Origin of the sequence: Nocardioides limicola (assembly GCF_016827675.1) — a bacterium.
In the GTDB taxonomy this organism is placed as follows: Bacteria; Actinomycetota; Actinomycetes; order Propionibacteriales; family Nocardioidaceae; genus Nocardioides; species Nocardioides limicola.
In genome coordinates, this window is record NZ_JAERJA010000008.1 from 1 (window position 1) to 113,501 (window position 113,501).

Here is a 113,501-nt window from a genome sequence, read left to right on the forward strand (position 1 = left end):
GCCCCACCCTCCCGGATTGGGGGTTTGGGGCCGGCCGGGGTGGGGTTGGTGGCCGGCCACAAACCCCACCTCGCCCGGCCACAAACCCCACCTCGGACGCTGCGGTCGACCCCGGGCCACCCGGTGGCGGTCAGGGCCGCCCCTGAGGTGCGGGCCTGCCACTCCTTAGGATGAGCCCATGCCTGAGATCTCCCGTGACGAGGTGCGCCATCTGGCCGACCTCGCCCGGATCGACCTGTCCGACGCCGAACTGGACCACCTGGCCCCTCAACTCAACGTGATCCTTGAGTCGGTCGCGTCCATCCAAGGCGTCGTCGGGGACGACGTGCCACCCACCTCGCACCCGCTGCCGCTGACCAACGTGTTCCGTGACGACGTGCCGGAGCCCTGCCTGACCGCCGAGCAGGCGCTCTCGGGGGCCCCTGCCGCCGAAGCACAGCGGTTCAGCGTGCCGCGGATCCTGGGAGACGAACAGTGAACGACCTGATCAAGAAGTCCGCCGCCGAACTCGCCGAACTCCTCGCCGCGGGCGAGATCACCTCGGTCGAGCTCACGCAGGCCCACCTCGACCGGATCGCCGAGGTCGACGGCGACGCCGACAGCGGCGTGCACGCCTTCCTGCATGTCGACGCCGACGGGGCGCTCGCCCAGGCACGCGCCTCGGATGCGCGCCGCGGGGCCGGCCAGCCCGCACACCGGCTCGACGGCGTACCGATCGCGGTCAAGGACGTGCTCGCCACCACCGGCCTGCCCACCACCTGCGGTTCCAAGATCCTGCAGGGCTGGGTGCCGCCGTACGACGCGACCGTGGTGGCCAAGGTCAAGGCGGCCGGCCTGCCGATCCTGGGCAAGACCAACATGGACGAGTTCGCGATGGGTTCCTCCACCGAGCACTCCGGCTACGGCCCCACCCGCAACCCGTGGGACCTGACCCGGATCCCGGGCGGCTCCGGCGGTGGGTCCGCCGCCGCGGTGGCCTCGTACGAGGCGCCGCTCGCGCTCGGCACCGACACCGGCGGCTCGATCCGCCAGCCGGGCGCGGTCACCGGCACGGTCGGCGTGAAGCCCACCTACGGCGGGGTCTCCCGCTACGGCCTGGTGGCGCTGGCGAACAGCCTCGACCAGGTCGGGCCCGTCACCCGCACCGTGCTCGACTCGGCGGTGCTGCACGAACTCATCGGCGGCCACGACCGACGCGACTCCACCTCCATCGACCAGCCCGTCGGCGCCTACGTGCAGGCAGCCGAGCAGGGTGCCGCCGGTGACCTGAGCGGCCTCAAGGTAGGCGTGATCAGCGAGCTCGCCGGCGACGGCTGGCAGCCCGGAGTGATGAGCCGCTTCGACGAATCGGTCCAACTGCTCGTCGAAGCCGGCGCCGAGGTCGTCGAGGTCTCCTGCCCCAACTTCGTGCATGCCCTGGCGGCGTACTACCTGATCCTGCCCGCCGAAGCCTCCTCCAACCTCGCCAAGTTCGACGCGATGCGCTACGGGCTGCGGGTCACCCCCGAGGGGAACCCCAGCGCCGAGGACGTGATGCGCGCCACCCGTGACGCCGGCTTCGGCGACGAGGTCAAGCGCCGGATCATCATCGGCACCTATGCCCTCTCCTCCGGCTACTACGACGCCTACTACGGCCAGGCGCAGAGGGTCCGCACCCTGATCGCCCGCGACTTCGCCGCAGCCTTCGAGCAGGTCGACGTACTGGTCAGCCCCACCGCGCCGACCACCGCATTCAAGCTGGGGGAGAAGCTCGACGACCCGATGGCGATGTACATGAACGACCTCGCCACCATCCCCGCCAATCTGGCCGGTGTCCCCGGCATCTCGGTGCCCAGCGGGCTGGCCGACGAGGACGGTCTGCCGGCCGGTTTCCAGGTGCTCGCACCGGTGCTCGCCGACGACCGCCTCTACCGCGTCGGAGCCGCACTCGAGGCGCGCCTGGTGAAGGCGTGGGGCGGTCCACTCCTGGACCGGGCACCGGGTCTCGATACACCCGGCTCGTCCCTCGCCGGGCACTCGACCACCGAGGCCGCTCCCGGCTCGTCCCTCGCCGGGCACTCGACCACCGAGGAGATGGCATGAACACCGCGAACCTGCTCGGATTCGATGAGGTGCTGGAGCGGTTCGACCCCGCCCTCGGCCTCGAGGTGCACGTCGAACTGCACACCGCCACCAAGATGTTCTGCGGCTGCCCGACCACCTTCGGCGGCGAGCCCAACAGCCAAGTCTGCCCGGTCTGCCTCGGCTTGCCGGGCGCGATGCCGGCAGTGAACGTGAAGGCCGTGGAGTCGGCCATCCGGATCGGTCTGGCGCTCAACTGTCAGATCGCCGAATGGTGCCGCTTCGCCCGGAAGAACTACTTCTACCCGGACATGCCGAAGAACTTCCAGACCTCCCAGTACGACGAGCCGATCTGCTTCGACGGCTACATGGACGTCGACGTGGACGGCGAGACCTTCCGGGTGGAGATCGAACGCGCCCACATGGAGGAGGACACCGGCAAGTCCTCCCACATCGGTGGCGCGACCGGCCGGATCCACGGCGCCGACTACTCGCTGGTCGACTACAACCGCGCCGGCATCCCGCTGATCGAGATCGTGACCCGGCCGATCACCGGAGCCGGCGACAAGGCCCCGGCCGTGGCCCGTGCCTACGTCGCCCAGTTGCGGGACCTGATCGTGGCTCTCGATGTCTCCGACGCCCGGATGGACCAAGGGTCGATCCGGGCCGACGTGAACCTGTCACTGGCGCCGAAGGGGCAGGACACCCTCGGCACCCGCACCGAGACCAAGAACGTGAACTCGCTGCGCTCGGTCGAGCGGGCGGTCCGCTTCGAGATGCAGCGACACGGCGCCATCCTGGCCGACGGCGGGTCCATCCTCCAGGAGACCCGGCACTGGCACGAGGACACCGGCATCACCACCAGCGGCCGGGAGAAGTCCGACGCCGAGGACTACCGCTACTTCCCCGAACCCGACCTGGTGCCCGTCGCACCGTCGCGGGAATGGGTCGAGGAACTGCGTGGCACGCTGCCCGAGAACCCGACCGTGAAGCGGGCCCGACTGCAGGCCGAATGGGGCTTCTCCGACCTGGAGATGCGTGACACCGTCGGCGCCGGGGCGCTGCTCCTGGTCGAGGCGACCATCGCCGCCGGCGCCTCCGCGCAGAGCGCGCGGAAGTGGTGGCTGGGCGAGTTGGCCCGCCGCGCCAATGACACCGACACGTCGATCGACGCCCTCGGCGTCACCCCGGCCGACGTGGCCGCCGTCCAGCAACTCGTGGACGCCAAGACCATCAACGACAAGCTGGCGCGCAAGGTCTTCGAAGGCCTGTACGCCGGCGAGGGCACCCCCGCCGAGATCGTCGAGAAGCGCGGCCTGGCGGTGGTCTCCGACGAGGGGGCCCTGTCGACCGCGGTCGATGTCGCGATCGCCGCCAACCCCGACATCGCCGACAAGATCCGCGACGGCAAGGTCGCCGCCGCCGGCGCGCTCATCGGCGCGGTGATGAAGGAGATGCGGGGCCAGGCCGACGCCGGACGGGTCCGTGAGTTGATCCTGGAGAAGTTGAGCTGAGCCGCGGCGTAGACTTGCGCGGTCCCCACCCGGGGGCACCATGCCGACAGGCATGACCGATCCACGCCCGCAGCAGGGGAAGCCGGTCCGAATCCGGCGCTGACCCGCAACCGTAGGCCGAGCCCAGGCTCGGCGAGCCGGAGAACCTGCCGCGACGCGTCCTCATCCAACGCTGTCGAGGAAGAACAGTGGGAGGGCTGACTCCTTCCCCCTGCAGCAGCGGGAAGGAAGTTCGATGAAGCGGTTCGCCACACTCGTCACCGGCACCGTCATGATCGCCGCGCTCGCCGGCTGTGGCGCCGACGTGGAGTTCGACGCCGAGGCCGCTCACGATGCCGCCGCCTGGCTGCCCACTCAGCTCACCGACGGCACCGTGGTCAACGAGGAGTTCGAGTTCGTCGACTACGGGCTCACCATCGACCTCGGGATGGCACTCTCGGCGATCGGCGGCCACGACGACACCCTGGACGCGATCACCGTCGCGCTGGCGTCCGGGATCGCGTCGTACACCACCGGGGTGGACTGGGGCCTCGAGGACGTGTACTCCGGTGCGGTGGCCAAGGCTGCCGCGTTCGCCCTGCAGCATGGTCAGGACGCCCGTGACTTCGGTGGCATCGACCTGATCGCCGGCCTGGAGGCGCTGGTCGCCGAGGACGAACCCGTCACGGGGCGGATCGCCGACGGTGCCGCCGACGACTTCGCGAACACGGTCGGACAGATCTTCGCAGCCCGGGCGCTGTCGGACGCAGGTTCGGAGCGGGCCGGCGACGTGGTGGACTTCCTCCTCGCCCAGCAGTGCGACAACGGGGGCTTCCGGACCTTCTTCGCCGAGGACAAGACCGACAGCGAGCAGGGCTGCACCGACCCCGGCTCGGCTGCCGTGGACACCACCGCGCTGGCGATCATCCTGCTCGAGGAGATCGGCATCGACGACGAGCTCGACGCGGCCAGTGCCTGGCTGCGCGACCAGCAGGCCGACGACGGCTCCTTCGCCGGAGACGAGAGCGCCAACGCGAACTCCACCGGTCTCGCCGGATGGGCCTTCGGAGTCCTCGGCGAGGTCGAGGCCGCCAGCGCAGCCGCCGGTTGGCTGCAGCGACTGCAGGTCACCGAGGAGTGCGCCAGCGAACTCGTCGGCGCCATCGCGCTGGACGCCGACGTCCTCGAGGCCGGCTGCGCCGACGGGGTCACTGCCGAGACCAGCGACCAGTGGCGTCGATCCACCGCCCAGGCGGCTCCGGCGCTGCTGTGGGGGCCGAAGGCCGGATGATCCGCGCGGCCACGCTGGTCGGGGTGGTCGTCGGGACCCTGTTCCCGGTGGCCGCATCGACGGCCGTGCCCGTGTCGGTGACGGTGCCGCGATGCGCCGGGATCAGCGTCGTCGTCGACGCCACCCCGCTGGCCGGGGAACGCGTCGTACGCTGCGTCGAGTCGACTGAGCCGCTGCTGGCCGGCGCCGCGTTCACCGAGGCCGGATTCTCCCTGGAACGGGTACGACGGCTCCCCGGCGCGGTCTGCCGGATCGACGGGCTGCCTGCGGACCTGGCATGTGTGAACATGCCGCCCGCCGACGGCTACTGGAAGCTCTACTGGGCGCCGGCGGATGCGGACTGGAGCTATGCCAGCCTGGGCGTGGACAGCCTGGAGATCCCGGTCGGCGGCGCGGTCGGGTTCAGTTGGCCCGGCGCGGAGCCGTCCCTCGCCACGTCCACGGGCGAGGACGCCGAGGAGGGCGACGACGGCGGGGTGCCGGACGCCGTGGTGTGGGCGGGGATCGCCGTGGTGCTGGGGGCGCTGGCGTTGCTGATCCAGCTGCGCCGGAGACGGCCGTGACCCGGCTGGCCCGGGACCTACACCCGGTGGCCTGGTGGGTCTGGGCGATCGGGCTCAGCATCGCCGCCTCACTGACCACCAACCCGGTCATCCTGCTCACCGTTGTCGGCTGCGCGGTGACCGTGGTGTGGAGACGTCGCTCCGACCAGCCGTGGGCACGCGCCTTCCGGCTCTACTGCTGGCTGGCGGTGGCGGTGGTGGTGATCCGGGTGCTGTTCCGGATCCTGCTCGGCGGCTCCCACGGCAGCCACCTGTGGTGGGATCTGCCGCAGTTGCGGCTCTGGCCCACCGACCTGATCCTGCTCGGGCCGGTCACCGGCGAATCACTCCTCTTCAGCCTCTACGACGGGATGCGGCTCGCGGCACTGCTGCTGTGCATCGGCGCGGCCAATGCGCTGGCGAACCCGAAACGTCTGCTCAAGTCGCTGCCCCCGGCGCTCTACGAGATCGGCACCGCGCTGGTGGTCGCGGTCACCGCGATCCCGCAACTGGCCGACAGCGTCCGCCGGGTGCGGGCCGCGCAGGCGCTCCGTCCGGGACCCCGCGGCCGGGTCGGGCGACTGCGCAGGTTCCTGGTGCCGGTGCTCGAGGACGCCTTGGAACGGTCCCTGGCGCTGGCCGCCGGCATGGACGCCCGCGGATATGGACGCACCGGTGACCTGACGGCACGGCAGCGGCTGGTCACCGGCGCGCTGATGCTGGCCGGGCTGCTCGGGGTCTGCCTCGGCGTGTACGCCGTCCTGGACGGCACCGTGCCCGGTGTGGTGGCGCATCCGTTGCTGCTCGGCGGAGTTGCGGTGGCGCTGATCGGGCTCACCCATGCCGGGCGCACCGTCACCCGGACCCGGTACCGGCCCGACCGATGGCGGACCCCGGAGCTGCTGGTGGCCGGCAGCGGCCTGATGGTCGGCGTGACCGGCGTGCTGCTGGCGCGCCTCGACGTCGTCGTGGCACACCCGGCGCCGATGTCCTGGCCCGGCGTACCGGGACCGGTCCTGGTCGCCCTGTTGATCGGCGTACTCCCGGCGGTGCTGGCACCGCCAGCCACCCGCGCGGAGACGCGAGCCCCGGTCGAGGTGGCGGCATGATCGAGTTCCGCGATGTGTCGGTGACCTTCGACGGCAACCCTGCGTTGACCGGTGTCGACCTGAGCCTGGCCGAGGGGGAGCTGGGACTGGTGGCCGGGCGCACCGGCGCCGGGAAGTCCACGCTGCTCGGGGTGGTCACCGGGGCGGTGCCTCGGTTCACCGGCGGCGAGCTGAGAGGCGACCTGCTGGTCGACGGCGTCTCGGTGATCGAACTGCCGCCCCGGGAGCGTGCCCATCTGATCGGTGCGGTGGCCCAGGATCCGGCGGCCGGGTTCGTCACCGACAGCGTCGAGGAGGAGCTCGCCTATGGGATGGAGCAACTGGGGTTGACCCAGGCCACCATGCGCCGACGGGTGGAGGAGACCCTGGACCTGCTCGGCATCGCCGACCTGCGGCATCGCGAACTGCGCACCCTGTCCGGTGGTGAGCAGCAACGGGTGGCGATCGGGTCGGTGCTCACCATGCACCCGCAGGTGCTGGTGCTCGACGAACCCACCTCGGCGCTGGATCCGACGGCAGCCGAGGACGTGCTGGCCACCCTCTCCCGGTTGGTGCACGACCTCGGCCTCACGGTGCTGCTCGCCGAGCACCGACTGGAGCGGGTGATCCCGTTCGCCGACCGGATCTGCTTGGTCGCCGACGGACGGGTGCGGATCGGCGAGCCGGCCGCGATGCTGGCGGATGCGCCGATCGCGCCGCCGATCGTGGAGTTGGGCCGGGCCCTCGGCTGGTCGCCGTTGCCCCTCACGGTGCGTGATGCACGCCGGCTGGCGCGGCAGACGCCCCTCGGGGTGGACAAGGCCCAACTCGGCGCGGATAGGGCCCGACTCGGTGCGGATAGGGCCCAACTCGGGGCGGATAAGGCCCAACTCGGGGTGGTGGTGGCCCGAGGGGTGAGCGTCGCGCACGGGACCCGGACGGTGCTCAGCGACGTGGACCTCACCCTGGCCGCGGGGGAGGTGACCGCGCTGATGGGTCGCAACGGCTCCGGCAAGTCCACCCTGCTGTGGACCCTCCAGGGCGGTCGAGCCCGGCGCTCGGGCACCGTCAGTACGCCGGCCGGCGACCCGGCTCGGATGGCGACGGCGGAGCGACGGCGCACCGTGGCGCTGGTGCCGCAGACGGCCGCGGACCTGCTCTACCTGGAGACCGTGGCCGCCGAGTGTGAGGCAGCCGACGAGGGCAACGACACGTCTGCCGGGCGGTGCCGGTCGATCCTGGACTCGCTGGTGCCGGGCATCCCGGGGGACCGGCACCCGCGCGACCTGTCCGAGGGCCAACGGCTCGCGTTGGCGCTGGCGGTGGTGTTGACCAGCGACCCCGATGCGCTGCTGCTCGACGAGCCCACCCGGGGACTCGACTACCCCGGCAAGCGAGCGCTGGGCAGCCACCTGTCCCGATTGGCTGCGGACGGATTGGCGGTGCTGGTGGCCAGCCACGACGTCGAGTTCGTCGCCCAGGTCGCCGACCGGGTGCTGGTGCTCGCTGACGGAGAGGTGGTCTCGGCCGGGCCGGTGCGAGACGTGGTCGCCGAGTCCCCGTCGTTCGCCCCGCAGGTCACCAAGATCCTCGGCCCACCGTGGCTGACCGTCGACGAGGTGGTCGCGGCCCGGGAGCGCGCATGAACCGGGCCATCCCACTGGGTCTGCGGTCGGCAGCGGTGTTGGCTGCGGCGTCGCTGGCCGGGCTGCTGATGCTGCTGTGGCCACTGCTGCTCAGCGTCGAGCCGGGCGCCCGGGTGGATCCGCCGTTCCTGTTCCTGGCGCTGTTGCCGCTGGTGCTGGCGGTGGTGTTGGCCGAGTTCAGCGAGGGCGGCATGGACGCCCGGGTGCTCGCGGTGCTCGGCGTACTCACTGCAGTCAATGCGGTGCTGCGCGGACTCAGTGCCGGCGCCGGGGGAGTCGAACTGGTCTTCTTCCTACTGATCCTGGGCGGCCGGGTCTTCGGGCCCGGCTTCGGCTTCACGCTGGGCTGTACGTCGCTGTTCGCCTCCGCGTTGGTCACCGCCGGGGTTGGCCCGTGGCTGCCGTTCCAGATGCTGGTGGCAGCTTGGGTGGGGATGTGTGCGGGGTTGTTGCCGCGCCGGGTCGACGGCCGGGCCGAGATCGTGATGCTGATCTGCTACGGGGTGGTCGCTGCCTACGTGTACGGGCTCTTCCTGAACCTGTCCGGGTGGCCCTTCCTGCTCGGGGTGGAGGTGCCGGGCGCCACCGGAGGATTGTCCTACCTCGCGGGCGCGCCGATATGGGAGAACCTGCAGCGGTTCGCGGCGTACACCCTGCTCACCTCGACCAGCACCTTCGACAGCGGCCGGGCGATCACCACCGCAGTCGCCCTCGCGGTGCTCGGCCCCTCGGTGCTGGCGACACTGCGGCGGGCGTCCCGGCGGGCGGTGACGAGTCGTCGCTGAATCCCGGGAGGGCTGCGCCGGCGGGGGGTCGCTACCAGGTGATGGTGAAGGTGCGGGTGTAGTCGAGGGAGTGGGGGTTCTCGGCTGCGTCCAGGCAGTTGAACGTGGTGGAGATTTCGAGGTCGTGGCTGGGGGCGGTGCGGGCCAAGAACGTGGGTCCGGGTTGGCCCAGAAGGCGGGTGAGGGCTTGGGCGAGTTCGTCGCCCGGGTTTCCCGTCTCGGGTCTGTCGTTGGTGGTGGCGCTCACGTCGGTGTGCATGGGTTGGCCGTCGAGGCGGAGGGTGGTGGAGGAAGGACGGCGGGGGTCCTGCTGGCAGGCCCTGCCGAACAGGCCAGTCACGTCGTCGGTCACGTCGTCGGGACGTTCGAAGAATCGAGCCAATCGGACTCGCATGTCTGTTTGCAGGGTGACCCAGGTGTAGTCGTCGCCGAGTGTCTGGGCCCAGCCCAGAGTGGGGGAGTAGGGGTGGCGGGCCAGAAAGAAGAGGCAGTCTGTGTATGCGCTGGCTTGGGGGTGCCCCCAGCCGTCGTCGCGGCAGTCGAGTGAGGCGTAGGCGGGGTCGGTGTCGTAGAGCACCTGCGCGAGGCCGGTGTCGCGGTGACCGGTGGTGTCGACGCGCTGGGTGACGCCGGCGAACTCGACGCTGAGTTCGAGGTCGTGCTCGGTCTCGGCCTCGGGGTCAGCGTGGATGTGCAGATAGTGGGACTGCCGGAGGCCGTAGGCGTTGACGTGTTGCTGTCCCAACTCATAGTGGTACTCGCCGATTCGCAAGGAGAGTGTCGCCACGGACTCGTCCGTGGACAGGAGAGTGGAGAGCGGATGCTGCCGTCTCTCGCGTTCGAAGAAGACCTTGACCGGCAGGAAGGCTCGGTCGCGCTTGGGGGTGAGGGGTCGATCGTTGGGACGGTTGATGTGGGGGACGGGTTCGCCGATGGTGACGCCGATCCTGCCTCCGGGTACCTGCACGGAGAGGTCGGTCCCGGTGACATCGATGGGCCGATGTTCGGCCATGATCCCGTCGGGCAGATCAGGGCTCATGGAGCAGGCCGCTATCAGAACGACGCAGGCCAGTGTGGCCAGCACGATCCTCAGCCGTGGCAGCTCACCAGTTGACATCGTTGATGTTCTCCTGAGCGATGCGTTCGGCCAATGCACGGAACTCCGCCGCCGCAACCTCATCGATGAGGTCGAACTCCTGCGCGGTGGCCCGGAGGGCCTCCTCAGCCGCTTCGAGGTCACGAATCGTCTCGGTGAGCACTTCGATCGCCGCCTCTTGGGTGCGTTGATACTCACGCAAGGGACCAGTGTCCCCGAATCCGATCGAGCCCGATCGTTGCCATGGGCCGGACTCGCTCCATCCCAACGGCTGACGAGCCTGGCGGAGATCAGTGGCGACGGACGGGAGATAGAGGTCGATGATGCGGCTGAGCTTGCGCTTGTTGAGAGTGACCAAGGACTGCCGGTCCAAGGCGTCGGACGGGGACGCCTGTGCGCGGCGGGCGAGGGCGAACCCACCGGCGTCCGCCTTCTTCGCTGCATCAACCAATGCGTCGGCCGCGGCTTCCTCCACCTCCCTGATCGCACCCCCGAGAGTTGCCAGGGCCTTCTTGACCGACTCGAGCACCTCTCGTGGGCTGGCTCCGCCGAGCGACAACTCCTCGCGGTCGCTGGTTTCAGTGGGCTTGAACAGGTCAGCCGCCGTGAGCGCGCCGACGGAAGTGAGGCCAGCCGCAACGGCCGCCGCGGTGCCGGCGGTCATGAAGGTGGCGACGGCCGCGGCGATCGTGCCGACAACGGTCAGGACCGGCCGCCAGTCCATGGATCCCCCGGAGTTTGGCCCCGAGGCCAGCATGGCTTGAACGGCCTGGGTCTGGATCGCCGCCACATCGGCTGCGGCCCTGCTCCAAAGCTCCGCTTCGCTGGCCAAAGTGATGTGCAGCAGGGAGACAAGGGAATGCTGGCATCCCACGCTCATCCTGAGGGGTCCTAGGAAGTCCGCTGCAAAGTTCTCGATGTAGAGCCCGTCGAGGGACATGGCAAGGGTGTAGAGATTGTTGAGATCGTTGGCAAGACGGGAGTTCGCTGCGGGATAGCGGCCAGCAGCTGGGTCCAGGTGCGCATCGACCGCCAACTCGTCAGCTCCGCTCTTGACCTGGGCGGCGCCCATCAGGAACGGCAACGGCGAGGGCAGGGCGCCGGGCAACCACGGCGCGAAGACCTCATGGAGCTGCGCTGGCCAGAAGCCGAAGACCTGCTCTTGCAGGACCTCCTGCATGTGCTGGGCCTGGGCGTCGAACTGATCACGCATCATGTCGCCCGCGGTGTCACCGGGGTAGGCGGCCCGATACTCCCAGCGCACGGTGGCGTTCTGCACCTGGAGTCGCAACCCTGTCAGATCCCCCTGGGAGTAGACCCCGGGGCCGTGATAGTCGAAGCCACGGTGCTCCATGTCTGAACGGATCGCGGCCGCGACGAGTTGATCCAGCCGCGTAGCGGCCTTGAACACCTGATCCAGCATCCCTGTACCCCCGAGAGTCGTACTCGCTGCCAAGTCAACAGGCAGGAGTCTAAGGCGCGGGCTGGGGTGGTTGAGCCACGCTTGTGGATTGCAGGGTCTGCAGCCGGTCAGAGTGGACGTCGAGGGCGACCGGAGGCGTCAGTCAGCGGGTCCGCACAGCCACGATCCGGTCGTCGCCGTCCACCGGGTCGCCGCGGCCGTCGGTGTTCGAGGTGGCCAGCCACACAGTGCCGTCGGGGGCGGCGACCACAGTGCGGATCCGCCCCAGTTCCCCGGTGAAGAAGGCCGCGGGCTCCCCTCCGTCGGCATCCATCCGCCACAGGCGTCGCCCGCGCAGTGCGGCCATCCACAGGTGGCCGTCGGACCAGGCCAAGCCGGACGGGGAGGCGTCGGCCGGCGGCCACACGTGGATGGGGTCGATGTACTCCGGGCTGCCTCCCATGCCTTCCACAGCAGGCCAGCCGTAGTTGCCGCCGGCAGTGATCAGGTTCAACTCGTCCCAGGCGTTCGCGCCGAACTCGCTCGCCCAGAGTCGATCCTGGTCGTCGAAGGCCAGGCCCTGCACGTTGCGGTGTCCCAGCGACCAGACGGGGGAGTCGGGGTTGGGGTTCCCGGGGGCCGGGTCGCCGTCGGTGGTGACCCGCAGGATCTTTCCCGCCAACGAGCCGGGGTCCTGGGCCAGCCCAGGGACCGCGGCGTCCCCGGTGGCCACGTAGAGATACCCGTCCGGGCCGAAGATCATCCGGCCGCCGTCATGGATCCGGGCATTCGGGATCCCGGACAGGATCACCTCACCCGGCCCCAGCCCGCCGCCGGCGAACCGGGTCCGCAGCACCCGGTTGTCGTTCTCGGTGCTCACATAGAGGAAGACGTCGGCGTCCTCGCTGACCGCGATCCCGAGCAGTCCGGCCTCGCCGGTCGGCGCGGCGACGTCGATCTCCGCGACCACGGTCGGGGACTCACCAGCGCGGATCGCGAGCACCCGGGCGGTGTCCCGTTCGGTGACCAGCGCGGTGCCGTCGTCGAGGAAGGCGATGCCCCACGGGACGTGCAGCCCTTCGGCGATGGTCTCGACGATCGCCGGCTCACCCGGCGACTCAGGCTCACCCGGCGACTCAGGGTCACCGGTCGTGTCCGGATCGGTCTCCGGAGCCGGCTCCTCGCTGGTCGGGGTGCCTGGCTCGGGTGGATCGACCGTCGTGCCGCACCCCACCAGCAGCACCGACATCAGGATCGCCATCACCGTCCGCATGCCTACGATCGTGGCAGACGCCCGGTCAGATCGGCGGCGGCTCGTGGCCGATGCCCGTCGCGACTGCCGGCGACAGCACCCAGACGGCGTACTCATCATCGGGTGGATGCAGTTCATACGAGCCGAACCGGTGGTCCACTCGCAGCCCGGCTGCGACCACGTCGGCGGAGAACTCCTCGGCCGAGTAGCGACGGGCAGTCGCGGGGCCGCCGTCGAGATGGAACCCGACCAGGAGCCGACCGCCGGGCGCCAACACGTCCCGCAACCGTTCGAGCACCTCGCGCTCGGTGCCCTCGGCGAGGAAGACCATCACATTGCCGACCGCCACGACCAGGTCGAACTCGACCGGGCCACCCGTCGCGGCCAAGGCGTCGGCATCGACGTCGAGGATGTCGAGCTCGAGCACCGGTACGTCGGGGTAGGTGGCCAGCGACTGGGCGACCAGCGTGGGGTCGGGTTCGACGGCGAGCACGCGATGGCCCCGCCCCGTCAGGTAGGCCGCCACCCGGCCCATCCCGCTGCCCGCATCCAGGATCCGGGCTCCCCGCGGGGCCAGCGCGTCGGCCAGCCGGGCCTCGCCGTCCACATCCGCACCGGAGGCCACCAGCGCGGCGAAGGTCGTGCCGTAGCCGGCGGTGGCCGCACCGGCCAGTTCCCAGCGGGTGCGGCGCTCAGTCGAGCCCATCGAGGAATTCTTGCAGCAGCACGTGCACCTCGTCCGGCTTCTCCATCGCGATGAAGTGGCTGCCCGGCAGTTCGACGTACCTGGCGTCGGGGATCCGGTCCGCGGCCGAGCGCATGTCCTTGGCCCCGGCCAACAGATCCCAGGTGGCGGCCACGAACCAGGTCGGCACGGCGATCCGGCTCAGCGACACTCGTTGGTGCCGGTGGGTGCGCAGGGCCAGATGCATGTACCACCCCTGCGGGGTGCTCAGGAAGTCGCGCAGCGCGATCGAGGCCTGCTTCGGATCTGCCAGCGGCAGCATGAAACCCGAGTGGGAGACCAGCCAGACGCTCCTGGGGCCCATCGGCAGACCGGCGGCGATCGGGCTGGTCAACGGGCCGGCGTACTTCATCACCCGGGCCAGGTTGACCGTGATCAGTTCGTTGAGCGGGTTCGGCAGCCGCAGCGGCCGCAGCATCGTGGAGAAGGTGCGGCCCGGGACACCAGCGACGGCGAACAGGCCGGTGACCCGCTCGGGGTGGGTGGCGGCCAGTTCGAACATCGTGTTCACGCCCATCGACCAGCCCATCACCGGGGCTGCGTCGATCCCGAACGCATCCAGGACGGCGATCGCGTCATCGACGAAGTGCTCGATGTGCACGTGGGTGCGCTTCGCCGGCCGCTCGGAGCCGCCCACGCCACGGTGATACCAGGAGACCACTCGCACCCCGGCATCCGGACGGAGCAGCGCCGGCCACGTGTAGGGGTTGGTGCCCAGCCCGTTGCAGAGCAGCACCACCGGGGCATCGGGGGAGTCGACCGGGTTGGTCGACCAGGCCCGCAGCCGAGTGCCGTCGCCGCTGACCACGTCGTGGAAGCGCAGCCCGCTGCCGGGGTGGGCGTCGGACTCCGGCGCCGGCACGAGGGTCGGTGCGGCGTACCCGGTGGGCTCAGGCGTGCTCATCAAGGCCATGGCAGGGATTGTCCCCTACAACCATGCCCACCGACGGGATTGGCGACCGAGATCACGTCGCCTCAGTCCGGCGCCGGCTCGGTGTGCGGCGGCCGAGCACGGGTGGCGCCGATGCTGGCCGCGACCACACAGGCCAGCGCCAGCCACTGCAGCAGCGTGAGGAACTCGCCCAGCACCACGATCGCGGCCAGTGCCGCCGCAGCCGGCTCCAGGCTCATCAGGATGCCGAAAGTGGCCGGCGCCAGGGTGCGCAACGCCACCAGTTCGCAGGAGTAGGGGATCACCGAACTCAACAGCCCCACCAGCGCCCCCAGCATCAGGATCCGGGGGTCGAACAGGGTCGAACCGCCCGCGCTCAGGGCGAAGGGGACCAGCCCGACGGCGGCGATCACGCTGGCCGTGGCCAGCCCGTCCAATCCCGGCCAGCGACGCCCGGTGTCGGCGCTGAGCAGGATGTACGCCGCCCAGGCAGCCCCGGCGAGCAGGGCGAAGGCGACGCCGACCGGATCGAGTTCGGCGCGTTCGGCGCCCAGCAGCAGCACCCCGACGGCGGCCAGGCCCACCCAGGCCAGATCCCGGACCCGACGGGAGCCGAGGACGGCTACCGCCAACGGGCCGACGAACTCGATGGTGACCGCGATGCCCAACGGGATGCGGGCGAACGACTGATAGATCGCCCAGTTCATCACTCCGAGCGAGGCACCGAAGCCGAGCACCACCCACCAGTCCGCCCGGCTTCGGCCACGAAGTCGGGGGCGCACGATCAGGGTCAGCAACAGGGCGCTGGTGGCCAACCGCAACCACACCAGGGTGGTCGGCGTGACCTGACTGAACAGGTCCTTGGCGATCGCGGCGCCGAACTGGACCGAGGCGATCGCCAGCAGCACCAGCCAGATCGCGCGGACGTGGGACGGGTTCACTCCAGGCGCCGGATCAGGTCCAGGATCGTGTCGCGTTCATTCCCGTAGTGTGCCAAGCCCCAGTCCGCCACCAGCGCCGGGTGGTGGAACGCCTCGCCCGGAGCGTCGGCCCCACGCAGCGCCTCGCGGACCTCCTGCAGTGCCGCCAGCTGGTCGTCGAGCGCGACCACATGATCGCGCAGCATCTTCACGTTGGTCTCGACCGAGACCAGGTGGCCGATCAGCAACCGCAGCGCCACCGGGTGCTTGAGCACGCTGAAGCCGGCCGGCGTCTCCTCCAGCCAGGTGGTCAGGGCGGCGCGCCCGGCGTCGGTGATGGCGTACGTCGTACGGCCGTCGGCCTCGTGGGCGGTCACCAGGCCCCGACTGCTGAGCCGGGTCAGTTCCGAGTAGACCTGGCTCATCGCCGGGGAGACCCAGTAGAAGCGCAACGTCGAGTCCGCGCGCTGCTTCAACTCGTACCCGGTGAGTTCGTCGCCGAAGGTCAGCAGGCCGAGCAGTGCGTAGGAGGTGATCGGAAGGTCTTGACTCATGGTGGCAACAGACTACTGTTCCAATTAGGAACACAACAGGTGGGAGAGTGAGATGGCTGACACGGTGCTGATGATCGGGACCCGGAAGGGCCTCTGGTTGGCGAAGTCGGACGAGGCCCGGCGGAGCTGGGAGCTCGACGGCCCGCACTTCAACATGGAGGAGGTGTACTCCTGCCTGGTGGACACCCGCGGCGAGGTGCCTCGCCTCTATGCCGGCACCTCATCGCCGTGGACGGGGCCGCAGCTCGGCTACTCCGACGACCTGGGCAGCACCTGGCGAATCGCCGACGACGCGATCCGGTTCCCTGAGGACACTGAGGCATCGGTGGAACGGATCTGGCAACTGGCTGCCGGCGCCGAGCCCGACGTGCTCTGGGCGGGCACCGAACCCGGCGCGGTCTGGAGGTCCGACGACCGGGGGAGCAGCTTCACCCTGGAGCGGGCCCTGTGGGACCACCCGCACCGCACGGAGTGGGGGGAAGGCTTCGGCGGCCAGGCCTTCCACACCCTGCTTCCGCATCCGACGGACCCGACCTCACTGACAGCGGCGATCTCCTCCGGCGGCGTCTACCAGACCGTCGATGGCGGTGGATCCTGGACGGCCCGGAACAAGGGTGTCAGGGCCGAGTTCCTCCCCGAGGGAGAGCAGTTCCCCGAGTTCGGCCAGTGTGTGCACAAGATGGCGCGGCACCCCGCCCGGCCGGAGCGGATCTTCATGCAGAACCACGGCGGGGTGTACCGCTCCGACGATGAGGGAGGCAGTTGGACCTCGATCGCCGAGGGCTTGCCCGCCGACTTCGGCTTCCCGATCGCGGTGCACCCGCATCGGCCGGAGACGATCTATGTCTTCCCGCTGTCGGGGTCGGAGGGTCGGCACCCGACCGGGGGTCGGGCAGCGGTGTGGCGTTCCGACGACGCGGGGGAGTCCTGGCGTGAGCTCCGAGTCGGTCTTCCGGACAACTTCTACGTCGGGGTGATGCGGGACGCGATGTGCATCGATGAGCACCAGGTCCCCGGCGTGTACGTCGGCGCCCGCAACGGCACCGTCTGGGGATCGGCCGACGAGGGGGAGACCTGGTCCCAGGTCGCCGCGAACCTCCCCGACGTGATGGTGGTCCGCGCCGCCGCCCTCTGACCCTCCCTCCCGCCGAGTTGGGCCTTATCCGCGTCGAGATGGGCCTCATCCGCGTCGAGTTGGGCCCGATCCGCGCCGAGTTGGGCACTATCCGCGTCGAGTTGGGTCTTCCCCGTCACTAGGGTCGACCCATGACCAGGCACCACCGAGTCCTCACCGCGGCCGCTCGCGCGATCGGCGCGCCGGGCCTGCAGCTGGTGGAGGTCATCCGCGAGGGCACCCGCGCGGACGTCCTCCGCGCGGCCGAGGGCGACCGGACCGTCGTGATCAAGGCGCACCACGACCCGAACGGCACCTGGCGCCACGAGGCGGCGGGCCTCGACACGGCCCATGGGCTGGGCAGCCCCGAGTTGCTCGGAGTCAGTCACGACCTGCCCGTGTTGGTGATGCGAGACCTCGGTGGCGGCGAGTCGCTGGCGGACCGGCTGCTCGGCAAGGATCCGCAGGCCGCCGAGGAGGGTCTGCTCGGGTGGGCGCGGGGGCTTGCCGACCTGCACGCCGGCACGTCAGGGCGGTACGACGTACACACCGCACGTCTGGCCCAACTCGGGTCAACGACAGGGCTGCCTGAACACCTCTCCCTGCACCGGGGTTTGGCGGAGGTCGATCGACTCACACTCGAACATGGCCTGCCCAGGATGGCCACCCTCCACGAGGCTTGGACTGGGCTCACCGCCCCACTGCAGCAACCGGAGCATTGGGTGTTGAGTCCTGGTGACGCCTGCCCGGACAACAACCTGATCACGTCGGCCGGGGTTCGGCTGCTGGACTTCGAGTTCGCCGAGTTCCGGCACCCGGCCTGGGATGTCGCGTACCTCCGGGTCCCCTGGCCGAGTTGCTGGTGCGCGTGGGCACTGCCGGTCCCGATTGCCGATCGCGGCTGTGCGACGTACCGGGGAGCGGTCAGCAGCGCGCTGCCGTGGGTGGGCGGGCCGGAGTTCGACGACGCCCTCGGACGCGCCACCCTCGCCTTCTGCCTCGCCACCGCTGGCTGGTTCCTCGGCAACGCGTTGGCTGGCGGGCAGGCCGGTGGCGATGATGGGACCGAGCACCGTCCCGGACGACGGACCATGATCCTCAGCCGCCTGGCGGTCGCCGCTACTTCGCCCGCCGACGATGAGCTGGCGGCGTACGCCGGAGCCTTGGCCGCGGCGCTCACACGACGCTGGGGCGCCCATCCGTTGGCCATGGCGCCTGCATTCGCCTGACGGCACGAGGCCCAACTCGATGCGGATGGGGCCCAACTCGATGCGGATGGGGCCCAACTCGGCGCGGATGGGGCCCAACTCGGCGCGGATGGGGCCCAACTCGACGCGGATAAGGCCCAATTCGGGGGGGGGGAGAGAGGGATGGGTTAGTCGTGGGTTAGTCGTGGGTGCGGTCGTAGACCGGCCCGAGGGTCTCGACGGGGTTGGTGATCGCGCTCGGCTCCGGAACCCCAGCGGTGATCTTGGTGCCGTCGGCACGGCGGGCGCCGGTGGCCGGGGTCGACCCCAGGCCACTGGTCAGCATCGGCCCCTGATCGGTCAATGGCACTGTCACCGGCTCGCCCGGACGGACCAGATACGGCGTGCCGCGCACCAGCACGGGCACCTCACAGTCCGCACCGGTCTCGTCGACCTGCTCCGCAGCGAGCTCGAGGGCGCCGGCGGTCAGCCGGACCCGCAGCCTGGCTCCCCGCCACCGCACCGCGAAGGACAGCGACGGCCAGGAGGTCGGCAGTCGTGGATCGAAGCTCAGCCGACCGCCGTGGTCACGCATCCCGCCGAAGCCGAAGACCAGCGCGGACCACACACCCCCGGCGGAGGCGATGTGCAGGCCGTCGACGGTGTTGCGGTGCAGGTCCATCAGGTCCACGTGCAGGCAGGCGCGGAAGTACTTCAGTGCCGCCTCCTGATGTCCGACCTCGGCGGCGATGATCGACTGCACGACCGCCGAGAGCGTCGAGTCGCCGGTGGTGATCGGGTCGTAGTACTCGAAGTTGGCCCGCTTCTCCTCCAGAGTGAACCGATCCCCCTGCAACAGCATCGCCAGCACTACGTCGGCCTGCTTCAACACCTGGAACCGGTAGATCACCAGCGGGTGGTAGTGCATCAGCAGTGGTCGCAGCTCGGCCGGAGTGTGGGTCAGGTCCCACACCTCCCGATCCAGGAAATGCTCGTCCTGGGGGTGGATGCCCAACTCGGTCTCGTAGGGCACCGTCATCCCGGCGGCGCAGCGGCGCCACTCATCCACCTCGAGCGCCTGCAACTGCAGGCGCTCCACCATCTGCTGGTACGCCGTGGCGTCGAGGTCGCGGATCAGGTCCACCGCGGCGGCGGCGCGCTCGAGGTTGTAGCGGGCCATCACGTTGGTGAACAGGTTGTTGTTCACCACCGTGGTGTATTCGTCCGGCCCGGTGACGCCGTGGATGTGGAACGACTTCTCGCCGTTGGAGCGCCAGAACCCCAGCCCCGCCCACATCCGGGCGGTCTCGACCAGGATGTCGATGCCGTTGCGGATCAGGAACTCGGTGTCCCCGGTGGCGTCGACGTACTTGCTCAGCGCATAGGCGATGTCGGCGTTGATGTGGAACTGGGCCGTCCCCGCCGCGTAGTAGGCCGAGGCCTCCTCGCCGTTGATCGTCCGCCACGGGAAGAGCGCGCCGGTCTCGGCCAACTCCCGGGCCCGCCGGCGAGCGGCGGGCAGCATCCGGAACCGGAAGTGCAGCACGTTCCTGGCCAACTGCGGCTGGGTGTAGGTGAGGAACGGGGCGACATAGACCTCGGTGTCCCAGAAGTAGTGGCCCTCGTAGCCCGAGCCGCTGATCCCCTTGGCGGCCACTCCCTCGCGGTCCGCGCGCCCGGACGCCTGGGCCAACTGGAAGAGGTTGTACCGGATCGCCTGCTGCACCTCAGGCTGATCGGCGACGATCACGTCGGCGGTGTCCCAGAAGTCGGCGTACCACTGCTTCTGGTCCGCGCGGAGGCGGTCAGCGCCCTGGCGGCTGGCCCGGTCCAGGGTGCGCTCGCAGCGGTCCACGAGTTCACGCACCGGCACCCCGCGCGAGGTGTGGTAGGTGCAGAACTTGTCCAGGCGGACCGCGACGCCCTCCTGGGCATCGACCCGGAACGCCATCTTGGCCAGGTCCTCGGAGCAGCGGGTCACCACCTCGTAGGAGTTCTCGGTGATCAGCGCATGCTCGGCCGCGACCGCCAACGTCATCTGCGAGTTGGTGCACCGGTAGCCCAGCAGCATCCGGCCGTTCTCGATGGAGTGCCGCTGGGGCTGCAGCACTCGCCCGGTGAACCTGCTGGCCTTGCGCGGATCCATCCCCTCGCCCATGGCGGCCTCGGGCACGTGGTACTCGTCCTCGCCGTCCTGTCGGTTCAGGATCTGCGAGGAGATCACGATCGGGGCCGAGCCGCTCAACATCTCGACCTCGACCGAGAGCACGGCGAGGTGACGCTCGGTCATGGACACGATCCGGCGGGTGTCGACGCGGACCCGCTTGCCCGACGGGGTCCGCCAGATCAGGTTCCGGCGCAGTTCGCCGCTGGCGAAGTCGAGGACGCGCTCGTAGCGTTCCAGATCGGCGGTGCCGAGGTTCAACGGCTCGTCGTCGACGTAGATCTTCATCACCTTGACGTCGGGCACGTTGACGATGGTCTGCCCGGTGCGGGCGAAGCCGAACGCGTTCTCCGCGTGCCGGATCGGCCACGTCTCGTGGAAGCCGTTGATGAAGGTGCCGTGCGCGTGCGCGTCCCGACCCTCCTCGGGGTTGGCGCGCATCCCGAGGTAGCCGTTGGCGACCGTGAACAGGCTCTCGGTCAGCCCCAGGTCCTCCTCGTGGTACGACGTCTCGGTCAGCGCCCACTCGTCGATCGGGAACCGACTGCGGTCCATCGACTGCTCTCGCAGCGCAGCGAGGTTCATGCGGGCGCTCCGTCCACGAGTTCGGCGAGATCGGTGACCACCAGGTCGGCCCCGGCGGCGGTCAGGTCGGCGGCGCCGGCCCCCCGGTCGACCCCGATGACCAGGCCGAACCCGCCGTTGGCTCCAGCCCGAACCCCGGAGACCGCATCCTCGATCACCACCGAGCCGGTCACCGGCGCGCCCAGCTCCTCGGCGGCCAGCACGAACGTCTCGGGTGAGGGTTTGCCGGCCAGTCCACGGGCCACCGCGACCCGTCCGTCAACGATGGAGCCGAAGCGGTCCAGCAGCCCGGCGGCCTCGAGCACGGCCGGTGCGTTCGCCGACGAGGAGACCACCGCCAGGGGCATCCCCAGGGCGGCCAGGTGATCGAGCAGGGCCACCGACCCCGGGTACGCGACCACCCCGGTCGTGGCCAGCACCGCGTTGAAGGCCTCGTTCTTGCGGTTTCCGAGCCCGTGCACGCTCGGGACGTCGATGTCGTCCTCCGGGGTGCCCTCGGGCAGCGAGATGCCCCGGGACTCTAGGAAGTCCCGGACCCCGTCGTAGCGGGGTTTCCCGTCGACGTGAGCGAAGTAGTCGGCGTCGGTGTAGGGGTCGGGCAGACCCCGGGAGGTGAGGAACTCGGTGAACAGTTGCGACCAGGCGCGCATGTGCACCTCGGCGGTGGGCGTGATCACGCCGTCGAGGTCGAAGAGTGCCGCGTCGTACTGCTTCCAATCCACAGCACCAAGGCTAGGCCAGAAGTGCGCTGGGCTTGCATCCGACAGGCCCCTAGGCTGACAGGTGTCCCCTCCCGTCCCACGTCGAAGAGGTTGTCATGGCTGGTTTCTCCGTCTCTCGCTCGATCGTCATCGGCGCGCCGCCGGCAGCGGTGCATGCGCTGGTGGACGATCTCCGTGCCCACCAGCGCTGGTCACCCTGGCAGGAACTCGACCCGCAGATGGTCCAGGAGTACCTCGGGCCCGACTCCGGCGAGGGGGCGAAGATGACCTGGAGTGGCAATCGGCGGGCCGGTGCCGGCAGTCAGGAGATCCTCGCCTCGAGTCCGGACCGGGTCGAGATCGCGGTCCGCTTCCTCAAACCGTTCAGGTCCGAGTCCGTCTCCACGATCGCGATCACGCCGGCCGCCGACGGCACCGAGGTCACCTGGACGATGGTCGGTGAGAACACGGGCCTCGCCGCCGTGTTCATGAAGGTGTTCAGCATGGACAAGGCGATCGGCAAGGACTTCGAACGCGGCCTGGCCAAGTTGAAGGCGGTGGCCGAGGCAGGCTGAGGTCAGGGCATCAGGTGCACACAGAGCGCGCCGAGCCAACCGAGCCCGAGGATGAGGGCCCCGCGCTGGAACAGCCCGGTGTGCGCCGAGTCCTTCTCCCAGGCGGCCCCGAACCCGGCCACCAACACCATCACCACCGCGGCGGTGAGCCCGGAGCCGACCCGCCAGAGTGTCTCGTTGAGCGTGACCACGTGCACCAGCGGCACCAGCGGCAGCCCGGCGAACACGAGCATCCCGAAGAAGTCGTGGAGCCGGTGCGCCCAGGAGAACGTCTCCGGGTCCCGGTCCGGGGTCCCGGGTGGGTAGCCGCCCCGGCCGCACCGCCCGCCAACAGGATGCTCGACATCGGGTCACCTTAGCGAGGTGAGACACGCGTGCGGGGTGGAAGTACGGCGGACTACGCTCGTGCCCATGAGCGACACGCCGGACATCAAACCCCGCTCCCGCGACGTCACCGACGGCCTGGAGAAGGCTGCCGCCCGAGGCATGCTGCGGGCGGTCGGGATGGGGGACGAGGACTTCGCCAAGCCGCAGATCGGAGTGGCCTCGTCGTGGAACGAGATCACCCCGTGCAACCTGTCCCTGGACCGGTTGGCGAAGGCCGTGAAGAACGGCGTGCACGCCGGCGGTGGCTACCCGTTGGAGTTCGGCACCATCTCGGTCTCGGACGGCATCTCGATGGGCCACGAGGGGATGCACTTCTCGCTGGTGTCCCGCGAGGTGATCGCGGACTCGGTGGAGACGGTGATGATGGCCGAGCGGCTCGACGGGTCGGTGCTGCTGGCCGGCTGTGACAAGTCGCTGCCCGGGATGCTGATGGCCGCGGCCCGCCTCGACCTGGCCTCGGTCTTCCTGTACGCCGGGTCGATCATGCCCGGCAATGTCGACGGCCGCGATGTCACCATCATCGACGCCTTCGAGGCCGTGGGCGCGTGCCTGGCCGGCAAGATCACGCGTGAGGAGGTGGACCGCATCGAGCGGGCGATCTGCCCGGGCGAGGGCGCCTGTGGCGGCATGTACACCGCCAACACGATGGCCTCCATCGGCGAGGCCCTCGGGATGTCGCTGCCCGGCTCCGCAGCACCGCCGGCCGTGGACCGGCGCCGTGACGGCTTCGCGCACCGGTCCGGCGAGGCGGTCGTGGAGATGCTGCGCCGCGGCATCACCGCGCGACAGATCATGACCAAGGAGGCGTTCGAGAACGCGATCGCCGTCACCATGGCCCTAGGTGGCTCCACCAACGCGGTCCTGCACCTGCTGGCGATCGCTCGCGAGGCCGAGGTCGACCTCAGCCTGGACGACTTCAACCGGATCGGCGACAAGGTCCCGCACCTGGGCGACCTCAAGCCCTTCGGCAAGTACGTGATGAACGACGTCGACAAGATCGGCGGCATCCCGGTGGTGATGAAGCTGCTGCTCGACGCCGGACTGCTGCACGGTGACTGCCTCACCGTGACCGGCAAGACGATGGCACAGAACCTCGAGGAGATCGCCCCACCCGGCGTTGACGGCGACATCATCCATGGGCTTGACAAGCCGATCCATGCGACCGGTGGCCTGACCATCCTCAAGGGCACGCTCGCCCCCGAGGGCGCGGTGGTGAAGTCGGCCGGCTTCGACGAATCCGTCTTCACCGGCACCGCCCGCGTCTTCGACGGCGAGCGCGCCGCTCTCGACGCGCTCGCCGAGGGCCGGATCGTGGCCCGCGACGTCGTGGTGATCCGCTACGAGGGCCCCAAGGGCGGCCCTGGCATGCGGGAGATGCTCGCGATCACCGGTGCGATCAAGGGCGCCGGTCTGGGCAAGGACGTCCTGCTGGTCACCGACGGCCGGTTCTCCGGTGGCACCACCGGCCTGTGCGTGGGCCACATCGCCCCCGAGGCGGTCGACGCCGGCCCGATCGCGTTCGTGCGTGACGGCGACCCGATCACCCTCGACGTCGCCAACCGCACCCTCGAGCTCGGCGTCCCGGCCGAGGAACTCGAGGCGCGCAAGGAGGGCTGGGAGCCGCTGCCGCCGAAGTACACCCGGGGTGTGCTCGGCAAGTACGCCAAGACGGTGCAGTCAGCCGCGCACGGCGCCGTCACCGGCTGACCGGGCGCTGGTCGCCTGCGCATTGGCCGGGGTGAGCTCGGACCACTCCCGGAGTACGTCGAGCAGCAGCTCGGCGGCCGGTGATGCCTGGTCCCCCCGGTGCACGGCGAGCAGCTCCTGATACATCGGCGGGTCGAAGCCGCGGGCCACCACGCCGTCGAGGCGGGGCCGGATCAACTCGACGCTGTGCCAGATGCAGGAGGCGATGCCGTGCGCCACCGCAGCGAGCCAGGTGTGCCGGTCGTCGCTCTCCACAGCGACGACCGGGACCACCCCGACCACCCGGAAGAACTCGTCCAGCACCGCCCTTCGGTCCGAACCGGCCGCCGGCAGCACCAGCGGCACGCTGGCCAGGTCGGCGAAGGTGACCCGATCCGGCAGGTCGAGCCCGGCGGGGGAGTAGAGCATCACCTCGGTGCTGCCCAGGGACAGGTGCTCGACCGTCTCCAAGGGGCCGGGATCGTGGCCCCGGAGCATGCTGCGGTCGCAGAACCCCAGGTCGGCGCGGCCGGAGGCGACCCGGCGTACCACCTCGGCGGTGTCGGTGCAGCCCAGCAGTCGGCTGCGCACTGTCGCGCCCTGCTGCCGCAGCGCCGCCAGTTGCGGGATGACCAGGGACGCCTGCAGGGTCGGTGACGCCGCGATCACCAGCTCCGAGCCGTGGGCACGGTCGTCCTCGCGCAGGGTGGCGATGCTGCGCAGCACCTGCCGGGCCCGGAGCACGAACCACTCGCCGTCGCCGGTGAGTTCGACGCCGCGACCCTTCTTGGCGAAGAGGGTGCGCCCCAACTCGCCCTCCAGGGCGCGGATCGCCCGGCTGAGTGCCGGTTGGGCCACGAACAGCTCTTCAGCGGCCGCGGTCATGCTGCCCGTCTCCGCGGTGGCGACCACGTAGCGCAGCTGCTGGATGTTCATGCGCCTCCGGGGGTCATTCATGCCCAACGGGTCTTGGACGCCCGGTGAGCCGGACACCCACAGTAGTGACTCGGATCACAGTCAACCAAGGAGTGTCCACATGCACACATTCGCCGTACGCCGACTCCGCGCTGCCGTCGCCGTGGTGGCGGCCGCAGGGCTCGCCGCCATCCTGCTGGTCACCCCCTCGTCGGGAGCCGCGGCTCCGATCGGCTCCGGCCAGGACCTGAGCGGGCTGCGGGTGCTGCTCACCAACGACGACAGCGCCCAGGGGCGCGACCTGCACTACGGCACCGACGGCAAGGGCCTCTATGAACTGCGCCGGGCGCTGTGCGCTGCCGGTGCCGACGTGTTGGTGGTCGCACCCTGGGGTCAGCAGAGTGGTGCCAGTGTCAGCATCACCACGCCCGGCTTCAGCCCGGTCGCGCTGACGGTTCAGCCGGTCACCCCACCGGCCGGCTATGCCGAGGACTGCGACGCCGACGCGCCCGACGTGTTCGGTGTCTGCGTCTCGGCAACGGCCTGCACGTCTGGCTCGCGCTCGGCCACCCCGTCGGATGCGGTGCGGGTCGGAGTCACCCGGTTCGCGATGGCGCACTGGGGCGCCGGGCCCGACGTGGTCCTGTCCGGCGTGAACTTCGGACAGAACGTCGGCACCATGGCGAACCACTCGGGCACCGTCGGCGCAGTGATCACCGCGCGCGAGCTCGGCGTCTCCGGGATCGCGTTGAGTGCCGAGGTCCCGATCAGCGACCTGAGCCAGCTCACCAATGTCCCGTTCACCCAGACCGCGGAGTTCACGGTCAAGCTGATCGCGGAGCTGGTCCGCCAGCAGCGGCTCGACGACCTGGTGACGCTGAACGTGAACCACCCCTTCGTCGGTGCCGGTGAGAGCCTCGGCCGTCCGGTGGCTGCGGTGCTCGGCGGGTCGACCGACCTTGCCCTGACCCTGACCGGCGACGTGCCTGCCTCGGGTGGCACCTACCAGCTGCAGTTCCAGGCGGCCGACGAGGAGCCGCTGCGCGACGCCGACACCACCGCCCTGGGGCGCAAGGACATCCCGATCACGCTGCTGGACGGGGACTGGACGGTGACCGGGAACCGCGGCCACGTCACCTCGCTGGTGGCGGCGCTGCGCTGAGATCGACGCCCACCGGGAGCGGCCGCCGAGGCCGCTCCCGGTGGCCGCGGTGGTGGACAGCGGGTGTGACCCCTGTCACCATCAGGCCATGTCGGACCAGTTGGCCCATGGCCTGCCCGCGGCGTTGCTCGAGGTGTCCCTGCTGCTGGCCGTCGCGGTCCTGGTGGGGCTGGTCGCCCAGCGGATCCACATCCCGATCACGGTGGTGCTGGCCGTGGTCGGGGTCCTCCTCGTCGAGCTCGGGGCGGACCTGGCCACCACCTCCTTCGTCGCCGGCGCGGGGCTGAAGGAACTGCTGCTGAACCTCTTCCTGCCGATCCTGATCTTCGAGGCGGCGCTGGGCCTGTCCACGCGCGAGTTCATGCGCAACCTGGTGGCGATCACCGGACTGGCCACGGTGGCGCTGGTGATCTCGGCCGGACTGGTCGGCGTCGGACTCAACGTGATCCTGGGGATCCCGCTGGTGGTGGCGCTGCTCTTCGGGGTCCTGATCTCGGCCACCGACCCGGTGGCGGTGGTGGCCATCTTCCGGGAGGTCGGGGTCCCGAAACGGCTGCTCACTATCGTCGAGGGCGAGAGTCTGCTCAACGACGGCGTCGCGATCGTCCTCTACAGCATGCTGCTGACGGTGGCTGCCGGTCATTCGATGACCATCTCCGAGGGTGTCACCGAGTTCATCGTGGTCTCGGTCGGTGGGCTGCTGCTCGGTGCCGTGGCCGGCACTCTGGCGGTGCTGCTGCTGCCGCACCTGCCCCGGCTGCCTGCCGCCGCGTTCTCGGTCGCCATCGCCTATTCCACGTTCGTGCTGGCCGAGATCTGGCACGTCTCCGGCGTGATGGCCACCCTGGCTGCCGGCGTGGCGATCGGCGGCATGCTGGAGAGCCGCGCCGGCGAGAGCGTCCGGGACCTGCTGCACGAACTGTGGGAGTCGCTGGCGTTCATCGCGAACGCGCTGCTCTTCCTCTTCATCGGACTGGCCCTGGACTTCGCCCTGATCCGGGAGAACCTGGCCGCCATCGGCGTCGGCGTGGTGGCGGTGCTGGTGGCCCGACCGCTGGCGGTGATCCCGCTGATGATCTTCCTCGAACGGGCCACCCGGATCCCCAAGGTCGGGAACCGGAACTCGGCGGTGGTGGTCTGGGGCGGCCTCCGCGGCGGCGTGGCGCTGGCGTTGGCCCTCGCGCTGCCGCAGGATCTCGCCGCCCGAGACCAGATCGTGGCGCTGACCGGTGGCGTGGTGATGGCCACGCTGTTGGTCAACGCGACCACGATCTCGTTCGCGGTGCACGCCCTGGGACTGGACAAGCCCACCCCCGCCGAGCTGTATCTGGAGGCACTGGGGCGGTTCGCCGCCGTCAACGCGGCTCGGGAGAAGTTGCGGGAGTTGGACCTCGAGGACGACCTGGTCGGCGCCCACCTCGATGTGGCCGAGGCCGACGCCCGCGACGAACTCTCCCGCTCCCACCTCAGCCATGAGGCGGAGGTGCAGGTGCTGGTGCTGCGCGGGCTACACATCGAGCGGGAGACCTACCAGGGGCTGGCCGACGCGGGCCTGCTGCCACCGATCGCCACCCGCACCCTGCTGCAGGAGATCGACGATGAGATCGAGGAGGTGGAGGTGGGGGAGTTGCGCGTCGACGCCGCCCGGCGTGCCCACCTGCCCTGGTACGGGCGCGCCCACCGCTGGCTGCTCGGGGTGATGCCCGAACCGCTGGGCGTCGACCTGACCGAGGTGGCCTACATCGAGGTCTCGGCACGACGACTGGCGGCCGGCAACGCGGTCAAGGAGTTGGAGGCGTTCCGCGACCTGCCGCAGGTCGAGCTCGGGTGCGTCGACGGGGCGGTGGCCACCTTCGTGCACTGGCGCGACAGTGCGGCGGAGCGGTTGGCCGTCCTCGAGGAGTCCGAGGAGGTGGATCGCGTCCAACTCAAACGCCGACAGGCCAAGGCGCTCGGGCACATCGCGGCCGCCGAGGTGCTCAACGAGATGGTGATGACCGGCGTCCTCTCACCGGCAGTGGCCGAGCAGGCGGCCCAGCACGTGTCACGGGAGATCGGCGAGGCGGGCCACTGACGTTGGCGCCGTCAGCGAGGATGAGGACGTGGATCCCCGACTCAGCTTCATCACCCTCGCCGCACGCGACCTGACCGCCTCGCGGCGCTTCTACGCCGACGGATTGGGCTGGTCACCTGCCCTGGAGGTGCCGGGTGAGGTGCTGATGTTCCAGGTCGGGGAGCGGCTGGTCCTGTCGCTGTGGGCTCGCGACGCCTTCGAGGCGGAGGTGGGCACCCTCGGCGACGGGCACGGCGTACCCCCACTGACGCTGGCGCACAACGTCAGCACCCCCGAGCAGGTCGACCAGGTGCTGGCCCTGGCACGAGCGGCCGGCGCCGACCCCGTGGTGGAGGGCATGGAGCGTGCCTGGGGAGGCTACTCGGGGTACTTCGCCGATCCGGACGGGTTCCGCTGGGAGATCGCTTGGAACCCCGGTGAGATCGGCCGGTTGGTTCTGCCCTGACCAGGTCGCTCACCTGTTGTCCTGGGCCCCGGCGGCGTAGGTTGGTGGGAGGCGCAGGGACCCGAGGAGGAGATCCAGATGAGTGCCCGGAACGAGGCCGACAAGGTGGTGTTGTCCGATCGGGAGGTCAGCGAGTCCGAGGGGCTCGATGACTGGCGGATCCTGCTCGGTGCGCTGCACACCCGGTTCCGGACCCGGCACTTCGCGACCGGTCTCCAGCTGGTCAACCGGATCGGAGCCGCAGCCGAGGAGGCCAACCACCACCCGGACCTCGACCTGCGCTACGGCCATCTCAACGTGAAGCTGGTCAGCCACGATGTGGGCGGACTCACCGCCCGCGACGTACGGATGGCGCGACAGATCAGTGGCCTGGCCGCGGAGGAGGGCGTCGCCGCCGATCCAACCGCCGTGCAGGAGCTCGAGATCGCCCTGGACACTCCCGACCACACCGCCATCAAGCCCTTCTGGCAGGCACTGCTGGGGCTGCGCCCGCACCCGTCGCTGGACATCGACCTCACCGACCCGAACGGCTCGACGCCGTCCCTGTGGTTCCAACGCACCGACAGCGCCACCGGTGCGGACGGCGACGAGCCGGACCGGATGCGGTTCCACCTCGACATCACCGTCCCGCACGACGTGGCCGAGCAGCGGGTCGCCGAGGCAGTGGCGGCCGGGGGCACCCTGGTCAGCGACGACCGTGCGCCCGCCTTCTGGGTGCTGGCGGACCCGGACGGGAACAAGGCCTGTGTGTGTACGTGGCAGGGGAGGGAGTAGAGCTGCCACATGGTGGGACCGGCGTTTCATCATTTGGGACGAGTGGCAAACTGGCTTGACGCCCGGCCACCCCGACCGCGACCGTGGACGCATGCGCATGGACCTCCTTGTACGCACGCGACGCGTGAGCTGAGACGATAACGTCTCGCCTCCCGCGTCATCCCCTCGTCGCAGTCAGGCCGAGGGGTTTTTTGTTGGGCTGACACCGCAGGCACCCGTCACGAGCAGGGCCGAGTGAGACAGGCAGGAAAGACAGCAATGAGCGACAGCCAGAGTCACGGGCAGATCACCGGGGCACAGAGCCTGATCAAGTCGCTGGAGGCAGCGGGGGTCACGGACATCTTCGGCATCCCCGGCGGCGCCATCCTTCCGGCGTACGACCCGCTGATGGACTCGACCGCGATCCGACACATCCTGGTCCGGCACGAGCAGGGCGCGGGCCACGCCGCCCAGGGGTACGCCGCAGCCACCGGCAGGGTCGGCGTCTGCATGGCCACCTCGGGCCCGGGCGCCACCAACCTGGTCACCCCGATCGCCGACGCGCACATGGACTCGGTGCCGATGGTGGCGGTCACCGGTCAGGTCGGCGCCAAGATGATCGGCACCGACGCCTTCCAGGAGGCCGACATCCGCGGCATCACGATGCCGATCACCAAGCACAACTTCCTGGTCACCGACCCCGCCGCTATCCCGCAGACGATCGCGGAGGCCTTCCACATCGCCTCCACCGGCCGCCCGGGGCCCGTCCTGGTCGACGTGGCCAAGTCGGCGCTGGAGGCGCAGACGGACTTCCGCTGGCCCACCGAGTTGAGCCTGCCCGGATACCGGCCGGTGACGCACCCGCACGCCAAGCAGATCCGCGAGGCCGCCAAGCTCATCCTGGCCGCCCGCAAGCCGGTCCTCTACGTCGGCGGCGGAGTGATCCGATCGGTGGCCGCCAAGGAGTTGCGCGAACTGGCCGAGTTCACCGGCATGCCGGTGGTGACCACGCTGATGGCTCGGGGAGCGTTCCCCGATAGCCACCCCCAGCATCTGGGCATGCCCGGGATGCACGGCACCGTCGCGGCCGTGGCCGGCCTGCAGAAGTCCGACCTGATCATCAGTCTGGGCGCCCGCTTCGACGACCGGGTGACCGGCAAGCTGGACTCGTTCGCGCCGAACGCCCAGGTGATCCATGCCGACATCGACCCCGCGGAGATCGGCAAGAACCGGCACGCCGACGTGCCGATCGTCGGTGACTGCCGTGCCGTCATCTCGGATCTGCTCGAGGTGCTGCGCGCCGAGGCGGCCGCCGGCCACACCGGCGACTACGAAGGCTGGGTCGCCTTCCTGGCCGGGGTCAAGAGCCGCTACCCGGTCGGCTACGACACGCCTGCCGACGGGTCGCTGGCCCCGCAGTACGTGCTGGAGCGGCTGGGCCGGATCGCCGGACCCGACACCATCTACACCGCCGGCGTCGGCCAGCACCAGATGTGGGCCGCGCACTTCATCGGCTACGAGAACCCCAACACCTGGCTCAACTCCGGCGGTCTGGGCACGATGGGCTACTCGGTCCCGGCCGCGATGGGCGCCAAGGTGGGTCGCCCCGACGCGACCGTGTGGGCCGTGGACGGCGACGGCTGCTTCCAGATGACCAATCAGGAGCTCGCCACCTGCGCGATCAACGACATCCCGATCAAGGTGGCGGTGATCAACAACGAGTCCCTGGGCATGGTCCGGCAGTGGCAGACCCTCTTCTACAACGGCCGCTACTCCAACACCGACCTGCACTCCAAGCGGATCCCCGACTTCGTGAAGCTGGCCGAGGCCTACGGCTGCGTCGGCCTCGCCTGCGAGAAGCCCGAGGACGTGGACGCCACCATCGAGAAGGCGATGGAGATCAACGACGTGCCCGTCGTGGTCGACTTCCGGGTGCACCGGGACGCGATGGTCTGGCCGATGGTGGCCTCGGGCACCAGCAACGACGACATCAAGTACGCCCGCGACCTGGCGCCCGAGTTCGACAAGGACGATCTGTGAGTCCCCGGCGTACCACCTCAGCAGAAGGAGTGAGATGAGCAAGCACACCCTGTCGGTGCTGGTGGAGAACAAGCCGGGCGTCCTGGCCCGGATCGCCGGCCTCTTCAGCCGCCGAGGTTTCAACATCGACAGCCTCGCAGTCGGACCGACCGAGCACCCCGAGGTCTCCCGGATGACCATCGTGGTCAACGTCGAGGACTCGCCGCTGGAACAGGTGACCAAGCAGCTCAACAAGCTGGTCGAGGTGATCAAGATCGTCGAGCTCGACGGCTCCGCCTCGGTCAATCGCGAGCTGATGCTGGTCAAGGTCCGCGCGGACGGTGACACCCGGGGCCGGGTGCTCGACGCGGTGGCGATCTTCAAGGCCAAGGTCGTCGACGTCGCCCCGGACGCGGTGACCATCCAGATCACCGGCAACGCCGACAAGCTCGCCGACTTCCTGGCGGTCGTCGAACCCTTCGGGATCCGCGAGCTGGTGCAGTCCGGCATGGTGGCGATCGGTCGCGGTTCGCGGTCGATCACCGAACGGACCCTGCGTCCGGTCCCGGTGCCGGTGCCGCCTCCGGCAGCCGGCCAGTGACACCTACACAGACAACCGATTCAACCGCAACAGAAGGAGAGCCCGACGTGGCTGAGATTTTCTACGACGACGACGCTGACCTGTCCCTGATCCAGGGCAAGAACGTGGCCGTCATCGGCTACGGCAGCCAGGGTCACGCCCACGCGCTGAACCTGCGCGACTCCGGCGTGGACGTCCGAGTCGGCCTCAAGGAGGGCTCGAAGAGCATCGCCAAGGCCGAGGAGGAAGGCCTGCGCGTGCTGAGCGTGGCCGAGGCGGTCGAGGAGTCCGACGTCATCGTCATCCTGGCCCCCGACCAGTTCCAGCGGCACATCTACGCCGAGTCGATCGCGCCGAACCTGACCGCGGGGGACACCCTGGTCTTCGGGCACGGCTTCAATGTGCGCTTCGGCTACATCCAGGCCCCCGAGGGCGTCGACGTCATCCTCGTCGCCCCCAAGGCGCCGGGCCACACCGTGCGTCGCGAGTACGTCGCGGGCCGGGGCATCCCGGACATCATCGCGGTCGAGCAGGACGCCTCCGGCACCGCCTGGGACCTGGCGAAGTCGTACGCCAAGGCCATCGGCGGCACCCGCGCCGGCGTCATCAAGACCACCTTCACCGAGGAGACCGAGACCGACCTGTTCGGTGAGCAGGCCGTCCTCTGTGGCGGCGTCTCGCACCTGGTGCAGGCCGGCTTCGAGACGCTCACCGAGGCCGGTTACCAGCCCGAGATCGCCTACTTCGAGGTGCTGCACGAGCTCAAGCTGATCGTGGACCTGATGTGGGAGGGCGGCATCGCCAAGCAGCGCTGGTCGGTCTCCGACACGGCCGAGTACGGCGACTACGTCTCCGGCCCGCGGGTGGTCACCCCGGCCGTCAAGGAGTCCATGCAGGCGATCCTGGCCGACATCCAGAGCGGCGCGTTCGCCCAGCGGTTCATCGACGACCAGGACAACGGCGGTGCCGAGTTCCTCAAGCTCCGCGAGGAGGAGGCCGGCCACCCCATCGAGGCCACCGGCAAGGCGCTGCGCGCGCACTTCTCCTGGAAGCAGAGCGACGACGACTACACGGAGGGTTCCGCCGCTCGCTGACGCGGGCCCTGGCAGAACAGACCGAAGGGCGTCGAACGGCGCGACCACAGGGGCAGTTCCTGGCCGGGAACTGCCCCTGTGGCGTACCCCCTGCGCCCCGAATGCATGACTATGCAGTGGTGTGCATATACTTGCGTCCATGAGTAAGGTCCTTACCAGCCTCCCCGCCGGCGAGCGCGTCGGCATCGCCTTCTCCGGCGGACTCGACACCTCCGTGGCCGTGGCCTGGATGCGCGACAAGGGCGCCGTCCCGTGCACCTACACCGCCGACATCGGCCAGTACGACGAGCCGGACATCTCCGGCGTACCGGGTCGGGCGCTGGCCTACGGCGCCGAGATCGCCCGCGCCGTGGACTGCAAGCGACCGCTGGTCGAGGAGGGCCTCGCCGCCATCGCCTGCGGCGCCTTCCACATCCGCTCCGCCGGACGCACCTACTTCAACACCACGCCGCTGGGCCGGGCCGTGACCGGCACCATGCTGGTCCGGGCGATGCACGAGGACGGCGTCAACATCTGGGGCGACGGCTCCACCTTCAAGGGCAACGACATCGAGCGCTTCTACCGCTACGGTCTGCTCGCCAACCCGGCGTTGCGCATCTACAAGCCCTGGCTGGACGCCGACTTCGTCGCCGAACTGGGCGGCCGCGCCGAGATGAGCCAGTGGCTCACCGAGCACAACCTGCCCTACCGGGACAGCCAGGAGAAGGCCTACTCCACCGACGCCAACATCTGGGGTGCCACCCACGAGGCGAAGACCCTCGAGCACCTGGATGTCTCCTTGGAGACCATCGAGCCGATCATGGGCGTCAAGTTCTGGGACCCCTCGGTCGAGATCGCCGCCGAGGACGTGACGATCAGCTTCGAGGCCGGTCGCCCGGTCGCCGTCAACGGCGTCCGGTACGACGACTCGGTGGCGCTGGTCAAGGAGGCCAACGCCATCGGTGGCCGCCACGGGCTCGGCATGTCCGACCAGATCGAGAACCGGATCATCGAGGCGAAGTCCCGGGGCATCTACGAGGCTCCAGGGATGGCGTTGCTGTGGATCGGCTACGAACGACTCCTCAACGCCATCCACAACGAGGACACGATCGCCAGCTACCACAACGAGGGCCGGCGGCTCGGTCGGCTGCTGTACGAAGGGCGCTGGCTCGACCCCCAGGCGATGATGATCCGCGAGTCGATCCAGCGCTGGGTGGCTTCGCTGGTCACCGGCGAGGTGACGCTGCGGCTGCGGCGCGGTGAGGACTACTCGGTGCTCAACACCGACGGCCCGACGTTCTCCTACCACCCCGAGAAGTTGTCGATGGAGCGCACCGAGAACGCCGCCTTCGGTCCGACCGACCGGATCGGCCAGCTCACCATGCGCAACCTCGACATCGCGGACTCCCGGGCCAAGCTCGAGTTGTACGCCGCGCAGCCCGCCGATCAGGGGCAGGTGGTCGTCGAGCACGGCATCCTGTACGGCGAGCTCCCTGCCGGCGGTGCCGACGAGATCACCCGCAACGAGGGTGTCACCGGTGACGAGGAAGCGCTGCTGGACGAGGCCGCGATGGAGTTCGGCACCGACTGATCTCCGGCTGGTTCTGGGCCGGTGTCCCACCGGTCGGGCAGGTCTCGGGGCGCGTGTATCGTTGCTTCGGGCACAGCGTCGTGCACCCCGCGCACAGACCGCGCCCGTGCTCGTTCCATCCGAACGGCCGCGGTGTCGGTTGGAACCCACTGGAACCGAGGACATGGCCGTGACCAAGCCCGTCGTACTCATTGCCGAGCAGCTCAGCCCCGCCACCGTGGAGGCGCTCGGACCCGACTTCGAGATCCGTCACTGCAACGGCGCGGACCGCGGCGAACTGCTGTCCGCGATCGCCGACGTCGACGCGATCCTGGTCCGCTCCGCCACCAAGGTCGACGTCGAGGCGCTGGCCGCGGCGAAGCGACTCAAGGTGGTCGCCCGCGCCGGAGTCGGTCTCGACAATGTGGACGTCAAGGCCGCCACCCAAAGTGGCGTGATGGTGGTCAACGCGCCGACCTCCAACATCGTCTCCGCCGCCGAACTCGCGGTCGCGCTGATGCTCGCTGCGGCCCGCAACATCAGCCCCGCGCACGCCGCCCTGACCCAGGGGGAGTGGAAGCGGTCCAAGTACTCGGGCATCGAGCTCTACGAGAAGACCGTCGGCATCGTCGGCCTGGGGCGGATCGGCGTGCTGGTGGCCCAGCGGCTCTCCGCCTTCGGCATGAAGGTCATCGCCTTCGACCCGTACGTGCAAGCCGGTCGGGCCGCCCAGATGGGCGTGCGCCTGGTCGACCTGGACACGCTGATGGCGGAGGCGGACTTCATCTCCGTGCACCTGCCGAAGACCCCTGAGACCGTGGGCCTGGTGGGCGCCGACCAGTTGGCCAAGGCGAAGCCGTCGCTGGTGCTTGTCAACGCCGCGCGTGGCGGCATCGTCGACGAGGCAGCGCTCTTCGACGCGCTCAAGGAGAACCGGATCGCCGCCGCCGGCCTCGACGTCTTCGCCAAGGAGCCGTGCACCGACAGTCCGCTCTTCGAGTTGGAGAACGTGGTGGCGACCCCGCATCTGGGCGCCTCCACCGACGAGGCCCAGGAGAAGGCGGGCATCGCGGTGGCGAAGTCGGTGCGGCTGGCGCTCTCGGGCGAGCTCGTTCCCGACGCCGTGAACGTCCAGGGCGGCGTCATCGCCGAGGACGTGCGCCCCGGTATCCCGTTGACCGAGAAGCTGGGCCGGCTGTTCACCGCGTTGGCCGGCGAGGTCGCGCAGCAGATCGACGTGGAGGTCCGCGGCGAGATCACCGAGTTCGACGTGCGGGTGCTGGAGTTGGCAGCCCTCAAGGGAGTGTTCTCCGACATCGTCGAGGAGCAGGTCTCCTACGTGAATGCTCCGCTGCTCGCCTCCGAGCGTGGCACCGCGGTGCGGCTGGTCGCCGAGGCCGAGAGCCCCGACCACCGCAACCTGATCACCATCCGCGGCACCCTGGCCGACGGTTCGCAGGTGTCGGTGTCGGGCACCCTGATCGGCATCGCCCAGCGGGAGCGGATCGTCGAGGTGAACGGCTTCGACATCGACATCGAGCCCACCGACCACCTGGCCTTCTTCCGGTACGTCGACCGCCCCGGCATGGTGGGCATCGTCGGCGGCATCCTGGGCGCGGCGAACGTGAACATCGCCGGCATGCAGGTGGCCCGGGACAGCAAGGGCGGCCACGCGCTGGTCGCACTCTCGGTGGACTCGGCGATCCCGGCCGAGGTGCTGGCCGAGATCGAGAGCGCCATCGACGCCGACACCGTCCGCGCTGCCAGCCTGGTCAGCCTCGCCTGACCCTGGCTGCGGGCGCTGGCTCAGGCGACCATCACCCGGCCGTCGGTGCCGGGCAGGGCGGTGGCGTGCTCGACATGGCCGGCGTGTGACCAGGCCTCGGCGATCCGGGCGACACCGGTGCTGAGGTCCTCCACGCTGCGCGTCCAGGGGATCCGGATGTGCCGGCCCAGACCGCCCTCGACGGCGAAGGTGGGTCCGGGGGCGACCGGTGCGCCACGCCGTTCGGCCTCGGCCGCCACGGCTACCGCAGCGGGGGCGGGGAGCTCGCACCAGAGCACCAGACCTCCGGCGGGAACAGTGAAACGCCACTGGGGCAGTTGATCGCCCAGCAGAGCGACGAGGTGGTCGCGCTGGGTGCGCAGGCGGTTGCGCTGAACGGCCAGCAGTGGCTCGGGGTCGGAGAGGATCCGGGTCAGCGTCAACTGCTCCAGCACCGCCACCCCCAGGTCGAGGGAGAGTCGGGCCTGGATCAGGCGGGGCACCAGGTGGTGGGGTGCTCGGATCCAGCCGACCCGGAGGCCGCCCCAGAACGTCTTGCTGGCCGACCCCAGCGATACGGTGTCGGCGGAGTAGGCGGCGAACGGCAGCGGCATCGCGCGGTCGTCGAGCAGCAGGGCACGCTCGGCTTCGTCGATGACCGGGACCGTCCGGGTCCGCGCCAGCAGGTCGGCCATGCCGGCCCGGTCGGCATCGGACATCAGGGCGCCGGTGGGGTTCTGGAAGTCGGGGATCAGATAGGCGACGGCGGGAGCGGTCTGGCGCACCGTGGCTGCCGCGGACTCCAGGTCCCAGCCGGCGGGGCCCAGCGGCAGCGGCACCAGCCGCGCACCGGCCCGGCGTAGCACCTGGGGGGTGTTGGGATAGACGGGCGTCTCCACCAGTGCGCGCTCGCCGGCGCTGAGCAGTGCCATGGCGGTGATCGCGCCGGCGGATTGGGCGCCGGGGGTGATGATGACCTGGTCGGGGTCGGTGGGCAGGCCCTGGGCGTCGTAGCAGGCCGCGATCACCTCGCGCAGGGCCGGCAGCCCGGTGGGGAAGTAGCCGTGGTTCCCCAGGTGTGCCGGCAGGTCGTCCAGGGCCGCCTGGTAGGCCGCCAGGACTCCCGGTGGCGCGGCTCCGGCGGCGCAGACCAGGTCGACGGTGTTGCCCGTGGGGTCGTACGGCGCCACGAGGCGGTCGTGGGCGCGTTCGCGACCGTGGGGCACCCGGGTGAAGGTGCCCGCGCCGCGCCGCGCCTCGGCGTACCCGGCTTCGCGCAACTCGGCGTACGCCCGAGTCACCGTGGTCCGTGAGACCGAGAGGACGTCGGTCAGGTCGCGTTCGCTGGGCAGGCGACTCTGCAGCGCGATCCTTCCGTCGCCGATGGCGGTGCGCAAGGCATCGGCCAGGCCCGCGTACGCGGGGGACCGGTCGAAGTCACCGACCACAGTGGCTACTTGTCTGGCAGAGATCATCGCGCCCATACAGACCACTGTCTCACAATTGGCTATTTCAGCCAAGGCCAATCGGCCTCATGATTGTGGCCATGACCACCCCCGTCGCCACCCGCGAGATCGCGAACCTCGGCCCACTGGCCCAACTCCGGGCCGGTCGCCTGGCACGCAGGGTGCCGCAGCTCATCGTCGGTCTGGTGGCCTACGGGGTCTCGCTGGCGATGATGGTGGTCGGTGCGGTCGGGCTCGCCCCCTGGGACGTGCTGCACTCCGGGCTGACCCGCTACCTGCCGCTCACCCTCGGCCAGACCGTGGTGCTGATCAGCTTCGTGGTGCTGCTGCTCTGGATCCCGCTCAAGGAGCAGCCGGGCATCGGCACCATCGCCAATGCCGTGCTCGTCGGGCTCTCCGCGGATGCGGCACTCGCGGTCCTGCCCACGGCCGAGCACCTGTGGGCACGCGTCGCGTTGATGGTCGGCGGGGTGCTGCTCTGCGGGGTGGCCAGCGCGCTCTACATCGGCTCCCAGTTCGGTCGCGGACCCCGGGACGGGCTGATGACCGGGCTGATGCGGCGGACCGGACTGTCCCTACGCCTGGTCCGGACCGGACTCGAGGGCACCGTGGTGGTGCTCGGCTTCGCCCTCGGCGGAGTGGTCGGCCTCGGCACGTTGCTGTACGCCGTGACGATCGGTCCGCTCACCCAGGGACTTCTGCCGTTCGTTGTCGTAGAATTGAAGGAGAGGAATGAATCATGATCTGGATCTATGCATTCGCGATGATCGGGGCGTGGCTGGCCTGCGCCACGCTGTGGACGCTGCTCATGCCCGGTCCCGGTGCCCGCGAGGTCCCGCGCTCACATCGGGTCTGAGGCCCTCAGCGGCGGGTGGCGACGATGACGGAGGAGTCCGGGGCCACCATGATCTCCACCCCCACGAACCGCTCATCGGTGAGCCAGTGCTCACGCAACGTGTCCACCCGCCCCAGGGTCAGCGGCGGCCACTGGCTGCACGGGGTGAAGTTGTCCAGGACCACGATGCCGCCCGGTTCAACGAGATCGGCGATCGTGTCCACCTCCACGCCGGGGGACTCGCCGTCGAGGAAGAGCAGCGAGTAGGGGCCCTTGTCGCGCAGCGTCGACCAGTCGGCGGCCAGGACCTCGACCCGCGGATCGTCGGCGAAGAGTTCCTGAGCGCCCTCGGCCAGGCCGGGGTCACGTTCGGCGGTGAGGATGTGGGTCCCGGGACGGATCCCGGAGCGCAGCCAGGCCGTGCCCACCCCGCACCCGGTGCCGAACTCGGCCAGATACCCCTCCCGGGTGGCCGCCAGCGTAGCCAGCAGGCGGCCGGTCTCGTTGCGGCAGAAGGAGACGTAGCCCGCCTGCCGGGACACGTCGAAGGCTCGCTCGACGACCTCGGGCAGGTCAGGGCGCGCGCTCATGGCTTGAGCATGTCGCGGTCCCCACTGCACCGGCCCGATGTCTCGCATGATGAGCGACACGCCCGAAATGCGTGCGCGAACCACCCGTGGCGGCGTACAGTCGGATCACCATGCGGAGCGTCTTCGTACTCATCGAGCGCCGCGGCGAGGCCCAGCAGCGATAACGCTGCTCAGTGAGGCCACCTCGTCGCGGTGGTCGGCGTTGACGGTCTCACTACTCCTCCATCCACTGACCGGCAGTCCAGGACAGCCGCCGTCCACGCATGAGGTATCGCGCATGTTCACCATCACCGCCACCCACCCCTCCATGTTCGACCCGACCGAGTGGGGTCCGGCCAACCACAATCCGGAGAACCCCCACAGCGTCGAGGCCACCCAGGCCGCGATTGACCAGCGAGACAACGACGGCCTGCGGCCGGACGACAACTAATCTCGTTGTCCATGACCAACGACGCAACCGTTCAGCTCGCCGTCATCCCCGGCGACGGCATCGGACCCGAGGTGACCACCGAAGCCCTCAAGGTCCTCGAAGCAGCCACCGACACCAAGTTCGAGCAGACCCGCTACGACCTCGGTGCCGAGCGCTACCTGGCCACCGGCGAGGTGTTGCCGCAGAGCGTCCTGGACGAACTGCGCGGCGCCGACGCGATCCTGCTCGGTGCCGTCGGCGGCAAGCCCAACGACCCGAACCTGCCTCCGGGGATCCTGGAGCGTGGCCTGCTGCTGAAGCTGCGGTTCGAGCTCGACCACTACGTGAACCTGCGTCCGTCGCGACTCTTCCCCGGCGCCACCTCGCCGCTGACCGAGGCCGTGATCAAGGACGGCATCGACTTCGTGGTCGTCCGTGAGGGCACCGAGGGGCCCTACACCGGCAACGGCGGCGCCCTGCGGGTGGGAACGCCCGCCGAGGTGGCCACCGAGGTCTCGGTCAACACCGCCTTCGGTGTCGAGCGGGTGGTCCGGGACGCGTTCGCCCGCGCCCAGCGTCGTCCACGTCAGAAGCTCACCCTGGTGCACAAGACCAACGTGCTCGTGCATGCCGGCGCGGTCTGGTGGCGGCTGTTCCAGAAGGTCGCCGAGGAGTACCCGGAGGTGACCGTCGACTACATGCACATCGACGCGGCGATGATCTTCATGACCACCGACCCCGGTCGCTTCGACGTGATCGTCACCGACAACCTGTTCGGCGACATCATCACCGACCTGGCCGCGGCGATCACCGGTGGCATCGGGCTGGCGGCCTCCGGCAACGTCAACCCCGACCGGACCGCGCCGTCGATGTTCGAGCCCGTGCACGGCTCCGCCCCCGACATCGCCGGCCAGCAGAAGGCCGACCCGACCGCGGCGATCCTGTCGGCCAGCCTGCTCCTGGACCACCTCGGTCGGACCGAGGAGGCCCAGCGGATCGAGCAGGCGGTGCTCACCGACCTGACTCGACGCACCCCCGGAACGACCCGCACCACCGCCGAGGTCGGCGACGCCATCGCGGCGATCGTCGCCGGCTGACCAGGAGAGGACTACGTTGGGCGCCATGGAGTTCCAGACCACGCTCACCACCACGCCGGTGGCCGAGCAGCAACTCGCTGAGATCCTGGCCGCCCCCGGTTTCGGGACCCACTTCACCGATCACATGGTGACGGTGGAGTGGACCCCCGAACGCGGGTGGTACGACGCCCGGGTGACGCCGTACGGGCCGCTCACCCTGGACCCGGCCACCGCGGTGCTGCACTACGCCCAGGAGACCTTCGAGGGGATGAAGGCCTACCGGCACGAGGACGACTCGATCTGGCTGTTCCGGCCCGAGGAGAACGCGGCTCGGATGGTGCGCTCGTCGCATCGGCTGGCGCTCCCGGTGCTGGAGGTGCCGGACTTCTTGGCCGCCGTCGAAGCGCTGGTCGCCGTCGACCATCGGTGGGTTCCGGACGGGGCGGGGGAGAAGAGCCTCTACCTGCGGCCGTTCATGTTCGCCTCGGAGAAGTTCCTGGGTGTGCGCCCCAGTCAACACGTCACCTTCATGGTGATCGCCAGCCCCGCCGGCTCCTACTTCGCCGGCGGGCTCAAGCCCGTGACCCTGTGGCTGACCACCGAGTACACCCGCGCTGGCCGCGGTGGGATGGGTGCCGCCAAGACCGGCGGCAACTACGCGAGCTCCCTGGTCGCCCAGCAGGAGGCCACCTCCCACGGCTGTGACCAGGTCGTCTTCCTGGACGCGGCCGAGGGACGGTACGTCGAGGAGCTCGGCGGGATGAACATGTACTTCGTGCACGCCGACGGGTCCATCGTCACCCCGGCCACCGGCACCATCCTCGAGGGCATCACCCGCTCGGCGATCATCGAGCTGGCAGGCAAGCTCGGCCACGAGGTGACCGAGCGCAGGATCGACGTCGACGAATGGCGCGACGGCGTCACCAGCGGCGAGATCACCGAGGTCTTCGCCTGTGGCACCGCTGCCGTGGTCACGCCGGTGGGCAGCCTCAAGTGGGACGGAGGAGCCACCCCCGAGGTGGCCGAGGCCGGGCCGGTGACCACACGGATCAGGCAGGCGCTGGTGGACATCCAGTACGGTCGCGCCGAGGACACCTTCGGCTGGATGCACCGCGTCGTCTGAGCCTGACGCGACCAGCGGACGTCAGTGGTCGGTGGCCGCCTCGGAGTCGAGCCACCAGATCGTCTCAGCAGCCCGGACGCCGGCAGCCGGCACCTCGCCGATGTCGGCCCCGGAGGCACGTGCTGCCGCGACCGCGGCCGCCTTGGCCGCACCGGTGACCAGGAACCAGACAGCGGGGGTCCGGTTCAGTGCGGCGAAGGTGAGGCTGATCCGTTCCGGCGGGGGCTTGGGGGAGTCGGTCACGGGCACCGTCTCGCCGTCGGCGACGAGTTGGGGGAAGCCGGGGAACAGCGAGGCGACGTGGCCATCGGGGCCGACCCCCAGCATCACCAGGTCGAACCCGTCCGGTGCGTGGGCGCGGATCTCATCGGCATAGGCGGCCGACGCCTCGTCCAGGGTCAACCCGGAGTCGGCGGCAGGCATCTCGTGCACCCGCCGCGGGTCGGCGTCCACGTGGTCGAGGAGGTCGCGCCGGGCCTGGCCGGCGTTGCGGTCCTCGCTCCAGGAGTCGACGTAGCGTTCGTCACCGAACCAGAAGTCGACGTCATGCCAATCCACATCCAGACCGTCCACCGACGCGGCCACCGCTCGGTGCACCAGGGACGCCACGGTGCCACCGGTGAGCACCACCGACGGAGTGCGCCCCGAGGACTGGACGGCGGCCAGCCGAGCGATCAGCGCCGTCGACACCGCCTCGGCCACCTCGCTCGGCGAGTCGAGCACCCGCACGTCGTCGGTCATGACAGCACCTCCAACACTCGCTCCAGTCCGGACTGGTCCGCGATCTGCAGTCGGAGCACCGGCCGACCCTGATCGGTCAGCACCGCGGCATCGCCGGCCGCCTGGGCGGCGATGAAGTCCCCGAAGCTGAACTCCCGGCCCGGGATCGACAGTTCCTCCTCGACCAGACCGGTGAGCTGCAGGAAGACCCCGGTGTGCGGTCCGCCCTTGTGGTACTGGCCGGTGGAGTGCAGGAACCGTGGCCCCCAGCCGAAGGTGACCGGCCGGCCGGTACGCCGGGCCAGCGCGGCACGGGTCCCCGCCACCCGGGAATCACGTGTCGAGGGCAGGTAGGCCTGCACGGCGAGGTAGCCCCGCTGGGAGTCCAACTGCGCCAGCAGGGCGAGCACGGCGTCCTCGACGGTGTCCGCAGAGCCCAGCCAGGCCGGCTGCCCGTGGATCGCGACGGACCCGTCGACGAAGGCGGGGTCCGCGGGCGTGCCCGCATGGTCGAGGAGCTCCCTGGCGGCAGCCTTGGCGCTCTCCACGTCGGGTTGGTCGAACGGGTTCACCCCGAGCAGCCGCGACGCGTGCACGGTGGCGTACTCCCAGATCAGGAACTGGGCGCCCAGCCCGGCGTCCACGGTCGCGCCCCAGCCGGAGGCGGGTCGCACCGTGTCGAAGACGAAGTCGGGGCCGTAGGTGACCAGGACGCCGTCGGTGCTGCTGGGGGTGAAACCGGGCGCCGAGACGCTCTCCACCACCACCGGGGCGATGCCTCGCCCTTCCTTGCCGGTCGACTCCGCGACCAGCTGCTCCACCCAGTCGCCCAGCCCCGGGTAGGGGGATCCGGCGTCGGCCAGCACCAGCTTGTCCACGCCGTGCAGGGCGGCAGCGCCGAGGAGGGCGCCAAGCCGCACGCCGGGGTTCTCCGCGCTGTCGGACTCGAGACGTGCCCGCACCGACGCGGCCTCGTCGAGAAGCCGGTCCAGGTCCACCCCGGCCAGCCCGGACGGCACCAGGCCGAACGCGGTGAGGGCGGAGTAGCGGCCGCCCACCATGGGATCGGCCTCGAACACCCGATGCCCGGCCTCGGTCGCGCTCGCGTGCAGGGGGGAACCCGGGTCGGTGACCATCACGATGCGCCGGGCCGGGTCCCAGCCGGCGCTGCGGAACGCCTCGGCGAACGCGCGCCACTGGCTGTCGGTCTCCACCGTGCCGCCGGACTTGCTGGACACCACGACGACGGTGCGGTCGAGCCGGTCGCTGAGCGCAGCCCGGACCGCGTCCGGATGCGACGAGTCCAGCACCGTCAGCTCGACCTGCGCCGCTGCGCAGATCACCTCCGGCGCCAGGGATGAGCCGCCCATGCCGCAGAGCACCACCCGGTCCAGGCCCTCAGCGAGCAACTCCGCCCGCAGCGCCGCGATCTGGGCGACCAACGGTCGGGAGGTGTCCGGCAGGGACGTCCAGCCCAGCCTCAGGGCAGCCTCGGCCTCGGCTGCGGGCCCCCACAGGGTCGGGTCCCCGGCCGCGGTCCGGCTGGCGACCGAGTCGTCCACCAGCCGCTGCACCGCACCGACATAGGCTCCCTCGTCGGGATAGCCGAACAGCATCTCCACGCCGGGCGCGGTGACCTGGTTCGGTGTCACGCGTCGGCTCCGGCGAGCTGGTCGGAGACCGTCGCCAGGAGATCTCGCCAGGAGGCGATGAACTTGTCGACCCCCTCGGCCTCGAGCACCGCGATCACGTCGTCGTAGTCGACGCCGACGGCAGCCAGGTCGGCCATCACCTGCGCCGCGTGCTCGTAGTAGCCGGTGACCTGGTCCCCGAGCACCTCGCCGTGGTCGGCGAAGGCGTCCAGGGTGGCCTGCGGCATCGTGTTCACGGTGCCGGACACGGCCAGGTCGGTGACATACATCGTGTCCGAGTACGCCGGGTTCTTGACGCCCGTGGACGCCCAGAGCGGCCGCTGCGCCGCAGCTCCGGCGTCGGCCAGTGACCGCCAACGCTCGCTGTCGACGAAGTCGGCGAACAGCTGATGGGCGAGCCGGGCGTTGGCCACCCCGGCCAGGCCCTTCAGTTCGCCGGCGGTGTCGCCACCGATCTTGTCGAGCCGGTTGTCGATCTCGGTGTCCACCCGGGACACGAAGAACGACGCCACCGACTGGATGCCCGAGACATCGTGGCCGGCCGCCAGGGCCTGCTCGATGCCGCGCGCATGCGCCTCCAGGACCTGCCGATAGCGGTCCAGGCCGAAGATCAGCGTCACGTTGACGCTGATCCCCGCGGCCAGCGTTGCGGTGATCGCGGGCAGTCCGGCCTCGGTCGCCGGGATCTTGATGAACAGGTTCTCCCGGTCCACCGCTGCCCAGAGTTCCTTGGCCTGGCTCAGGGTGCCGTCGCCGTCGTGAGCCAGTTCGGGGGAGACCTCGATCGAGACCCGCCCGTCGACGCCGCCGGTCGCGTCGAAGACGGAGCGCAGTTGGTCGCAGGCGTTCCGCACGTCGGTGGTGGTCAGTTCGAAGACCGCCTCCTCGACGTCGGTGCCGGCCGCCGCCAGGGCGCGAACCTGCTCGTCGTAGCGGGCGCCCGAGGCCAACGCGGCGGCGAAGATCGACGGATTGGTGGTCACCCCCACCACCGAACTGTCGGCGATCAGCGCGGCGAGGTTGCCGGTCTCGATCCGCTCCCGGGACAGGTCATCGAGCCAGATGGACACCCCGGCCCTGCTCAACTGTGACAAACGGTCCGACATGGATCTCCCTCTGCTCTGGCCCTGGTGGGGGCGCGTGGGTCGCTCCGGTTCAGTGGCCGGACAACCCCTGGATGCTCTCTTTGGCGGCAGTCACCACGGCCTCGGCGGTGATCCCGAACTCGCGGTAGATGGTGGCGTAGTCGGCCGAGGCGCCGAAGTGTTCCAGGGAGACGCTGCGACCCGCGTCGCCGACGATGTCGCGCCATCCCTGGCTGATCCCCGCCTCGACGCTCACCCTGGCCTTCACCGACGGCGGCAGCACCGAGTCGCGCCACGCCTGGTCCTGGGCGTCGAACCACTCCCGGCAGGGCATCGACACCACGCGGGCAGCGATCCCCTCGGTGGCGAGCCGCGCCCGCGCCTCGACGGCGAGTTGCACCTCCGAGCCGGTCCCGATCAGCACCACGTCGGGCTCACGATCGGCGGCGTCGATCAGCACGTAGCCGCCCTTGGCGACGTCGTCGGCGCTGCCCCAGGTCTGGCCCTCCGCGTCGGTGCCGCGGGGGAAGGTGGGCACGTTCTGCCGGGTCAGGCACAGACCGGCCGGCCTGTCGGTGTGGCCCAGCACGGTGCGCCAGGCCGCGACGGTCTCGTTGCCGTCGGCCGGGCGCACCACGTCCAGGCCGGGGATCGCCCGCAGGGCGGCCAGGTGCTCGACCGGCTGGTGGGTGGGGCCGTCCTCACCCAGTCCGATGGAGTCGTGGGTCCACACGTAGGTGACCGGCAGCCCCATCAGCGCAGCGAGCCGGACCGGCGGACGCATGTAGTCGGAGAAGACCAGGAAGGTGCCGCCGTAGATCCGGGTGCCGCCGTGCAGCGCGACCCCGTTCATGATCGAGCCCATCGCGTGTTCGCGGATGCCGAAGTGCAGCACGCGGCCGTAGGGGTGGCCGGTGTAGTAGTCGCCGGAGCGTTCGGCCGGGATGAACGAGGGCTCGCCGGCCGGGGTGGTGTTGTTGGAGTCGGCCAGGTCGGCGCTGCCGCCCCACAGTTCCGGCAGGTGTCCGGCGATCGCCGAGAGCACCTCGCCGGACGCCTTCCGGGTGGCGACCGATCCGCCGGTCTCGTACGCCGGCAGGTCGGCATCCCAGCCGAGCGGCAAGGTGCGGGTGGACAACCGGTCCAGCAGCTCCTTGCCGGCGGGGTTCGCGGCTGCCCAACGGGCCACCTCGGCGTCCCAGTCGGCCTGGGCGACCGTGCCCCGATCAACCAGCGCGCGGGTGTGCGCCAGGACCTTGTCCGGCACCTCGAAGTGCGCCTCGGGGTCGAAGCCGAGCACCTTCTTGGTGGCGGCGACCTCGTCGGCGCCGAGAGCGGAGCCGTGCGACTTGGCGGTGTTCTGGGCCTGGGGGGCAGGCCAGGCGATGACGGTGCGCAGCACGATCAGGCTGGGCTTGTCGGTCGCCGCATCCGCGGCGTCCAGGGCGCGCCAGACCGCGTCGACGTCCTCGACGTACTCGGCGCCGTCGTTGGTCCAGTCGACGGTCTGCACGTGCCAGCCGTAGGCCTCGTAGCGCTTGGCGACGTCCTCGGTGAAGGCGATGTCGGTGTCACCCTCGATGGAGATCTGGTTGGCGTCGTAGATGACGGTCAGGTTGCCGAGCTGCTGGTGGCCGGCGATCGAGGAGGCCTCGGCGCTGACGCCTTCCTGCAGGTCGCCGTCGGAGGCGATCACGTAGATCCGGTGGTCGAAGGGGCTGCTCTCGGCGTCGGGATCCAGCAGGCCGCGTTCGCGGCGGGCCGCCATCGCCATCCCGACCGCGTTGGCGACACCCTGGCCGAGGGGGCCGGTGGTGGTCTCCACCCCCGCGGTGTGCCCGTGCTCGGGGTGGCCCGGCGTCTTGCTGCCCCAGGTGCGCAGCGACTGCAGGTCCTCGAGTTCGAGCCCGAAGCCACCGAGGAAGAGTTGCGTGTAGAGCGTGATGCTGGAGTGTCCGGCGGACAGCACGAACCGGTCCCGGCCCAGCCAGGTCGGGTCGGCGGGGTTGTGCTTCATCCGCTTCTGGAAGAGCAGGTAGGCGACCGGCGCCAGGCTCATCGCAGTGCCGGGGTGTCCATTGCCGACCTTCTGCACCGAGTCCATCGCGAGCACCCGGCAGGTGTCCACCGCCAGGGCGTCGAGATCGGTCCAGTCCAGTGTGCTCACGCGGCTTCCTCCGGGGGGTGTGATCAACGGCGCTGTCCACTCGACCGCGCTCGGTGAGAGCCTACCGAGGTACGGCGATAGACTCGACCCCGCACTGCCACGAGTGGACGCCCCCACGGCGTCCCTCGGCTCCGCCGATCCCGAGGTTTCCCCAGTGACGTACGTCGGCCAACCGGCCCACGCTGCCCCCGAGCAGCCGGACCGCTCCACCCCTGCCGACGAGCCGGCGACCCTGCGTGACGTGGTGATGGCCTACGTCGGCCTCACCAAGCCGCGAGTGATCGAGTTGCTGCTGCTCACCACGGTCCCGGTGATGTTCTTCGCGGCGCGCGGGGTGCCACCCCTGGGGCTGGTGGTCGCCACTGTGATCGGCGGCACCCTCTCCGCGGGCTCGGCGTCTGCCTACAACTGCGTCTACGACCGGGACATCGACGAGCAGATGCGGCGCACCCGGCGGCGGGCGCTGCCCCGGCACATCGTCTCGCCTGCCTCGGCGCTGGTGTTCGCGACCGTGCTCGCGGTGCTGTCCACGGTCATCCTGTGGGTGTGGGTGAACCCGCTCTCGGCCGGGTTGGCGGTGGGCGCGAACGCGTTCTACGTCTTCGTGTACACGATGCTGCTGAAGCGGCGTACCACCCAGAACATCGTCTGGGGCGGCCTGGCGGGGTGCTTCCCGGCCCTGATCGGCTGGACCGCGGTGACCGGTGAGCTGGCCTGGCCGCCGGTGATCCTGTTCATGGTGGTCTTCTTCTGGACGCCACCGCACACGTGGGCGTTGGCGTTGCGCTACCGCGAGGACTACGCCCAGGTGTCGGTGCCGATGCTGCCGGTGGTCAAGCCGGCGGCCGTCGTCGGCGCCCAGATCGTGGCCTACTCGTGGGTGATGGTGGCCACCTCGCTGCTGCTGTGGCCGGTCGCCGGCACCGGCAACTTCTACCCGATCGTGGCCGGGCTGCTGGGCGTGGTGTTCCTCGTCGAGGCGCACCGGATGTGGGGTCGCACCAAGCGCAGCGACGCCCTCAACGACATCCGCCCGATGCGGCTCTTCCACCACTCGAACCTCTACTTGTCGCTGCTGTTCGTGGCGGTGGCGCTGGATCCGCTCCTCGCCTTCTGATCGTCGGGCGGGTGGTTTTCGGCACCTCGGGCAACCGAACGGTCGGGCTGCGCGTCCTCTGGTGTGAGTGCTGCAATGGGGGATAGGCCCAGGCCGTGAGGAGGCGCCGGGTGGACACGCGCGAACCGGAGGCGTTCGAGGCGTTCGTGCGCGCGCGCTACCGTGCGCTGCTCGGCTTCGGGCGTGCGCTCACCGCGAGCCCCGAGGACGCTGCCGATCTGGTCCACGATGCGTTGGCGAGCACGTTGCTCGCCTGGGACCGAGTGGAGTCGAAGGGCGACCCCGAAGGGTTCGTGCGGCGGGCCATGGTGAACCGGAACATCAGCACCTGGCGCCGGCGCGCCCACGAGAAGGCGCGGCTGGCATCGGTCGATCCCGCGGACGGACACCCGGAGCCTGAGGTCGAACGGGCGATGGTGCTCCTGGCAGCAGTACGACGCCTCCCGGCTCGCCAGCGGACGGTGATCGCGCTGCGGTTCTACCAGGACCTGCCGGTCGCCGAGGTGGCGTCGTACATGGGGTGCTCGGAAGGAACGGTCAAGAGCCAGACGGCGAAGGCGATGGTGAATCTCCGCGCGGCACTCACCGACAACGACACCGAGGAGGTGGACCGTGGACGGCTTCCAGGATGAACTCGCCCGGGCGATGCGTCAGGGTGGCAAGGTCGGCGGCTCGGTCGAGGACGCCTTGACCGACGTACGACGACGCGCAGCCGTGCGTCGACGCAACCGCACCGTCGGCGCGCTCGCTGCGGTCGCGGCCTCCGTCGCGGTGCTGGTCGGAGTCTCCGTGACACTGCTCGGTGGCGGCGCGCAGCACGAACCGATCGGTCCTGTGACCGAGGTGCCGGACTCTGTCGAGCTGGTGCCGTGGAGCAGCCGCACCGACTTCGAGCCGTGGGCACCGCTGCCGGAGGAGGCGACGCCACCCTTCCTGACCGAGGAACCGGTTCGATGGGACTTCCTCTCCGCGACGGTGGCTCTCCCCGAATCCGCTCGCGCCGGCGAAACATTGAAGTACGTCGTCACGCTCACCAACCGTGGGGAGACCACGGTCGACCTGCGTCCGTGTGGTGGCTACACGCAGCGGCTGACCGGCGTGGACATCAACAACCAGACCGTCTGGGAAGGGGTGCAGGAGCGCTACCGGCTCAACTGCGACGCACAGCCGACCCTGCGACCCGGTGAGCAGCGCGCCTACGCCATGGAGCTCGAGGTCCCGGGCGACGCTCCGTCGCAGCGATCCGGCCTGCTGGAGTGGCAACTCCTCGACACGGCGGCAGATTGGCGGGGGGCCGACCACCTGGAGATCCTCGGGGTCGGTGGGCCAGCCACTCCCGAGGCTCCGGACACCCAACTGGCCGAGGTGATCGCCGCCAACCTGGCCGAGTTCGCGGAAGCGCCCTCGAGCCCGGCGGCGACGCGGCTGTTCGCGGACACGGTGGCGATCGGCCTCGGTCGCGAGCTGATCCGGACCCTGGCCATCGATGAGGTCGCCGACCGGTCGGCCTGGGTGATCGAGGACGACGAGTTCCGGGCCCGGTCCGGTTCGTTCAGCGCGCTCGACGTACTCCGGGACGCCCTCCAGCGAGGCTGGAGCCTGGAGACCTCCGTCGGCTCCCACCCCCATTGCGTGGGTCCGCCGGTCGCCCCGCCCCCGGGATACGCGGACCATCTGCGGGTGTCCCTGCAGCCGGTCGACGAGGACATCGACTCATGCCTGCAATGGTTCACGGTTGACCTCTTCGTCAACGATCAGGCACAGATCGAGGCTGTGACACTCGATCTCTTCGAACCCTGAGCAGTGCCAGCCCCAGCGCCCCCTCACTCGTGGGCGAAGGTGCTCAGCACCACCCAGGCGAGGGCCGCCGACGTCAGCGCGGCACCGAACATGTGCAGGCCGACCAGGAGTTCCGGGAGGCCGGTGAAGTACTGCCAGTAGCCGATCGCCCCCTGGGCGAAGATCAACACCAGCAGCGCCGCCGTGGCCCGGACCGCCACCGACAGCCGGTGCCGACGGGACAGGGCCAGCATCCCCAGCGTCACCGCCAGCAGCAGGTAGACGCTGAGTGCGTGCACCTGCGAGGTCAGCTGGGTGTCCAGACCGCTGCGGGGTGCGTCGGCGTCGCCGGCGTGCGGCCCGGCGCCGGTGACCACGGTGCCCAGGTAGAGCACCAGCCAGCCGGCGCCGAAGACCAGCCAGGCCAATCGACGTACCCGCTCCGGCGCCGCCGGCCGGTCCGGCCCGCGCAACTCGTCCAGGAGCATCACGCAGACGCCGATGATCGCCATCGACACCAGGAAGTGGAACGCGACGACCCACGGGTTGAGATTGGTGAGCACGGTCAGGCCGCCGAGCAGCGCCTGCGCCGGGATGCCGAGCCCGATCACCAGAGCCAACCTGGTGGCCCGTCGTCGCCCGGCCCGCCAGACGGCCAGGAAGGTCAGCAGGGCGACCGCGGCCAGCACGAAGGTGAGCAGCCGGTTGCCGAACTCGATCACCCCGTGGATGCCCATCTCGGCGACCGGCACGTAGGAGTCCTCCGTGCATCGCGGCCAGGTCGGGCAGCCCAGCCCGGAGGCGGTCAGGCGGACTGCGCCGCCGGTGACGACGATGCCGATGTTGGCGGCCAGGTTGGCCCAGGCCAACGGGACGAGGGCACGGTTCATCGCTACTCCCACTTGAAGAATCGAGACGCCAACAGGGTGCCCAGCACCGCCCAACCGGCGAGCACGGCCCAGGCCACCAGGTCCGGGCGGCCGTCGATCAGGGCGGCGCGGAAGGCGTCCCCGAGGGCGGCCGAGGGGAGCACCTGGAGGACCCCGGCGGCGGCGCCGTAGCTGTCCCGGGGCAACACCACGGCCCCGCCGGCCATCAGCAGCAGATAGACCAGGTTGGCGATCGCCAGGGTGGCCTCGGCCCGCACCGCGCCGGCCAGGGCCAGACCGAGGGATCCGAAGGCGGCGGTGCCCAACAGGGCGGCCACGACGGCCAGCGCGACACCGGTGGCGCTGCCGGGTCGCCATCCGAGGCCGACGGCGACCGCGCCGACGACCAGGCACTGCGCCGCCTGCACGCAGAGCAGCGCCACCACCTTGCCGGCCAGCAGGCCGGTGCGGGGCAGGGGAGAGGAGCCGAGTCGCTTCAGCAGACCGTAGCGTCGCTCGAAGCCGGTGGCGATCGCCAGTGAGGCGAAGGCGGTGGACATGATCGCCAGGGCGAGTACGCCGGGCGCGAGCACGTCGACCGGATCGTGGTCGAAGGAGAGGTCCAGTCGGCGGGCTCCGAAGACTCCGGCCACCAGGGCGAGCACCGGGATCACCGCGGCGAGGAGCAACTGCTCACCGTTGCGCAGCAGCAGCCGGACCTCCATGGCGGACTGGGCGCGCACCTGTCGCAGGAATGGGGCAGAGCCGGGGGCCGGGGTGAAGGTCATCGGTCGGCCTCCTCGAACTCCCGGCCGGTCAACTGCAAGAAGACGTCCTCGAGGGTGCGCCGGCCCAGGGTCAGGGACTCGGGCAGGATGCCGTGCTGCTCACACCAGGCCGAGACCACCGACAACGTGGAGGCATCGGCCTGACCGCTGATCAGCAGGCTGCGGGCGTTGATGGGGGTCACCTCGACGCCGCTGCCGAGGTCGGTGGCGAGCAGTTGCGGGGCGTCGGGCGGGAAGGGTTCGGTGACCACCAGTCGGATCGTCGACTCACCGCCGGCGGTGAGTTCGTACGGCGTACCGCTGGCGATCACTCGGCCCCGGTCGAGCACGTGCACCTGGTCGGCGAGGCGTTCTGCCTCCTCCAGGTAGTGGGTGGTGAGCACGATGGTCACCCCGTCGGCCCGCATCTGGGAGAGGAGTTCCCAGGTGTTTCGGCGGGCAGCCGGGTCCATCCCTGCGGTCGGCTCGTCCACGAACAGCAGTTCCGGCCTGCCGACCACCGCCATCGCCAGTCCGAGACGCTGCTGCTGCCCGCCGGACAGCCGGCGGTAGGGGGTGCGTCCGCAGTCGCCGAGGCCGAGTCGCTCGACCAGCATCGGCACCGGCAGCGGGTGGGCGTGCAGGGCGGCGATGTGTTCGAGCATCTCCACCGCCCGGACCCCGGACCAGGCGCCGCCGTCCTGGAGCATCACGCCGATCCGGGGCAACAGTTGCTTGCGCTGGGTGACCGGATCCAGCCCGAGCACCCGAACCCGCCCGGACCGGGGGCGGCGGTATCCCTCGCAGGTCTCCAGGGTGGTGGTCTTGCCGGCTCCGTTGGGTCCGAGCACGGCGGTGATGGTGCCCCGCTCAACCCGCATGGACAATCCGTCGACGGCTACCTTGTCGCCGTACCGCATCACCAGGTCCTCCACCTCCACGGCGGCGGACTGGCCCGGATCGGGCGTGGAGGGGGGGTGGCTGGGCACCGGAGCAGTCTAGGAGGGCGTCCTGGCGCCCCCGACGCTGCCCGAGGGGCGAACGGTTAGGGTGGCCTTACTTGAAGCGGGGACACCATTAACGTCACACTTGTGTTGTGGAAATGGCGCGGAACGTCTCCGGAGTCGCCTCGGCCGCGGCCGAGGGCGATGCGCCGACCCGTGCCCGGGTGGCCCGGATGGTGCTCGAGCACGGCCCGTCCACGGCCGCCGAGATCGCTGCCGACCTGGCCTTGACCCCGGCCGCGGTGCGCCGACACCTGGACCACCTTCTGGCTGAGGGACTGGTCGTCGAGGACGATCGCCGGGTCCTCACCGAACGTCGTCGCGGCCGACCTGCCCGGGTCTTCAAGCTCACCGACGCCGGCCGAGACCAGTTCGAGCAGGCCTACGACGACCTGGCCACCGAGGCGCTGCGGTTCCTCCGTGAGACCGGCGGAGACGACGCGGTGCTGGCCTTCGCCCGACGCCGGGTCGCGTTCATCGAGCGCGACTACGCCACCGTGGCCAGCGCCAACCCGGGACTGACCTCGGCCGAGGCCCTGGCCCGGGTGCTGACCGACGGCGGGTACGCCGCCAGCGTCCGGACGCTGCCGATGGCCGAGCAGTTGTGTCAGCAGCACTGCCCGGTCGCCCACGTCGCCCACGAGTTCCCCGAGATCTGCGAGGCCGAGACCGAGGCCTTCGCGCAGGTGCTCGGCACCCATGTGCAACGACTTGCCACCATCGCCCACGGCGACGGTGTCTGCACCACCTGCATCCCTGACCACGCGCACAGCACCGACAAGGACGGAGCGTCAGCATGACGACCCCCACCACCGACCACGTGTCACCGAGCATCGAGGACCTGAACCCCGAGCTCAAGGGCATCGGCCGCTACGAGTTCGGCTGGGCCGACTCCGACGTTGCCGGAGCCACTGCGAAGCGTGGGCTCAGCGACGAGGTCGTGCGCGACATCTCGTCGAAGAAGTCCGAGCCGCAGTGGATGCTCGACCTCCGCCTGAAGGGCCTGAAGCTCTTCGACCGCAAGCCCATGCCCAACTGGGGCTCCGACCTCTCGGGCATCGACTTCGACAACATCAAGTACTTCGTCCGCTCCAGCGAGAAGCAGGCCCAGACCTGGGACGACCTCCCCGAGGACATCAAGAACACCTACGACAAGCTGGGCATCCCCGAGGCGGAGAAGCAGCGCCTGGTCTCCGGTGTCGCCGCGCAGTACGAGTCCGAGGTCGTCTACCACTCGATCCGCGAGGACCTCGAGGAGCAGGGCGTGCTCTTCCTCGACACCGACACGGCGCTCAAGGAGCAGCCGGAGCTCTTCCAGGAGTACTTCGGCACCGTGATCCCGGTCGGCGACAACAAGTTCGCCGCGCTCAACACCGCCGTCTGGTCCGGCGGCTCGTTCATCTACGTCCCCAAGGGCGTCCACGTGGACATCCCGCTGCAGGCCTACTTCCGGATCAACACCGAGAACATGGGCCAGTTCGAGCGCACCCTGATCATCGTCGACGAGGACGCCTACGTGCACTACGTCGAGGGCTGCACCGCGCCGATCTACTCCTCGGACTCGCTGCACTCCGCGGTCGTGGAGATCATCGTCAAGAAGGGCGGTCGGTGCCGCTACACGACCATCCAGAACTGGTCCAACAACGTCTACAACCTGGTCACCAAGCGGGCCGTCTGTGAGGCCGGCGCGACCATGGAGTGGGTCGACGGCAACATCGGCTCGAAGGTGACGATGAAGTACCCGGCCGTCTACCTGATGGGTGAGCACGCCAAGGGCGAGACCCTCTCCATCGCGTTCGCGGGCGAGGGCCAGCACCAGGACGCCGGCGCCAAGATGGTGCATGCCGCCCCGCACACCTCGAGCTCGATCCTGAGCAAGTCGGTGGCCCGCGGTGGCGGACGGACGTCGTACCGCGGCCTGATCCAGATCAACGAGGGCGCCCACGGCTCCAAGTCCAACGTGCTCTGCGACGCACTGCTGGTCGACCAGATCAGCCGCTCCGACACCTACCCGTACGTCGACATCCGAGAGGACGACGTGTCGATGGGCCACGAGGCGAGCGTCTCGAAGGTCTCCGACGACCAGTTGTTCTACCTGATGTCGCGCGGGATGGCCGAGGACGAGGCGATGGCGATGATCGTGCGCGGCTTCGTCGAGCCGATCGCCAAGGAACTGCCGATGGAGTATGCCCTCGAGCTCAACCGGCTCATCGAACTGCAGATGGAGGGCGCGGTCGGCTGAGGCCGGACCACTCGCCCCGACGCCCCGCCGCGGCAGGGAACGTCACGCTGACCTGCCGCGGACTGTGAAGGAAAGACTGATTGTGACTGTGACTGCTGAGAGTGTCTCCAACGCGCTCGAGCTCGACAAGGTGGAATCCCACCTGCACCCCGAGGGCTCGTTCGACCTGGCCGACCACGCCGTACCGACCGGACGTGAGGAGGTCTGGCGCTTCACCCCGCTGAAGCGCCTGCACGGCATCCACGCCGATGCGCCTCTGGATGGGGACGGGTTCACCGTCGACGTCGTCGCCGCCGACGGGGTGCGCGCGGAGACGGTCGGTGCCGACCACGAGCTCCGGGGCCGCTCCGGCCTGATCCCGCGGGATCGGGTCAGCGCTCGCGCCTGGGCCGCGGCCCGGAACGTCTTCCTGGTCGACGTACCGGCCGAACTCGAGACCGGTGCCACGAACGTCACCTTCACCGGCACCGGTGGCGAGTCCGCCGTCGCGGGCCACGTGGTGGTCCGGGTCGGCGCGCACGCGAAGGCGACCGTGGTGCTCACCTTCGTCGGCTCCGCGACGTTGGCCGAGAACGTCGAGATCATCCTCGGCGATGGCGCCCACCTCACCCTGGTCACCCTCCAGGACTGGGACGACGACGCGGTGCACCACGCCACCCACCACGCCCTGGTCGGCCGCGACGCGGACCTCAAGCATGTCGCCGTCTCCTTCGGTGGCGACGTGGTCCGCCACGACACCAGCACCGAGTACGCCGGCCCCGGCGGTTCGGTGAACATGCTCGGCCTCTACTTCGCCGACGCCGGTCAGCACATCGAGCACCGGCTGTTCGTCGACCACACCGCCCCGAAGACGAAGTCACACGTGGTCTACAAGGGCGCCCTGCAGGGCGACGGAGCGCACACCGTGTGGATCGGCAACGTGCTGATCCGCAAGGTCGCCGAGGGGATCGAGACCTACGAGGAGAACCGCAACCTGGTGCTCACCGACGGCGCCCGCGCCGACTCGGTGCCCAACCTGGAGATCGAGACCGGCGAGATCGCTGGTGCCGGGCACGCCTCGGCCACCGGCAGGTTCGACGACGAGCAGCTCTTCTACCTGCGCAGCCGGGGGATCAGCGAGGCCGAGGCCCGGCGCCTGGTCGTGCACGGCTTCTTCACCGACCTGATCCGGCAGATCGAACTGCCCGAACTGGAGGAGAAGCTCGCCGCGACCGTCGAGGCGGAGCTGGCCAAGAACGTGCTGAAGGGCCTCATCTGATGTCCTTCACCCGCGCCTGCGCCACCGACGACGTGCCGGTCGATGAGGGCTTGGCGGTCACCGTCGGCGAGTACGAGATCGTGGTCGCCCGCTGCGGCGACGACTTCTACGCGCTGCAGAACCTCTGCTCGCACGCCGCCGTGGAGCTCTCCGAGGGGGAGGTCTCCGGCTGTGCGATCGAATGCTGGCTGCACGGATCGACCTTCGACCTGCGCACCGGCAAGCCCACCACCTTTCCTGCGACCGAGCCGGTCGCGACCTTCGCCGTCGAGGTCCGCGATGCGGCCGTGTACGTCGACACCACCACCACCCTGAACGGAGTCACCCCCACATGAGCAAGCTGGAGATCATCGATCTGCACGTCTCGGTCGAGACCGAGGACGGCCCCAAGGAGATCCTCAAGGGCGTCACGCTGACCATCAACTCCGGCGAGACGCACGCCATCATGGGCCCGAACGGCTCCGGCAAGTCCACGCTGGCCTACTCGATCGCCGGCCACCCCCGGTACGCGGTCACCGGTGGCTCGGTGACCCTCGACGGCGAGGACGTGTTGGCGATGTCCGTCGACGAGCGTGCCCGCGCCGGCCTGTTCCTGGCGATGCAGTACCCGGTCGAGGTGCCCGGCGTGTCGGTCTCCAACTTCCTGCGCACCGCGAAGACCGCCATCGACGGTGAGGCGCCGAAGCTGCGCACCTGGGTCAAGGAGGTCAACGCGGCTCTGGAGGACCTCGACCTGGACACCACCTTCGCCCAGCGGTCGGTCAACGAGGGCTTCTCCGGTGGCGAGAAGAAGCGCCACGAGATCGCTCAGCTGGAGCTGCTCGCCCCCAAGATGGCGATCCTCGACGAGACCGACTCCGGGCTCGACATCGACGCCCTCAAGACGGTCTCCGACGGCGTCAACCGGTTCGCCGAGGGCGGCGAGAAGGGTGTCCTGCTGATCACCCACTACACCCGGATCCTGCGCTACATCAAGCCGGACTTCGTGCACGTCTTCGTGGACGGCAAGATCGCCGAGGAGGGTGGCCCGGAGCTGGCCGACCAGCTCGAGGCCGAGGGTTACGAGCGTTTCCTGAAGGCTGCGGCGGTCTGACCATGGAGGGCCTGCTCCCCGAACTCGAGGTGATCCGCAAGGACTTCCCGATCCTGCAGCGGACGCTCGCGGGCGGGCAGCCGCTGGTCTACCTCGACAGCGCGAACACCTCGCAGAAGCCGCAGGTGGTGATCGACACGATGGTCGACCACCTGGAGCGGCACAACGCCAACATCGCCCGGGCCATGCATCAGTTGGGTGCGGAGGCGACCGAGGCGTTCGAGGCTGCTCGCGGCAAGGTGGCCGCGTTCATCGGTGCCTCGGCCGAGCAGACCATCTTCACCAAGAACGCCTCCGAGGCGCTGAACCTGGCTGCCAACACCCTCGCCTGGGCGGGCCCGCATCAGGTCGGCCCCGGCGACGAGGTGCTGATCACCGAGATGGAGCACCACTCCAACATCGTGCCGTGGCAGCTGCTCTGCGAACGCACCGGCGCCACGCTGCGCTGGTTCGGCCTCACCGATGACGGGCTCCTGGATCTGTCCACCATCGACGAGCTGATCAACGAGCGCACCAAGGTGGTCTCGCTGACCTGGGTGTCGAACATGCTCGGCACCATCAACCCGGTCCGGATGATCGCCGACCGGGCCCACCAGGTCGGTGCGCTGGTGGTGGTGGACGCCTCGCAGGCAGTGCCGCAACTCCCGGTGGACGTGGAGGCCTGCGGGGCCGACCTGCTCGCCTTCACCGGCCACAAGGTGGTCGGTCCGACCGGCATCGGCGTGCTCTGGGGACGACGTGAGGTCCTCGAGGCGCTGCCTCCCTTCCTGGGCGGCGGCGAGATGATCGCCACGGTCACCATGGCGAAGTCCACCTATGCCCCGATCCCGCACAGGTTCGAGGCCGGGACCCCGCCGATCGCGGAGGCGATCGGACTCGGTGCCGCCGTGGACTATCTGGGCCACATCGGCATGGACCAGGTGCACCGCCACGAACAGACCATCACGGCGTACGCCCTGGAGGGGCTGGCCACCGTCCCGGGGCTGACCGTGCTCGGCCCGCGTGAGGCGACCGGCCGGGGCGGGGCGATCTCATTCGAGGTCGACGGGGTCCACCCTCATGACATCGCCCAGGTGCTGGACTCTCGCGGCATCGCGGTCCGCGCCGGTCACCATTGCGCCAAGCCGGCTCACGCCCGGTTCGGAGTGCAGAGCTCCACCCGGATGTCGTCGTACATCTACACCACTCCGGCCGAGATCGACGCCCTGGTCGACGGGCTGGAATACACCCGCTCGTACTTCAAGTTGGGATGACGATGAGCGCGACGACACCGGATCTGGACAGCCTGTACCAGGAGATCATCCTCGACCACTACAAGCACCCCCTCAATGCTGGCCTGCGGGAGCCGTTCGAGGCCGAGGTGCACCACGTCAACCCGACCTGTGGGGACGAGGTGACGCTGCGGGTGCACGTGACCGATGGGAAGGTCGTCGACATCTCCTACGACGCGGTCGGCTGCTCGATCTCGCAGGCGTCCACCTCGGTGATGACCGACCTGCTGATCGGTCGCAGCGTCGAAGAGGCGATGGGCATCCACGAAGTGTTCCTCACCCTGATGCAGGGCAAGGGCCAGGTGGAGCCCGACGAGGACGTGCTCGAGGACGGCATCGCGTTCGCTGGAGTGGCCAAGTTCCCGGCGCGCGTGAAGTGCGCCCTTTTGTCGTGGATGGCCTGGAAGGACGCGACCGCCTCGGCGGCCGCGACTTCGGCGGTCGAGCCCGTGGAGACCAAGGAGAAGCAATGACCGAGAACACCCCGACCCCCGACCACAGCGACCTGCCGGACGTGGATGTGGATGCGCCCGGCACGACCGTCACCGCTGCGGACGTCACCGAGGCGATGAAGGACGTCGTCGACCCCGAACTCGGCATCAACGTCGTCGACCTCGGTTTGGTGTACGACGTGCACCTCGATGCGTCGTCGAACCTGGTCCTGGACATGACCCTCACCTCGGCGGCCTGCCCGCTCACCGACGTGATCACCGATCAGACCAACTCCGCCCTGGAGGGTCTGGTCAACGATGTGGTCATCAACTGGGTGTGGATGCCGCCGTGGGGGCCGGACAAGATCACCGACGACGGTCGCGAGCAGTTGCGGGCGCTCGGCTTCAACGTCTGAGCGTGCTGGGGATCGGCGACTAACTGCCCGGCGGGGCCTGAAGGTCGTAGACCTTGAACAGCGTGGCTGCCTCGGCGCCGAGCGCCGGGCCGCCGGCCTCGGCCAGCCAGGGCACCAGTTCACTCGGTGGCGGGTGCCAGGGGAGTGCCGCCAGGTAGCCGGCGTGGGCTTCCAGGGACCGGACGCCCGCGGCGAGTGCGGTGGGGGAGAGCGCGACGCCATGTGTGGGTGAGTCGTGCCCCGCGACCAGCACCCAGCGCGGCGAGTGCGGTTGCAGGCCCTCATCGATCAGGTCGGTGAACACCCACCGGTTGCCGGCGTCGCGGACCGCGTCGATGGTGACCATCCCGGCGACCCGATGGTCAGCCTGGTTGAGCCCACCCATGAACTCCACCTCCCACGCGCCCACCACCACGGCGTCCGGACGGACTCGCCGGATGGTGCGCGCGATGTCGCGGCGCAGGGCCACGCCGTACTCCAGAACGCCGTCGGGATGGTCCAGGAACTCGACGTCGTCGACTCCGACCTCCCGTGCCGCCAGCACCTGCTCCTCGCTGCGCAACAGCGCCGTCTCGGCGGGTGCCATCGCGTCGATGCCCGCCTCCCCGCGGGTGAGCATCAGGTAATGCACCTTCGTGCCCGCGTCAGTCCAGGTGGCTACCGCGGCAGATGCGCCGTACTCCAGGTCGTCCGGATGCGCAGCCACGCAGAGCACCGTGTCGAACATGTCCGGGGGCAGGGTCGCGAGGGTGGGAGCCGCCATGACTCCAGCGTGGTCCACCCGGCACGCTACGGTCAAGGAGTGCCTCAGGTCCTGGTGCCGCTCGCACGGGTCGACCGCTGGGTGGCGAACTTCGAACGCCGCCACGGCGACACTGGGCTGACCGTTGCGGACGGTGCGCTGGTGGGCGGTGCCGAGGACGGCTCCACGTTCAGGATCCGGCTCCCGTTCGGGAGACCCTACGACGGGCCGGCGCAGGCGGACGCTTTGCTGGCCGAGGCCAGGGAGCCGGCGACCTGGGGTGTGCTGCTGGTGCGCAAGGGAGGCTTCGCGGTGGCGCGCGTCGCCGACGGTCGGGTGGTCGAGTCCAAGGTCGGGCGCCGACACGTGCAGGGCCGCAGCAAGGCCGGCGGGCAGTCCCAACAGCGTTTCGCGCGGCGCCGGGAGAACCAGGCCAGGGACGCCTTCGGCGCTGCGGCAGACCATGCGGCGCGGATTCTGGGCACCGGCGTCGAACTCCTGGTGACGGGTGGCGACAGGCAAGCAGTGGCCGCGGTGCTGCGCGACGCCCGGCTGCGCGACCTTCCCGACCCGCTCGAGGACTTCCACGCCGTGCCGGATCCCCGTCGCGACGTGCTCGATGCCGTGGTGGCCGATGCCCGGTCCGTGCGCATCGACGTCCTCGACACCACCCACTGACGACACCTCATTGAGACCACCCGGTGCGTGCCGGTGGCCCCGCAGCCGGTGGGGGTGCGGGGTCAGGGGCGGGGTGTATCTCGTGGTGGGTCGAGGGGACTGCTGCCGTCGGGTCCACGGTGATACGAGCGGCCTTGGGGGCTGGTCCACAGGTACTCGCCGGGGATCAGCATGGTGTAGGTCCACCCCAGGTGGGTCTTCGCCCGATGGTGGGTACGACATAAGGGCGCCAGGTTCGTGGAGTCGGTCCGGCCACCGCCGCCGTCGTCGCGCCAGGGTTCGATGTGGTCCAGATCGCTGGTCCTGGCCGGCCTGTGGCAGAAGGGGAACACACACGTGGGGTTGTTCCCGACCACCTGGTCCCGCAGCCTGCCTGCGGGCTGATAGCCCGTCGACATCAACGTCTCGTGAAGGTCGAGGACGGGTTGCACGGTGATCTGGGCTCCGGCGCACCATTCGGTGAGCTGCTCAAACGTCACCAACCGATCCCGCTGCCCCAACAGGGTCTCGACCCGGGCGATGCCGTCGCCGTACCCCTGGACCGCGTCCGCGGACAGATGCACATGCAACACCACCCGCCGGGACGCGGTGCTGCTCCGGGACCCGCCTGCTGTGGATCGGTGGTCGAGTGCCGCCGAGGAACGAGGCGGTGTATCGAGACACCGACCCTCCGCTCCATTGCCCGGCGGTGTCTCGAGACCACCCCCGTCGTTGTTCGTTGGTCGAGTGCCGCCGAACTTGTGAGGCGGTGTAGCGAGACCCCCGCCACTGTCCCCGTCACCGTCGTCGAGGTGGAGGTGGAGTTGGGTGCGGGCGAGTTCGCCGAGGGCTTTGGCGCGGCGTACGTTGAGTGATTCGGTGGATCCCAGTTCGCGGTACTGCGCGGCCAGGGTGGTCAGGGCTTCTTGGAGGTCGAGCGCGTCGGCGGCGTCGATGACCCCGTTTACGCGGGCGTGGCAGACCTGCCCATCGATCAGGTCATCGAGGTCGATGTCGACCCGGCGACCCTCGAGGCCGTCGAGGCGGCGCTGTTCGGCCTCCTCGGGGTCGAACCGGGTGAGTGCCTCGTTCAGGATCCGATCCAACGCGGTGGGACCGATGCGTCCTGCGGCGGGGGCGACCTGACCGTCGACCCACGCCGCGCCGGCCTGGGGGAGCTTCATGGTCTGGGAGGCGATCCGGCGTGCTGCCCAGCCGGGGACCTCACCAGCACGGACCCGGGTCCAGGTCTTCCGGAGTCGGTGGGCCAGTTCCAGACACTCACCCAGATACTTCTTTGCCGATTCGGTGGATCGGCCCAGGGCGGCGGCGTACTCGATGACCGCGGATTCTGACACCTGAGGGGCACCCTCACCGGCCAGGGCGCAGGACCGGTCCCCGAACCAGTGCCCGGCTGCGTCGGTGTCAGTGGTCGGGGTGTTGATCCCGCAGTACTTCACCGCCGCCACCATCGCGGCCGCCTCGACCAGAAGGGCCTCGGCCTGCTGGGTGCGCAGGAAGTCGAGCACCTCACCCGAGGTGTCGAGATCTTCGAGCTGCTCCGCCTTCATGAGAACAAGCCAACCAGGAGCCTCCGACATTTCCGGATGACCCCTCACAGCCTGATCGGCGGTCGAGTAGCGAGCGCCAGCGAGCGTATCGAGACCCCGGACGCCTAGGGGGTGGCCTCGATACACCGCCTCGTTCCTCGGCGGCACTCGACCACCGAACGGGGGGCGGCACTCGACCACCGAAACCGGGCGGCACTCGACCACCGAACGCAGGCGTGGGTCGGCGGTCGAGTAGTGAGCGCCAGCGAGCGTATCGAGACCCCGGACGACTAGGGGGTGGTCTCGATACACCGCCTCGTTCCTCGGCGGCACTCGACCACCGAACGGGGGGCGGCACTCGACCACCGAAACCGGGCGGCACTCGACCACCGGGCGGGGCGGCACTCGACCACCGAAACCGGGCGGCACTCGACCACCGAAACGGGGCGGCACTCGACCAAGGCGGGCGGGAGGGCGGAAATCCGGGGTCTGGGGGCGGGTGTCGGCTAGCGTCACCAGGTATGTGGCAGCCGGAGCCCGGGTGGGTCTCGCTGCCCGGCGGTCTCAGTGCTTCCACGCTGGGCGTGTGGCGGGCCAGCATCGAGGGCCGGGCGGTGGTGGTCAAGCGGCTCATCGCGCCGTCGGAGGCCGACCCGCCGGAGTACTCCGACCCGGAGCACTTCGCCTACTGGCGCCGGTCGGCGGACGTGGTCAGCTACGACGCGGTGACCGACACCCCCGGTCTGCGGGGGCCGACCTCGGAGGTCAGCGAGGACGCGGACGGGATCACCATCGTCGCCGACTGGGTGGAGGACGCCGCCAACCCGGGGCTCTTTGCGGCCAGGTCGATGGGCGCTTTCGCCGGTGCCGAGATCGGACACCTGCGCTGGCTCGCCCGGCGGCAACTCCGGGACCGTCTGGCGCGGGTGGCTCAGCGTGGTGGTTGGCCGACGCTGGCGCAGACCAGCGCGGCCCGGGTCACCGCCACCCTCTGGGACCGACGCGACGAGTTCCTCGACCTGATCGACCAGTTGCCCCAGGTGCCCCAGCACGGTGACCCGATCCCGGCCAACCTGCCCGGCCGGGACGGGGACACGCTGGTTGCCGTGGACTGGGGAAGCCTGGGGCTCGGCCCGGTCGGTGGCGACCTCGGCTACCACATGCTGATGGCCCGGGAGGAGTTCGAGCCACTGCTCGACGCCTACCTGCTCGGGCTCCCCGACGGGCTGGCCTCGCCGGACCAGGTCGGCCTCGGCGCCCGGGTCACCGGTGTCTACACGGTCCTCACCAGGGTGGAGTGGGCGCTGGCCAGGGCCGCTGAGGGGGAGGGCGAGCTTGCCCTCAAGTTCCGGCACCCGAGTGTGGCGCCGCACCTGCGCAGCCTGCAGCGGCAGGCCGCTCACGTCGAGGCCCTGCTGGGCTGGTGACGCGTCGGCGCGGGTGCGTGGAAGCATGGCGGATGTGTCCCATGAACTCGTTGCCGAAGTCGTCCGATCCGGGCTGGTGGAGAGTGTCCACCACGGGTCGGTGGTCGCCCTCGACCAGAGCGGAGCCGTCGTACTCGCCGTCGGCGCGGTGGACTTGGCGATGTTCCCTCGATCCGCCAACAAGCCCATGCAGGCAGCGGCGATGGTCGGCCTCGGCCTGGACCTGGAGACCGAACTGCTCGCACTGGTCGCGGCCAGCCACTCCGGCGAACCCTTCCATCGCGACGGCACCCGACGCATCCTTGCCACTGTGGGACTCGACGAGACCGCCCTCCAGAACACCCCGGGCTATCCACTCGACCCCGTGGAGGAGCGCCACTACTGTCGCGAGGGCCACGCAGCCGCCGCGGTCACGGCCGACTGCTCGGGCAAGCATGCGGGGATGCTGGCCACCTGCCGGATCAACGGATGGTCGACCACCGACTACCTCCGGCCCGACCATCCGCTGCAGCAGCAGATCGCCGCGACGTTGGAGCGGCTGGCCGGTGAGCCCATCACCCACACGGGCGTCGATGGCTGTGGTGCCCCGGTGGCCTCGCTCACCCTGACCGGCCTGGCCCGGGCCTTCCGGACGATGTCACTCGGTGAGCCCGACAGCCCGGAGCGGCGCGTGGCGATCGCCGTACAACAGCACCCGGAGTGGGCCAGCGGCACCCGTCGCGACGAACTCCTCCTGGTTCGCGGCGTGCCGGGACTGTTCGCGAAGGCGGGCGCCGAAGGCGTGTTCGCGGCGGGACTGGACGACGGCCGCTCGGTCGCGATCAAGATCGCCGACGGGCAGTCCCGCCCGCGGCCGGTGGTGATGGCGGCAGCGCTGCGGATGCTCGGCCTCGCCCACCCGGTCCTGGACGAACTGGGCTCGGCCCCCGTGCTCGGTGGCGGTCAGCCCGTCGGCGAGTTGCGTGCCGCGACCTCAGGCTGGGGTCACGTGCACCAGGGTGACCGTCTCGGGACGGCGCCTCGGGACCCAGAATCCCCGCTCGGCGAGTGATCGCCCCGTCACCACGGCCCCATCGGTCGGTCCGGCGCCGGGCAGCGGAGAGGCCATGCTCACCTGGGTGTGGTCGACCGGCCCCTCCCACGCCAGCCGGTACGACTGCTCCGGATCCAGACCCGGCACCCGCACGGAGACGCCCCGATTGTGGGCAGACTCGTCGAGCTGCACATGGGCCATCAGCGCTTCGTGGCGGTCGTCACTGACGACGCCGTGCAGCAGCACGGCCGGATCGCTGGACGCCGGGCGCACCACCCTGCCGGTGTGCAGCAGTGGCCGGAACCGCTGGTGCCGCGCCACCCACTCCCTGAGCCCCACCAGGTCGCTGGCGCTTGCCTCGGTCAGGTCCCATTCGATGCCGAACGCACCGAACATCGCCGTCGCCGCGCGGAAGTCCAGCCCGAAGGTGCGCCCGGTGATGTGTGAGGTGGGTGCCGAGACATGGGCGCCCAGGTACTCCGGCGCCACCAGCAGTGACGACCAACGCTGGATCTGCTGACGCGCCAGCGCGTCGGTCATGTCCGAGGTCCACACCCGCTGCACCCGTTCCAACACCCCGAAGTCGATCCGTCCCCCTCCGGAGGCGCAACTCTCCCAGGCCACCGTCGGATGCCGGCTCCGGATCTCATCCAGCAGCCGATAGAACGCCTGCGTCTGACGGTGCACCGTCGGCGCACCGCCGAGCAGGCCGCTGCCCGCCTCGAGCAGGTCGCGGTTGTGGTCCCACTTCACGTAGTCGACCGGCAGTTCGGTGAGTACGGCGTCCAGTCGGGCGAGCAGATGGTCGAAGACCTCGGGTCGGGAGAGGTCCAGAGCCCACTGGTGGCGGTGCAGCAGCGGCTGCCGGTCGTCGGCCGCGGCGAGGATCCAGTCGGGGTGCGCCCGGAACAGGTCGGAGTCGGGGTTGACCATCTCGGGCTCGAACCAGAGGCCGAACTCCATGCCCAGACCGCGCACGTGGTCAGCGAGGGGCCCGAGACCGTCGGGCCACACCTGCTCGTCCACCCACCAGTCACCCAGACCGGCCGTGTCGTCACGGCGGTGCCGGAACCAGCCATCGTCGAGCACGAAGCGCTCCACGCCGACCTCGGCCGCGCGGTCGGCGATCCGGCGCAACCGGTCGACGTCGTGGTTGAAGTAGATCGCCTCCCACACGTTGAGCACCACCGGCTGCTGCGTGGGGTGAGCGGCGAGGGCGCGCTGGTGCCCATGCCAGCAGGCGGCCAGTCCGTCGAGGCCGTCGTCCGCGGCCGCGAAGTACACCCACGGCGTGCGGTAGCTCTCGCCCTCGGCGAGCACCACTTCACCGGGGAGCAGCAACTCGCCGCCGCCCAGGGTGGTTCCCGACGCCGCGTCACGCTCCACGCGCAGCACCGAGTTGCCGCTCCAGCCGACGTGTACGCCGAGCACCCGGCCGTGCGTGAAGCCGAAGCCGGTGGTGCCGAGCACCGCCATCGTGGCGGCGTCGAGGCCGGGGCGCCCGGTGCGACCCTCGCGGAGCCACAGACCGTCGGTCACCTGGTGCCGCTGCGGACTTCGCTCCCGCTCGTGCCGCCCGGTGAAGTCGAGCACTTCGATCAGGTCGTCCTCCACCGGCAGCGCGACCTCCAGCCCGTCGACCAGATAGTGACCCGCCGCAGTGTTGGTGAGCGTGTACCGCACCCGCAGTGCGCCACCGGGCAGCGACTCGAACTCCGCCTCGAATGCCAGGCCCGCAGACTCATCGACACCGCTGATGCCCAGCCGGTCCGGGTCCGGGTCGATGCCGGTGGTGACGAAGTGGGTGCTCCAGGCACGACCGCTGGTGAGCCGATTCCCCTCCGTGGCGACGCGATGCCCGCGCAGGTGCGGACGGGTGAAGCGACCACGAGCGTGCTCGCCGAGCAGCGGCGTGCCCGGTCCGCGGGCCACGTCCGGGCGCCCGGTGGCCCCGCCACCGCTGCTGCCGCAGAACAGCACGGTGGGGAGCCCCGGACCCCGGATGTCCAGCTCGATACCGGTGCCGGGACTACCTCCTCCAGGGAAGAGCAGTGGAGATGTCAACCCTTGACGGCTCCCGCAGTGAGGCCCCGCACGAAGAACCGCTGCAGCAGCAGGAACACCATGATCGGCACGATCATCGAGAAGAAGCCCGCTGCCGTGACCAGTTCCTGGCCCTGGCCCTGCTGTCCCAGCATCTGCGAGATCGACACCGTCAGCGGGGCGCGTTCGCCCGGGCCGAGGAAGACCAGCGCGACCAGGAGGTCGTTCCACACCCACAGGAACTGGAAGATCGCGATCGAGGCGATCGCCGGGACCGACATCGGCAGCACCAGCCGCCAGAAGGTCTGGAACTGGCTGGCGCCGTCGATCTTCGCCGACTCGATCACGGTCCTGGGCAGCGACGACATGAAGTTGCGCAGCACGTAGATGGCCAACGACATCCCGAAGCCCACATGGAACAGCCAGACCGCCGGGAAGGTGCCGCCGATGCCGATGTCACGGTAGATCTTCAGCACCGGGACGAAGGCGACGAAGTTCGGGATGATCAGCATCGTCACCACCACGATGAACAGCACGTCACGTCCGGGGAACTCCATGAAGGTGAACGCGTACGCCGCGAACGCCGCGATCAGCAGCGGGATGAACGTGGCCGGTAGCGCGATGGCCAGGCTGTTGATGAAGGCGTCGCCCAGGTTCCGCCCCTGGATGGCGTTCACGTAGTTGTCGAAGGTGAGCCGGGTGATGCTGGCCGGATCGGTGAAGAGCCGCCACCAGCCGCCTTCGGCCTGGTCGTCGCGACTGCGGAACGAGGTGAGCAGCAAGCCGATCACCGGCACGACCCACAAGAACACCAGGATCGCGAGGGTGATCCGGGAGAACCAGCCAGTCTTGGCGTGCCTGTCCTCGCCGCCCTTCATCTTGGCCTCACGCTTGCCGACCCCAACGGGGGGATGCACGGGAGCACTCATCGGTTCGCCTCCTCACGCCGGAAGTTGCGGACTTGGTAGGCCATCACCGGGATGATCGCGATCATCAGCATGACCACGATCGCCGAGGCCGCGCCCTGGTTGTTGTTGGTGAAGAACTGGGCATAGAACTCATTGGCGACCACGTTCGTATTGAAATTGCCGTTGGTCATCACATAGACGATGTCGAAGATCTTCATCACCGCTATCAGCACCGTGACGAAGACCGTGACGATCGTCGACCAGATCTGCGGCACGATCACCTTGGTGAAGATCTGTGCCTCGTTGGCGCCGTCGATCCTGGCGGCCTCCAGGGTGTCCACGGGGACTCCCTTGACCGCCGCGGACAGCAGCACCATCGCGAAGCCCGCCTGGGCCCACAACAGCATCACCATCAGCAGCATGCTGTTGAACCGGAAGGCGCTCTCCTGGACCCAGGGGACGGGATCGCCGCCGAGGGCGACGACGATCGCGTTCTGGATGCCGACCTGGGGAGTGCCCAGTGGCCGGAAGTCGTAGACCAGCCCCCAGACGGTGCCTGCGCCGACGAGGCTGATCGCCATCGGCATGAAGATGATCGTCTTGACCGCGCGCTCGGCCTTCTCGCGGAGCCGGTCGGCCATCACCGCGACCGCCAACCCGACCATCACGGTCGCGGTCGGGACGATGATGATCCATAGGAGTGTGTTGAAGAGCGTGTCGCGGAACGCGGGACTCCCCAGCAGGTCGCGGTAGTTGTCGAGGCCGGTCCAGGACTCGGCCGGGAAGCCGACCCGGGTCTTGAAGCTGTAGATCACGGTCTGGATTGCCGGATAGACCAGGAACATGGTGATCGCCGCATAGGCGGGCAGGATGTAGAAGAACGGTTTGAGTCGTTCCTCCCACCGGCTTGGTAACGCCTCGGCCAGCTTGTTCAGGAGCCAGAAGAGCAGAACCGCCACTCCGATGCCGGCCAGGACTGTGATGAGGGCTGTCGTCACCTTCAGGAGCATGTTCGTCCTCCTACCGAGTCATCTCGGGATAGGTGGGTCGGATGATCGTGACGCGAGGGGGAGGGGGCCGGAGGCGCGCGGGACAGTGACGGTTCACGTCTGCGCGCCCCCGACCCTTCTCCATGTCAGCGGGTCAGTTGGCCGGCCAGCTGTTGTCGATGGTCGTCAAAGCATCGTCGAGCGACTTCCGCCCGGAGATCCAATCCGTCATCTCCGTCCAGAACGTCCCGGCACCGACCTGGGCCGGCATCGAGTCGGATCCGTCGAACAGGAACGCTGTCGCGTCGTAGGCCACCCCGGCGATGTTCCGCACGGTGTCGTTGGCGTACAGCGAGACGTCGAAGACGCGGTGCGGGGACAGGAACGACGAGTTCGTCGCCGCCGTGTTGCCGACGTCGGCCTGCGCCAGGATCCGCATCGCCTCCTGCGCGTCCGGGTTGTCGCTGAGCAGGACCGCCAGGTCGCCGCCACCCATCACCGGGTTCTCACCGCCGACCTCGGCCGGCGGGAAGCCGGTCACGCCGAGCTCCTCGTCGGCGTTCTCGAAGATTCGATCCGGCAGGAAGTCCGGAGCGACGAAGAACGAACCCTGCTTGAGCAGCCAGCACTGGGGACCTGCCTGGTTGAACATCGGCCGTGCTGCGTCACCGAACGGCGTGGCCGCGATCGCCCTGCGACCACCCTGGACGTTGCCCTCGGTGAACGCGACCTCCTCGAAGTACGCCGCAGCCTCACGCACCACGTCGGAGTCGAACGGGATCTCACCGGCGACCCACTGGTTGTACTCCTCGGGGCTGCCGACGCGCATGATCAGGTCCTCGAACCAGTCGGTGGCCACCCAGCCGGTGGCGGCACCGGACTCCATGGTCAGGCACCAGGGGGTCCCACCGTCGCCGCGGATCTGATCGGCCAGAGCGGTGAGCTCGTCGAGGGAGTTGGGGGTCTCGTAGCCGGCGTCCTCGAAGGCCTTCTTGGGGTAGAAGAGCAACGACTTGACGTTCATCGAGGTCAGCAGCCCGTAGAGCTGCCCGTCGACCATGCCGGCGTCGATGGCGCCCGGCACCATGCTGTCCTCGAGCGCACCGAGGTCGAGCACGTCATCAAGGGGGTACGCCGCACCGAGCTCGACGATCGAGGCGACCACACCTGGTTGCGGCACCAAGGCGATGTCCGGTGGGTTGCCCGCCTGGATCCGGGTCTTGACGAGTACGTCGATGGAGTCGACCCGCTCGACCTTGACATCGATGCCGGCCTCCTCGGCCTTGGCCATGATCTCCTCGGTCAGCCCGTCGACCACGGTCTCGTCAAGCGACATCCAGATCGTCACCTGGCCGCTGCTGGTTTCACCGCCGTTGCCGCCGCAGGCGGCAAGGCCCAGCGCTACGGCAATCGCCAGCGCCATCGTTCTGGTGCGACGTGGCATTCGCATCGTCGTCTCCTCCTCGAACCTTGGTCATGCACCCTGTGGTGTGATACACCTCACTTGCTGAAGGGAATCAGCAACCACGAAACACGTCAAGTAAAGATCTGATAACGCACTGGCACGGCGCCGAGAGGTGGCCGTGCGAACCGGTGACGTCTGCCATCTGGTGCACTGAGCGGCCCGGGTGCACGGACGAGAGGAGATCGTGGTGAAGTCGAAGTCGGTCCGGAGAGTGACTTTGGGGGACGTGGCGGCGCGCGCCGGCGTGTCCCCGACCACCGCGTCGTACATCCTCAACGGCCGGGCGGGCGAGATGCGCATCGCCGGCGAGACGGAACGGCGGGTGCGGGAGGCGGCCGAGGAGCTGCAGTATCGCCCCAATCGGCTGGCTCGCAACCTGCGTACGTCGACCACGAAGACCTACGGGGTGATCTCCGACTTCGTCGCCAGCGGCCACTTCGCCGGCGAGATGCTGTCGGGGGCTGCGACCGTAGCCCGCGCCAGTGGTCACCTGCTGGTGATCGGGGAGACCGAGGGCGACGTCGAGGTCGAGGCCCGACTCGTCGACGAGATGCTGGATCGGCACGTCGACGGCATCCTCTACGCGACGCTGGTGACCATGGAGATCTCGGTGCCGGAGGTGCTGCGCAAGCACCCGACCGTGCTGATGAACTGCGTGGACACCACGGGCCAGCTCCCCGCGGTGATCCCCGACGAGGTCGGCGGCGGGCGGGTGGCCGGAGAGCTGCTGCTCGAGTCCGGGCGGGCAGCCGGGGCGTACGTGGTGGGCGCCGATCCGACCCCGGGTGCGCTGGCCGGGGGTCGACGGCTGACCGGGGTGGAAGCGGCGCTGAACGAGGCAGGTCACGCGTTGGCCGGGATGATCCCCTGCGAGTGGAGCGTGCGCGAGGCGTTCGCCGCGATGGATGGCTGGCTCCGTGACGGCGGTCGCCCCGGTGCCCTGGTGTGCATGAACGACCGGATCGCCATGGGTGTGTCCCAGGCACTCGCCGAGCACGGCCTCCAGGTGCCCGGCGATGTGGCGATCGTGTCCTTCGATGGCTCCGAACTCGCCTCGTGGTTGCGCCCGACGCTGACCAGCGTGGCGGTCCCATATGCGGGCATCGGGGCACGGGCGGTCGAGTTGCTGCTGGCCGGCGCGGCTGGGCGTGAGGTCGAGGAGATGCCGATGGATGTGGTGGCCGGTGGCTCGCTGGGGGGTGGTGGATCTACGGGAAAGCGGTAGTGTGACGCTCGTCACTCTCTGGTGACGCTCACCTTTACTACGGATCGTCCGGCACGTACCTGCCGGTGAAGGAGCTGTTCAGTCATGGCCAAAGTCACGTTCAACAAGGCGCAACGGTGGTATCCCGGCGCCGATTCACCCGCAGTCCCGGGCATCGACCTGGAGATCGACGACGGGGAGTTCATGGTCCTCGTCGGCCCGTCCGGTTGCGGCAAGTCGACCACCCTGCGGATGCTGGCCGGCCTGGAGGAGTGCAACTCCGGCAGCATCCACATCGGCGACCGCGACGTCACCCACATGCCGCCCAAGGACCGGGACATCGCGATGGTGTTCCAGAGCTACGCGCTCTACCCGCACATGACCGTCGCCGACAACATGGCGTTCGCCCTGAAGATGGCCAAGGTGCCGGAAGCGGAGCGCCGGAAGAAGGTCGAGGAGGCCGCCAAGATCCTGGGGCTCACCGAGTATCTGGACCGCAAGCCCAAGGCGCTCTCCGGCGGTCAGCGACAGCGGGTCGCGATGGGACGTGCGATCGTGCGCGCGCCGCAGGTGTTCTGCATGGACGAGCCGCTGTCGAACCTGGACGCCAAGATGCGCGTGCAGACCCGCACCGACATCGCCAAACTGCAGCGGGATCTGGGTGTCACCACCGTCTACGTCACCCATGACCAGGTCGAGGCGATGACGATGGGCGATCGGGTCGCGGTGATGAAGGACGGGCTCCTGCAGCAGGTCGACAGCCCGCTGAACCTCTACGACAAGCCCGCGAACCTCTTCGTGGCCGGCTTCATCGGCTCCCCGCAGATGAACCTGATCGAGGCCAAGGCCGTGGACGGCCAGGCCAAGATCGGTGACTATCTGGTCCCCGTCGACCCGGCCGCCTCCCGCAAGATGGAGGGGAACATCACCGTCGGGGTCCGTCCGGAGAACTGGCGAGTGGTCGCCCAGAGCGAGGGCGGACTGCCCGTGGATGTCACGGTGATCGAGGAGCTGGGCGCCGACGCCTTCGTCTACGGCACCAGCGGCGTCGAGGGCACCCCGCACGACATCATCGTGCGGGTGGGTGGACGCGACACGATTCACAAGGGCGAGACCCTCTATGTGACCACCGACCCCGCGAACGTCCATGTGTTCGACACCGATACCGGAGAGCGCCTGTCGGAGTGACGGGGCCATCCCAGGTGCCGGTGTGACGGTCCGCTGGCGCGCCCCCGGGCGCGTCAACCTGATCGGCGAGCACACCGACTACAACGGTGGCTTCACGCTGCCGTTCGCGATCGACCGGTCCTGCACGGCGGAGGTACGCCGTGCAGGCCGGCCGGTGCTGGTGGCTCGCTCAGCGCAGCAACCGGACGCCGTCGAGGTGCCGCTGACACGGGGGGTCGACGCTGCGGTGCCCGACTGGGCGCGCTACCTGCTCGGCCCCGCCTGGCTGCTCCGCGAGCAGGGCGTTGACCTGCCCGGCCTCGAGATCAGTGTGGACAGTGCCGTGCCGGTGGGCGCCGGCCTCTCCTCATCGGCCGCCCTGGTGTGCGCGGTCACCTGTGCCGTCGTCGACGAGCTCGGGCTCCCGATGGGGCCGGAGGCGATGCTGGCGCTGACCCGTGCCGTGGAGAACGACGTCGTCGGCGCTCCCACCGGCGGGATGGACCAACTCGCCTCACTGCGCAGCCAGCCCGACTGCGTGCTGTTCTGCGATATGCGCGATCTGGTGACCGAGGCGGTGCCCTGCGACCTCGCCGGGGCCGGTCTCACCGTGCTGGTGGTGGACACGCGAGCACCCCACCGGCACGCCGACGGCGAGTACGCCGCCCGTCGACGAGGCTGCGAGCAGGCCGCGGCCGAACTCGGTCTCCGCTCACTGAGGGACGTCGACGTGGTCGGCCTGGACGCGGCGCTGGCGCGGCTCGACGATCCCGAACTGCGCCGCTACACCCGTCATGTGGTCACGGAGAACCAGCGGGTCCTGGACGTGGTCGGCCTGTTGCGCTCCGGCCGGCTGTCAGAGATCGGTCCGCAGCTGAGCGCCTCCCACGTCTCGATGCGTGACGACTTCCGGATCACGGTCCCCGAGATCGACGTCGCGGTGGACGCCCTGCACGAGGCAGGCGCGCTCGGGGCGCGGATGACCGGAGGTGGGTTCGGAGGATGCACGATCGGGCTGCTCGCCACCGAGGTGGCCGACGCCGCCGCGGCCACCGTCCGGCGAGCGTTCGATGACGCCGGGTTCGCGCCCCCGGTGACGTTCGAGGTGCGTCCCGGGCCCGGTGCGCACCGCATCGAGGGGACCTGAGGCCGTGCCGATCCCGCAGCGAACGTCCGGATTTCGTGACCAGAAGTCAGCGTGCCACGCTCTTCCGGTGAGCAATCAGCCATGGTGGCGCAGCGCCGTCGTCTATCAGTGCTACCTCCGCTCGTTCGCCGACGGCAACGGCGACGGCATCGGCGACCTGGCGGGGCTGCGGGCCAGGATCCCCTATCTCGCCTCACTGGGGATCGACGCACTGTGGATCAACCCGTGGTACCCCTCACCGCAGCACGACGCGGGCTACGACGTAGCCGACTTCCGGGCGATCGAGCCGGCGTACGGCGACCTCGCCGACGCCGATGCGCTCATCGAGGAACTGCACGGGGCGGGCATCCGACTGCTGCTCGACATCGTGCCCAACCACCTGTCCTGGGAGCACACCTGGTTCAAGCAGGCTCTGGCCGGCGACGAGGCGGCCCGCGCCAGGTTCATCTTCCGGCCCGGCCGGGGTGAGCACGGCGACTTGCCGCCCAACAACTGGCAGAGCGCCTTCGGTGGCTCGGCCTGGACCCGCACCAGCGAGCCCGACGGCGAGTGGTACCTGCACATGTTCGCCCCCCAGCAGCCGGACCTGTGCTGGGAGAACCCCGAGGTGATCGCCGAGTTCGAGAGTGTGCTGCGGTTCTGGTTCGACCGCGGCGTCGACGGATTCCGCATCGACGTCGCCCATGGCCTGGTCAAGGCACCGGGCCTGCCCGACGCCCCACCGGGCGCCCTGGACTCCACGCTGGAACCGCACCCGGCCTGGGACCAGGAGGGCGTCCACGACATCTTCCGGGGCTGGCGCAGGGTCGCCGACGAGTACGACCCGCCACGCATCTTCGTCGCCGAGGCCTGGGTGCCCGACAACGAGCGCCTGGCCCGATTCGTCCGGCCCGACGAACTGCACACCGCGTTCCAGTTCGACCTGCTGACGGCCCCGTTCCGTGCCCCGGTGATGCGCACCGTGATCGACGACGCACGACAGGTGCTCGGCCAGGCCGACAACCCCAGCACCTGGGTGCTGTCCAACCACGACGTGGTCAGGCACGTGACCCGCTACGCCCGCAGCCAACCGGAGCAGTCATTGGGCGGCGTCCTCGACCGGGAGCGGTGGCTGACCGACGAAGCCGACCTCGAGTTGGGGCTCCGCCGGGCCCGGGCCGCAGCGCTGGTGACCATGGCCCTGCCGGGCAAGGTCTACATCTATCAGGGTGACGAACTGGGTCTGCCCGAGGTGGAGGACATCGCCGACCACCGTCGCCTGGACCCCATCTTCGAGCGGTCGGGCGGCGCCGACCCCGGGCGCGACGGATGCCGGGTGCCGCTCCCGTGGCACGGTGACCAGCCGACGTACGGCTTCAGCCCCGACGGTGTCCACGACACCTGGCTGCCGCAGCCGCAGGGCTGGGCGCCGCTGACGGTGAGCGCCCAGGACGGCGTGGAGGGTTCCACCCTGGAGTTGTATCGCCGCGCGCTGCGGCTGCGCCGGGAGCGTTTCGTCGGCGCACCGGACCTGGTCTGGATCGATGCCCCCGACGACGTGCTCGCCTTCCGGCGCGGGAGCCTCGAATGCTGGCTCAACACCGGCGCGGAGCCGGTGGAACTGCCACCCGGCACCGTGCTCCTGCGCTCCGACCCGACCACCGACGATGGGTTGCTGCCCGGCAACACCGCGGCCTGGATCGACGTCGGGGAGCCCGCCTGACCCCTGTCCGGCGCTGGCGGACCGGGCTCGCGGAGTCAGTCCCCGTTGACCTGCCGCAGCATGTCCTGAAGCACCTCCGCCGGCTGGTCGCCGACGAGCAGATACGTGTCGTCGACCAGCAGCGCCGGGACCGCGGTCACCCCGACCTGGCGGGCCCACTGCAGATCCGCGGCCACGGCCGCGGTGAGCGCGTCGCCTGCGAGCAGCTCGGAGACCTCGTCCTCGGGCAGGCCGCCGCTCACCGCCGCATGACGCAGTACGTCGACGTCGGCCATCGACTCGCCCCGAGCCAGATAGGCGGCATGCAGCGCATGCTTGACGCTGGCCTGCGCCCCGTGCTCCGCCGCCAGGTGCAGGACCCGGTGCGCATCGAGGGTGTGTGCATGCGGTGCGTCGGCGTGGTCGAAGGTCAGCCCCAAGGTCGCGGCGACCTTCGCCGCATGCTCCATCACCTGGCGGGTCTCGGCCGGGCTTCGGCCGATCTTGCGCGCCAGCGCGGACAAGGTGCTCTCGGTGGGGACCCGGGGCGCGCCCGGGTCGATGTGGAAGGAGCGATAGCGCACCGTCACGTCGTACCCGGCGGCGGCGATCGCGCGTTCCAGCCGGTGCTGGCCGATCCAGCACCACGGGCAGGTGACATCGGCCCAGGCTTCGATCCGGGTCACAGCCGATCGGCCTTGAACGTGTCACATGCGGTCAGATCGCCCTGCTGGTAGCCCACCATGAACCAGCGCATCCGCTGCTCCGACGAGCCGTGGGTCCACCCGTCGGGGTTGACGCGGCCGCCGGTGCGCTGCTGGATCCGGTCGTCGCCGACCGATCGAGCCCCGTCAAGGGCGTCCTCGATGTCCTGGCGGGTGATCTCGCTGAAGATCGCCACCCCGGACTCGTCGGTGGTCGACGCGGCCACGCCCGCCCACATGCCGGCCAGACAGTCCGCCTGCAGTTCCAGACGCACCGCGTCACTGCTCGCACCCTGCTGGCTGCGCACCCGGCCCAGGTAGCCGAGCAGGTTCTGCACATGGTGGCCGTACTCGTGAGCCAGCACATACGGCTCCACGAACTCGCCGCCACTGCCGCCGAGCTGCTTCTGCAGCACCTCGGGGAAGAAGGTGGTGTCCAGATAGATGGTCTGGTCCACCGGACAGTAGAAAGGGCCCAGTTGGGAGCTCGCGTTGCCACAGCCCGTGGCGACCGCGCGGTCGAAGGTGCGCAGCGTCGCCGGCCGCAGTTGCTGTCCGGCCTGCTGCGGCAGCGCCGCCGTCCAGAACGTCACCAGCGAGTTCTCCACCGCCACTCGGGCGCAGTCGGCGTCCCGGTTGGCGTCGGCGCCCGTCGCGCACGCGGCGTACCGGTCGGTGCCGCTGGCGCTGCCGCCCGGGTCGTCCGAGAGCAGGTCGCCGGCCCCCAGCCAGTTGCCCAGCAGGACCACCAGCACCACCACGATCACGCCACCGATGCTCAGCCCGCCACGCCCCATCGGGATCGGCACACCGGCACGGCCGGTGCCGCCGGCTCTCCCCCCGACGGACCGGCTCCCCGCGGACCTGACGGGGGAGTGGCTGATCCGGCCGGTGTCGATCCGGGCCTTCGGATTGAACTTCATCCCTGCGGCGCTCCTCGAGTCGGTCCTTGAGACCTGCGAGCCGTAGACTAACCCGGACATGATCACCGCCCAGCAGCTCGAGATCCGCGCCGGGGCCCGTCTCCTGATGGAGAACGTCAGTTTCCGCGTCGCTGCCGGCGACAAAGTGGGGCTGGTGGGCCGCAACGGCGCAGGCAAGACCACCCTGACCAGAGTGCTCGCCGGGGAAGGACTCCCCGCGGGCGGTTCCGTGCACGCCACCGGTCCGGTCGGCTACCTGCCCCAGGACCCGCGGACCGGCGACCCCGATCAGATCGCCCGGGACCGGATCCTGTCGGCGCGCGGCCTCGACGACGTGGTACGCCGGCTGCGCACGGCCGAGGCGCAGATGGGCGACCCCGACCCGGCCATCGCCGAACGGGCGATGAAGCGGTACTCCCGCGCCGATGCCGAACTCCACGCCGGCGGCGGCTACGCCGCCGAGTCCGAGGCCGCGGTGATCGCGCACAGCCTCGGGATCGAGGACCGCATCCTCGCCCAGCCGCTACGCACCCTCTCCGGCGGTCAGCGACGCCGCGTCGAACTGGCCCGGATCCTGTTCTCCGGCGCGGACACGATGCTCCTCGACGAGCCGACGAACCACCTCGACGCCGACTCGATCGTCTGGCTGCGTGACTTCCTCAAGGCCTACTCCGGCGGACTGGTGGTGATCAGCCACGACACCGACCTGCTGGAGCACTGCGTCAACCGGGTTCTGCACCTGGACGCGAACCGCGCCGAGATCGACGCCTACAACATGGGCTGGCGGGCGTACCTGGAGCAGCGGGAGACCGACGAACGACGCCGCAAGCGGGAGCGCAGCAACGCCGAACGCAAGGCGAGCTCACTGGTGGACCAGGCGAACCGGATGCGCGCCAAGGCGTCCAAGGCCTCGGCCGCCCAGTCGATGCTGAAGCGCGCCGAGAAGATGATGTCCGGCCTGGAGTCCGAGCGTCGTTCCGACAAGGTCGCCAAGATCGCCTTCCCCGAGCCGGCACCGTGCGGCAAGACCCCGTTGATGGCCACCGGGCTGTCGAAGTCGTACGGGTCCCTGGAAGTCTTCACCGACGTCGATCTCGCCATCGACCGGGGATCCCGGGTGGTCATCCTGGGGCTCAACGGCGCGGGCAAGACCACCATGCTGCGCATCCTGGGCGGGGTCGACCGGGCCGACACCGGAGTGGTCGAGCCCGGGCACGGGCTCAAGCTCGGCTACTACGCCCAGGAGCACGAGACGCTGGACACCGACCGCACCGTGCTGGAGAACATGCGCACCGCCGCGCCGGATCTGACCGACACCCAGGCCAGGTCGGTGCTCGGGTCGTTCCTGTTCTCCGGCGACGACGCTCACAAGCCCGCCGGCGTACTCTCCGGAGGCGAGAAGACCCGACTCGCACTGGCCGCCCTGGTGGTCTCCAGTGCCAACGTGCTTCTCCTCGACGAACCCACCAACAACCTCGACCCAGCCTCCCGCGAAGAGGTCCTGGCGGCGATCCGCAGCTATGCCGGCGCCATCGTCCTGGTCACCCACGACGAGGGCGCCGTCCGGGCCCTGCACCCGGACCGGGTGCTGCTCCTGCCCGACGGCGACGAGGACCTGTGGAGCGAGGAGTACGCCGACCTCGTGGCGCTGGCGTGAGGGTGCGGCGATGTCGATGATGGGCTCTGGCATGGGCGGGGCGATGGGCCCGGTCTGGCGGAACCTGCGCCAGGACCGCAGCGTCGCCGCGACCAGGCTCGATTCCCGAACCTTCCGTCGGGTGCTGGGCTTCGCCCGGCCGCACCGTCGACTGATCGCGATCTTCCTGGCGCTGACCACGATCGATGCGGCTCTGGTGGTGGTGCCGCCGCTGCTGCTGCAGCGGATCGTGGATGACGGGATCGCGAACGGCGACGCGGCTCGGGTCGGCTGGCTGGCGGCGGCGATGCTGGTCACAGCGCTGGTGACTGCGGTCCTGGGTGTCGTCGGTGGTTTGTACTCGTCGCGGATCGGGGAGGGGCTGATCTTCGATCTTCGGACCCGGGTCTTCGGCCACGTGCAACGCCAGTCCGTTGCGTTCTTCACCCGCACCCAGACCGGTGCGCTGGTCTCGCGGCTCAACAACGACGTGATCGGTGCGCAGCGAGCCTTCACCTCGGCGCTGTCGAGCACCGTCTCGAACAGCATCTCGGTGGTGGTCGTCGGCATCACCATGCTGCTGCTGTCCTGGCAGGTCACCCTGGCCTGCCTGGCGCTCTTCCCGATCCTGCTCGCCGCCTCCCGCTGGGCGTCGCGGCGACTCAGTGCCCTGAGCCGGCAACAGATGGACGGCAACGCGGACCTCGGCAATGTGATGACCGAGCGCTTCAACGTGGGCGGGGCGATGCTGCTCAAACTCTTCGGACGTCGCGCCGACGAGGATGCGCTGTTCGCCACGAAGGCCGCCACGGTGCGTGATCTCGGCGTACAGATCTCCTTCGTCACCCGCGTCTTCGCCGCCACCATGATGCTGGTGCCGGCGTTGGCCACCGCCATCGTCTACGGCGTGGGCGGCTGGTTGGCGATCCGCGGCGACCTCACCGTGGGCACCATGATCGCGTTGGGCACCCTGCTGCTGCGACTGCTCGGCCCGCTGCAGGCGCTCTCGAACGTGCGGATCGACGTGATGACGGCCCTGGTGAGTTTCGAGCGGGTCTTCGAGGTGCTCGATCTGGCTCCGATGGTGGCGGAGAGGCCCGATGCTCGGGCGCTGCCGGCCGGCCCGGGACGACTCGAGTTCGACCGGGTGGCGTTCAGTTATCCGGATCCCGACACGATCTCCCTGGCCTCCCTGGAGACGGTCGCGCGCCAGGCTCCTGGCGCTGCCGAACGGGTGCTGCACGACGTCACCTTCACCGCCGAGCCCGGACAGATGGTCGCCCTGGTCGGGCCGTCGGGAGCAGGCAAGACCACGATCACGCATCTGGTCGCCCGGTTGTACGACGTGGATCAGGGTGCCGTGCGGGTGGACGGGCACGACGTACGGGAGTTGACCCTGGAGTCGCTCGAGGCGCGGGTCGGCTACGTCACCCAGGACGCGCACATGTTCCACGACACCATCCGGGCGAATCTGGTCTATGCGCGGCCGGACGCGGATGAGGCGGCGATCTGGCAGGCTCTGCGCGCGGCCCAGATCGACCGTCTGGTGTCGACCTTGCCGCATGGACTCGACACGGTGGTGGGGGATCGGGGGTATCGACTCTCCGGAGGCGAGCGGCAACGGCTCGCGATCGCCCGGCTGCTGCTCAAGGCCCCGTCGATCGTTGTCCTCGACGAGGCCACGGCCCACCTGGACTCCGAGTCCGAGGTGGCGGTGCAGGCGGCGCTCAAGGTGGCCCTGGAGGGGCGTACCTCACTGGTCATCGCGCACCGGCTCTCGACGATCCGCGACGCCGACCAGATCCTGGTGATCGAGGACGGGCGCGTGGTGGCCCGGGGGAGTCACGCGGAGTTGCTCGCCCAAGGGGGTCTCTACGGCGAACTGCACCGCACCCAGTTCCTCCAAGACTGACGAAGTTGCCCATCTGGTCGCCCGAGGTGTCAGATCTCGTCGCTTGGGCCGCCCATATGTGACACCTCAGGCGACCAGATGTGACACCTCGGCCGACCAGATGTGACACCTCGGCGGGGGATAGGGTCGGCGGCATGGATCTGGGCGTGGCAGGGCGGGTGTACGTGATCACGGGCGGAGCCGGGGGTTTGGGGCGCGCCACCGCCGAGGTGCTGGTGGCCGAAGGGGCGCGGGTGCTCCTCTCAGGTCGCAACTCCGACACCCTGGCGACTGCGGTGGCCGGGCTCGGTGCCGAGTCGGCGGCCTGGCTCGCCGCCGACAACAGCGACCCCCAGACTCCGCAGCGCCTGCAGCAGGCGGCTCAGCAGCGGTGGGGGCGCCTGGACGGTCTGCTGATCTCCGTGGGCGGGCCACCGGCCGGGCCGGTCACCGAGAAGACCGACCAGGAGTGGTCCGCGGCATTCGAGAGCGTGTTCATCGGCGCGGTCCGGCTGGCCCGGGAGTTCGGCGCCGTGCTGCCGGTGGGTGGCTCGATCACCTTCGTGCTCTCGTCGTCGGCGCGGACGCCGCTGCCGAACATGGCCATCTCCAACGGGCTGCGGCCCGGCCTGGCGATGGTCGCGAAAACCCTGGCCGACGAGCTCGGCCCGGCCGGTATCCGGGTCAACGGGCTGCTGCCCGGGAGGATCGACACGCCCCGGGTCGCCGAACTCGACGCACTCTCCGGTGACGCGGACGAGGCTCGGGCCCGGCACTGCGCCCAGATTCCGCTGGGTCGCTACGGTGAGCCCGCGGAGTTCGGCTCGGTGGCCGGCTTCCTGATGTCGCCGGCGGCGTCGTTCCTGACCGGCGTGATGCTGCCCGTCGACGGAGGGTTGCTCAGGTCCCTCTGATCGGTACGCCGGGTGCGGGCGCCCCGGGCATTGGCCAGCGACCGCGGGCCCGGGCCGCCGGGTCTGGCCCGACGCCACTCGTCCCAGGCCAGGTAGCCGAAGCCGAACAGCGCCAACGCACCGAAGAACCACCACTGCAGGCCGTAGAAGAAGTGGGGACCCGAGTCGAGGTCGGGCAACCGCGCCGGCGACAGCGGGGCGCCCAGGTCCACCGACTCGGACTCCAGTTCGACGAACCCGCCGTACACCTCGGCGCCGATCGCCGGCCCGATGGTGGCGCTGGAGATCGCTCGGGTGGACAGGTCGTTGACCGCGGTGGATGGGCCCTCGGCGTCGACGCGCACCCAACCCACGATGGTGACCGGCTCCGCAGCCACTCGAGGTATGTCGCCGGGCACCCCCCGGTTGTCGGTGGCCATCCAGCCACGGTCGACGAGCAGTCTGGGCCCCTCGACGGTGACCAGCGGCACCACCAGGTTCACCCCAGCGCGACCGTCCCGGGTCCGGTAGCGAACCACGACCGTCTCGTCGGCCGCATAGGTGCCGGTAGCGGTGATCCGCCGCCACTCCGACTCCGGGGGCAGAGGCTCACCGACCGCCATCACGGCGGCGACGTCGGCCGGTGCGGCGGCCGTGTTGGCCTGCACCCGCTCGTTGCGCTCGAGCCGGTCATCGAGCCGGGCGAACTGCCATTGCCCCAACAGCCAGGCGAGCCAGGCCAGCAGCGCTACCGTCACGCCAAGCAGGATCCAGCGACGGGAGAGCAGGAAACCGATCGAGCGCACCACCCGAGGCTATCGCCGCGGCGGTTAGACTCCGTACATGCTCCCCCTCGCGGACAGCTACGGGCGGGTCGCCACCGACCTGCGCGTGTCGCTCACTGACCGGTGCAACCTGCGCTGCAACTACTGCATGCCCGCCGAAGGGTTGGACTGGTTGCCCGGCGAGGACGTGCTCACCGACGACGAAGTGGTGCGTCTGGTGGGCATCGCCGTGCAGAAGCTCGGGGTGACCGAGGTCCGCTTCACCGGCGGCGAGCCGCTGGTCCGTCGCGGCCTGGTCGACATCGTGCGGCGTACCGCCGAGCTTCGCCCCCGTCCGGAACTCTCCCTGACCACCAATGCGTTGGGGTTGGAGCGCACCGCAGCGGCGCTGGCCGCCGCGGGACTGGACCGGGTCAACGTCAGCCTGGACAGCATCCGGGCCGAGACCTTCGCCGCGATCACCCGGCGGGACCGGTTGTCCGACGTGCTGGCCGGACTGGAGGCGGCGCGAGACGCGGGCCTGGGTCCGGTGAAGGTGAACGCGGTGCTCCTGCGCGGTCACAACGACGACCAGGCCGCCGAACTGTTGCGGTGGGCGCTGGCCGAGGGCTTCCAGCTCCGCTTCATCGAGCAGATGCCGCTGGACGCCCAGCACGGGTGGCGCCGCGACACGATGGTGACCGCGGAGGAGACCCTCGCCCTGCTGGAGCGTGAGTTCTCGCTGGAGCCTGCCGAGGAGCCCCGCGGCAGCGCCCCGGCCGAGCTCTTCAGCGTGGACGGGGGTCCAGCCACCGTGGGCATCATCGCCTCGGTGACCCGACCGTTCTGCGGGGACTGCGACCGGGTTCGGCTGACCGCCGACGGCCAGGTCCGCAACTGCCTCTTCGCCCGCGAGGAGTCGGACCTGCGGGGTGCACTCAGGGCCGGCGCCACCGATGCGGAGATCGCAGACCGGTGGGTGACCGCGATGGCCGGCAAGAGGGCCGGACACGGGATCGACGACGTGTCGTTCCTGCAACCGACCCGGCCGATGTCGGCCATCGGTGGCTAGCGCGCCACGGTCTCCTTGAGGAAACCGCGCGCGCCCAGGAACTGCGACAGCGAGTCTCGGTGCTCGGGGCAGGCCAGCCACACCTTGCGTCGTTCCGGCGTGTGCAGTTTCGGGTTGTTCCAGCGCAGTTCCCAGACAGCGGGCGCCCGACAGTCCTTGGCCGAGCAGATCGGGGAGTCGTCCACGTCTCGCCTTCCGTGAGGTTCGCCGGGGGCCACGTGAGCAGGAGGCGAAAAGTGTGGTGCCGGACAGCCACGGGGGAAGCTGTCCGGCACCACGGTTGTGTGAACTCAGACGGGGGAGGCTGAGCCCACAACAACGATTCTTGCACGCCGATGAGGGAACTCAAGGCGATCGGACGGCAGGTTTCCGACATTTGGACACGCGATCGTGTCAGTTGCCGATCTGGCGGTGGTCCGGAGTCACCGGGGGCAAGGTGCCCTCGCGTGGCCGACGATCGGTGGCGTTGGCCATCACCACTGCGACGTAGGGCAGGAAGACCGCGCCGGCGAAGAGGAACCAGCGGAGTACGCCGGGCCCCACCCACACCGCGCCGATCACGCAGGCGGTGCGAATCGCCATCGAGATCAGGTAGCGGCGCTGGCGACCGGCGATCTCCTCGGCACGACTCGGCGCGGCGGTGGTGATCCGGACGACGTCATCCCCCGACCCGGAGGCGGAGCCCCGGGAGCCCGCGGAGTCGCGCCGTTCACCCATGCCGCCATCGTACGCCGGTAGGCTCAGGCGTCGCCCCGCCCCAGAACCCGGAGGAACTCATGTCCAACCGCACCTACCGCGTCACCGAGATCGTCGGCACCTCACCCGAGGGCATCGACCAGGCCATCCGCAACGGCGTGGAGCGTGCCTCCCGGACGCTGCGACACGTGGACTGGTTCGAGGTGACCCAGGTCCGGGGACAGGTCAAGGACAACCAGGTCGAGCACTTCCAGGTGGGCCTCAAGCTCGGCTTCCGTCTCGAGGACGACTGAGCTTCCCACCAACTGGACGGTAACCGCGCGGTTTCGGCGTACCAGGCGGTAAGCACTAGCGTCGCTGACGTGAGCAGATCCGTACTCGTCAGCGGCGGCAACCGCGGTATTGGCCGCGCCATCGTCGAAGCGTTCCTCGCCCAGGGCGACCGAGTCGCCGCCACCACCCGCAGCGGCGGGGCTCCCGAGGGCGCCCTGGACGTGCGCTGCGACCTCACCGACCCCGAGGCCGTCCGCGCCGCGATCGCCGAGGCCGAAGAGGCTCACGGCCCTATCGAGGTGCTGGTGGCCAACGCCGGGATGACCGCAGACACCCTGTTGCTGCGGATGTCCGAGGAGGACTGGAGCTCGGTGATCGACACCAACCTGACCGGCACCTGGCGGCTGGTCAAGGGCGTCTCCCGAGGGATGCTGCGGCAGCGTAAGGGACGGATCGTCCTGGTCTCGTCGGTGGTGGCGATGCTCGGCTCGGCCGGGCAGACCAACTACGCCGCCTCCAAGGCCGGCCTGATCGGCCTGGCGCGGTCGGTGGCCCGCGAGCTCGGCAGTCGTGGGATCACCGCGAACGTGGTGGCCCCGGGGTTCGTCGAGACGGATATGACCGCCGATCTGCCCGAGGAGGTCAAGGCGGAGATCAAGCGGATCCCGCTGGCCCGTTGGGCGCAGCCGGAGGAGATCGCCGGTGTGGTGACGTGGCTGGCTTCGGAACAGGCAGGGTATGTGACCGGGGCAGTCGTCCCGGTCGACGGCGGACTGGGAATGGGGCACTGAGATGGGCATCCTCGACGGCAAGCGGATCCTGGTCACCGGCGTGACCATGGACAGCTCGATCGGCTTCGCGGTGGCCCGCGTCGCCCAACAGCACGGCGCGACGGTGGTGGTCTCCAACTTCGGCCGAGCGCTGGGCATCACCCGCCGGATCGTCAACCGGCTCCCGGAGCCATGTCCGGTCATCGAGCTCGACGTCACCGACGCCGATCACCTGGCCGGCCTGCCGGCAGCGTTGGGTGAGCACCTCGACGGCCTCGACGGCGTGGTCCACTCGATCGCGTACGGCAACCCCGAGACGCTGCTGGGCCAGGACTTCCTCACCGGCCCCTGGGAGGACGTGGCCCAGGCGGTCCAGGTGTCGGCGTACTCACTGGCCTCGCTGGCCAAGGCGTGCCGACCGATGATGTCGGGTGGCGGCTCGATCGTGGGCCTCACCTTCGACGCGACCGTCGCCTGGCCCGCCTATGACTGGATGGGCGTGGCGAAGGCGGGCTTGGAGTCGGTCTCCCGCTACACCGCGCGTGATCTCGGGCCCGACGGCATCCGGGTCAACCTGGTCAGTGCCGGTCCGCTGAAGACCCTGGCCGCCAAAGCGATCCCGGGGTTCGAGCAGCTCGAGTCGGCGTGGGGCGAACGCGCCCCTCTGGGATGGGACGAGACCGACCAGGAGCCCACCGCCCGAGCGGTGGTCGCGCTGCTGTCGGACCTCTTCCCGGCCACCACCGGCGAGATCGTGCACGTCGACGGCGGCTTCCACGCGATGGGTCTGTGACGGAAGCCCCGCCGGGGTGTCACACTTGCCGGGTGCCTCGTCTCGTCGTCATGCGCCACGCCAAGGCCGAGCCGTGGGCGGCCTCCGACCACGCCCGCCGTCTGACGGCACGGGGGACCGCCGACGCGGAGGCGGCTGGGCGCTGGCTCGCAGATTTCGGTTTCACCCCTGAGGTCGCGTTGGTGTCCGGGGCGGCACGGACCCGTGACACCTGGTCGGCGGCCGCCGAGGCCGCCGGATGGGACCTTCCGGGGACCTTCGACGAGGGTCTCTACAGCGCGGACCCGGACACGGTGCTCGACCTGATCCGGGCTCTCGACGAGCACGCGTCCACGGCGATGCTGATCGGCCACAACCCGACGATGGCGGCTCTTGCGCAACTGCTCGACGACGGCACCGGGGAGCGGCCGGCCACCGAGTTGCTGCTGCGCGGCTTCCCGACTGCCGCGCTGGCCGTCTTCGAACTCCCCGACAGTTGGCAGGACGTCGCCTACGGGGAGTGCCTGCTGCGTGCCGCGCACGTCGGGCGCGGCTGAGCGGACTGGACCGCACCCGCTCCGGGCACCGGCCGGGAGCGCACGAACCCGGTCACTCGATCGGCGGAGCCGGGGTGATGATCCCCACCTCGGCGTCGGCCGCCTCGACCTCCTCGCGGGTGATGCCGAGCAGGTAGACGATGGTGTCGAGGTAGGGCACGTTGACAGCGGTGTCCGCCGCCTCACGCACCACCGGCTTGGCGTTGTAGGCGATGCCCAGCCCGGCGGCGTCGAGCATGTCCAGGTCGTTGGCGCCATCGCCGATCGCGATGGTGGCCGCCTCTGAGACACCGACCTCGGCGGCGAAGTGGCGCAGCGCGGTCGCCTTGCCGGCCCGGTCGACCACATCGCCGACGATCTGGCCGGTCAGTTTGCCGTCCACCACCTCGAGCTCGTTGGCGCGGGCGTAGTGGACCCCCAGGTCGGCGGCCAGCCGGTCGGTGATCTGGGAGAAGCCTCCGGAGACGATCGCGAACCGGTAGCCGAGGCGCTTCAGGGTGCGGATCATCGTCCGGGCGCCCGGGGTGATCACGATCTCGTCGTACACCAGGTCCAGGGCGGTCGCGTCCAGCCCCTTGAGCAGTTCGACCCGGGCACGCAGGGACTCGCCGAAGTCCAGCTCGCCGCGCATCGCCCGTTCGGTGATCTCGGCGACCTGGGGCTCGCACCCGGCGTGGGCGGCGAGCATCTCGATGACCTCACCCTGGATCAGGGTCGAGTCGACGTCCATCACGATCAGGCGCATCCCGCGGCGCAGCAGCGAGGCGGACTGCACGGCGACGTCCACCCCCTGACGCGCAGCCTCGGCGGCCAGCGCGATCCGCAGCCGGTGCGGGTCGGCGCCGGAGACGTGCAGGTCGATCGCGGTGACCGGATAGCGCGCCATCCGCTCGATCCGGTCGATGTTGCCCCCCAGGTCGGCGATTCGCCCGGCCATCGCCGCCATCTGCGAGGCCTTCAGCGGAGTGCCGATCACGGTGACGTGACTGCGGCCCCGGGGGCGCTGCCGGTTGTCCCCGCGACCGCGGACCAGTTCCAGATGCATCTCCAGATCGGCCGCGGCCTGCTCCAGCGCGGCGGTGATCCGGCGCAGGTCCCGGGGCTCGCTGACCAGCACGCCCAGGACCAGTCGGCGACGCAGCACGATCTGCTCCAGGTCGATCACCTCGACGCCGGCTCGGCCCAGGATCTCCAGGATCCGGGAGGTCACTCCCGGCCGATCCTTGCCGGTGACGGTGATCAGGCAGGTGGGCTCCTCGACGGAACCAGGGCTCTTCGCATTCATGTCCCGCTGAGGCTATCGCGATTCGGTGCGGAGGCCGCCGCGTGCCCTAGTAGGGTCGGCGCCATGACCGCCGTGCTCCAGTTCGCCGACGTGACCGTACGCCGTGGACAGGCCACCTTGCTGGACAGCGTCAACTGGACGGTCAACTCGGACGAGCGCTGGGTGGTGCTGGGCCCCAACGGGGCCGGCAAGACCACCCTGATGCAGGTGGCTGCGTCTCAGGTGCACCCCACCGCCGGCGTCGCCGGGATCCTCGACGAGGTGCTGGGGGCCGTCGATGTCTTCGACCTGCGGCCACGGATCGGGCTCACCTCGGCCGCGATCGCCGAGCGGATCCCACGCGCCGAACTGGTCCGTGATGTGGTCGTCTCCGCCTCCTACGGCGTACTGGGACGGTGGCGTGAGGAGTACGACGGTTTCGATCACGACCGGGCCGCCGCGCTGATGACCGAGGTGGGTGTGGAGGCCCTCGCCGACCGCACCTTCGGCACCCTGAGCGAGGGCGAGCGCAAGCGGGTGCAGGTGGCCAGGGCGTTGATGACGGACCCGGAGTTGCTGCTGCTCGACGAGCCCGCGGCCGGGCTCGACCTGGGCGGCCGGGAGGACCTGGTCTCGACCCTGTCGGTGTTGGCGCAGGCACCTGAGGCGCCGGCGATGGTGTTGGTGTCCCATCATGTGGAGGAGATCCCGCCAGGATTCACGCACGCGTTGCTGCTGCGGGCCGGCAAGGTGGTGGCAGCAGGCCCGTTGTCGGCGGTGCTGACCGAGGCCAACCTGGCGCAGACCTTCGGGATGCCCATGGTGCTCGACCACGTGGACGGCCGTTGGTCCGCGCGGAAGCGGACCGGTCGACACAGCGGCTGAGTGGGGCCATCTCCGCTAGGGTCGGGGCATGGATTGGTTGCAGGATCACGCGTGGCAGATCTGGCTGGGGGCCGCCATCACCCTCGGTGTCCTGGAGATGCTCAGCCTCGACCTGGTGCTGTTGATGTTCGCTGCCGGTGCCACGGTGGGGATGGTCGCTGCGATGGTGGGGCTGCCGGTCTGGGCCCAGGTGATCGCCGCGGGGCTGTCCTCGGCGGCGATGCTCTACCTGGTCCGACCGTCGGTGGTGCGCCGGCTCCATGGTGGGCCGGAGTTGCGGTTGGGGGCGGCCAAGCTGGTGGGGATGCAGGGCACCGTGACCACACCGATCAGCGCTCTCGCCCCGGGCCGGATCAAGGTGGACGGCGAGGACTGGACGGCGCTGCCACTGGACGAGACGCTGCGCATCGCCGAGGGTGAGACCGTCGACGTGATTCGGATCGACGGCGCCACCGCGTATGTGCACCCGGTGCCGAGACTGGACTGAAGGACACTGCTGTCCCGACCGGGGCGGCAGCCGCACGCGGTGGCCGGGCATGGCTGGACACCGCAGAAGGAGAACACGGAGGATTCCATGGCGTTCGTGCTGACGACGCTGCTCATCCTGTTCCTGCTGTTCATGGTCGTGGCTGTGTCCAAGACCGTGAAGATCGTTCCGCAGGCCCGGGCCGGCATCGTCGAACGTTTCGGGAAGTACAAGGGCACCCTGACTCCCGGACTCAACTTCATCTTCCCGTTCGTGGACAAGGTGCGCTATCTGATCGACATGCGCGAGCAGGTCGTCTCGTTCCCGCCGTCACAGGTGATCACCGAGGACAACCTGAACCTGTCCATCGACTCGGTCATCTACTTCCAGGTCAACGACCCGGTGGCGGCCACCTACGAGATCGCTAACTACATCCAGGGTGTCGAGCAACTGACCCTGACCACGCTGCGCAACATCGTCGGTGGCATGGACCTGGAGCAGACGCTGACCTCGCGTGAAGAGATCAACACCAGCCTCTCGATGGTTCTCGACGAGGCGACCAGTCGGTGGGGGATCAAGGTCAAGCGTGTCGAGATCAAGGGCATCGACCCGCCCCCGTCGATCCAGGACTCGATGGAGAAGCAGATGCGCGCCGACCGTGACAAGCGTGCGGCCATCCTGCAGGCCGAGGGCCAGCGGCAGGCGGCGATCCTCACCGCCGAGGGCAACAAGCAGTCGGCGATCCTGAACGCCGAGGGTGACCGGGAGTCGCAGATCCTGCGTGCCCAGGCCGACCGCGAGGCGGCCATTCTGCGGGCCCAGGGTGAGGGGCAGGCGATCCAGACCGTCTTCCAGGCCATCCACGACGGCCGTCCCGACCAGTCGCTGCTGGCCTACCAGTACCTGCAGATGATGCCGAAGATCGCCGAGGGCGACGCCAACAAGGTGTGGATCGTGCCGAGCGAGATCGGCAAGGCCCTCGAAGGTCTGGGCTCGACGATGAACAGCCTGCAAGGCATCCCCGACAACGTCGAGGGTCCCCGGGTGCGGGTCTCCACCGAGGCTCAGGACGTGCTCGGTGTGGACACGGCCTCGGAGACGCTGTCCAGTGCGCACGAGGACGTCCAGCGGGCCATTGCTGAGGCCGAGCGGGCCGCGAATCCCGGCAAGAAGGACGTCGGCAAGGGCGGCTCACAGGATTGAGTCCGACCGAGGCGGTCATCATCGCCCTGGCGGGGGTGGCCGCAGGCACCATCAACACCGTGGTGGGGTCGGGGACGTTGATCACGTTCCCGACCCTGCTCGCGTTCGGCATCCCGCCGGTGACCGCGAACGTCTCCAACACCATCGGACTGGTGCCCGGCTCTGTCGCCGGTGCGTGGGGCTACCGCCGGGAGATGGCCGGGCAACGGGCCCGACTGGTCCGGTTCTCGATCGCCTTCGTGCTCGGCGGCAGCCTCGGCGCGGCCCTGCTGCTGGTGCTGCCGCCGAGTGTCTTCGCCGCGGTGGTGCCAGCACTGATCGCGTTGGCATTGGTGCTGGTGATCTTCCAGCCCAGACTGTCGGCGTGGGTCGCGCGGCGACATGAACACCTCGGCGGTCTGCCGGAGCACGGAGCCTGGTGGGTGTGGCCGTCGATGTTCGGCTGCGCTGTCTACGGGGGCTACTTCGGTGCCGCGCAGGGGATCCTGCAGATGGCGATCATGGGTGCCGGAGTGCCGGACGACCTGCAACGTCTGAACGCGATCAAGAACGTGCTCGCTGCCTTGGTGAACGCCATCTCGGGGGCCATCTTCATCGTGGTCGCCGTCGTGGATTGGCGGATCGTGGCGTTGATCGCCAGCGGCTCGGTGATCGGTGGCCTGCTGGGGGCTTCGGTGGGGCGCCGACTGCCTCCGAAGGTGCTGCGTGCGGTGATCGTGGTCGTCGGCGTGGCGGCGCTGGCCAGCTTCGTGAAGGGCTGAGTGCCGGCCCCAGGCGGGGGTGGGGCTCAGGCCGGTTCGTCGAGCGTCTCTGCCGGCGTGCGGCCGAGGGTGGCTACGCCGACGGCACCGCAGACGATGGCCGCCACAGCGGGAACCGCGAGCAGGACGCCGGTGCTGGGCTTCAGTTCGCCTGCCTGGGCCGAGTCGAGCGCAGCCAGGGCGTCGCCCGCGTCGACCGCGATCCCAGCTGCGACCAGGCCGCGCTGGGCGTTCCCGCTGCTGACCAGGGTGGCCACACCGAGGAGGATCTCGCGGGAGCCGAAGAGCCGGGTCATGTAGCTCAACTGTGGGTTCGCCGTCGGGTCGAGTTGGAAGAGTCTGGCGCCGGTCCGTGGTGCGGTGACCGCCATCGTGCCGATGGCGACGCGGCCGAGGGCCAGGCCGATTGCGGGGTTCCTGAGGCGGGAGAGGATCACACCTCGCAGCCTAGCCCTCCGGGTCGACGTTGGGGAGGGCTCGGCTCAGGCAGGCTTGTCGACGAAGGCCGAGTGCCACCGTTCGAGGACGTCGTAGCCGCGCTCCCGGGCGCCGGCCCGGGACAGGAACACATCGTGCAGGGCGCCCTCGACAGCCGTGTAGGTGACCTGCGTGCCGATGGAGGTGGCCCAGCGGCGGATCTGTGGCACCTCGAGGACGATGTCGTGGCTGAACACGTCCTCGCCCATCGCGGCCGGCATCGTCGACGCGCCACTGGACAGGACCAGCACCGGCGCCGGCACAGCGAGCCCGGCGTGGAGTTCGGCGTGGCCACGGCGGATCGCATGGAGCCAGGCGGCCCGGGCCGGGAAGGACCCGATCGGTCGCCAGTCGAGATTGAACTCCCACTCGCCGTGATGGTCGCGGTGCAGGCTCTGCCCGTAGAAGCCACTGACCTGGCGGGGGATCTCTCGGCGTGGCTGTGACCGGGCCAGCCTCGCCAGCGCCGCATCGGCAGCGGGGGTACGCATCCACGCCTTGCCCTGCAGATCCAGCCAGGGGGAGTTGAGCACCATGCCCGCCAACTCATCCGGCTGTCGATGGTGGGCCCACAACGGGAGGGTGAGGCCCCCGGTGGAGTGCGCGGAGGCGATCACCCGGTCGTGCCCGTCCCGGCGCACGATCCGGTCCCAGGCCAGATCCAGTTCGGCGAAGTAGTCGTGGAGATCGGTGATGTACATCGGCGTCTGGTGTGGGCGCAGCGACCGGCCGTACTTGCGCAGGTCCACGGCGTAGAAGTCGTACCCGCGAGCAAGCCACCACTCGGCGTACTGGGTCTGGAAGAAGTAGTCGGAGAAGCCGTGCAGGTGCAGGACAGCGCGTCCGGTGGACTCTTCGGCGCGCCGGCTGACCAGCGTGGTGACCACAGCGCCCTCCTCGTCGGGGGGCAGTCCGATGGTCTCCGCCTGCCACGGCTCACCCAACACGTCTGTCTCGATCATGGAGGCATCCTGCCAAACTGGTCGGCCTCGCGCAGCGGCGGGAATGGAAAGGCGCGACCACCAGTTAGAGTAGTTGAATTGTTAATCAAGTCGCAGAGCGACCACGAGGTCAGGAGTCGAGATGGGCATGCAGTTCGGGATCTTCACCGTCGGGGACGTCACCACCGACCCCACCACCGTCCGGACGCCCACCGAGCACGAGCGGATCAAGGCGACGGTGGCGATCGCCAAGAAGGCCGAGGAGGTCGGCCTGGACGTCTTCGCCACCGGCGAACACCACAACCCGCCGTTCATCGCCTCGGCGCCCACCACCACGCTGGCCTACATCGGCGCCCAGACCGAGAAGATCATCCTGTCCACCGCGACCACCCTGATCACCACCACGGACCCGGTGCTGATCGCGGAGAACTACGCGAAGCTCCAGCACCTGACCGACGGACGGGTCGACCTGATGATGGGCCGTGGCAACACCGGACCGGTCTACCCGTGGTTCGGCAAGGACATCCGCGACGGCATCGAGTTGGCGATCGAGAACTACTCGCTGCTGCACAAGCTGTGGCGTGAGGACGTGGTGAACTGGCAGGGCAAGCACCGCACTCCGCTGCAAGGCTTCACCAGCACGCCCCGGCCGCTGGACGGCGTACCGCCGTTCGTCTGGCACGGCTCCATCCGGTCGCCCGAGATCGCCGAGCAGGCCGCCTACTACGGCGACGGCTTCTTCCACAACCACATCTTCTGGCCGGCCTCGCACACGGCGCAGATGGTGGAGCTCTATCGGCGCCGGTTCGAGCACTACGGGCACGGTCAGGCGCACGAGGCGATCGTCGGCCTGGGCGGGCAGGTGTTCATGCGCCGCAACAGCCAGGACGCGATCAACGAGTTCCGGCCGTACTTCGACAAGGCCCCCGTCTACGGACACGGGCCGAGCCTGGAGGACTTCATGGAGCAGACGCCGCTCACCGTCGGCTCCCCGCAGCAGGTCATCGAGCGCACGCTGGGGTTCCGCGAGTACGCCGGCGACTACCAGCGGCAGCTGTTCCTGATGGACCACGCCGGGCTGCCGTTGAAGGTCGTGCTGGAGCAACTGGACCTGCTCGGCGAGGTGGTCGAGGTGCTGCGCAAGGAGTTCGCCGCGGTACGCAAGCCGGGTGTGCCCGACGCGCCCACCCACGCGACCAGGGTCGCCGCCGCGGGCGGCCCGGCCGACTCCAGTGTCTATGCAGCTGCCGACGACGTCACCGGCCACTGACGAAGTGGGGTTCGTGGCCGCGCGAGGTGGGGTTCGTGGCCGCGCGAGGTGGGGTTTGTGGCCGCACGAAGCGGCTGTTCGTGGCGAATGAATGAGGAGGCAAAGAGATGAACAGGATCGTCGTGGTCTCGGCGGGGCTCAGCGTCCCGTCGTCGACCAGATTGCTGGCGGATCGCTTGGCTGCTGCCACCACCGAGGCGCTCGCTGAGGCGGAGGTGGTCCACGTGGAGTTGCGTGCCTTGGCGCACCCGCTCGCCGACCACCTCCTCACCGGCTTCCCCCACGGCGAGCTTGCGGCCGCGATCGAGGCCGTCACCAGCGCCGACGGGTTGATCGTGGTGTCGCCGGTCTTCTCGGCGTCGTACTCGGGGCTCTTCAAGTCCTTCTTCGACGTGCTGGAGCCCGGTGCTCTCGACGGTACGCCGGTGCTGATCGCGGCAACCGGGGGCACGAGTCGGCACTCGCTGGTGCTCGACCATGCGCTGCGGCCGCTGTTCAGCTACCTGCACGCGGTCGTGGCCCCCACCGGCGTCTACGCCGCCACCGACGACTTCGGCACCGCCGGTCTCGATGGTCGGATCCAGCGGGCGGCCGGTGAGTTCGCGGCGCTGGTCGGCAAGCCCGCCGACCGGGGTGTCGCAACCGACGACGTCATGCAGGTACGACGCAGCACGGCGGAGGAGTTCGCCGACCCTACGCCGTTCGAGGAGCTGCTCCGCAACGCCAGCAGGTGAGTGGATCGCGACGGGTCCACGATTTGTCTGCAATGTTTCTGGAAATGTTGCAGTTTGCTGGGTAGGCTGACGTTGTTCAACCAGCCCAATGAGGAGATCCCCATGCGTCGTACCGTGTTCGATGAGGACCACGAGTCCTTCCGCAAGTCCCTGCGCGCCTTCATCGAGGCCGAGGTGGTGCCGCACTACGACGAGTGGTTCGCCGCTGGACTGGTGCCGCGCGACCTCTACCCCAAGCTCGGCGAACTCGGCATCTTCGGCATCAACGTGCCCGAGGAGTACGGCGGCGCCGGACTGGACACGCACAAGTTCGAAGCCATCCAGTACGACGAGACGACCCGTGTGGGCGTCACGCTGGGCGGTTCCGGGGTGCACGTTCTCCTCGCGCTGCCCTACATCAAGATGCTGGCCACCGACGAGCAGAAGCAGCGCTACCTGCCCAAGTTCGTCACCGGTGAGGAGATGTGGGCGCTGGCGATGACCGAGCCCGGCACCGGCTCGGACCTGGCCGGCATGAAGAGCACTGCGAAGCTCTCCGCCGACGGGTCGCACTACGTCCTCAATGGCGCCAAGACGTTCATCACCGGCGGTGTGCACGCCGACCGCGTCATCGTCTGCGCCCGCACCCAGCCGCCGACGGAGACGGACCGCCGCCACGGCATCTCGCTGTTCGCCGTCGACACCACCTCCGAGGGCTACAGCGTGGGACGCAAGCTCGACAAGCTCGGGCTGCGTACCTCCGACACCGCCGAGCTCGCGTTCGTGGACGTGAAGGTCCCGGTCGAGGATCTGCTGGGCGAGGAGAACAAGGGCTTCTCCTACCTGGGCAGCAACCTGCCGTCCGAGCGGTGGGGGATCGCCTACGGCGCCTATGCCCAGGCCAAGGCAGCGGTCGCCTTCGCGAAGCAGTACGTGCAGGAGCGCACGGTGTTCGGTCAGACAGTGGCCTCGTTCCAGAACACCAAGTTCGAGCTTGCAGCCTGCCAGGCCGAAGTGGACGCCGCAGAGGCCGTCGCCGACCGGGCACTGGAAGCCCTCGACGCCGGTGAACTGAGCGCCGCCGAAGCTGCCTCAGCGAAACTCTTCTGTACCGAGGTGGCACACCGGGTGATCGACCGCTGCCTGCAGTTGCACGGTGGCTACGGATACATGAACGAGTACCCCATCGCCCGCCTGTACGCCGACAACCGGGTCAACCGGATCTACGGCGGCACCTCTGAGGTGATGAAGATGATCATCGCCAAGAACATGGGGCTCTGACCCCACGCGGGTGACGAGGATCCACGCCACCGGGGCGAGGGCGCGGAGTTCCCGCGCCCTCGCCCCGGCTGCTAGTGGCGGTAGGTGCCGTGGATGATCGCTCGGCCCAGCGTCTTGAACGCCAGGTTGAACGACACCACAGCTGCCGAGGTGTCCGGATCGACGCCGAGGGACTCCTCACCCACCGCGTGCACCACGAAGAAGTAGCGGTGCACCTGGTCGCCGGCCGGGGGAGCCGCCCCCATGAAAGCCCTGGGACCGCCGTCGTTGCGGCACATGAACGCCGACCCCGGCAGTTCGGAGCCCTCGGAGCCGGCCCCCGTCGGCAGCGAGGTCACCTCCGCCGGGAGATCCACCAGCACCCAGTGCCAGAACCCGGATGGGGTAGGAGCGTCAGGGTCGAAACAGGTGACGACGTAGGACCTGGTGCCGTCCGGCGCTCCGGACCACGACAGGTGCGGAGAGGTGTTCCCCAGCGCAGCCACCTGGTGCTCGCTCAGTGGGGCCCCGTCCGTCACGTCGGTGCTCGTCACCGTGAACGAGGCCGTGGCCGGAAGCAGGTCGTAGGGGTTCGGGGCAACGGGTCGATCGAGCAGGCTCATGCGTGCCGAGACTAGTCCGAGGAGTGGGCCGGGACCAGCCCGGTCGAGCACTTCGGCAGATGTCGGCCAGAATGGTCCGGTGACCTCTCCCGCCGAACTCATCCATGCCACCATCGCCGCGATCCGTCCCCTCGACGGGCCCGCCATGGAGCAGGCTTCCCAGCGCCAGGCACAGCTCACCAAGCCGCCCGGCTCGCTGGGAGTGCTGGAGCAGGTCGCGATCGACCTGGCCGGGATCACCGGCACCTGCCCCCCAGCGGCACCGCAGCGCCCCGCCGTCGCCGTCTTCGCCGGGGACCACGGCGTACTCGAGCGGGGCGTGAGCCCGTGGCCGCAGGAGGTGACGGTCGCGATGGTGGAGAACTTCCGGGCCGGCGGTGCTGCCGTCAACGTGCTCGCGCGCGCCTGCGGCGCCGAGGTGTACGTCGTGGACGTCGGGGTGGCGACCCCCGTCGTCGGCGATGAGCGGGTGCTGGTGCGCAACGTGCGTCGTGGCACCGCAGACCTCGGCTCGGGTCCGGCCATGAGTCGTGCCGAGGCCGAGGAGGCGATCGCGGTCGGGATCGGCGTCGCGCGCGAGTTGGTCGCGGCCGGTCACGATCTGCTGTTGACAGGTGACATGGGCATCGGTAACACCACCCCGTCGGCCTGCCTGGTCGCCGCCTTCACCGGCGCCAGTGCCGCGGAGGTGACCGGTCGGGGGACCGGGATCGACGACGAGACCTTGATCCTCAAGACCGAGATCGTCCGATGCGCCGTGGACCGGTTGGCTGAAGGGGCCGACCCGATCGACGTACTCGCTCAGGTGGGTGGCCTCGAGCACGCCGGCCTGGTCGGCTATCTGCTCGGTGCCGCATCGGCCGGGGTGCCGGTGCTGCTCGACGGGGTCATCGCGGGGTCGGCGGCGTTGGTCGCGCAGGCACTCGCACCGGACGCCATCAGCCGCAGCTTCGCAGGCCATCGCAGTGTCGAGCCCGGGCACGCCGTCGCCCTGGGACAGTTGGGCCTGACCCCCCTCGTCGACCTCGACCTGCGCCTGGGTGAAGGGTCGGGAGCCGCGCTGGCGGTGCCGATCCTGCGGGCCGCGGCGCTCATCCTGGACGAGATGGCCACCTTCGACTCCGCGGGTGTGACCCGCAAGGAGGATTGATGCCCGATCATCCGCCGTACCCCGTCGGACTTCGCTTGGCGGGCCGGCGCGTGGTGGTGGTCGGCGGCGGGCATGTGGCCCAGCGTCGCGTCCCGGCCCTGATCGCTGCCGGTGCCGACGTGCTCGTGGTCGCCCCGGAGGTCACGATGGCTCTGGAGGGCATGACCGCGGAGATCACCTGGGTACGCCGGAAGTTCGCCGCCGAGGACCTCGACGGGGCCTGGTACGCGATCGCAGCCACCGACGACGCCGAGGTCAATGCCTCGGTGGTCGCTGCCGCCGACGAGCGACGGATCTTCTGCGTCCGCAGCGACGATGCCCGGGAAGCCAGCGCGTGGACGCCGGCGTCGGGACGCCACGCCGGCGTCACTGTGGCTGTCCTGGGCAACCGGGAACCGCGCAAGTCCGCGGCGCTGCGCGACGCGATCCTGCGAGCCCTCGCCGACGGGGTGATCGACGCCACGGACACGCACGATGTCGGCCCCGGGGTGGTCCTGGTCGGCGGCGGCCCGGGCGACCCGGAGCTGGTCACGGTCGCGGCCAGGCACGCCCTGGCGGCGGCCGACGTGGTGGTGGCCGACCGGCTGGCGCCGCGGGAGCTGCTGGCCGAGCTCAGTCCGGACACCGAGCTCATCGACGTGGCGAAACTGCCGCGCGGCCGGTTCGCCTCTCAGGAGTACATCAACGAGGTGATCATCGAGCGAGCCAAGGCCGGCAAGCGAGTCGTCCGGTTCAAGGGGGGTGACAACTTCGTCTTCGGGCGTGGCTTCGAAGAGGTGCTGGCCTGTCGGGCAGCGGGGGTCCCGGTGAGCGTCGTACCCGGCCTCTCGTCGTCGATCTCGGTGCCGGCACGGGCCGGTATACCGGTCACTCATCGGGGCGTCGCGCACGAGTTCACCGTGATCTCCGGCCACATTCCGCCCGACCATGCCGACTCCCTGGTCGACTGGGAGGCACTCGCCCGGCTCCGGGGAACCCTCGTGTTGCTGATGGCGGTGGCGAACGCGTCGGCGATCGCCGACGCGCTGATCGCCGGCGGACGAGAGGCTGCGACGCCGGTGGCGGTCGTGGTGGACGGGACGATGCCCGAGCAGCGGACGGTGTTGTCGACGCTGGGGGAGTTGGCGGTCGACATCGAGACCGTACGGCCGCCAGCGATCATCGTGATCGGTGAGGTGGTCGCGGTGGCTCACCCCGAGCGATATCCCCGTGGCTGACCTGATCCACATCGACTCTGCGGCCGACGATCGGCTCGCGGACTACCGGGATCTGCGGGACGTCCAACTCCGCAAGCATCTCGAGTCCGAGCACGGGTTGTTCGTGGCGGAGGGTGAGAAGGTGGTCCGTCGGGCGGTGGAGGCCGGCTACCGGCCACGGTCCTTCCTGATGGCCGAGCGCTGGCTGGACGGTCTGGGCGATGTCCTCGCGTCCTCTGAGGCGCCCTGCTACGTCACCAGCGAGGCGCTCGCCGAGCAGGTCACCGGATTCCATGTGCACCGCGGCGCGCTCGCTTCGCTCGAGCGGCGCCCGTTGCCGTCGGTCGACGAGGTGCTGGCCGGCGCCCGGTCGGTTCTGGTGTTGGAGGACCTGGTCGACCACACCAACGTGGGGGCGGTGTTCCGCAGCGGTGCGGCGCTCGGCTTCGATGCGGTGCTGCTGGCGCCTCGCTGCGCGGATCCGCTCTATCGCCGGTCGATCAAGGTCGGCATGGGTGCGGTCTTCTCGTTGCCGTGGACTCGGGTCCCGGACTGGTCCGAGGCGCTGCCGATGCTGTCGGAGCGTGGCTTCACCACGGTGGCGCTCACCCTGTCCGCCGACTCGGTGCCGATCACCGAGGCAGTGGCGGGGGTGGATCGGCTGGCTCTGGTGCTCGGCTCGGAGGGGCACGGGCTCTCCACCCGCTGGGAGCAGGCCGCTGATCGGCGTGCGGTGATCCCGATGTCGGCCGGGATCGATTCGCTCAACGTCGCCGCGGCGAGCGCGGTGGCCTGCTACGTCGCCTCCTCCCGCTGACCCGCGTCGAGTTGGGTCTTGTCCGCACCGAGTTGGGCGTTGTCCGCGCCGAGTTGGGCCGTCACCAGCGCCTTGTTGAGTACGCCGTAGCCAGCGCGGCGCGCACCTCCGCGATCCACGTGTCGAGCGCTGCGCCAGTGAAGTCGCCCGCCCGGACGACGATCACAATCCAGCCGTTCCGTCGCAACCAGGCGCGGCGGCGCTCGTCGTGTGCCCGTTGTTCCGGGGATGAATGGGCCTCCTCACCGTCGTACTCAACGCAGACTCGGGCCTGCTGGTAGGCGAAGTCCAACCGGTAGACAGGTTCGCCGTCGATGTGTATCCAGACTTGTGGTTCCGGGGCTGGCAGTCCGGCGTCGATCAGCGCCAACAGTGTCCATGACTCGCGCGGCGACTCCACCAGGGGTTGCAGCAAGGGGATGAGTTCACGCAACTGGCGCACCCCGCGGCGGCCCTTGAAGCGTGGCAGCTCCCGGATGAGGTCGTCCCTGCTGAGTCCGTACGTCGACGCCAGCGCGTTCATGGCCGCGAAGGCCTCTCGTCGGCGCAGGTTGCATCCGAGATCCAGCGCCGTTCGAAGCGGGGTCGTGACCCTCACTCCGCCGCACTCGGTGATGTCGCGGGGGAGAAGATCCCGCGTCCGGCCGTCGACGCCTGGCCGGTCCGAAGGGTGCCCCTCGGGCGGAGCGGCGTACTCCAGGCGCGGGCTGCGCGCCAACTCTCCGATCGGGAACGTGTCCACACCGAGCATTGCTGCTGCGCTTCGGTCGATCAGGACGTGGTCCGCCGGTGTGGCACGTGCCAGGGCCTGGGCACGCGTGACCTCGGTCCAGGCGACCGACGAGGGGACGTAGATGCCGCGAAAGGGTCTCCTCAGCAGGCCGGAGCGGACCCAGCTCTCCAGTTGATGGGGCGTGCAGCCGAAGGCCACGGCCTCGCTGTGGCTGAAAGGGTGGTCGGGCAGTTCTGTGGTCTCCATGCCACGCATCGTGCGTGGCGGTGACCGTGTTCGGTGGTCCGCTGGTCAGGCTTGTGGAGAACTGGGCCTATCCACAGGCGGCAGCCTGGAAACGGCCCAAGTCGGCGCGGATACGGCCCAAGTCGGCGCGGATACGGCCCAAGTCGGGGTCAGGTGGGCCAGGTGAGGGGGTGCTCGTCGGCCAGCCTGTCGTGCTGCTTCTGGAGCCGCTTGCGGGCCTTGGTGGAGATCCGGTCGCCGAAGACGATGCCCAGGGTGTGATCGGTCTCGTGCTGGAGGCAGCGGGCCAACAGGCCGGATCCCTCGAAGGTCACCGGCTTCCCGTCCAGGTCGAAGCCATCCACCCGTGCCCAGTCCGGTCGGGGACACGGCTGGTAGCCGCCCGGGAAGCTCAGACAGCCCTCGTCGGCGTCGTCGAGCCGCCTCGCCGGCCCCTCGGGCAGGGTCAGCACCGGGTTGCACACCACGCCGACGGTGTGCTCCCCGGTGTCGTCGGGACAGTCGAAGACGAACATGGCGACGTCCTCGCCGATCTGGCAGGCAGCGAGCCCGACCCCTTCGGCGGCGTACATGGTGGCGACCATGTCGGCGGCCAGGCTCCGCAGCGATTCGTCGTACGCCGTCACCGGCTGCTGCGCCCGATGCATCACCGGCGTCCCCCAGCGGGTCACCGGCCGCACCGTGCCGCCCTCGGGCAGTGGGCCGTACGGGGCGTGCACGGCTGCGTCAGTCAGCGGAGCTCACCCCATCATGTCGGCGAACGAGACGCATTCGCCGGCGGGCTTCTCGACGGTGACCGGCTGGCCCCAGTCGAAGTACTTCGCGGTCATGGCGCCCATGGACCCCATGTCCATCTCCATCTGTCGGATCCGGCCGTCGCCGTCGAACCACATCTCGGCCGCCATCCGCGACGGCATCATCTGGGCGGTCCCAGGATCGAGGTCTTCCTCGGAGAGCTTGCTGGGGTCGATGACCATCGTGTAGTGGGCCATCTGCTCGCCGTCCAGGGTCACGGTGCCGTGGTGGCTGGCCTCGATGATGCCCTCGGTGTAGAGCTCCATCATGCCGGCCGGGTCGAGTGAGTCGGTCATGCCGTCGAGACCCATGTCGCCCAGGCTCTCGTCCTCGGGGTCGATCACGAAGCAGCCTTCCGCCATGGCCATGTACATCAGGCCATCGAGGAGGACGAACTCCATCTGCATCCCCATCGCCGACATCTCCAGGCGCATCTGCGGGTCTTCTCCGGTGAAGTCGACGACGCCTTCGGCGTCCACGGCCGCCATCCCGGTCATCGACATGCTCATCCGGGCCGAGCCCTCCATGGAGCCGGCGATCAGCCGGCCGAGGTCCTCGCCGCTGATGGCGTCACCCGGACCGGCGTCCGGCGCGTCGGGCTCGTCGACGGTCGGCTCGGCGGTCGGCGTCGAGGTGGCGGCGGTCTCATCGACCTCGTCGCCGTCTCCGCCACAGGCGGCCAGCGAGAGCGCCAGAGCGAGAGCCGCACCAGCGGCGGCGGTACGACGTGCCCTAGGGCGCAGGGAGCGATTCCGGATCATGGTGTGGCCTTCCCAGGGCGTGAGCCCGCCCCCGTGTGTGCGATGCGACGTATGGACAGCACGCTACCGCCCACCCCTGAGTTCTCCACATCAGCCTCATTCGTCCCATATGTCGTGAGTCACGTAGCGCTTTGTGTAACAGCGAGTTACATTTTGTCCATGTCCCTCACTGGATCCTTCAAGCCCGGCGGAAAGCACGGGCTCTCCTCCAAGGAAAGTCGTGACCCCATCGGCATCGCGGTCGCCGCGCTCAATCGGGTCGCGCAAAGCGACCTGATCGACCGACTGCGGTTGCGCAAGACCACCGAAGCCGTGGTCTACAACGCCACCAAGAGTGGTTTCAAGGCCGCCACCACGGCAAGTCGCACGTTCAGCAAGAAGGGCAAGAGGGGGCAGGCCGGCGTCCGCGTCAAGCCGGCCTCGAGTTCTGGGCTCTTCGACCTGAACCCCACCGAGGACGAGCAGATGCTGGTCCAGGTGGTCGGCGAGTTCGCCGAGGAGGCGGTCCGTCCGCTGGCATCGGAGGCCAACGAGGCCTGTGCGGCCCCCGACGACCTGCTGAAGGCGAGCCTGGAGATCGGACTGCCGATCCTGGGCGTTCCCGAGGATCTGGGTGGCATCTCCGAGGAGCGCTCAGCGATGGCTGGCACGCTGGTCGCCGAGGCGCTGGCGAAGGGTGACATGGGCCTGGCCGTCGCGCTGCTGGCTCCCGGTGCGGTGGCCACGGCGATCTCGCTGTGGGGCACCGACGAGCAGCAGCAGACCTACCTGCCCGAGTTCACCGGTGACAGCGTGCCGTCCGCGGCGCTGGCACTCAACGAGCCCTCCGTGCTCTTCAACGTGCTCACCCCGGCCACCAAGGCGACCCGCACCGAGGACGGGTTCGTCCTCAACGGCGTGAAGTCCCTGGTGCCTCGCGGCGGCGACGCCGAGCTCTTCGTGATCGGCGCCGAACTGGAGGGTCAGCCGGTGCTCTTCCTGGTCGAGTCCTCCGCCGCCGGCCTCAAGGTCGAAGGAGACCCGGCCATGGGCGTCCGGGCGGCTGGCCTGTCCAAGGTCTACATGCGCGACGTCAAGGTCGACGCCGGGGCCGTCCTTGGCGCGACCGACGGTACGACGTACCGCGAGTGCGTCCGACTGTCCCGGTTGGCCTGGTGTGCGCTGGCCATCGGCACCGGTCAGGCAGTGCTCGACTACGTGACGCCGTACGTCAACGAGCGGCAGGCGTTCGGTGAGCCGATCAGCCACCGTCAGTCGGTGGCGTTCATGGTGGCCAACATCGCCATCGAACTGCAGTCGATGCGACTGGTCACCTACCGGGCCGCCGCCCGCGCGGCGCAGGGCAAGGACTTCTCCCGAGAGGTCGCCCTGGCCCGGCAACTGTGCACCCAGCGAGGCATGCAGATCGGTCTCGACGGTGTCCAACTGCTCGGCGGTCATGGATTCGTCAAGGAACACCCGGTGGAGCGGTGGTACCGCGACTTGCGGGCCCTCGGCGTGATGGAAGGAGGCGTCCTCGTCTGAGCCTCGGCTCAGAGCGAAGGCAACAGCCATGATCAATCTGGAAACCCCCAAGAAGCACAAGGCGTTCATCGAGCAGGCCCATCAGGTCGCGATGAACATGCTCCGCCCGATCTCCCGCAAGTACGACCTCGCTGAGCACGAGTACCCCAAGGAACTCGACATGCTCGCCGCGATGGTCGATGGCCTGGAGTCGTCCGGTGCCTCCGAGGGCGCCGGCGCGACCGGCGTACGCGTCGACAAGCCGACCGAGGAGGGCAACAAGAACGGCTCCAACCTTGCGTCGGTGCTCTCGGTCGCCGAGATGTGCTGGGGTGACGTCGGTCTGACGCTCACCATGCCCCGGCAGGGTCTGGGCAACTCGGCCATCGCCTCGGTGGCCACCGACGAGCAGCTGGAGCGGTTCAAGGGCACCTGGGCGTCGATGGCGATCACCGAGCCGGCCTTCGGTTCGGACTCCGCGGCCGTCTCGACCACCGCGATCCTCGACGGTGACCACTACGTCCTCAACGGCGAGAAGATCTTCGTCACCTGTGGCGAACGTTCCGACTCCGTCGTGGTGTGGGCGACCCTGGACAAGTCCCTGGGCCGGGCGGCGATCAAGTCGTTCGTGGTCTTCAAGGACACCCCGGGGCTGAAGGTGGAGCGGCTCGAGGAGAAGCTCGGCATCCGGGCCTCCGATACCGCGGTGATCACCTTCACCGACTGCCGGGTGCCGAAGGAGAACCTCCTCGGTTCCCCCGACATCGACGTCAAGCAGGGCTTCGCCGGCGCGATGGCCACGTTCGACAACACCCGCCCCCTGGTGGCGGCGATGGCAGTCGGCTGCGCCCGTGCGTCGCTGGACCTGACTCGTGACCTGCTGCACCAGGCGGGTGTCGACGTGGACTACGACGCGCCGGCGAACACCCAATCCGCTGCCGCTGCTCGATTCATCCAGCTCGAGGCCGATTGGGAGGCCGCGAAGCTGCTCACCATGCAGGCGGCGTGGATGGCCGACAACAAGCTGCCGAACTCGCTGGAGGCCTCGATGGCCAAGGCGAAGGCAGGTCGGGCCGCCTCCGACGTGACCTTGTCCTGTGTGGAACTGTGCACGGGTGTCGGCTACGCCGAGACGGAGCTGCTGGAGAAGTGGGCCCGGGACTCCAAGATCCTGGACATCTTCGAGGGCACCCAGCAGATCCAGCAGCTGATCGTGGCGCGCCGGGTGCTCGGCCTCACCTCGGCTGAACTGAAGTAGTCGCCAGCCTCTGACAACGGCCACCTGGCTCTTCGGAGCCGGGTGGCCGTTGGCGTTCGTGCCGGCGTACACCAGCGACAAGGCCCAAGTCGACGCGGATAAGGCCCAAGTCGACGCGGATAAGGCCCAAGTCGGGGCGGATGGGGCCCAAGTCGGCGTGGGGTGGGCGTGGATACTGGCGGGGTGCGCTTCCTCGACGGACCTCCCGACATGGACCTGACCTACGACGACGTCTTCATGGTCCCGCAGACCTCCGACGTCACCAGCCGGTACGACGTGGACCTGGCCACCCACGACGGGACCGGCGCCACCCTCCCGCTGGTGGTGGCGAACATGACCGCCGTCGCCGGCAAACGGATGGCGGAGACGGTGGCCCGGCGCGGGGGACTGGTGGTGCTGCCCCAGGACATCCCGATCCCGGTGGTCACGGACGTAGTGGCCTGGGTCAAGCGTCGCCACCTCGTCTTCGACACCCCGATCGAGCTCACCGAGCATCAGACGGTCGCCGAGGCGCTGTCGCTGATCCCCAAGCGCTCCCACCGGGCTGCCGTGGTGCTCCGCGACGGGGTCCCGATCGGAGTGGTCAGCGAGCAGGACTGTGCCGAGGTGGACCGGTTCGCCCAGGTGGGTCAGGTGATGACCACCGACCTGGTGAGGCTGCCGGCCGACACCGATCCGCGCACCGCCTTCGACGCGATCGATGCCGCCCGGGCGGCGTTCGCCGTCGGCATCGACGAGCAGGGCCGCCTGGTCGGGGTGCTGACCCGCATCGGGGCGCTCCGGGCGACCCTGTACGAGCCGGCCACCGACCCGGCCGGCAGGCTGCGACTGGCTGCGGCCATCGGAGTCAACGGCGACGTGGCAGCCAAGGCCGAGGCGCTGCTGAGCAGCGGCGTGGACACGCTCGTGGTGGACACCGCGCATGGTCACCAGGAGCGGATGCTGGAGGCGCTGAGGCTGGTCCGGGCCCTGGACCCGCAGGTCCCGGTGGTGGCCGGCAACGTCGTCTCCGCCGAGGGCACCCGCGACCTGCTGGCCGCCGGCGCGGACATCGTGAAGGTGGGCGTGGGGCCCGGTGCGATGTGCACCACCCGGATGATGACCGGGGTCGGTCGGCCGCAGTTCTCCGCAGTGCTGGAGTGTGCCGCCGCAGCGGCCGAGCAGGGCAAGCACGTGTGGGCCGACGGCGGCGTGCGACACCCCCGGGACGTGGCGCTGGGGCTGGCCGCCGGCGCGTCGGCGGTGATGATCGGCTCGTGGTTCGCCGGCACCCACGAATCACCCGGCGACCTGATGGTCGACTCGGACGGCCGGGAGTTCAAGACCTCCTTCGGGATGGCGTCGGCGCGAGCGGTCGCCAACCGGACCACCGACGAGTCGGCGTTCGACCGGGCCAGGAAGGGCCTCTACGAGGAGGGGATCTCCTCTTCGCGGATGTACCTGGATCCGCAACGCCCGGGCGTGGAGGACCTGATCGACCAGATCTTCGCCGGGGTGCGTTCCTCGTGCACGTACGCCGGCGCCCGCACCCTGGCCGAGTTCGCCGAGCGAGCGGTCATCGGCGTGCAGACTGCCGCCGGATTCCACGAGGGCCGGCCGCTGCCGACCGGCTGGTGAGGCTCAGCGGCCGGAACTGCGCCGTCGGGGCCCGGCGCGGCCGGAACCACTCCTGGCCGGTTTCCGCGCCTTGCCGGGGGCGGCTGACCGCTGCGCGGTGACCGTCCGGGCCGGTCCGGGTTGCTTCGGGGCCCTGCCCCGGGTGCTGTTGGCGGTGCGGCCGCGCACCACGCCGATGAACTCCTCGATCAGCGGGTCCTCGTCGGCGCGCGGCCAGGCCAGGCCCACGGAGGTGACCGCGGCGTCGGTGACCGGCCGCCAGATCAGGTCCTTGCGGTGGAACTCCCGCGCGACGGCCATCGGCGCCAGCAGCAGGCCGGCGCCCGCAGCGACGGTGGCCACCCGGTCCGCCCACAGGACCGCGTCGGCGTACTCGGCCAGTTCGCCGTCCAGTTCGGTGAGCTCGACCTCCTCGGCCGCGGCGACGAAGTGGTCGGCCGGGGCGATCACCACGGGCTGCTCGTCGTAGAGGGGGATCAGATGCAGTTCCTCGGGCCGGTTGAAGGCGGCGTCGTAGCGGGCCAGCAGCATCCGCACCTCACCGGCGGCGAGTGCCGCCCACTGCTCCTGTTGCTCGACCCGGAACCCTCGGACCGGGGTCGCCGGGTGTCGCTCCTGCCAGCGCCGGAACCATTTCGTCGGGGTCACCCCCGGCACGAAGCCGACCGTGAACATCACACCTCGTCCAGGAATCGGTCGAAGACCCGGGCGCCGAACGTCAGTGCGTCGACCGGCACCCGCTCGTTGACGCCGTGGAAGAGCGCGGTGAAGTCCAGGTCGGCCGGCAGGCGCAGGGGAGTGAACCCGTAGGAGCTCATGCCCAGCTTGCGGAAGTGCTTGGCGTCGGTGCCGCCACTCATCAGGAACGGCGCCACCAGCGCGTCGGGGTCCTCGGCGAGCAGTGACCGGGTCATCGCCTCCACCAGCGGGGTGCCGAAGTCGGACTGCCAGGGCTGTTGATGGCTCACCGGGTCGATCTCGATGTCGTCCCCGCAGAGCTGGGCCAAGGTGGCGAAGAACTCGTCCTCGTAGCCGGGCAGGAAGCGGCCGTCGACGTGGGCGGTCGCCTCGGTCGGGATCACGTTGACCTTGTAGCCGCCACCCAGCATCGTCGGGTTGCAGGTGTTGCGGATCACCGCCCCGAGCATCCGGGCGGCGCTGCCGAACTCGTCGATGAGTTGATCGGCGTTCTCCGGGGTCGCCTCGGTGCCGGCCAGTTCGGCGACCGAGGCGAGCAGGGTCTGCATCGCCGGGGTGAGCCGGACCGGCCATTCGTGGGTGCCGATCCTCGCCACCGCGGTGGCGAGGCGGGTGATGGCGTTGTCGTCGTTGATCATCGAGCCGTGGCCGGCCCGGCCCCGCGCCGTGAGTCGGAGCCAGGCCATGCCCTTCTCGGCCGCCTCGATCAGATAGAGCCGTTGTCCGCGGACGGTGGTGCTGAAACCGCCCACCTCACCGACCGCCTCGGAGCAGTGGGCGAGCTCGTCGGCGTGGTTCTCGACCAGGTGCTGGGCGCCGAGGTGTCCACCGGCCTCCTCGTCGGCGGTGAAGCTGAGCACGATCGGCCGGTCCGGGATCCTGCCGGCCCGGGTGCGGGCCCGGACCACCGACAGCAGCATCGCGTCGAAGTCCTTCATGTCCACCGCGCCCCGTCCCCACAGGTAGCCGTCGACCACCTCACCGGAGAAGGGGTCGATCTGCCAGTCCTCGGCGGCCGCGGGCACCACGTCGAGATGTCCGTGGATCAGCAGGGCATCCCGGTCGGCGGCACCGCCCCACTGAGCGATCAGACTGGTGCGGCCGGGGCTGGATTCGGTGACCGTGCAGTCGATGCCGACCTCATGGAGGAGGGCCGCCACGTGCTCCGCGGCCTTGCGTTCCCCCGGCCCTGAGTCGTCACCGTAGTTGCTCGTGTCGATCCGCAGCAGGTCGCGACACAGCTCCACGACCTCGCCGGCCGGGTCGGGGTCAGGGGTCTCGGGGTGGTGCGCTGCCTCCTCCATGAGGTCCATCCTGCCTGATCGGCAAGGGATGTGACGTCGCTCGCAGGATCGGGGCCCGCTGAGCGTGGACGAGGGGTCCGCCGAGTGACCCCGATCACGCGAGGGAGGCGCCGAAGTTGCGATCGGTGGCCGGTTCGTGGCGCAGTTGTGTGGTTTGCGCCGAGTGAGAAACGAGTGGAGCGATGATGGTGAGGCGACTGATCGGGGGCTGTGTGGTGGCGCTGGTGGTCTGCACCGGCGTAGCAACCGCGTCCCCGGTGACGCCCACCGCGTGGGCGCTGGTGATGTCGGCGCCCGAGCCGGCGGCGCCGTACACCTTGGTGCGGGGCAGCCGCATCCTCCCCGATGCGGACCGCTGGGTGCTCCCGCTGGAGTCCTACCGGCTGACCGGCACCTTCGGTGCGCGCAGCCGGCTGTGGCGTCGCGTGCACACCGGCTTGGACTTCGCCACCGGCTACGGCACCGCGATCCACTCCGTCGCGGCCGGGACCGTCACCAGCGCCGGGTACGACGGCGCGTACGGCTACAAGACCGTGGTCACCCACGACGACGGCACCGAGGTCTGGTACTGCCACCAGAGCGCCGTCGACGTCGCGGTCGGCGACCAGGTCGGCCCGGGTCAGGTGATCGGGTACGTCGGCACCACCGGCAACACCACCGGCCCGCACCTGCACCTTGAGGTCCGGGTGTCCGGGGATGTGCCGGTTGACCCGATCGACGTCTTCCGCCGGCACGGCCTGCACCCCTGATCGCAGGCGCCGACGCGGCGACGCCGCCGGGTCAGAACCGTCGCAGTTGATAGGTGCCGGTGGTGGCGGCCACCACGGTGCCCTCCTCGTCGACGAGCTCTGACCGCAGGTCGAACTCGGCCTTGCCGCGGTCCAGCGCCTCCGTCCGGATCCGTTCGATCTCGGCGTCGTCGAGGGAGACGCTGGCCACCACCGCGGTGCTGGCGGGTCGCAGGAAGTCGATGGAGACTCGCTTCACGATCGGCACGAAGCCGTCGAGGGGGAAGGAGGTCAGACTGATCACCCCGCCCAGCATCTCCGCGGCCGAGAAGAGCGAGCCGGCGTAGGAGACCCCGAAGTGGTTCACGTTCGGTTCCGCCGGGAGTCGGCACGCGGCTCGGCCCGGCTCCGCCTCGATCAGCTCCACCCCCATGGCGCCCAGGATCGGCACCATGGTGTGCAGCTGCGAGGTGAGGGCCGCTGAATCAGTCATGGTGGGACAGTAGTCGAGGCCTCTCAGCCGGCCTCGGAGAGTGGGCCGAGGATGGCTTCGGACTCTCGTAGCCCGGCGTCGCTGGGAGCCCCGCCCTCTCCGAAGACCTTCGCGTGCTGCTTGGCGCGCCACTCCAGATGTGCTTCGGCAGGCTTGTCGTACCCGTACCGGGCGCGCGCCTCGGCAGGCGTGATCACCTCGGCGGTCAGGGGCGGGATGCCGAGCAGCACCGGCGCGGCGACCGGCACCGTGCCGGGGGAGATCATGCCGAGCACGCGCAGTTCGGCGCGCTTGCTCAGGTGCAGGACCACGAACGCCACCCGCAGCACGGGCACCACCAGCGCGTCGACGACGCGCGGCTGCCTGATCCCGCTCAGCTCCCGCATCCAGCGGGGGAGGGTGGCGATGACGCCGGCCCGCAGCACCGCGTTGACTGCCCAGGTCAGCGGGGACAGCAGCCGGGGCAGGGGGGAGACGAGGCTGGCGCCGTCGAGCAGGTGGTCCATCGCCTGACGGGCGATCGGCGACCCCGACAGGGTCGGCCGCATCTGCTCGAAGTAGGCGGCGATCCCTTCGCGTGTCGTCGGCACGTCGTCGGGGGAGCAGGTCTGCAGTTCCGCGGCGACCGCACATTCGTGCCAGTAGCGCGCCTCCTCCTCGGCACTGAGCCGGCCCGGCCCGTACTTCTCGTAGGAGTAGAGGATCGAGTGCCACGCGGTGAGGTGGATCCACAGTTGCGAGTGCGGGTCGTTGGCGTCGTACGGCTCGCCGCTGTACGGGTCGTGGCCGATCGCCTTGGAGTGGATCCGGACCAGGACGTCGGCAGCCTTGGACGTCTCCCGGGAGCCGCCGAAAGCCACCATCGCGAAGTAGCGCAGGGTGCGGTCGTAGCGGGTGCGGGGTCGCTTGTAGATGTCGTGGGTCTTGTCGACCGCGGCGACGAGGGCCGGGTCGAGCTCCTCCACCACGACCGCGCGGATGAACCCGACGGTCAACGAGGTGGGGTAGCTCCAGACCTTCCAGGTGATCGAGTCGGGCCCGAAGAACCCGTAGTCCTCGTGGGGGGTGTACGCCGTGGGTGGCATCAGGTTCTCCTTGCCGGGGTCGCGGGTCGCGACCGGTCACCAGTGGGTGGACGACCAGAATCCTACGCCGATGTAGGAAAAAGATACAAGAGTGCAGGAAAGGCGGTAGGCTCCGCACATGCCCACCTCGACCCGAACCACCGCTGAGCGGGTGCGTGCCGCCCATCTGGGGCCGGACCGCCGCCGCCCGCAGGTGTTGGACGCGGCGCTGCAGGTCGCGGTCAAGCGCGGGTTGGGTGCAGTCACAGTAGGTGCGGTGGCCGAGGAGTTGGGTGTCACTCGCCCGGTGGTCTACGCGTGCTTCGCCGACCGGGTGCAGATGATCGAGGCCCTGCTCGACCGGGAGCAGCACCGGCTGGCGGACGTGGTGGTGCAGGCGTTGCGCAGCACCGGCGTCAGCGACGACCCCGAGCAGGCGTTCGTCACCGGCTTCCAGACCTGGCTGAGGTTGGCGGGGGAGCAGCCCGGGACCTGGCGACTCCTGCTCGCCGGCCAACCTGATCCCGCGATCAGGGAGCGCTTCGACGCCGGCCGGGCGGCGTTCACCCAGCAGGCGGCGGCGTGGATCGGTCCGGCCATGCAGCGGTGGTGGCACACCGAGGACCTGGATCGCAAACTTCCGGTGCTCGTGGAGCTCTTCCTGTCCTCCTGCGAGGCAGCATTGAGGTCGATGCTCGACGGTGCCGATGACTGGACGCCCGAGGAGCTCGGCGAGTTCCTCGGGCGTGCCATCCACCGGGCCTTCCGGGACGCCTGAACCGTCAGTCGCGAGGACTGCGCCGGCTCAGATTGGCCACCGCGAGGGCGAGCCCTCCCCAGATGATCAACATCGACACGATCATCATCACGATCGCTTCGGTACTCATCTCAACGCACCTCCTCGCCGGTCGTGGACGCTCGGTCGACCTCGCCCGGTGACGTCAACGACGTACCCGTTCGCCAGGGCACCAGGGTCGCCACCAGGCCGAAGACCAGGACAGCCAGCGCGGCTCCCCAGCCGAAGGTGCCGATCATCCATGCGGGGTAGTCGCCATCGCCGTACGGAGTGCGCACGGCGTCCCGGAACTCAAGCACCAGCACGTAGCTCAGCGCGAGGGGCGCGACCGCGGCCACCAGCACCTTCCACCACAGGCCGATATGTACCGAGGTGTGCAGGTTCAGATGGGCCGCCAGCGGGTCGAGCGCCCGGACCAGCCAGGCCATCACCACCATGCTCACCACGGCGACGGCCAGGATGCCGAACTTGTTGATGAAGTTGTCCAGGATGTCGAGGACGTGCAGGCCTGAGGTGGTGCTGAAGAAGAGCAGACTCAGCACGGCTGCGGGCACCGACACGGCGACGGTGGCGCCGACCCGGGTCATCTCGAACTTGTCCCGGACCGCCGAGATCACCACCTCGATCACGCTGACCAGCGAGGTGAAGCCGGCCAGCACCAGCGACCCGAAGAAGAGGACGCCGAGCAGCACCCCGAGCGGCGCCTCGCTGATGATCGCCGGGAACGCGATGAACGCGAGCCCGATGCCTCCGCTGGCGACCTCGGTGACCGCGACGCCGGAGGCCTGGGCCATGAAGCCAAGGGCGGCGAAGACCCCGATGCCGGCCAACAGTTCGAACCCGGAGTTGGAGAAGCCGATCACCAGGCCGGAGCCGGGCATGTCGGTCTTGCGACGCACGTAGGAGGAGTAGGTGATCATGATCCCGAACCCGATGGAGAGCGAGAAGAAGATCTGCCCGTAGGCGGCCGCCCAGACGCCGGGATGGGTCAGCGCCTCCCAGTTCGGGGTGAACAGGGTGTTGAGGCCCTGCGCGGCACCGGGGAGCAGCAGCGCCTGCACCACCAGCGCCCCGAAGGTCAGCAGCAGGATCGGGATGAAGACGACAGCGGTGGCGCCGATGCCCTTCTGGACGCCGAGCGAGAGCACCACCAGCAACGCGATCCAGACCAGGGCCAACGGCAGCGCCACCCCCATCACGATCTCGGTGGAGATGGTGGTGTCGCCGACCCGCAGGAACTCTCCGATGAAGAAGCCTGCCGGGTCGTCGCCCCAGGCCTCGGTGACCGCGAAGATCGTGTAGCGGGCGGCCCATGCGAGCACCGCCGCGTAGTAGACGGCGATCATGAAGCAGATGCCCACCTGCCACCACCCGAGCCCTTCGGTGGCCCGGTGTTGACGCGCGAAGGACAGGGGTGCCGATCCGCGGTTGCGGTGTCCGAGCGCGTAGTCGAGCAGCAGGAACGGGATCCCTGCGGTGAGCAGGGCGACCAGGTAGGGCAGCACGAATGCGCCGCCGCCGTTCTCGTACGCCACGTACGGGAACCGCCAGATGTTGCCGAGTCCGACTGCGGAGCCGATCGCGGCCAGGATGAAGACGCGGCGGGAGCTGAACATGCCGCG

108 protein-coding genes, 2 pseudogenes and 1 riboswitch (1 of these 111 running past the window's edge) are annotated in these 113,501 nt (G+C 69.7%); of the genes and pseudogenes, 66 read left to right on the plus strand and 44 right to left on the minus strand.

The features are described 5' to 3' along the window. Positions 1-178: 178 nt before the first annotated feature. From gatC to JKG67_RS13445, 8 genes and pseudogenes are all read left to right on the plus strand, one after another. Positions 179-478 carry an Asp-tRNA(Asn)/Glu-tRNA(Gln) amidotransferase subunit GatC gene (gene gatC / locus JKG67_RS13415; RefSeq protein WP_203337841.1) on the plus strand — a complete coding sequence of 100 codons (300 nt, stop codon included), beginning with the start codon at positions 179-181 and terminating at the stop codon, positions 476-478. After that, a pseudogene (gatA, locus tag JKG67_RS13420) lies at positions 475-1,980 on the plus strand (Asp-tRNA(Asn)/Glu-tRNA(Gln) amidotransferase subunit GatA); the annotation flags it as partial. The gene gatC and the pseudogene gatA, both read left to right, overlap by 4 nt. Positions 1,981-2,078: 98 nt before the next feature. Further along, a complete protein-coding gene (gatB, locus tag JKG67_RS13425; RefSeq protein WP_203337843.1) occupies positions 2,079-3,575 on the plus strand; it encodes an Asp-tRNA(Asn)/Glu-tRNA(Gln) amidotransferase subunit GatB in 1,497 nt (498 codons plus the stop codon). A gap of 78 nt (positions 3,576-3,653) precedes the next feature. After that, positions 3,654-3,719: riboswitch (cobalamin riboswitch) on the plus strand. A 91-nt stretch (positions 3,720-3,810) separates the two neighbouring features. Then, positions 3,811-4,845, plus strand: a complete 1,035-nt coding sequence (locus JKG67_RS13430) for a prenyltransferase/squalene oxidase repeat-containing protein (RefSeq protein ID WP_203337844.1) — start codon at positions 3,811-3,813, stop codon at positions 4,843-4,845. Continuing rightward, positions 4,842-5,408: a hypothetical protein gene (locus JKG67_RS18580; RefSeq protein ID WP_238998447.1), complete on the plus strand. Its 567-nt coding sequence runs from the start codon at positions 4,842-4,844 to the stop codon at positions 5,406-5,408. The genes JKG67_RS13430 and JKG67_RS18580 overlap by 4 nt, the downstream gene beginning before the upstream one ends. Then, positions 5,405-6,496, plus strand: coding sequence for an energy-coupling factor transporter transmembrane component T (locus JKG67_RS13435; RefSeq protein ID WP_307816560.1), 1,092 nt, complete (start codon positions 5,405-5,407; stop codon positions 6,494-6,496). Before JKG67_RS18580 ends, JKG67_RS13435 begins: the two co-directional genes overlap by 4 nt. Further along, positions 6,493-8,121: an ABC transporter ATP-binding protein gene (locus JKG67_RS13440; protein ID WP_203337846.1), complete on the plus strand. Its 1,629-nt coding sequence runs from the start codon at positions 6,493-6,495 to the stop codon at positions 8,119-8,121. The genes JKG67_RS13435 and JKG67_RS13440 overlap by 4 nt, the downstream gene beginning before the upstream one ends. Continuing rightward, positions 8,118-8,906, plus strand: a complete 789-nt coding sequence (locus JKG67_RS13445) for an ECF transporter S component (protein WP_203337847.1) — start codon at positions 8,118-8,120, stop codon at positions 8,904-8,906. The genes JKG67_RS13440 and JKG67_RS13445 overlap by 4 nt, the downstream gene beginning before the upstream one ends. 31 nt (positions 8,907-8,937) lie before the next feature. Here the strand turns inward: JKG67_RS13445 and JKG67_RS13450 are convergent, their stop codons facing one another. From JKG67_RS13450 to JKG67_RS13480, 7 genes are all read right to left on the minus strand, one after another. Next, positions 8,938-9,945, minus strand: a complete 1,008-nt coding sequence (locus JKG67_RS13450) for a hypothetical protein (RefSeq protein ID WP_203337848.1) — start codon at positions 9,943-9,945, stop codon at positions 8,938-8,940. A gap of 64 nt (positions 9,946-10,009) precedes the next feature. After that, complete coding sequence (locus tag JKG67_RS13455; RefSeq protein ID WP_203337849.1) at positions 10,010-11,425, minus strand: hypothetical protein; 1,416 nt, start codon at positions 11,423-11,425, stop codon at positions 10,010-10,012. 142 nt (positions 11,426-11,567) lie between these two features. Then, positions 11,568-12,677: a PQQ-dependent sugar dehydrogenase gene (locus tag JKG67_RS13460; protein WP_203337850.1), complete on the minus strand. Its 1,110-nt coding sequence runs from the start codon at positions 12,675-12,677 to the stop codon at positions 11,568-11,570. A gap of 25 nt (positions 12,678-12,702) precedes the next feature. After that, positions 12,703-13,362, minus strand: a complete 660-nt coding sequence (locus tag JKG67_RS13465; protein WP_203337851.1) for a class I SAM-dependent methyltransferase — start codon at positions 13,360-13,362, stop codon at positions 12,703-12,705. Further along, the gene (locus JKG67_RS13470; RefSeq protein ID WP_203337852.1) at positions 13,349-14,305 is read right to left on the minus strand and encodes an alpha/beta fold hydrolase; all 957 of its coding nucleotides are present in this window, start codon (positions 14,303-14,305) and stop codon (positions 13,349-13,351) included. The genes JKG67_RS13465 and JKG67_RS13470 overlap by 14 nt, the downstream gene beginning before the upstream one ends. Positions 14,306-14,376: 71 nt before the next feature. Next, complete coding sequence (locus JKG67_RS13475; protein ID WP_307816561.1) at positions 14,377-15,234, minus strand: EamA family transporter; 858 nt, start codon at positions 15,232-15,234, stop codon at positions 14,377-14,379. Then, positions 15,231-15,767, minus strand: a complete 537-nt coding sequence (locus tag JKG67_RS13480) for a PadR family transcriptional regulator (protein WP_203337853.1) — start codon at positions 15,765-15,767, stop codon at positions 15,231-15,233. The genes JKG67_RS13475 and JKG67_RS13480 overlap by 4 nt, the downstream gene beginning before the upstream one ends. Before the next feature lie 52 nt (positions 15,768-15,819). Here JKG67_RS13480 and JKG67_RS13485 point away from each other — a divergent pair, with 52 nt between their 5' ends. Beyond that, a complete protein-coding gene (locus tag JKG67_RS13485; RefSeq protein ID WP_203337854.1) occupies positions 15,820-16,902 on the plus strand; it encodes a WD40/YVTN/BNR-like repeat-containing protein in 1,083 nt (360 codons plus the stop codon). A gap of 131 nt (positions 16,903-17,033) precedes the next feature. After that, entirely contained in the window at positions 17,034-18,110 is a 1,077-nt protein-coding gene (locus JKG67_RS13490) for a phosphotransferase family protein (protein WP_203337855.1), read from the plus strand. Between the two features lie 157 nt (positions 18,111-18,267). On the opposite strand, the gene JKG67_RS13495 is transcribed toward JKG67_RS13490, so the two are convergent. Beyond that, complete coding sequence (locus tag JKG67_RS13495; protein ID WP_238998448.1) at positions 18,268-20,817, minus strand: glycoside hydrolase family 65 protein; 2,550 nt, start codon at positions 20,815-20,817, stop codon at positions 18,268-18,270. Continuing rightward, complete coding sequence (locus JKG67_RS13500) at positions 20,814-21,539, minus strand: HAD family hydrolase (protein WP_203337856.1); 726 nt, start codon at positions 21,537-21,539, stop codon at positions 20,814-20,816. The genes JKG67_RS13495 and JKG67_RS13500 overlap by 4 nt, the downstream gene beginning before the upstream one ends. Positions 21,540-21,634: 95 nt before the next feature. Between JKG67_RS13500 and JKG67_RS13505 the strand changes: the two genes are divergently transcribed. After that, positions 21,635-22,093, plus strand: coding sequence for an SRPBCC family protein (locus JKG67_RS13505; RefSeq protein WP_203337857.1), 459 nt, complete (start codon positions 21,635-21,637; stop codon positions 22,091-22,093). 2 nt (positions 22,094-22,095) lie between these two features. Here JKG67_RS13505 and JKG67_RS13510 read toward each other — a convergent pair. Beyond that, positions 22,096-22,386, minus strand: a pseudogene (locus JKG67_RS13510) (DUF998 domain-containing protein); the annotation flags it as partial. Between the two features lie 118 nt (positions 22,387-22,504). Here JKG67_RS13510 and ilvD point away from each other — a divergent pair. After that, positions 22,505-24,187 (plus strand): dihydroxy-acid dehydratase, encoded by a 1,683-nt coding sequence (gene ilvD, locus JKG67_RS13515; protein ID WP_203337858.1) that lies wholly within the window; start codon positions 22,505-22,507, stop codon positions 24,185-24,187. On the opposite strand, the gene JKG67_RS13520 is transcribed toward ilvD, so the two are convergent. Beyond that, entirely contained in the window at positions 24,158-25,102 is a 945-nt protein-coding gene (locus tag JKG67_RS13520; protein WP_203337859.1) for a LysR family transcriptional regulator, read from the minus strand. The two genes, ilvD and JKG67_RS13520, sit on opposite strands and share 30 nt — an antisense overlap. Positions 25,103-25,202: 100 nt before the next feature. Between JKG67_RS13520 and JKG67_RS13525 the strand changes: the two genes are divergently transcribed. The 9 genes from JKG67_RS13525 (at position 25,203) to serA (ending at position 36,543) form a co-directional block, all read left to right on the plus strand. After that, the gene (locus tag JKG67_RS13525) at positions 25,203-26,243 is read left to right on the plus strand and encodes a 5'/3'-nucleotidase SurE (protein ID WP_203337860.1); all 1,041 of its coding nucleotides are present in this window, start codon (positions 25,203-25,205) and stop codon (positions 26,241-26,243) included. Positions 26,244-26,331: 88 nt separating this feature from the next. Beyond that, positions 26,332-28,317: a cation:proton antiporter gene (locus tag JKG67_RS13530; RefSeq protein ID WP_203337861.1), complete on the plus strand. Its 1,986-nt coding sequence runs from the start codon at positions 26,332-26,334 to the stop codon at positions 28,315-28,317. A gap of 28 nt (positions 28,318-28,345) precedes the next feature. After that, positions 28,346-28,762, plus strand: coding sequence for a VOC family protein (locus JKG67_RS13535; protein ID WP_203337862.1), 417 nt, complete (start codon positions 28,346-28,348; stop codon positions 28,760-28,762). Positions 28,763-28,840: 78 nt separating this feature from the next. Next, positions 28,841-29,536, plus strand: a complete 696-nt coding sequence (locus JKG67_RS13540; protein ID WP_203337863.1) for a 4a-hydroxytetrahydrobiopterin dehydratase — start codon at positions 28,841-28,843, stop codon at positions 29,534-29,536. 258 nt (positions 29,537-29,794) lie between these two features. Continuing rightward, positions 29,795-31,555, plus strand: coding sequence for an acetolactate synthase large subunit (locus JKG67_RS13545; protein WP_203337864.1), 1,761 nt, complete (start codon positions 29,795-29,797; stop codon positions 31,553-31,555). A 34-nt stretch (positions 31,556-31,589) separates the two neighbouring features. After that, positions 31,590-32,135 (plus strand): acetolactate synthase small subunit, encoded by a 546-nt coding sequence (ilvN, locus tag JKG67_RS13550; RefSeq protein WP_203337865.1) that lies wholly within the window; start codon positions 31,590-31,592, stop codon positions 32,133-32,135. Positions 32,136-32,182: 47 nt separating this feature from the next. Further along, positions 32,183-33,208: a ketol-acid reductoisomerase gene (gene ilvC, locus JKG67_RS13555; RefSeq protein WP_203337866.1), complete on the plus strand. Its 1,026-nt coding sequence runs from the start codon at positions 32,183-32,185 to the stop codon at positions 33,206-33,208. Positions 33,209-33,347: 139 nt separating this feature from the next. Further along, the gene (gene argG, locus JKG67_RS13560) at positions 33,348-34,778 is read left to right on the plus strand and encodes an argininosuccinate synthase (RefSeq protein WP_203337867.1); all 1,431 of its coding nucleotides are present in this window, start codon (positions 33,348-33,350) and stop codon (positions 34,776-34,778) included. 169 nt (positions 34,779-34,947) lie between these two features. Further along, positions 34,948-36,543, plus strand: coding sequence for a phosphoglycerate dehydrogenase (serA, locus tag JKG67_RS13565; protein ID WP_307816562.1), 1,596 nt, complete (start codon positions 34,948-34,950; stop codon positions 36,541-36,543). Between the two features lie 20 nt (positions 36,544-36,563). Here the strand turns inward: serA and yczR are convergent, their stop codons facing one another. Next, positions 36,564-37,997 (minus strand): MocR-like transcription factor YczR, encoded by a 1,434-nt coding sequence (gene yczR / locus JKG67_RS13570; RefSeq protein ID WP_238998449.1) that lies wholly within the window; start codon positions 37,995-37,997, stop codon positions 36,564-36,566. 71 nt (positions 37,998-38,068) lie between these two features. Here yczR and yczE point away from each other — a divergent pair, with 71 nt between their 5' ends. Continuing rightward, positions 38,069-38,731 (plus strand): membrane protein YczE, encoded by a 663-nt coding sequence (yczE, locus tag JKG67_RS13575; RefSeq protein WP_203337870.1) that lies wholly within the window; start codon positions 38,069-38,071, stop codon positions 38,729-38,731. Positions 38,732-38,849: 118 nt separating this feature from the next. Here the strand turns inward: yczE and JKG67_RS13580 are convergent, their stop codons facing one another. Beyond that, positions 38,850-39,413: an O-methyltransferase gene (locus JKG67_RS13580; RefSeq protein WP_203337871.1), complete on the minus strand. Its 564-nt coding sequence runs from the start codon at positions 39,411-39,413 to the stop codon at positions 38,850-38,852. A 277-nt stretch (positions 39,414-39,690) separates the two neighbouring features. On the opposite strand from JKG67_RS13580, the gene JKG67_RS13585 reads away from it, so the two are divergent. Genes JKG67_RS13585 through JKG67_RS13595 form a run of 3 tightly spaced genes read left to right on the plus strand, consistent with a single transcriptional unit; the run spans position 39,691 to position 42,021 of the window. After that, positions 39,691-39,843 carry a hypothetical protein gene (locus JKG67_RS13585; RefSeq protein ID WP_203337872.1) on the plus strand — a complete coding sequence of 51 codons (153 nt, stop codon included), beginning with the start codon at positions 39,691-39,693 and terminating at the stop codon, positions 39,841-39,843. Positions 39,844-39,854: 11 nt separating this feature from the next. Continuing rightward, a complete protein-coding gene (locus tag JKG67_RS13590; RefSeq protein WP_203337873.1) occupies positions 39,855-40,919 on the plus strand; it encodes a 3-isopropylmalate dehydrogenase in 1,065 nt (354 codons plus the stop codon). Positions 40,920-40,944: 25 nt separating this feature from the next. Further along, positions 40,945-42,021, plus strand: coding sequence for a branched-chain amino acid aminotransferase (locus JKG67_RS13595; RefSeq protein ID WP_203337874.1), 1,077 nt, complete (start codon positions 40,945-40,947; stop codon positions 42,019-42,021). Between the two features lie 21 nt (positions 42,022-42,042). Here the strand turns inward: JKG67_RS13595 and pgl are convergent, their stop codons facing one another. The 4 genes from pgl to tkt are packed head-to-tail and all read right to left on the minus strand — an operon-like array spanning position 42,043 to position 47,582. Beyond that, positions 42,043-42,762, minus strand: a complete 720-nt coding sequence (gene pgl, locus JKG67_RS13600) for a 6-phosphogluconolactonase (protein ID WP_203337875.1) — start codon at positions 42,760-42,762, stop codon at positions 42,043-42,045. Then, positions 42,759-44,393 carry a phosphoglucose isomerase-related protein gene (locus JKG67_RS13605; protein WP_307816563.1) on the minus strand — a complete coding sequence of 545 codons (1,635 nt, stop codon included), beginning with the start codon at positions 44,391-44,393 and terminating at the stop codon, positions 42,759-42,761. Before JKG67_RS13605 ends, pgl begins: the two co-directional genes overlap by 4 nt. Then, positions 44,390-45,499: a transaldolase gene (gene tal / locus JKG67_RS13610; RefSeq protein WP_203337876.1), complete on the minus strand. Its 1,110-nt coding sequence runs from the start codon at positions 45,497-45,499 to the stop codon at positions 44,390-44,392. The genes JKG67_RS13605 and tal overlap by 4 nt, the downstream gene beginning before the upstream one ends. A 49-nt stretch (positions 45,500-45,548) precedes the next feature. Then, entirely contained in the window at positions 45,549-47,582 is a 2,034-nt protein-coding gene (tkt, locus tag JKG67_RS13615) for a transketolase (RefSeq protein WP_238998464.1), read from the minus strand. A gap of 217 nt (positions 47,583-47,799) precedes the next feature. On the opposite strand from tkt, the gene JKG67_RS13620 reads away from it, so the two are divergent. The 3 genes from JKG67_RS13620 to JKG67_RS13630 all read left to right on the plus strand — a co-directional run bounded on the left by JKG67_RS13620 (position 47,800) and on the right by JKG67_RS13630 (position 50,562). Then, positions 47,800-48,762, plus strand: a complete 963-nt coding sequence (locus JKG67_RS13620; RefSeq protein WP_307816565.1) for a heme o synthase — start codon at positions 47,800-47,802, stop codon at positions 48,760-48,762. A gap of 110 nt (positions 48,763-48,872) precedes the next feature. Continuing rightward, positions 48,873-49,394, plus strand: a complete 522-nt coding sequence (locus tag JKG67_RS13625) for a SigE family RNA polymerase sigma factor (RefSeq protein ID WP_203337877.1) — start codon at positions 48,873-48,875, stop codon at positions 49,392-49,394. Then, complete coding sequence (locus JKG67_RS13630; protein ID WP_203337878.1) at positions 49,375-50,562, plus strand: hypothetical protein; 1,188 nt, start codon at positions 49,375-49,377, stop codon at positions 50,560-50,562. The genes JKG67_RS13625 and JKG67_RS13630 overlap by 20 nt, the downstream gene beginning before the upstream one ends. Before the next feature lie 23 nt (positions 50,563-50,585). On the opposite strand, the gene JKG67_RS13635 is transcribed toward JKG67_RS13630, so the two are convergent. From JKG67_RS13635 to JKG67_RS13645, 3 genes are read right to left on the minus strand one after another with little or no spacing between them, the layout of a single operon-like run. After that, on the minus strand, positions 50,586-51,431 hold the full coding sequence (locus JKG67_RS13635; protein WP_203337879.1) for a COX15/CtaA family protein: 846 nt from the start codon (positions 51,429-51,431) through the stop codon (positions 50,586-50,588). A gap of 2 nt (positions 51,432-51,433) precedes the next feature. Then, a complete protein-coding gene (locus JKG67_RS13640; protein WP_203337880.1) occupies positions 51,434-52,198 on the minus strand; it encodes an ABC transporter permease in 765 nt (254 codons plus the stop codon). Beyond that, positions 52,195-53,166: an ABC transporter ATP-binding protein gene (locus JKG67_RS13645; protein WP_307816566.1), complete on the minus strand. Its 972-nt coding sequence runs from the start codon at positions 53,164-53,166 to the stop codon at positions 52,195-52,197. Before JKG67_RS13645 ends, JKG67_RS13640 begins: the two co-directional genes overlap by 4 nt. 113 nt (positions 53,167-53,279) lie before the next feature. Between JKG67_RS13645 and JKG67_RS13650 the strand changes: the two genes are divergently transcribed. Genes JKG67_RS13650 through JKG67_RS13685 form a run of 8 tightly spaced genes read left to right on the plus strand, consistent with a single transcriptional unit; the run spans position 53,280 to position 59,892 of the window. Further along, entirely contained in the window at positions 53,280-53,981 is a 702-nt protein-coding gene (locus tag JKG67_RS13650; protein WP_203337984.1) for a helix-turn-helix transcriptional regulator, read from the plus strand. Next, a complete protein-coding gene (gene sufB, locus JKG67_RS13655; protein ID WP_203337881.1) occupies positions 53,978-55,423 on the plus strand; it encodes a Fe-S cluster assembly protein SufB in 1,446 nt (481 codons plus the stop codon). Before JKG67_RS13650 ends, sufB begins: the two co-directional genes overlap by 4 nt. After that, the gene (gene sufD / locus JKG67_RS13660; protein ID WP_203337882.1) at positions 55,368-56,681 is read left to right on the plus strand and encodes a Fe-S cluster assembly protein SufD; all 1,314 of its coding nucleotides are present in this window, start codon (positions 55,368-55,370) and stop codon (positions 56,679-56,681) included. The genes sufB and sufD overlap by 56 nt, the downstream gene beginning before the upstream one ends. Further along, positions 56,681-57,016 carry a non-heme iron oxygenase ferredoxin subunit gene (locus JKG67_RS13665; protein ID WP_203337883.1) on the plus strand — a complete coding sequence of 112 codons (336 nt, stop codon included), beginning with the start codon at positions 56,681-56,683 and terminating at the stop codon, positions 57,014-57,016. Before sufD ends, JKG67_RS13665 begins: the two co-directional genes overlap by 1 nt. Next, positions 57,013-57,774 carry a Fe-S cluster assembly ATPase SufC gene (gene sufC / locus JKG67_RS13670; RefSeq protein WP_203337884.1) on the plus strand — a complete coding sequence of 254 codons (762 nt, stop codon included), beginning with the start codon at positions 57,013-57,015 and terminating at the stop codon, positions 57,772-57,774. The genes JKG67_RS13665 and sufC overlap by 4 nt, the downstream gene beginning before the upstream one ends. 2 nt (positions 57,775-57,776) lie before the next feature. Next, the gene (locus JKG67_RS13675; protein ID WP_203337885.1) at positions 57,777-59,027 is read left to right on the plus strand and encodes a cysteine desulfurase; all 1,251 of its coding nucleotides are present in this window, start codon (positions 57,777-57,779) and stop codon (positions 59,025-59,027) included. Between the two features lie 2 nt (positions 59,028-59,029). Then, the gene (sufU, locus tag JKG67_RS13680) at positions 59,030-59,518 is read left to right on the plus strand and encodes a Fe-S cluster assembly sulfur transfer protein SufU (protein ID WP_203337886.1); all 489 of its coding nucleotides are present in this window, start codon (positions 59,030-59,032) and stop codon (positions 59,516-59,518) included. Beyond that, positions 59,515-59,892: a metal-sulfur cluster assembly factor gene (locus JKG67_RS13685; RefSeq protein WP_203337887.1), complete on the plus strand. Its 378-nt coding sequence runs from the start codon at positions 59,515-59,517 to the stop codon at positions 59,890-59,892. The genes sufU and JKG67_RS13685 overlap by 4 nt, the downstream gene beginning before the upstream one ends. A 19-nt stretch (positions 59,893-59,911) precedes the next feature. On the opposite strand, the gene JKG67_RS13690 is transcribed toward JKG67_RS13685, so the two are convergent. Beyond that, complete coding sequence (locus JKG67_RS13690) at positions 59,912-60,655, minus strand: PIG-L deacetylase family protein (protein ID WP_203337888.1); 744 nt, start codon at positions 60,653-60,655, stop codon at positions 59,912-59,914. A 39-nt stretch (positions 60,656-60,694) separates the two neighbouring features. Between JKG67_RS13690 and JKG67_RS13695 the strand changes: the two genes are divergently transcribed. Next, positions 60,695-61,312, plus strand: a complete 618-nt coding sequence (locus JKG67_RS13695) for an acVLRF1 family peptidyl-tRNA hydrolase (protein ID WP_203337889.1) — start codon at positions 60,695-60,697, stop codon at positions 61,310-61,312. 62 nt (positions 61,313-61,374) lie between these two features. Here JKG67_RS13695 and JKG67_RS13700 read toward each other — a convergent pair whose 3' ends face one another. Next, positions 61,375-62,862 carry an HNH endonuclease signature motif containing protein gene (locus tag JKG67_RS13700; RefSeq protein WP_203337890.1) on the minus strand — a complete coding sequence of 496 codons (1,488 nt, stop codon included), beginning with the start codon at positions 62,860-62,862 and terminating at the stop codon, positions 61,375-61,377. Between the two features lie 500 nt (positions 62,863-63,362). Between JKG67_RS13700 and JKG67_RS13705 the strand changes: the two genes are divergently transcribed. Then, positions 63,363-64,268, plus strand: a complete 906-nt coding sequence (locus JKG67_RS13705) for a phosphotransferase (protein WP_203337891.1) — start codon at positions 63,363-63,365, stop codon at positions 64,266-64,268. A gap of 34 nt (positions 64,269-64,302) precedes the next feature. After that, positions 64,303-65,319 carry an asparaginase gene (locus JKG67_RS13710; RefSeq protein WP_372442097.1) on the plus strand — a complete coding sequence of 339 codons (1,017 nt, stop codon included), beginning with the start codon at positions 64,303-64,305 and terminating at the stop codon, positions 65,317-65,319. Here JKG67_RS13710 and JKG67_RS13715 read toward each other — a convergent pair. The 4 genes from JKG67_RS13715 to JKG67_RS13730 all read right to left on the minus strand — a co-directional run bounded on the left by JKG67_RS13715 (position 65,242) and on the right by JKG67_RS13730 (position 70,691). Beyond that, positions 65,242-67,365 carry an alpha-galactosidase gene (locus JKG67_RS13715; RefSeq protein WP_238998450.1) on the minus strand — a complete coding sequence of 708 codons (2,124 nt, stop codon included), beginning with the start codon at positions 67,363-67,365 and terminating at the stop codon, positions 65,242-65,244. The two genes, JKG67_RS13710 and JKG67_RS13715, sit on opposite strands and share 78 nt — an antisense overlap. Beyond that, positions 67,362-68,273: a carbohydrate ABC transporter permease gene (locus tag JKG67_RS13720; protein WP_238998451.1), complete on the minus strand. Its 912-nt coding sequence runs from the start codon at positions 68,271-68,273 to the stop codon at positions 67,362-67,364. Before JKG67_RS13720 ends, JKG67_RS13715 begins: the two co-directional genes overlap by 4 nt. Next, a complete protein-coding gene (locus JKG67_RS13725; protein WP_307816568.1) occupies positions 68,270-69,250 on the minus strand; it encodes a carbohydrate ABC transporter permease in 981 nt (326 codons plus the stop codon). Before JKG67_RS13725 ends, JKG67_RS13720 begins: the two co-directional genes overlap by 4 nt. Positions 69,251-69,395: 145 nt before the next feature. Further along, complete coding sequence (locus JKG67_RS13730; protein ID WP_203337894.1) at positions 69,396-70,691, minus strand: ABC transporter substrate-binding protein; 1,296 nt, start codon at positions 70,689-70,691, stop codon at positions 69,396-69,398. Positions 70,692-70,893: 202 nt separating this feature from the next. On the opposite strand from JKG67_RS13730, the gene JKG67_RS13735 reads away from it, so the two are divergent. From JKG67_RS13735 to JKG67_RS13750, 4 genes are all read left to right on the plus strand, one after another. Beyond that, complete coding sequence (locus JKG67_RS13735; RefSeq protein ID WP_203337895.1) at positions 70,894-71,931, plus strand: LacI family DNA-binding transcriptional regulator; 1,038 nt, start codon at positions 70,894-70,896, stop codon at positions 71,929-71,931. 84 nt (positions 71,932-72,015) lie between these two features. Beyond that, positions 72,016-73,098, plus strand: coding sequence for an ABC transporter ATP-binding protein (locus tag JKG67_RS13740; protein ID WP_203337896.1), 1,083 nt, complete (start codon positions 72,016-72,018; stop codon positions 73,096-73,098). Positions 73,099-73,120: 22 nt separating this feature from the next. Beyond that, entirely contained in the window at positions 73,121-74,224 is a 1,104-nt protein-coding gene (gene galK, locus JKG67_RS13745; protein ID WP_307816569.1) for a galactokinase, read from the plus strand. Positions 74,225-74,291: 67 nt separating this feature from the next. Continuing rightward, positions 74,292-75,926 (plus strand): glycoside hydrolase family 13 protein, encoded by a 1,635-nt coding sequence (locus tag JKG67_RS13750; RefSeq protein ID WP_203337898.1) that lies wholly within the window; start codon positions 74,292-74,294, stop codon positions 75,924-75,926. Positions 75,927-75,961: 35 nt separating this feature from the next. On the opposite strand, the gene JKG67_RS13755 is transcribed toward JKG67_RS13750, so the two are convergent. Both JKG67_RS13755 and ypfJ read right to left on the minus strand, forming a co-directional pair. Further along, a complete protein-coding gene (locus tag JKG67_RS13755; RefSeq protein ID WP_203337899.1) occupies positions 75,962-76,591 on the minus strand; it encodes a DsbA family oxidoreductase in 630 nt (209 codons plus the stop codon). Next, the gene (gene ypfJ / locus JKG67_RS13760; RefSeq protein WP_203337900.1) at positions 76,588-77,532 is read right to left on the minus strand and encodes a KPN_02809 family neutral zinc metallopeptidase; all 945 of its coding nucleotides are present in this window, start codon (positions 77,530-77,532) and stop codon (positions 76,588-76,590) included. The genes JKG67_RS13755 and ypfJ overlap by 4 nt, the downstream gene beginning before the upstream one ends. Positions 77,533-77,590: 58 nt before the next feature. On the opposite strand from ypfJ, the gene JKG67_RS13765 reads away from it, so the two are divergent. The 3 genes from JKG67_RS13765 (at position 77,591) to JKG67_RS13775 (ending at position 81,973) form a co-directional block, all read left to right on the plus strand. Next, positions 77,591-79,189 (plus strand): ABC-F family ATP-binding cassette domain-containing protein, encoded by a 1,599-nt coding sequence (locus JKG67_RS13765; protein WP_203337901.1) that lies wholly within the window; start codon positions 77,591-77,593, stop codon positions 79,187-79,189. Between the two features lie 10 nt (positions 79,190-79,199). Next, the gene (locus tag JKG67_RS13770) at positions 79,200-81,080 is read left to right on the plus strand and encodes an ABC transporter ATP-binding protein (RefSeq protein ID WP_307816570.1); all 1,881 of its coding nucleotides are present in this window, start codon (positions 79,200-79,202) and stop codon (positions 81,078-81,080) included. A gap of 134 nt (positions 81,081-81,214) precedes the next feature. Next, positions 81,215-81,973, plus strand: a complete 759-nt coding sequence (locus tag JKG67_RS13775) for an SDR family oxidoreductase (protein WP_203337902.1) — start codon at positions 81,215-81,217, stop codon at positions 81,971-81,973. On the opposite strand, the gene JKG67_RS13780 is transcribed toward JKG67_RS13775, so the two are convergent. Then, positions 81,859-82,758, minus strand: a complete 900-nt coding sequence (locus tag JKG67_RS13780; protein ID WP_203337903.1) for an SURF1 family cytochrome oxidase biogenesis protein — start codon at positions 82,756-82,758, stop codon at positions 81,859-81,861. The genes JKG67_RS13775 and JKG67_RS13780 overlap by 115 nt on opposite strands. Before the next feature lie 37 nt (positions 82,759-82,795). Between JKG67_RS13780 and moaA the strand changes: the two genes are divergently transcribed. After that, the gene (gene moaA, locus JKG67_RS13785; protein ID WP_203337904.1) at positions 82,796-83,788 is read left to right on the plus strand and encodes a GTP 3',8-cyclase MoaA; all 993 of its coding nucleotides are present in this window, start codon (positions 82,796-82,798) and stop codon (positions 83,786-83,788) included. Here the strand turns inward: moaA and JKG67_RS13790 are convergent. Together JKG67_RS13790 and JKG67_RS13795 are read right to left on the minus strand one after the other, a co-directional pair. Continuing rightward, on the minus strand, positions 83,785-83,973 hold the full coding sequence (locus JKG67_RS13790; protein WP_203337905.1) for an acetone carboxylase: 189 nt from the start codon (positions 83,971-83,973) through the stop codon (positions 83,785-83,787). The two genes, moaA and JKG67_RS13790, sit on opposite strands and share 4 nt — an antisense overlap. A 208-nt stretch (positions 83,974-84,181) precedes the next feature. After that, the gene (locus JKG67_RS13795) at positions 84,182-84,505 is read right to left on the minus strand and encodes a DUF3099 domain-containing protein (RefSeq protein ID WP_203337906.1); all 324 of its coding nucleotides are present in this window, start codon (positions 84,503-84,505) and stop codon (positions 84,182-84,184) included. A 59-nt stretch (positions 84,506-84,564) separates the two neighbouring features. Here JKG67_RS13795 and JKG67_RS13800 point away from each other — a divergent pair, with 59 nt between their 5' ends. From JKG67_RS13800 to JKG67_RS13815, 4 genes are all read left to right on the plus strand, one after another. Continuing rightward, entirely contained in the window at positions 84,565-84,777 is a 213-nt protein-coding gene (locus tag JKG67_RS13800; protein WP_203337907.1) for a dodecin, read from the plus strand. A gap of 69 nt (positions 84,778-84,846) precedes the next feature. After that, positions 84,847-85,548, plus strand: coding sequence for a 3-oxoacyl-ACP reductase FabG (gene fabG, locus JKG67_RS13805; RefSeq protein WP_203337908.1), 702 nt, complete (start codon positions 84,847-84,849; stop codon positions 85,546-85,548). Position 85,549: 1 nt separating this feature from the next. Next, positions 85,550-86,320 (plus strand): enoyl-ACP reductase FabI, encoded by a 771-nt coding sequence (gene fabI / locus JKG67_RS13810; protein ID WP_203337909.1) that lies wholly within the window; start codon positions 85,550-85,552, stop codon positions 86,318-86,320. A 32-nt stretch (positions 86,321-86,352) separates the two neighbouring features. Beyond that, positions 86,353-86,856 carry a SixA phosphatase family protein gene (locus tag JKG67_RS13815; protein ID WP_203337910.1) on the plus strand — a complete coding sequence of 168 codons (504 nt, stop codon included), beginning with the start codon at positions 86,353-86,355 and terminating at the stop codon, positions 86,854-86,856. 52 nt (positions 86,857-86,908) lie between these two features. Here the strand turns inward: JKG67_RS13815 and serB are convergent, their stop codons facing one another. After that, a complete protein-coding gene (serB, locus tag JKG67_RS13820; protein WP_203337911.1) occupies positions 86,909-88,141 on the minus strand; it encodes a phosphoserine phosphatase SerB in 1,233 nt (410 codons plus the stop codon). A 63-nt stretch (positions 88,142-88,204) separates the two neighbouring features. On the opposite strand from serB, the gene JKG67_RS13825 reads away from it, so the two are divergent. The 4 genes from JKG67_RS13825 (at position 88,205) to JKG67_RS13840 (ending at position 91,435) form a co-directional block, all read left to right on the plus strand. Further along, complete coding sequence (locus JKG67_RS13825) at positions 88,205-89,005, plus strand: ABC transporter ATP-binding protein (RefSeq protein ID WP_203337912.1); 801 nt, start codon at positions 88,205-88,207, stop codon at positions 89,003-89,005. A gap of 28 nt (positions 89,006-89,033) precedes the next feature. Further along, the gene (locus JKG67_RS13830; RefSeq protein ID WP_203337913.1) at positions 89,034-89,492 is read left to right on the plus strand and encodes an NfeD family protein; all 459 of its coding nucleotides are present in this window, start codon (positions 89,034-89,036) and stop codon (positions 89,490-89,492) included. A gap of 132 nt (positions 89,493-89,624) precedes the next feature. Next, positions 89,625-90,674 (plus strand): SPFH domain-containing protein, encoded by a 1,050-nt coding sequence (locus tag JKG67_RS13835; protein WP_372442103.1) that lies wholly within the window; start codon positions 89,625-89,627, stop codon positions 90,672-90,674. Then, on the plus strand, positions 90,671-91,435 hold the full coding sequence (locus JKG67_RS13840) for a sulfite exporter TauE/SafE family protein (protein ID WP_203337915.1): 765 nt from the start codon (positions 90,671-90,673) through the stop codon (positions 91,433-91,435). Before JKG67_RS13835 ends, JKG67_RS13840 begins: the two co-directional genes overlap by 4 nt. Before the next feature lie 26 nt (positions 91,436-91,461). Here the strand turns inward: JKG67_RS13840 and JKG67_RS13845 are convergent, their stop codons facing one another. Then, a complete protein-coding gene (locus JKG67_RS13845; RefSeq protein WP_203337916.1) occupies positions 91,462-91,872 on the minus strand; it encodes a DUF4267 domain-containing protein in 411 nt (136 codons plus the stop codon). A gap of 45 nt (positions 91,873-91,917) precedes the next feature. After that, positions 91,918-92,874 carry an alpha/beta hydrolase gene (locus JKG67_RS13850; RefSeq protein WP_238998452.1) on the minus strand — a complete coding sequence of 319 codons (957 nt, stop codon included), beginning with the start codon at positions 92,872-92,874 and terminating at the stop codon, positions 91,918-91,920. 127 nt (positions 92,875-93,001) lie between these two features. Here JKG67_RS13850 and JKG67_RS13855 point away from each other — a divergent pair, with 127 nt between their 5' ends. The 3 genes from JKG67_RS13855 to JKG67_RS13865 all read left to right on the plus strand — a co-directional run bounded on the left by JKG67_RS13855 (position 93,002) and on the right by JKG67_RS13865 (position 96,117). Further along, the gene (locus tag JKG67_RS13855) at positions 93,002-94,123 is read left to right on the plus strand and encodes an LLM class flavin-dependent oxidoreductase (protein WP_203337989.1); all 1,122 of its coding nucleotides are present in this window, start codon (positions 93,002-93,004) and stop codon (positions 94,121-94,123) included. Between the two features lie 107 nt (positions 94,124-94,230). After that, the gene (locus JKG67_RS13860) at positions 94,231-94,857 is read left to right on the plus strand and encodes an FMN reductase (RefSeq protein ID WP_203337917.1); all 627 of its coding nucleotides are present in this window, start codon (positions 94,231-94,233) and stop codon (positions 94,855-94,857) included. A 102-nt stretch (positions 94,858-94,959) separates the two neighbouring features. Continuing rightward, a complete protein-coding gene (locus JKG67_RS13865) occupies positions 94,960-96,117 on the plus strand; it encodes an acyl-CoA dehydrogenase family protein (RefSeq protein WP_203337918.1) in 1,158 nt (385 codons plus the stop codon). 71 nt (positions 96,118-96,188) lie between these two features. Here JKG67_RS13865 and JKG67_RS13870 read toward each other — a convergent pair whose 3' ends face one another. Then, entirely contained in the window at positions 96,189-96,719 is a 531-nt protein-coding gene (locus tag JKG67_RS13870; protein ID WP_203337919.1) for a YbhB/YbcL family Raf kinase inhibitor-like protein, read from the minus strand. A 79-nt stretch (positions 96,720-96,798) separates the two neighbouring features. Between JKG67_RS13870 and cobT the strand changes: the two genes are divergently transcribed. The 3 genes from cobT to JKG67_RS13885 are packed head-to-tail and all read left to right on the plus strand — an operon-like array spanning position 96,799 to position 99,882. Next, positions 96,799-97,869: a nicotinate-nucleotide--dimethylbenzimidazole phosphoribosyltransferase gene (gene cobT, locus JKG67_RS13875; protein ID WP_307816571.1), complete on the plus strand. Its 1,071-nt coding sequence runs from the start codon at positions 96,799-96,801 to the stop codon at positions 97,867-97,869. Next, positions 97,869-99,086 (plus strand): uroporphyrinogen-III C-methyltransferase, encoded by a 1,218-nt coding sequence (gene cobA / locus JKG67_RS13880; RefSeq protein ID WP_203337920.1) that lies wholly within the window; start codon positions 97,869-97,871, stop codon positions 99,084-99,086. Before cobT ends, cobA begins: the two co-directional genes overlap by 1 nt. Then, positions 99,079-99,882: a TrmH family RNA methyltransferase gene (locus JKG67_RS13885; RefSeq protein ID WP_203337921.1), complete on the plus strand. Its 804-nt coding sequence runs from the start codon at positions 99,079-99,081 to the stop codon at positions 99,880-99,882. Before cobA ends, JKG67_RS13885 begins: the two co-directional genes overlap by 8 nt. A gap of 61 nt (positions 99,883-99,943) precedes the next feature. Here the strand turns inward: JKG67_RS13885 and JKG67_RS13890 are convergent, their stop codons facing one another. From JKG67_RS13890 to JKG67_RS13900, 3 genes are all read right to left on the minus strand, one after another. Beyond that, positions 99,944-100,861 (minus strand): type IV toxin-antitoxin system AbiEi family antitoxin, encoded by a 918-nt coding sequence (locus JKG67_RS13890; protein ID WP_238998453.1) that lies wholly within the window; start codon positions 100,859-100,861, stop codon positions 99,944-99,946. Between the two features lie 149 nt (positions 100,862-101,010). Beyond that, positions 101,011-101,580, minus strand: coding sequence for a peptide deformylase (def, locus tag JKG67_RS13895; protein WP_307816572.1), 570 nt, complete (start codon positions 101,578-101,580; stop codon positions 101,011-101,013). A 21-nt stretch (positions 101,581-101,601) separates the two neighbouring features. Beyond that, positions 101,602-102,417 (minus strand): hypothetical protein, encoded by an 816-nt coding sequence (locus JKG67_RS13900; RefSeq protein ID WP_203337923.1) that lies wholly within the window; start codon positions 102,415-102,417, stop codon positions 101,602-101,604. 159 nt (positions 102,418-102,576) lie between these two features. On the opposite strand from JKG67_RS13900, the gene JKG67_RS13905 reads away from it, so the two are divergent. From JKG67_RS13905 to JKG67_RS13915, 3 genes are all read left to right on the plus strand, one after another. Continuing rightward, a complete protein-coding gene (locus tag JKG67_RS13905) occupies positions 102,577-103,941 on the plus strand; it encodes an acyl-CoA dehydrogenase family protein (RefSeq protein WP_203337924.1) in 1,365 nt (454 codons plus the stop codon). 28 nt (positions 103,942-103,969) lie between these two features. Continuing rightward, positions 103,970-105,178 (plus strand): acyl-CoA dehydrogenase family protein, encoded by a 1,209-nt coding sequence (locus tag JKG67_RS13910; protein ID WP_203337925.1) that lies wholly within the window; start codon positions 103,970-103,972, stop codon positions 105,176-105,178. 183 nt (positions 105,179-105,361) lie between these two features. Next, complete coding sequence (locus tag JKG67_RS13915; RefSeq protein ID WP_203337926.1) at positions 105,362-106,795, plus strand: GuaB1 family IMP dehydrogenase-related protein; 1,434 nt, start codon at positions 105,362-105,364, stop codon at positions 106,793-106,795. 3 nt (positions 106,796-106,798) lie between these two features. Here JKG67_RS13915 and JKG67_RS13920 read toward each other — a convergent pair whose 3' ends face one another. Both JKG67_RS13920 and JKG67_RS13925 read right to left on the minus strand, forming a co-directional pair. After that, the gene (locus JKG67_RS13920; protein WP_203337927.1) at positions 106,799-107,470 is read right to left on the minus strand and encodes a LysR substrate-binding domain-containing protein; all 672 of its coding nucleotides are present in this window, start codon (positions 107,468-107,470) and stop codon (positions 106,799-106,801) included. Then, positions 107,470-108,798 (minus strand): M20/M25/M40 family metallo-hydrolase, encoded by a 1,329-nt coding sequence (locus JKG67_RS13925; RefSeq protein WP_203337928.1) that lies wholly within the window; start codon positions 108,796-108,798, stop codon positions 107,470-107,472. Before JKG67_RS13925 ends, JKG67_RS13920 begins: the two co-directional genes overlap by 1 nt. A gap of 182 nt (positions 108,799-108,980) precedes the next feature. Here JKG67_RS13925 and JKG67_RS13930 point away from each other — a divergent pair, with 182 nt between their 5' ends. Then, complete coding sequence (locus JKG67_RS13930) at positions 108,981-109,547, plus strand: M23 family metallopeptidase (RefSeq protein ID WP_203337929.1); 567 nt, start codon at positions 108,981-108,983, stop codon at positions 109,545-109,547. Between the two features lie 31 nt (positions 109,548-109,578). On the opposite strand, the gene JKG67_RS13935 is transcribed toward JKG67_RS13930, so the two are convergent. Both JKG67_RS13935 and JKG67_RS13940 read right to left on the minus strand, forming a co-directional pair. Then, positions 109,579-110,019: a PaaI family thioesterase gene (locus JKG67_RS13935; protein WP_203337930.1), complete on the minus strand. Its 441-nt coding sequence runs from the start codon at positions 110,017-110,019 to the stop codon at positions 109,579-109,581. A gap of 23 nt (positions 110,020-110,042) precedes the next feature. After that, on the minus strand, positions 110,043-111,104 hold the full coding sequence (locus tag JKG67_RS13940; RefSeq protein ID WP_203337931.1) for an oxygenase MpaB family protein: 1,062 nt from the start codon (positions 111,102-111,104) through the stop codon (positions 110,043-110,045). Between the two features lie 118 nt (positions 111,105-111,222). On the opposite strand from JKG67_RS13940, the gene JKG67_RS13945 reads away from it, so the two are divergent. Further along, positions 111,223-111,861 carry a TetR/AcrR family transcriptional regulator gene (locus tag JKG67_RS13945; protein WP_203337932.1) on the plus strand — a complete coding sequence of 213 codons (639 nt, stop codon included), beginning with the start codon at positions 111,223-111,225 and terminating at the stop codon, positions 111,859-111,861. 4 nt (positions 111,862-111,865) lie between these two features. On the opposite strand, the gene JKG67_RS13950 is transcribed toward JKG67_RS13945, so the two are convergent. Beyond that, complete coding sequence (locus JKG67_RS13950) at positions 111,866-111,970, minus strand: methionine/alanine import family NSS transporter small subunit (RefSeq protein WP_203337933.1); 105 nt, start codon at positions 111,968-111,970, stop codon at positions 111,866-111,868. A 1-nt stretch (position 111,971) separates the two neighbouring features. Beyond that, on the minus strand, positions 111,972-113,501 hold the 3' portion of the coding sequence (locus JKG67_RS13955; RefSeq protein ID WP_203337934.1) for a sodium-dependent transporter. 36 nt of this gene lie beyond the right edge of the window; 1,530 of the gene's 1,566 nt are visible here — the last part of the coding sequence; the start codon falls outside the window, past its right edge; it ends in the stop codon at positions 111,972-111,974.

Coding starts and splice junctions, on each gene's coding strand:
- gatC (WP_203337841.1), top strand. CDS start 179: ATGCCTGAGATCTCCCGTGACGAGGTGCGCCATCTGGCCGACCTCGCC.
- gatB (WP_203337843.1), top strand. CDS start 2,079: ATGAACACCGCGAACCTGCTCGGATTCGATGAGGTGCTGGAGCGGTTC.
- JKG67_RS13430 (WP_203337844.1), top strand. CDS start 3,811: ATGAAGCGGTTCGCCACACTCGTCACCGGCACCGTCATGATCGCCGCG.
- JKG67_RS18580 (WP_238998447.1), top strand. CDS start 4,842: ATGATCCGCGCGGCCACGCTGGTCGGGGTGGTCGTCGGGACCCTGTTC.
- JKG67_RS13440 (WP_203337846.1), top strand. CDS start 6,493: ATGATCGAGTTCCGCGATGTGTCGGTGACCTTCGACGGCAACCCTGCG.
- JKG67_RS13445 (WP_203337847.1), top strand. CDS start 8,118: ATGAACCGGGCCATCCCACTGGGTCTGCGGTCGGCAGCGGTGTTGGCT.
- JKG67_RS13450 (WP_203337848.1), bottom strand. CDS start 9,945: ATGAGCCCTGATCTGCCCGACGGGATCATGGCCGAACATCGGCCCATC.
- JKG67_RS13455 (WP_203337849.1), bottom strand. CDS start 11,425: ATGCTGGATCAGGTGTTCAAGGCCGCTACGCGGCTGGATCAACTCGTC.
- JKG67_RS13460 (WP_203337850.1), bottom strand. CDS start 12,677: ATGCGGACGGTGATGGCGATCCTGATGTCGGTGCTGCTGGTGGGGTGC.
- JKG67_RS13465 (WP_203337851.1), bottom strand. CDS start 13,362: ATGGGCTCGACTGAGCGCCGCACCCGCTGGGAACTGGCCGGTGCGGCC.
- JKG67_RS13470 (WP_203337852.1), bottom strand. CDS start 14,305: ATGAGCACGCCTGAGCCCACCGGGTACGCCGCACCGACCCTCGTGCCG.
- JKG67_RS13480 (WP_203337853.1), bottom strand. CDS start 15,767: ATGAGTCAAGACCTTCCGATCACCTCCTACGCACTGCTCGGCCTGCTG.
- JKG67_RS13485 (WP_203337854.1), top strand. CDS start 15,820: ATGGCTGACACGGTGCTGATGATCGGGACCCGGAAGGGCCTCTGGTTG.
- JKG67_RS13490 (WP_203337855.1), top strand. CDS start 17,034: ATGACCAGGCACCACCGAGTCCTCACCGCGGCCGCTCGCGCGATCGGC.
- JKG67_RS13495 (WP_238998448.1), bottom strand. CDS start 20,817: ATGAACCTCGCTGCGCTGCGAGAGCAGTCGATGGACCGCAGTCGGTTC.
- JKG67_RS13505 (WP_203337857.1), top strand. CDS start 21,635: ATGGCTGGTTTCTCCGTCTCTCGCTCGATCGTCATCGGCGCGCCGCCG.
- ilvD (WP_203337858.1), top strand. CDS start 22,505: ATGAGCGACACGCCGGACATCAAACCCCGCTCCCGCGACGTCACCGAC.
- JKG67_RS13520 (WP_203337859.1), bottom strand. CDS start 25,102: ATGAACATCCAGCAGCTGCGCTACGTGGTCGCCACCGCGGAGACGGGC.
- JKG67_RS13525 (WP_203337860.1), top strand. CDS start 25,203: ATGCACACATTCGCCGTACGCCGACTCCGCGCTGCCGTCGCCGTGGTG.
- JKG67_RS13530 (WP_203337861.1), top strand. CDS start 26,332: ATGTCGGACCAGTTGGCCCATGGCCTGCCCGCGGCGTTGCTCGAGGTG.
- JKG67_RS13540 (WP_203337863.1), top strand. CDS start 28,841: ATGAGTGCCCGGAACGAGGCCGACAAGGTGGTGTTGTCCGATCGGGAG.
- JKG67_RS13545 (WP_203337864.1), top strand. CDS start 29,795: ATGAGCGACAGCCAGAGTCACGGGCAGATCACCGGGGCACAGAGCCTG.
- ilvN (WP_203337865.1), top strand. CDS start 31,590: ATGAGCAAGCACACCCTGTCGGTGCTGGTGGAGAACAAGCCGGGCGTC.
- argG (WP_203337867.1), top strand. CDS start 33,348: ATGAGTAAGGTCCTTACCAGCCTCCCCGCCGGCGAGCGCGTCGGCATC.
- yczR (WP_238998449.1), bottom strand. CDS start 37,997: ATGATCTCTGCCAGACAAGTAGCCACTGTGGTCGGTGACTTCGACCGG.
- yczE (WP_203337870.1), top strand. CDS start 38,069: ATGACCACCCCCGTCGCCACCCGCGAGATCGCGAACCTCGGCCCACTG.
- JKG67_RS13580 (WP_203337871.1), bottom strand. CDS start 39,413: ATGAGCGCGCGCCCTGACCTGCCCGAGGTCGTCGAGCGAGCCTTCGAC.
- JKG67_RS13585 (WP_203337872.1), top strand. CDS start 39,691: ATGTTCACCATCACCGCCACCCACCCCTCCATGTTCGACCCGACCGAG.
- JKG67_RS13590 (WP_203337873.1), top strand. CDS start 39,855: ATGACCAACGACGCAACCGTTCAGCTCGCCGTCATCCCCGGCGACGGC.
- JKG67_RS13595 (WP_203337874.1), top strand. CDS start 40,945: ATGGAGTTCCAGACCACGCTCACCACCACGCCGGTGGCCGAGCAGCAA.
- pgl (WP_203337875.1), bottom strand. CDS start 42,762: ATGACCGACGACGTGCGGGTGCTCGACTCGCCGAGCGAGGTGGCCGAG.
- tal (WP_203337876.1), bottom strand. CDS start 45,499: ATGTCGGACCGTTTGTCACAGTTGAGCAGGGCCGGGGTGTCCATCTGG.
- tkt (WP_238998464.1), bottom strand. CDS start 47,582: ATGGACTCGGTGCAGAAGGTCGGCAATGGACACCCCGGCACTGCGATG.
- JKG67_RS13635 (WP_203337879.1), bottom strand. CDS start 51,431: ATGAACCGTGCCCTCGTCCCGTTGGCCTGGGCCAACCTGGCCGCCAAC.
- JKG67_RS13640 (WP_203337880.1), bottom strand. CDS start 52,198: ATGACCTTCACCCCGGCCCCCGGCTCTGCCCCATTCCTGCGACAGGTG.
- JKG67_RS13650 (WP_203337984.1), top strand. CDS start 53,280: ATGGCGCGGAACGTCTCCGGAGTCGCCTCGGCCGCGGCCGAGGGCGAT.
- sufB (WP_203337881.1), top strand. CDS start 53,978: ATGACGACCCCCACCACCGACCACGTGTCACCGAGCATCGAGGACCTG.
- sufD (WP_203337882.1), top strand. CDS start 55,368: ATGCCCTCGAGCTCAACCGGCTCATCGAACTGCAGATGGAGGGCGCGG.
- JKG67_RS13665 (WP_203337883.1), top strand. CDS start 56,681: ATGTCCTTCACCCGCGCCTGCGCCACCGACGACGTGCCGGTCGATGAG.
- sufC (WP_203337884.1), top strand. CDS start 57,013: ATGAGCAAGCTGGAGATCATCGATCTGCACGTCTCGGTCGAGACCGAG.
- JKG67_RS13675 (WP_203337885.1), top strand. CDS start 57,777: ATGGAGGGCCTGCTCCCCGAACTCGAGGTGATCCGCAAGGACTTCCCG.
- sufU (WP_203337886.1), top strand. CDS start 59,030: ATGAGCGCGACGACACCGGATCTGGACAGCCTGTACCAGGAGATCATC.
- JKG67_RS13685 (WP_203337887.1), top strand. CDS start 59,515: ATGACCGAGAACACCCCGACCCCCGACCACAGCGACCTGCCGGACGTG.
- JKG67_RS13690 (WP_203337888.1), bottom strand. CDS start 60,655: ATGGCGGCTCCCACCCTCGCGACCCTGCCCCCGGACATGTTCGACACG.
- JKG67_RS13700 (WP_203337890.1), bottom strand. CDS start 62,862: ATGAAGGCGGAGCAGCTCGAAGATCTCGACACCTCGGGTGAGGTGCTC.
- JKG67_RS13705 (WP_203337891.1), top strand. CDS start 63,363: ATGTGGCAGCCGGAGCCCGGGTGGGTCTCGCTGCCCGGCGGTCTCAGT.
- JKG67_RS13720 (WP_238998451.1), bottom strand. CDS start 68,273: ATGAGTGCTCCCGTGCATCCCCCCGTTGGGGTCGGCAAGCGTGAGGCC.
- JKG67_RS13730 (WP_203337894.1), bottom strand. CDS start 70,691: ATGCGAATGCCACGTCGCACCAGAACGATGGCGCTGGCGATTGCCGTA.
- JKG67_RS13740 (WP_203337896.1), top strand. CDS start 72,016: ATGGCCAAAGTCACGTTCAACAAGGCGCAACGGTGGTATCCCGGCGCC.
- ypfJ (WP_203337900.1), bottom strand. CDS start 77,532: ATGAAGTTCAATCCGAAGGCCCGGATCGACACCGGCCGGATCAGCCAC.
- JKG67_RS13765 (WP_203337901.1), top strand. CDS start 77,591: ATGATCACCGCCCAGCAGCTCGAGATCCGCGCCGGGGCCCGTCTCCTG.
- JKG67_RS13770 (WP_307816570.1), top strand. CDS start 79,200: ATGTCGATGATGGGCTCTGGCATGGGCGGGGCGATGGGCCCGGTCTGG.
- JKG67_RS13775 (WP_203337902.1), top strand. CDS start 81,215: ATGGATCTGGGCGTGGCAGGGCGGGTGTACGTGATCACGGGCGGAGCC.
- moaA (WP_203337904.1), top strand. CDS start 82,796: ATGCTCCCCCTCGCGGACAGCTACGGGCGGGTCGCCACCGACCTGCGC.
- JKG67_RS13795 (WP_203337906.1), bottom strand. CDS start 84,505: ATGGGTGAACGGCGCGACTCCGCGGGCTCCCGGGGCTCCGCCTCCGGG.
- JKG67_RS13800 (WP_203337907.1), top strand. CDS start 84,565: ATGTCCAACCGCACCTACCGCGTCACCGAGATCGTCGGCACCTCACCC.
- fabI (WP_203337909.1), top strand. CDS start 85,550: ATGGGCATCCTCGACGGCAAGCGGATCCTGGTCACCGGCGTGACCATG.
- serB (WP_203337911.1), bottom strand. CDS start 88,141: ATGAATGCGAAGAGCCCTGGTTCCGTCGAGGAGCCCACCTGCCTGATC.
- JKG67_RS13825 (WP_203337912.1), top strand. CDS start 88,205: ATGACCGCCGTGCTCCAGTTCGCCGACGTGACCGTACGCCGTGGACAG.
- JKG67_RS13830 (WP_203337913.1), top strand. CDS start 89,034: ATGGATTGGTTGCAGGATCACGCGTGGCAGATCTGGCTGGGGGCCGCC.
- JKG67_RS13835 (WP_372442103.1), top strand. CDS start 89,625: ATGGTCGTGGCTGTGTCCAAGACCGTGAAGATCGTTCCGCAGGCCCGG.
- JKG67_RS13850 (WP_238998452.1), bottom strand. CDS start 92,874: ATGATCGAGACAGACGTGTTGGGTGAGCCGTGGCAGGCGGAGACCATC.
- JKG67_RS13855 (WP_203337989.1), top strand. CDS start 93,002: ATGCAGTTCGGGATCTTCACCGTCGGGGACGTCACCACCGACCCCACC.
- JKG67_RS13860 (WP_203337917.1), top strand. CDS start 94,231: ATGAACAGGATCGTCGTGGTCTCGGCGGGGCTCAGCGTCCCGTCGTCG.
- JKG67_RS13865 (WP_203337918.1), top strand. CDS start 94,960: ATGCGTCGTACCGTGTTCGATGAGGACCACGAGTCCTTCCGCAAGTCC.
- JKG67_RS13870 (WP_203337919.1), bottom strand. CDS start 96,719: ATGAGCCTGCTCGATCGACCCGTTGCCCCGAACCCCTACGACCTGCTT.
- cobA (WP_203337920.1), top strand. CDS start 97,869: ATGCCCGATCATCCGCCGTACCCCGTCGGACTTCGCTTGGCGGGCCGG.
- JKG67_RS13890 (WP_238998453.1), bottom strand. CDS start 100,861: ATGGAGACCACAGAACTGCCCGACCACCCTTTCAGCCACAGCGAGGCC.
- JKG67_RS13900 (WP_203337923.1), bottom strand. CDS start 102,417: ATGATCCGGAATCGCTCCCTGCGCCCTAGGGCACGTCGTACCGCCGCC.
- JKG67_RS13905 (WP_203337924.1), top strand. CDS start 102,577: ATGTCCCTCACTGGATCCTTCAAGCCCGGCGGAAAGCACGGGCTCTCC.
- JKG67_RS13910 (WP_203337925.1), top strand. CDS start 103,970: ATGATCAATCTGGAAACCCCCAAGAAGCACAAGGCGTTCATCGAGCAG.
- JKG67_RS13920 (WP_203337927.1), bottom strand. CDS start 107,470: ATGTTCACGGTCGGCTTCGTGCCGGGGGTGACCCCGACGAAATGGTTC.
- JKG67_RS13925 (WP_203337928.1), bottom strand. CDS start 108,798: ATGGAGGAGGCAGCGCACCACCCCGAGACCCCTGACCCCGACCCGGCC.
- JKG67_RS13930 (WP_203337929.1), top strand. CDS start 108,981: ATGATGGTGAGGCGACTGATCGGGGGCTGTGTGGTGGCGCTGGTGGTC.
- JKG67_RS13935 (WP_203337930.1), bottom strand. CDS start 110,019: ATGACTGATTCAGCGGCCCTCACCTCGCAGCTGCACACCATGGTGCCG.
- JKG67_RS13940 (WP_203337931.1), bottom strand. CDS start 111,104: ATGCCACCCACGGCGTACACCCCCCACGAGGACTACGGGTTCTTCGGG.
- JKG67_RS13945 (WP_203337932.1), top strand. CDS start 111,223: ATGCCCACCTCGACCCGAACCACCGCTGAGCGGGTGCGTGCCGCCCAT.
- JKG67_RS13950 (WP_203337933.1), bottom strand. CDS start 111,970: ATGAGTACCGAAGCGATCGTGATGATGATCGTGTCGATGTTGATCATC.